Below are 114,848 nucleotides of genomic sequence, written 5' to 3' on the forward strand. Positions count from 1 at the left end.
GATATGCCTACCAAGATGTTGACAGCGGTCGATACCGTTCGCAATACCACGAACGGCATGAGGGGAATAATACAAGGTCGGATTAACGGGGCAAAGCCCCGCGTAATCCGACAACATTGTTGGCATTGGCGCCGGTTACGCCACGCCGTCGCTCAACAACCGCCCCACCTCCGCCAGCAACTCCTCCTCCTGGAACGGCTTGCCGAAATACGCATTCACGCCCAGCTCGAACGCGTGCGCGCGGTGCTTGTCGGCGCTGCGCGAGGTGATCATGATGACGGGGATGGCGCGCGTCTTGTCGTCGCTGCGCACATTGCGCGTCAAATCAAAACCATCCATGCGCGGCATTTCCACGTCGACCAGCAGCAGGGCCGGCATGGCGGCCGGTTCCAGCGCATGCAGCTGTTCCAGCGCATCGAGGCCATCCTTGGCCAGCAGCACCTGGTAGCCTTCGCGCTCGAACAGGCGCTGCATCACGCGGCGCACCGTCAGCGAATCGTCGACCACCATGACGCGCACGGCTGGCGTGGCCAGCGCGCTGGAAGCGGCATGCTGCTCGCTGCTGGCCAGCGCATATTGCGACAGCAGTTCCGGATGGTGTTCCAAGTGCTGCGCCAGCGCCACGGGGTTCAGGATCAGCACGATATCGCCCGTGCCCAGCACCGTGGCGCCGGCGATGCCCGGCATGCGCGCCAGCTGCGGGCCCACGTGCTTGACCACGACTTCGCGGTTGCCCACCACGTCATCGACCTGCAAGGCCAGCCTGTCATTGCCATTCCTCAGCAACAGCACGGGCGCATAACGCTGCGTAGCCTGCGCCGCCGGCGTCTCGCCCAGCATGGACGACAGGTGGTGCAGCGCCAGCGACTGCCCGTGCGACTCGATGCGCCCGGCCGCCCGCACCTGCTCCAGCTGTTCGCCTTTCAGGTGCAGCACCTGCTCCACCAGCACCGATGGCAAGGCATACGTCTTGCCGCTGGCCCCCAGCAGCACCACCTGGGTGACGGCCAGCGTCAGCGGCAGGTGGATGGTGAAGCGCATGCCCAGGCCCGCCTGCGTCAGCGTTTCCACGCGCCCGCCCAAGGCCAGCGCTTCGGAGCGCACGATATCCATGCCAAAACCGCGCCCGGCCAGTTCCGTCAGGCTGTCGGCCGTGGAAAACCCTGGCGTGAAAATCAGTTCGGCCGCCTGCGCGTCGGTCAATGGCGCGTCCGTCGCCACCAGGCCGGCGCCGTGCGCCTTGGCGCGGATGCGTTCCAGGTCCAGCCCCGCGCCATCGTCGGAAAAGGCGATCGCCACTTCATTGCCCTGCTGGCTGACCTGCACCAGCAGCTCGCCCGTCTCGCTCTTGCCCGCGGCCAGGCGCGCGTCGCGCGGCTCGACGCCGTGCACGATGGCGTTGCGCAGCAGGTGCTCGAAGGGCGCGGCCATGCGTTCGAGCACGCTGCGGTCGATTTCCACGCCGCCGCCGCGGATGTCGAGGTTGACGCGCTTGTCGACTTCCTTGGCGCTTTGCCGCGCCACCCGGAACAGCCGTTCGGCGATGCTGGCAAACGGCACCATCCGTATCTGCATCAGGTCGCGCTGCAGCTCGCGCGTCAGGCGCGCCTGCAGCACCAGGTCGTCCGTCACCGCATCGACGCTGTGGCTGAGGTTTTCATGGAAGGAGGCCACGTCGTTGACGCTTTCGGCCATCATGCGCGTGAGTTCCTGCAGGCGCGTAAAGCGGTCGAATTCGAGCGGGTCGAATTCGCGCTCGCTGCCGACGGCCATGCGCGAGGCGATCTGCGATTCGGCCTGCATTTCCACTTCGCGCAGCTGGCGCCGCAAGCGCGCCAGGTTATCGGAAAACTCGGACAGCGAAGCGCCGAGCACGCCCACTTCATTTTCCATTTTGGAGCGCGTGATCGACACTTCGCCAGCCTGGTTCACCAGGCGGTCGAGAATATCGGCGCGCACGCGCACCAGCGCCGCCTTCGGTTCGGCGGGCGGCGTGTCTTCCATGCCCGGCAAGGGCAGCAAGGGCTGCTGCAGCTGCTCGAACAAGTGCAGCGCATGGTCGTAATGGGCCAGCAATTCCTCGAACGCTTGCGGCGTGGCGGTGCCCGCGTGCAGCATGTTTTCGATATGCGTCTCGATTTCATGCGCATGCTGGCCCAGGCGCATGGCGCCGGCCATGCGCGCGCTGCCCTTGACCGTATGCAGGGTGCGCAGCAGCATCTGCGCCTGGCCGCTGTCGTGCGGCTGCTGCTGCCAGCTGCGCAGCGCCTCGCCGATCCGCGGCAGCAAGTCGGCGCCCTCTTCCAGGAAGACGGACAAGAGATCGAGGTCGAGTTCATCGCTGATGCCGGCGCTGGCCGCCAGCAGCGCGGCCGCATCGGCCGGCATGATGGCGGGCGCCGGCGCTTCCGGCGCCGCGTGTTCCAACGGCGGCGCGTGCTCGAAACCGGCGTCGAACAGGTCGTCGCTGGCGCCGGCGTCCTGCGCCGGCGCGTCGATAACCTCCGGCTGCAGCGCATCGGCGACGATGCTCGCATACGTCGCCTCGAACAGCGTCTCGAGCTGCGGCAGCGGGACCTCAGCGACCGGCTCGGCGGGCTGCGCCGGCGCGCCGACGATGCTGGCGTACGCTTCCGCGAACAGGGCGTCGAGCCGGTCTTCCTTGCTCTCGCCGGGCGGCGCCGTCAAGGCACGCCACAGAGTGTTGAGCGCTTCGATCATGTCCGGCTGCGTTGGCGCCAGGTCGCCCAGCGCGAATGCCTGCAGCATTTGCCCGATGCGCTGCGTGGCCTGTTCCAGCACGTCGTGCTGTTCGGCGCGCAAGCCGGCCAGCGGCGGCACCACCGTTTCAATTACCGTTTCCAGCGCGTGCGCCAGGTCGCGCAGGGACTGGAAGCCCACCGTGCCCGACGTCCCCGTCAGGGTGTGCACGGCTTGCAGCGCCTCCGCGCTGACGGCGCGCTGTTCATGACGCCATTCGCCGAAGTCGCGCGTGAGCACGCGCAGCAATTCATCCGTCTCGGCCAGGTAGATGTTGTACAAGGGAAGACTGATGCGCAGTTCACCCACGTGCTTGAGGTGATCGTCCGGCGCTTCGTGCAGCGTAGGCGCCGTGGCCAAGGGAAGTCCGATCACATTGCCATTGCTGGCCACGGGCGCGGCCGGGCGCGGCTTGCGCAGTTCGAACGGTCCGCCTTCGCGCACGCGCTCGGCCGCCATCAGCAGCATGCCGGCCTCGCGCTCGCGCCCCGCGCCGCCTTCCAGTTCGGCCACCCATTCGCTGAGCTGGTACCAGCCGTAATTGAGCAAGGTAAACAAGTCGTCGCTGACGGGGCGTGCCTCGGCCAGCCAGGTATTCATGACGCGTTCGATGGCGCCGGCCGCTTCGGCAAACTGCGCCAGGCCGATCATGCGGCTGCTGCCTTTCAGGGTATGGAACGAGCGGCGCAGCATGGCGAGGTGGTCGCCGCTGGCGGCCTGCTCGCGCGGCAGGGCCAGGGTAGTGTCGATGAAGGCCAGCACTTCGCGCGCTTCGGTGATGAAAATGTCGAGCATCTCCGCGTCGACATCGGTCACCGCCGGCACGGCATCCATGCCGGCGGGCGCGGCGGGCGCCAGTGCCTGGTCGAGCAAGGGCACCGGGCCGGCGGCGGCGACTTTTTCAAATGGCAGCGCGCGGAAAGTGCCGGCGGACGCATCGAAGTGGAAACGCCCGCTGGCCGCCTGCGCGTTGCGGCCCAGCATATCGGCAAAAAAGCCCAGCGCGCTGACATTTTGCGCGATCTCGTCGAGCGCCTCGGCGCGCGCCTCCGCATTGGCATCCGCCTTGGCGTCGCCACTGGCCAGCTGCCGCACGGCCGCATCGACCTGCAGCACGGCGGCGCGCGCGTCTTCCTGTCCCAGCCCGGCCAGCTGCCGCTGCAACTGTTCCAGCACGGGCGCGACGCCATCGAGCGCCCCTGTCCCCGTACCCGCCGCATCCGCGTAATACGCGTTGAGCACCTTTTCCACCTGGCGCAAGCCCGTCTTCATTTCCTCGGCCAGCGCGGCCACCGTCTGGCCCTGTTCGATCTGGCGCGACAGCTCGCCCGCCGTGACGGGCGGCGGCGCTTCGCCAGCCAGCAGCGCCTGCAGGCGCGCGGCGATGGTTTCCGCGTTGCCCGCGAAATCGTCGGGCAGGCGGCGCAGCTGCTCCAGGCCCGTATCGGCAAACAGCAGCGCCATGCCGATTTCATTTTCCAGGGCCGCGCTGCGCCCGCTGGCCACGGCTTGCCGCGCCACGGCCGCGCATTCGCGCAGCAGGCTGGCCAGGGCCGGCTGCTTCAGCGTATCCACATGTGCGGCCACCTGTTGCAGCGAGGCGTCGAAATCCGTGCCCAAGGCAGGATCAAGGTCGGCTTGCGCCAGGCGGCTCCAGCTGGCGCGCGCCTGCGCCAGGGCCGTGCGGGCGCCTTGCAAGGCATTCTGGTCGACCTGGCCGTAGCGCCGCGTTTCCACGTCGGCGGGCAGCATGCCTTCCAGGGCGAAAGCGGCGCGCAGCTGGCGTGCCTCCGGTGTCGGCTCGCGTGCGGCGGCGATGAAGAACAGGGCGTCGCGCAGCATCGCTTCGGGCAGGCTGGCCGTGCCCTGCGCCAGGCGGCGCAACTGCAGGTTGATCAGGCCGAACAGCTGTTTGACGTTGAGCGTGCCCATGCCCTCGCCGCTGGCCGCCAGACCCGCAAACGCCCGCATGGCGAACCAGAAGGTGCGCGCTGGCGCGTCCTGCTGCGCGTCGGCCACCAGGGTCAAGGTGGCGTGCAGGTCGCCAGCATGCTGGCGCCGCGCCGCGTCATCCTGCGCCTTCAGGAAGGGCAGCAAAGACTTTTCAAAGCGCCCGCGCCAGGCCGGGTAATCGGGCACCGGGGGCGATTCCGCCAGCGCGATGGCGTGCCCTTCCAGCGTCGACGCAGGCGGAAAAAACAGGTCGGCCGGGTGGATGCGCTCGGCGCCCAGCATGGTTTGCAGGTCGCGGTAGTAGGGGAACAAACGCGCCGGCTGCGGCGGCGTGCCGGCCACCAGGTCTTCCAGGTATTCGCTCAAGGCTTGATACAGTTCGGCGACCACTTGCGCATGGTCCAGCGTGTATTCGAGGCTGCCGTCGCGAAAGCGCGCCAGTGCCTGTTCCGCGGCGTCCGTCAGCAGGCTGGCGCCGGCCACGTCCACCATCACCAGCGCGCCATGCGCCTGGTGCAGGTGCGAGCGCGCATGCTGCAGGGCCGTGGCGCGTTCCTCGCGCTCGCGGCCACCCGCTTCGAACAGGGCTGTTTTCGAGCGGCCCAGCGCTTCGCGGATTTCCACCATCACCCACGACAAAGGCTCGCTGTCGAACGGCTTGGACTGCTGTGGACTATCTGGTGTGCTCATGCATGCCTCGGTAAAGAATTCGCCCTGGACTGGCGCGGCGTTCAGGCGGCGACGCGGAAGCGCGACACCGAATTTTTCAGTTCCTGTGCCAGCATCGACAACTTGTGGATCGACTGCGCCGTTTGCTGCGTGCCGTCCTGGGTCTGCTCCGTCACGCTCAGGATATGCTGGATATTCAAGGCCACGCCGCTGGCCGAACCGGCCTGCGTACCGGTGGCGAACGAGATGCCCTGGATCAGTTCCGCCAGGTGTTTCGACACCTGGCTGATGTCGTTCAAGGCCGCGCCGGCCGCATCGGACAGGCGCGCGCCCTCGACCACGCCCTGCGTGGACGTTTCCATCGCCCGCGTCGCATCCTGGGTATCGGCCTGGATGGTGCGCACCAGCGCGCCGATCTGCTTGGCGGCGGCGGCCGAGCGTTCTGCCAGGCGCTGCACTTCCTCGGCCACGACCGAGAAGCCGCGCCCCGCCTCGCCGGCCGATGCGGCCTGGATGGCGGCGTTCAGCGCCAGCACGTTGGTCTGCTCGGTGATGTCGGAAATGAGCTCGGTGATCTCGCCGATTTCCTGCGACGATTCGCCCAGGCGCTTGATGCGCTTGGACGTATCCTGGATCTGCTCGCGGATTTCATGCATGCCCTTGATGGCGTTTTCCACGGCCGTCGAACCCTGCTGCGCCGCCGCCACCGACTGGCGCGCCACGTCGGCCGAGACGCTGGCCGACTTCGACACGTCGGTGATCGCATTGGCCATCTTGACGACGGTGGCGCTGACGCCCTGGATTTCGCGCGACTGCTGCTGCGACGCGATCAGCAGCTTGCTCGAGATGCTTTGCGCCTGCGTCGAAGCGCGGTTGACCTGTTCGGCCGTCGCCGTCACCCTCCCCACCAGGCCGCGCAATTCCTCGACCGTGTAGTTGACGGAATCGGCGATGGCGCCCGTGATGTCTTCCGACACGGTGGCCTGCACCGTCAGGTCGCCGTCGGCCACCTTCTGCAATTCGTTCATCAGGCGCAGGATGGCCGCCTGGTTCTGCTCATTCCTGGCCTTCGCCTCTTCCTCTTTTTCCTGCGACTGCAGGCGCCGGATTTCCGCTTCCTGGCGCCGCCGCTCGGCGTCGCGCGTGCGGTTGACGGAGTCCTGCAGCAGCACCCTGCCGATGCCGGCCGCCGCGATCAGGGTCAGCAGCACGCCGCCGACCATCATCCAGAAGGCGATGCCCAGGGTTTCCTGGTTCACGTGATACATCTGCTGCAGCAGGGTCAAACGCTGGCGCAGATCTTCGTTCTCGTTGAAGATCAGCTGTTCGGCGCTTTTCGCCGAACTGAATTTGTCGAGCCGGTCGAGTATCGACGACACCAGCTTCTGGTACGTGTCGAAACTGGCTTTCAGCGCCACCATCCGGTCGCGCAGTTCGGCGTCGCGCGTGGGCGCCAGCTGCAGCGACACGCTGCCATTGAGCAGGCCTTCGACGGCGGTGCGGAAATACGTCGTGTCGCGCCCCAGTGAAAACGCCGTTTCCGAGCTGATGCTGCCCGACGAGAGGAACTCGCTGGCGCTGCGGCTCATGCGCTGGCTCAGCATCATCAGGCGGCCGATGACGGCCAGGTCGCGCGCATTGCCGCCACGCTGCACCTTCAAGGCCGCGATTTCCTCGGTCTGCGCCAGCAGCGCCGGCGACAGCGCGTTCAACTGCTGCAAGGTCTTGTCGAATTCGCCCAGCTCCGGTTTCAGGCGCAGGATGGTGCTGGCCGCGCGGTCGCTGCTGGCCCACTTCTTGCGCGCGTCGCCCACCGCCGCCAGCAGGGCGGCACGCGACTCGCCGATATCGCGCCCGTGATACGTCCCGCCGCGCAGCATCAGGCGGAAATCCTGGTTCAGTTCATTGCGGCTTTCCTCGAGCTGGCGGAACGCTTCCGGATTGCCTTGCACGGCGTTCGGCGCTGCCTTGCCGATGCGCTGCGAATGCATCAGCGCATCGCTGGCCAGCTGCGTCTGCGCCGAGGCGATATTGCCGCTGCGCGTGTTCAGCCCCACGAACAGCAGGCTCGCGGCCAGGCTCAGGGCCATCACCGTCGACAGGATGCTCAATTGTTTTTGCAGCGGCAAATGGCCGATCAGCGGCAGCTTCAAGTCGCTGACCGGCGCGCTGGCCAGCGACTTGCGCCGTCCCAGCGCGTCGCGCAGGCGCAGCGGCAGGTCGGCCGCCGATGCCGGCTCGCCGGGCGCGTGCTCCGCTTCGGGCATGCCAGCCGCCAGGATGGGGGAGTTGGCGCCCATCAGCACATATCCTTGTGTACAGGCAGGCCGCCAAAGCCGGCATCGAGAAAGCGTTCCGATTGCGCCAGCTGCGCCAGGTCCAGGCGCAGCCACTGCTGCCCTTCGCTGTCGCGCAGCGCCTGCGCGGCCCAGGACGGCTGCGTATCCGGCAAGGGCACGGATTGCATCGCGCGCAGCTGGCGCAAGCCCAGCACGCGCTCGACCAGCAATGCGCAATTGAGGCCCAGGCGGGGAGAAAACGTGATGATGCGGCAGTGATTGCCGGGCGCGCAAGCCGGTTCGCCCATGTAGCGGGCCAAGTCGACGACCCCCGTCAGGCGTCCGCGCATGGCCGCCAGGCCCAGGTACCAGTCCTGCGCCAGCGGCACGCCCTGGATCTGCACACCGGCGGCAATGACGATTTCACCGAGCTGCGTCAGGTCGAGCAGGCACTGGCGGCCACCGAGCATCACGCCCAGTTCCTTGCGCGCCGCCAGCGCACCGCTGCGCGCGGCCTGTATCCGCTCGATCAATTGCAGCTGATACTGGCGCAAGCGCCCCTGCCGCGCGCCCGTCTCGAAAGATGGCATGGCGGCAGCGGCGGGCGGAAAGGCCGCTGTAGGCACGCCGTGACCTGGCATCGTGTGCATGCTCAGGAAATCGCGGCGATCTTGGCCAGCAGCTCGGCTTCGACCACCGGCTTGACCAGGTAATCGCGCGCGCCCTGGCGCAAGCCCCAGATGCGGTCCGTTTCCTGGCTCTTGCTCGAACAGATAATCACCGGCACGTCTTGCAGTTCGGGATCGCGGGCGATGGCGCGCGTGATCTGGAAGCCATTCGCACCGGGCATCACCACGTCCATCAGGATCAGGTCGGGCCTGGCCTGCTTCAGCTGCGCCAGCGCATCGGCGCCGTCCTGCGCCGTGAGGACGGCATAGCCGGCACGCACCAGCATCTCGCTCAGGTAGTAGCGTTCTGTCGGCGAGTCATCGACGATCAGAATTGTGTGTATGGCCATCTGCTTCCTTGCTGCGTTGTAATCAATAAACCACTACTCAAAATGCCCGGCCAGGTGCAGCCGCACGGCCTCCAGCAGCGCCTCGCGCGCCAGCGGCTTGACCAGGCAGGCACTGGCGCCTGCCATGGCGCCGCGCGCGCGGTCGAACAAACCTTCCTTCGACGACAGCATCAACACCGGCGTGGCGTGATACGCCGCGCTGGCCTTGATCAGCGCACAGGTGCGGTAGCCGTCCAGGCGCGGCATCACAATATCGCACACGATCAGCGCCGGCTGGCAGTCGGCGATCTTGGCCAGGGCCTCGAAGCCGTTTTCCGCCACCACCACGCGATAACCGGCCTCGCCCAGGATCTTCGCGGCCGCGCTGCGTATCGTCGCGCTGTCGTCGATGACGAGTATCGTGACGCTCGCGCACACGGCATGGGACGGCGCCTCGGGCAAGAAGGATCGCGTCATGTGATTATTCGACAATTTTTCATACCATAGCACAGGCAGCCGCGATACCTGCGTGCGACAGCGGCATCCCATGGACCTGATTGATTACAGCGCCACCATCTCGAAATCGTCCTTGCGCGCACCGCATTCAGGACAGGTCCAGTTCATCGGAACATCGGCCCAACGCGTGCCGGGAGCGATGCCTTCATCGGGCAAGCCGGCCGCTTCATCATAAACCCAGCCGCAAATAAGACACATCCACGTTTGGAATTGCTGCGTTGTTTCGTTGCTACTCACGTTCTGCCACCCTTCAATCAAGTAAAATGCTGAATTAGGTATCTTAATCTACCCGCCGTGCAAAACCAAACTTCTCCCCTCATATTAAGCTTCGGCGTGTCCGATCCGGTCGGCGCGATCGGCATCCAGGCCGACCTGGCCACCTTTTCAGCCTTCGGCTGCCATGGCCTGTCCGTCACCACGGGCCTGTTGATCAGCGATACGGCCCGCGTGGAAGACGTGCAGGCGGTCGACCCGGACTGGGTTTCCGACCAGGCGCGCGTGCTGCTGGAAGACATGTCCGTGGCCGCCATCAAGATCGGCGCGCTGGGCAGCGTGGAAAACGTCACGGCCATCGCCGAAATCGTCTCCGACTATCCGGACGTGCCGCTGATCCTCGATCCCTTCATTTCGGCGCTGCCGGAACAGGGCATGGACGACGAAGACATCCTGACAGCCGTGCGCCAGCTCCTGATTCCGCAAACGACCCTGCTGGTGCTCTCGCCTGTGGAACTCGAGCGCCTGGCCGAGACCTGGCGCGACGCCGATCCGGACGACACCCTGCAAAACGACGTCGACTACCTGGTGGCCCTGGGCTGCGAATACGTGCTCGTCACCGGCATGCCGGCCGACGCCAGCAAGTCCGGCACGGCCGAAGGCAAGCTGCGCGCCAATACCCTGTTCGGCGAAGACGGCGTGGTGCGCCACGACGAATGGCAGCACCTGCCCGGCATCTTCAACGGCGCCGGCAGCACCCTGTCGGCGGCGGCCACCGCCCTGCTGGCCCTGGCGGAAAACGAAGACGATGTGCCGCAGGTGGTCGTGGCGGCGCAGGAATTCACGGCCGGCGCGCTGGCCCACGCGCAGCGCCACGGCATGGGCAAGCTGGTGCCGAACCGGCTGTTCCGGCAGCAGCGCCAGCGCGGCGCACAATAAGACCAGACGACACAGACAACGATCCACTTTCAAGGCACGATTATCATGACGACGACTTCACAGAACGACATCCTGTTTGCCCGCGCACAAAAAACCACGCCAGGCGGCGTCAATTCGCCCGTGCGCGCCTTCCGCTCCGTGGGCGGCACGCCGCGCTTCATCACGCGCGCCGAAGGCCCGTATTTCTGGGACGCGGACGGCAAGCGCTATATCGACTACATCGGCTCCTGGGGCCCGGCCATCGTCGGCCACGCCCATCCGGAAGTGGTGAAAGCGGTGCAGGATGCGGCCGCGCTGGGCCTGTCGTTCGGCGCGCCGACGGAAGGCGAGGTGCTGATGGCCGAGGAAATCACGCGCCTGGTGCCGTCGATCGAGCAGGTGCGCCTGGTGTCATCCGGCACGGAAGCGACCATGAGCGCCCTGCGCCTGGCGCGCGGCGCCACGGGACGCGACAAGATCGTCAAGTTCGAAGGCTGCTACCACGGCCACGCCGATTCGCTGCTGGTGAAGGCGGGCAGCGGCCTGCTCACCTTCGGCAACCCGACGTCGGCCGGCGTGCCGGAAGATTTCGTCAAGCACACCCTGGTGCTCGACTATAACAACGTCGAGCAGCTGAAAGACGCCTTCGACAGCTTCGGCGCGGAAATCGCCTGCGTCATCGTCGAACCGGTGGCCGGCAATATGAACCTGGTGAAAGCCACGCCGGAATTCCTGCAGGCGATGCGCGAACTGTGCACGCAGCACGGCGCCCTGCTCATTTTCGATGAAGTCATGTGCGGCTTGCGCGTGGCCCTGGGCGGCGCGCAGGCGCTGTACGGCATCAAGCCCGACCTCACGGCGCTGGGCAAGGTGATCGGCGGCGGCATGCCGGTGGCGGCCTTCGGCGGCAGCGCGGCGCTGATGCACAACATGGCGCCGCTGGGCGCCGTCTACCAGGCAGGTACCTTGTCGGGCAACCCGGTCGCCGTGGCGGCCGGCATGGCCACCTTGAAACTGATCCAGCAGCCGGGCTTCTACGAGCAGCTGGGCGCCACGGCCAAGCGCCTGGCCGAAGGCCTGACCGCCGCCGCCAAAGAGGCCGGCGTGGTCTTCTGCGCCGACTACATCGGCGGCATGTTCGGCATTTATTTCAGCGCAACGCCGCCGACCAGCTACGCGGAAATGATGGCCGGCGACCGCAGCAAGTTCAACGCCTTCTTCCACGCCATGCTCGACGAAGGCGTGTACTTCGCGCCCGCCGCCTTCGAAGCGGGCTTCGTCTCGGCGCAGCACGACGATGCCGTCATCGACGCCACCATCGCCGCCGCGCGCAAGGTATTTGCCGCTCTCGCCTAAGCGTTTTATACGGTCGCGGTGTCCATCACCGCGGCCACCAGCGCCGGCAGCTTGGCCATGTCGTTGAACACGACATGCGCGCCGGCCGCCTTCAGGCGCGCTTCCTGGCCGGGCGCGATATGCCCGCCGCCGATGAATCCCAATACCGTCATGCCCGCCGCCACGGCGGCCGTCACGCCCGTGACGCTGTCTTCCAGCACCAGGCACTGGCTTGGCGGCACGCCAAAGGCGGCTGCCGCCGCCAGGTAGACGCCCGGATGCGGCTTGGCGTGGCCGACCAGGTCCGGCGTAAACACGCGCTTGTCGAACAGCGGCGCCATGCCGGTCCGCTCCAGCGCCGACAGCACGCGCGCGCTGACGCTGTTCGAGGCCACGGCCTTGGGCAGCGCAATGGCGGCCAGCGCCTGCGCCACGCCGGGCACGGCGCGCAATTGCGCATCGCAGGCCGCATCGACGGCGTTGCCGATAGCCATGATCTCGTCGGCCGGCAATTGCGGCAAACCCAGTTCCTTGTAGATATCCTGCATCAGCGGCACCAGGCGCTGGCCCAGGCGCGGCTCGATCAGGCCTTGCAGGATGACGCCTTCGGGCAGGTTCGGCAGGCGCGGACCCAGCAATTCCAGCAGCGCTTGCAGGGCCACGGCTTCACTGTCGATCAGCACGCCATCGCAGTCGCTGATCAGATGGGTAAAGCGCGGTGGGGTGGTGGCGGTATCAGGCATGGACTCTCCAGAAAGCAATGGTGACGGGAAATGCGGCGGCCAGCCGGCCAAGGCCGGCATCGTAACGATCATAGGTGGAACAGGCGGACGCCGCCACGCAGAAAATATCTGAATGACGGTACTTTTCTGCACAGCAGCCGGCATGCATGAATCAGCAAATACACAATACCAATTCAATACCACGCAATACCAGTGATTATCGCCGATTTTTGAAATTGCTGCGCTCGTGCTGAAACCGGGGCGCTGAAGCGCCCCGGCGATGCAGCGATACGGCTTATTTCAGCCAGCCGCGGTGGCGGAAGTACAGGAAAGGCGCGATGGCGCTGGTAATCATCAAGCCCCAGGCCCAGGGATAGCCGAACGACCATTCCAGTTCCGGCATCAGCTTGAAGTTCATGCCGTACACGCTGGCGATCAAGGTCGGCGGCAGGAAGGCCACGCTGGCCACCGAGAAGATCTTGATGATCTTGTTCTGGTTGATGTTGATGAAACCGACGGTGGCATCCATCAGGAAGTTGATCTTATCGAACAGGAAAGAGGTGTGACCGTCCAGCGATTCGATGTCGCGCAAAATCTGCCGCGCTTCCTCGAACTGCTCGGAATTCAATAAGCGACCACGCATCAGAAAGCTCACGGCGCGGCGCGTATCCATCATGTTGCGGCGGATACGGCCATTCAAATCTTCCTCGTGGGCAATCGCATTCAGCGCTTCGGCCGCGTGCGCATCGGTAAATTCCTTTTGCAGCACGCGCGTGCTGACTTCTTCCAGGTTCTGGTAGATGCCCTCGAGCACGTCGGCCGAATATTCGGCATCGGTGGCGTACAGGTCGAGCAGCACGTCCATGTAGTCGGCAATCGAGCCTGGCCGCGAACGGGCGCGCATGCGCACCAGGCGGAACACGGGCAAGTCGTCCGTATGCATGGAAAACAAAATCTTGCGGGCCAGGATGAAGGCCACGGTGATGACGCGCGACGGACCGTCGTCCTCTTCGCGCAGGAAATCCGTGCGCAGATGCAAGTCGCCGTTTTCCGCTTCGTAATAGCGGGCCGACGCTTCGATATCCTTGACTTCGTCTTCGCCCGGCAGGGTGACGTTGTAGATGGCCTTGACCCAGGCCCGCTCATCATCGGTGGGGTCGGTCAGGTCGACCCACACCGGTTCGGCATTTTCGAGGTCTGCGCGGCTGTCGATCGGCACCTGGTTGAGCCGGCCATTCTGTAATACAAAGACATTGATCATGCGCGCTCTCAGCCGGATGTGGGGTTATCGTGATGTGCTGGCGCTGGCGCCAAAAATGAAAACAGCGCAAGTGTACCCGCAAAGGCCTTTTCACGACCACCCCCGGCACCGCTTTTTCACGGAAAAAGTGCGGCGTTGCACCAAGGGGGGACGATTAAGATGCTGCGCCGCAATAGTGCCAATCAGGCAGCTTTAACTTTATGAAAAGAAAGCCCGCTGCCATCAAGGCAATTCCGCCGCCCCCATGCGGCGCAGGATCACGCCCGTGCGCCGGTTCAGGTAGCCCGTATCGCGGTGACGGTCGTAAAAGCGGGGATTCGGCAGCATCACGGCCAGTTTCGCCGCCTGTCCCGCGCTCAGGCCCGCCGCGCTGACCCGGTAATAGTGGCGCGCGGCCGCTTCGGCGCCAAAGGTGCCCGTGCCAAACTCCACCACGTTCAGATAAATCTCGAAAATGCGCTCCTTTTCCATCAGGTTTTCCAGCATATACGTGATGATCAGTTCCTGGCCCTTGCGCACATAGCTGCGCGAACCGGACAGGAACAGATTCTTCGCCAGCTGCTGCGTGATGGTGGAGCCGCCCGCCACGACCTTCTGCTTCTTGCTGTTCTTTTCATACGCCTTTTGCAAGGCTTCCCAATCCACGCCTTCATGCTCGGAAAAATTCGCGTCTTCCGAGGCGATGATGGCCCGTTTCAGATTGTTCGAGATGCGGTTGTACGGCACCCACGTGTGCTTGATCGTGGCCTTGGGATTTTTATCCTGCAAGACAGACAACTGTTCGCGCATGAAGGCCGTGCTGGACGGGTTATGGTCGACCCACCACCAGATTTGCAGGAAGAAATACAGTTGCACGACGATAAAGGCCAGCACGGGGACGATGAACAGCCACTTGATCCAGCCGTAGCGGTTACCGCTTTTGCGGGCGCCCTTCTTGCCGGCGCTCACAGGGCACTGCGCAGCTGCGCCAGCAAGTCCTGCGTCCGCGGCCGCACGCCGCGCCATACGTAAAACGCTTCGGCCGCCTGCTCCACCAGCATGCCCAGGCCGTCGCGCACGTGCGCGCCATGCTGGGCGGCAAAGTCCATGAAGACGGTGGGCCGGGCGCCGTACATCATGTCCAGCGCCAGGGTATGGCTGCCGAAGATACCGGGCGGCACGGGCGGCAAGTCGCCCGCCAGGCTGGCCGAGGTGGCATTGATGACGATATCGAAAACGCCTTCGGGCTGCGCGAAACCGCCGGCGCGCAGCTGGCCGGGGTGGGCCAGCGCATCGGCAAACTGCGCCACCAGCGCATCGGCCGTGGCCACGGTGCGGTTGGCAATGAAGATTTCCTGCGGTCCCTGTTCCAGCAAGGGCAGCACGACGCCGCGCGCCGCCCCGCCCGCACCCAGCAGCAGGACACGCTTGCCAGCGACCTTTACGCCGGCGTTGCGCACGATGTCGGCCACCAGGCCCGCGCCATCGGTATTGTCGCCAAGAATCGTGTCGCCATCGAAACGCAGGGTGTTGACGGCGCCGGCCGCTTGTGCGCGCGGCGTCAGCTCCGTGGCCAGCGCGCACGCGTCCAGCTTGAAGGGCACCGTCACGTTCGCGCCCTTGCCGCCCTCGGCGGCAAACGTGCGGGCCGCCAGGGCAAAGCCGTCGAGCGGCGCCAGCCGGCGGTCATAGACGATGGGCTCGCCCGTCTGCAGGGCAAACGCGGCGTGGATCAGGGGGGACTTGCTGTGGGCGATGGGATTGCCGAAGACGCAATATTGATCAGGATTCATTGCTTGCTTGTTCAATTGCTGCCGCCAGTCAGGTTAGCTTCCATTTTTTCTTCACGCGTAAATTTGAAGCGGGTAATCACCACCCACAGGTCATCCTTGTCACTCGACAACATGTTCGGTGGGAAACGGCCAAACGGCGCCGCGCGGCGCACGATGGCCAGGGCCGCCGCATCGAGTGCCGGATTGCCCGAGCTTTTTTCCACGCGGGCGCCGCCTTCCTTCTGGTAAATCGTGCCGTCCTGGAAGATGGGGATGTAGACGACCAGTTCGCCATACATCTTGCGGCCATTCTTTTGCGGGAAATTCAGGGTGCCGATTTCCTCGATACGCTTTTGCAAGGTCTTGTAATACATGGCATAGCCGACCTCTTGCGTGCTGGGCGTAATGAACGTCTTGCGCGGACGCTTGTTCTGGTCTTCCACGGTCTGGCTGATCTCGGCCGCCATGCGGGCGATGGCCTTGCTGCTTTCCATCAAGTCCGAGCCGGTGGCCAGGGGATTGGGCTTGTCCTTTTCCGTGACAGGCGCGGCGCTGTAAGGCGTCGGCCTGGCCGCCTGCGTCAGCAGTTCCTGCTGTTTTTGTTCCAGTTCGGCGATCCGCCGGGCGCTGGCCTTGACGCTGTCGCCCTCTTCCACCTTGCGCATGTCGGGCAAGGGCGACTTGGCGCGGCCCTTGTCGGCTTGTCCGCCACCGTCGAGGTTGGCTTGCGCCAGGGCATCGGCCTTCAGCGGCTTGTTCGCATGCTTGGCGTTGACCAGGATCACTTCCAGGCCAGGGTCGGTGGCCACGGCCCGCTGCGGCGCCGGGGCGACAAAATGCATCGCCAGCAAGGCGCCGTGCGCCAGCAGCGATACCGCCACGGCTATCATCAGGAAACGATTCTCTCGGAAAGACTTCACGCGCAACCCAGTTCGCAACAAGCACACCATACAAGATGGCTGAATTCTACGTCAAAGGGCGGTGCCGGCAACAGTTTTCAGCACCGCCTGGATGACGTGAGGAACGCCTTACTTGACCTCGGGCTCGCTGACCACGTCTTCGCTGGCCAGTTCCGCCACTTCCGCATCGGCGTCGCTGACCTGGTTCGCCGCTTCCGGCGATGGCTCGGCCGGCACGTCGCCCTCGTCGGCGCCTGCATCGCCCGCCTCTTCTTCGTAATCGAGCTCGGCGTCGGCCGCCGCATCGGGCACGGCGGCGATTTCCAGCAGGCGCGCTTCGATGCTCAGGTCAACCTCATCCCAGCGCAGCAAGTCCAGTTTCACCTGGGCGCCGCGCGCCACCGACGGCATGCCCGGCAGCTTGATGACCAGCGGAATGTCGACCAGGCGCAGGATTTCGTCTTTCAGCACGACGGCGTCGACCTGGCGCGCGTTTTCCTGGTGCAGCCAGCGCAAGCACCAGTAGCGTTCCATGTTCGACTGGAAATCGCCATACGTGGCATACGCGGCGTCAAACGCCGAGACGATGGCGAACAAGTTCGCGTCGCGCGGCTTGAACGGGGCCACCAGCGGTGCCGTCACGCCATGCTCGGCGCAGGCGATGATTTGCCACTGGTTCACCAGGTCCGTGTAGCGGCGCAGTGGCGAAGTGCTCCACGCGTATTGATCGACGCCCAGGCCCTGGTGCGGCGCCGCATGGGTAACCATGCGCACCTGCATCTTTGCCGCCCAGCTATTGCCGCTGCCGCCGCCCTGGCTGCGGTAAATGCCGGGCACGCCATGGTCGTGCAGCATCTTGCCCCACGTGCTGTTGGCAAAAATCATCAGCTCGGCGACGATCTTGTCGAGCGGCGCGCCACGCTTGCGGCGCGCCACGGTGACGATGTCATTTTCCACATAGAAGTTGAAATCGACGCGGTTATTCTGTTCCGGCTTCAGGCCAAACGCTTCGCGCTTCTTCATGCGGCCCTGTTCCAGCTGCTGCGCCCATTGCCACAGCACGGCAAAATCGGCCTTGTGCGGGTACTCGCCCTCGCCGCTGGCCAGGGTTTCCTCGTTGACCAGGTCGTCGAGCTGGTTATGGCGCAGATTGCTGGCAATCGGCACCAGTTCGGCGCGCGTCTGCGTGCTGACCACGGCCCAGTCCGCTTTCGGATCCAAGGTCGCATACAGCGACAGGGCCGGGCACGTCGTGCCTTCCGCCAGCGTAAACGCGTTGACGATTTCGTCCGGCAGCATGGTGATCTTGTCGCCCGGCATGTAGACGGTCGACATGCGCTGGCGCGCCATCTTGTCGATCACGTCTTCCGGACGGATGCCCAGGCCCGGCGCGGCGATGTGTATACCCACTTTCACGGTGCCATCGGGCAAGGGCTGCACGGAGAAGGCATCGTCGATCTCGGTCGTGGTCACGTCGTCGATCGAGAAGGCGGCCACGTCGGCCAGCGGCAGCTTGGCCGTCACGGACGGCACGGGCACGCTCGGGAAACCTGCGCCTTTCGGGAAATTTTCAAACAGGAACTTCGACAGGTGCAAGTCTTTTGGCGAAGCAATACCACCGACGGCCAGCATCAGCCGCGGCGGCGTCGTGTGCAATTCCGTGCAGGCCGCTTCCAGCGCCTTGTATTCAATCGTATTCTTGTCCGGCTTGAACAGCAGTTGCAGCACCATGGGCTGCATCGAGGCGGGCAAGCGGTTCTGTTTCAGCTCTTCCACATAGCCTGCCTGCACCAGCGCCTGCTGCTTTTTCTTTTCGATGCCGGCCAGGGCCGCCTTCAGCGATGCTTCCGGCGCCGCCTTGTAGCGGCCACGGCCCTTCTTGTAGAAATACACGGGCGCCGAATGCAGGGCCAGGATCAGGCCGGCCGCTTCCGGCGGCAACGGTGCGTGGCCGAAATACTCGGCGCCCAGCTCGGCAAAGCCGAACTCGTCTTCGCCCGCCACTTCCCACAGGAAATCGAGGTCGATCTCGGCGGCAACCGCCTTGGCTTGCTCGAGCAGCTCGGCCGGGGCCGGCTTTTCATACTGCAGCAGCACGTCCTTGACCTTGACCTTGGTGCGCTTGCCGCTGGCCATTTCGACCTGGTACGCTTCACCCGCTTGCGACAGGACCGTGCCGACCTTGAAATCGCCGGATTCTTCAAAAAATAGATTCATTGTTATGCTTTGTTTATTAATGTGTCGGTTGCAACGGTGCGAGTGACGGACGTCAACTCCAGCACCGCTGGCAAAAATACTTCCGTTACCAGCAGCAATCCCTGGTGACGCTGATACAGGCAGCGGCGGGCAAAAAACAGCGCCTGCCCGTCGGCGCGCCGCCCTTCGAATGCCAGCGCCGCCTGCGCCCGCTGCACCAGCGGATGCCCGGCGCGCAGACGGGCAAATTCCAGTGCGCCGCGGCGTACCATGCGGTCGCCAAACAGGGTCGTGCCCAGCGAACGCTCGCCCAGCGCGGAAAACAAGGGCCAGTCCGTGGCCGTCGCCTGCATGGGCACGACGGTATGGCCAAACACGGCCGGTCTGTCATCACAACGCAACAGCACTTCACGTTCCCACACGCGGCCCGCGCGGCGCAAACCGATGATGGCGGCCTCGTCGCTCAAGCAACGTGCCGTTTCCTGATGCAAACATTGCACGCGAAATGCCTGGCTATGCGCTTTCAGCTTGGCCGTCAGCGAACCGCCGCCCGTCAGCCAGTGGCGCAAGGCCGGCGGCGCATTGACGGCATTCACGTGCGCATGCCATTGCGCCTGCCGCAGCGAACCCGGCCTCACTGGGCAGCGTCCGCATCGATGCCGCAAAAGGCCAGCACGGGCGCCACATAATCGGCAAATTCGCTGATGCCATGGTCGCTGCCATCGATGACCAACTGCCGCGCCCCCTGATAATGCGCCACCATGTCGCGGTAGTCGAGCACTTCATCGCCGGTGGCGGCAATCAGAAAATAGCGTTGCGGCTCAGTAATTTTCTCCACGGCAAACGTGCGCAACTCGTCGATGTATTCACGCTTGAACTCGAATGGCTTGTTCGAATGGAACTCCGTCGTCACGCCCACATGCTGTTCCAGGTCGATCAGGGGCACGATGGCGGGATTGAGCAAGACGGCGCGGCAGCCGAGCCGCTCGGCCAGCCAGGTCGCGTAATAGCCGCCCAGGGACGAACCAATAATCGTCAGCTCGGCCGGCGCCACGTCCTTGACCAGCGACAGGGCCAGTGCGATGGCCAGTTTCGGCGAGGCCGGCAATTGCGGGCACAGCCATTCTTCTTCGCGGCCCAGCGCCTGCATCTGCGCGGCCAGCAGGCGCGACTTCATCGACAGGGGCGACGAGCGGAATCCATGCAGGTACAGAATCATCGGCCCAGGGCCTCCAGCAATTTGTGGTGCACGCCGCCAAAGCCGCCGTTGCTCATGACGACGATCTGGTCGCCGGGACGCGCGCTGGCGGCCACGGCCGCCACGAGGGTATCGATGTCTTCATAGGCGCTGGCAATCTTGCCCAGCGGCGCCAGCGCGTCGCCCAGGCTCCAGCCCAGCGCTTGCTGGCTGCCGTAACCGAAAACGAGGTCCACATCCTTGAGGCTGCCCGGCAGCGCATCTTTCATGGCGCCCAGTTTCATGGTGTTCGAGCGCGGCTCCAGCACGGCCAGGATGCGGCCGCTGTCGCCTATCTTCTGGCGCAGCCCGCCCACGGTGGTGGCAATGGCCGTCGGGTGGTGCGCGAAATCGTCGTACACGGTCATGTCGTTGACCACGCCGCGCACTTCCATGCGGCGCTTGACGCTCTCGAACGTGGCCAGCGAAGCGCACGCCTGAGCAATGGGCACACCCACATGGCGCGCGGCGGCGATGGCCGCCAGCGCATTGCTGCGGTTGTGTTTGCCCGTGAGCGCCCACGCCACATGGCCTTCCTGCTTGCCATTGAAGAACACGTCGAAGCTGCCGTCGGCCTGCTCTTGCAGTTGCCAGTTGGCATCTTGACCAAAACTTTCCTTTTCACTCCAGCAACCGCGCGCCAGCACGCGCTGCAGCGACGCTTCGTCGCCGTTGAACACGAGGCGGCCGATGCCCGGCACAGTGCGCACCAGGTGGTGGAATTGCGTCTCGATCGCGTGCAGATCGGGGAAGATGTCGGCGTGATCATATTCCAGGTTATTCATGATGGCCGTCTTCGCGTGGTAATGCACGAACTTGCTGCGCTTGTCGAAGAAGGCCGTGTCGTATTCGTCCGCTTCGATGACGAAGAAGTCCGATTCGGCGCTCTTGCCGTCGATTGTGCCGCTGAGGCGGGCGGAAATGCCAAAGTTCATCGGCACACCGCCGATCAGGAAGCCCGGCGCGTAGCCCGCATCTTCGAGTATCCAGGCCAGCATGGCCGACGTGGTCGTCTTGCCATGCGTGCCAGCCACGGCCAGCACCCATTTGTTACGCAAGATGTGTTCGCCGATCCATTGCGGGCCGGACACATACGGCAGGCTGCGGTTGAGGATTTCTTCCACCAGCGGGTTGCCGCGCGAGACCACATTGCCAATCACATACAAGTCCGGGTTCAGCTTGGTTTGTTCCGGATCGAAACCCTGGATCAGTTCGATTCCCTGCGATTCCAGCTGGGTGCTCATCGGCGGATACACGTTGGCATCGCAACCGGTGACTTTATGGCCGGCTTCCTTGGCCAGGACAGCCAGGCCGCCCATGAAGGTACCGCAAATGCCGAGAATATGAATATGCATGTGATCAGTGCGAAAGGCGCACGCTTAAGTAAGTAAGACGGTGAGATAAAAAACAGCAAGTGCAGGATTTTACCTGACGCCATGACTTTTTCCGCTTCGGAGTATCATCTTGCTCATGACGAACGATGCATTTGACGATAGCGCGCAGTTGCGCCTGGAAATCGCCGCCGCTGCCGCGCGCCTCGTGGCGCAGGACGGCGCCGACTATGGCAGCGCCAAGCGCAAGGCGGCGCGGCAAGTCCTCGGCGACGCGCCGAACCGGCCCAATATCCTGCCTGACAACGACATGATCGAGGAACAGGTGCGGCAATACAATGCCCTGTTCCTGGCCGACAGCCAGCCGGCGCGGCTGTTCCAGCTGCGCACGATCGCGCTGCAGGTGATGGAAGTGTTGCAACAATTTCATCCCCTGCTCAGCGGCCCCGTGCTCAACGGCACGGCCGGCCCGCACGACGAGATCTATTTGCAGCTGTTTGCCGAGAGCGCCAAGGAAATCCACATCTTCCTGCTGAATAAAAATGTCGTGCTCGATATGTCGGAAAGCCCGCATTTCAAGGGAGCGCGTTATGATGCGGTCGAGACAGCCAGTTTCTTGTGGAAAAACGAAGGCGTGCACGCAGCCATGTATGAGCTCGACGATATGCGCGGCGCGCTGAAAGCCAAGGCGGGCGGCAAGGTGCTGCGCACCGATATCGCCGGGCTGCGCAGCCTGCTGGCCGCCAGCCTCGCCGATGGCGCACCGGCTGCCGACTAACATTGATATAGATAAAGTTATGACAAAAAAGAATTGGATCGCCTGCGCCATCGTGGCGCTGATGTTTGGCGGCATGGGCGCTTACGTCGGTTTGAGCAAGGAAAAAGCCAAAGAAGCGGGGCCGCTGACGAGCACCATCGCGCCTGGCGCGACAGGTCCCGTCAACGAGTTGTATGCGCTGTCCCTGCCCGACGCGGCTGGCGCCACGCAAGCGTTGTCGCAATGGAAAGGCAAGAACTTGCTGGTCAATTTCTGGGCGCCGTGGTGCCCGCCATGCGTGGAAGAAATGCCGGAGTTATCCGAAGTGCAAGGCCACTATGCGGCGAAAAATCTGCAGGTGATCGGCATCGGCATCGATTCAGCCAGCAATATTGCCACCTTTGCCAGCAAGGTCAAGATCGCCTATCCCGTGTATGTCTCCGGCATGAGCGGCACCGACCTGTCGCGCCATTTTGGCAATGCCACGGGCGGTTTGCCCTTTACGGTGCTGATCGGCGCCGATGGCGAAGTCAAAAAGACCTATCTGGGCCGCTTGAAATTTGATCAGTTGCGCGCCGATCTGGATAAATTGTAAATTCGGAGCGTGCTTTTTTCTCTTGCCAATGCGTATCTTTGGCGGCAAAATGCGGAACTTTCGCTAAAACGGTCTTCCATACATGGCAAAAAACCTCCTTCTGCTCAACGGTCCCAACCTGAATTTGCTGGGAACGCGCGAGCCTGAGGTCTACGGCGCCAGCACCTTGGCCGATATCGAACAGGCAGCAATGGCGCAAGCCATGGCGGCCGGTGCCGACCTGGTCTGCTTTCAAAGCAACCACGAAGGCGCGCTGATCGACCGCATCCATGCCGCGCGAGCGGAAGGGATCGATGCCATCGTCATCAATCCGGGCGGCCTGACCCATACCAGCGTTGCCTTGCGCGATGCGCTGGCCGGGGTCGCCATCCCGTTCGTGGAAGTCCATATCTCGAATATTTATCAACGCGAGACGTTTCGACATCACTCATTTCTCAGCGCGATCGCGCAGGGGACGATCTGCGGGCTGGGTATCGATGGATATCGGTTTGCCATCGACTTTGCGCTTAAAAAACGTTAATCTACGCGATCTGCACGCATTTAGCGCGGCGATAGGCTCTTGGACATCACCGCATCACTCATAAAACAAACTACATTCCTAGGGGTTTTACATGGATCTACGAAAACTCAAGACCTTGATCGACCTGGTCGCCGAATCGGATATCGCAGAGCTGGAAGTTACCGAAGGCGAAAGCAAGGTTCGCATCGTCAAATCGTCGGCCATGCCGCAAAACCAGATGGTCATGATGCAGCCGCAAGGCATGCAAGCCCAATACCAGCCAGCCGCGCCAGCCGCCGCGCCCGCTGCGGCACCTGCCGTCGTGGTCGCCGCCGAGCCAACGGGCTATGTGGTCAAGTCGCCGATGGTCGGTACCTTCTACCGCTCGTCCGCTCCTGGCAGCGCCGCCTATGTTGAAGTGGGCTCGACCGTCAAGGAAGGTGATACCCTGTGCATCATCGAAGCGATGAAGCTGCTCAATGAAATCGACTCCGACAAAGCCGGTGTCGTGACCCAGATCCTGGTCGAAAACGGCCAGCCGGTCGAATTCGGTCAACCCTTGTTTGTGATCGGCTAAAACCCAGTCCACACGGCCGGCAACGGCCGTTTGCAGTTTTAGCCCCTCACACTTGTTGTTTCGCCGGCTCGCCGGCTCTCACAGACATACGCGAACCTACCATGTTTGAAAAAATCCTGATTGCCAACCGTGGTGAAATTGCCCTCCGTATTCAGCGCGCCTGCCGCGAAATGGGCATTAAAACGGTTGTAGTCCACTCCGAAGCCGACAAGGACGCGAAATACGTCAAGCTGGCCGACGAATCCGTTTGTATCGGCCCGGCACAATCGTCCCTGAGCTACCTGAACATGCCCGCCATCATCAGCGCCGCTGAAGTGACGGATGCGCAAGCGATTCACCCTGGCTATGGCTTCCTGTCGGAAAATGCCGACTTCGCCGAACGCGTCGAGAAATCGGGCTTCGTCTTCATCGGCCCCCGCTCCGAATCGATCCGTTTGATGGGCGATAAAGTATCGGCCAAGCAAACCATGATCAAGGCTGGCGTACCGTGCGTCCCCGGCTCGGAAGGCGCGTTGCCCGACGATCCGAAAGCGATCGTGCAAATTGCCCGCAAGATCGGCTACCCGGTCATCATCAAGGCCGCCGGCGGCGGTGGCGGTCGCGGCATGCGCGTCGTGCACACGGAAGCTGCCCTGATCAACGCCGTGGCGATGACCAAGACGGAAGCCGGCACGGCTTTCGGCAACCCTGAAGTGTATATGGAGAAGTACCTGGAAAATCCGCGCCACGTGGAAATCCAGATCCTCGCCGACGAACACAAGAACGCCGTCTGGCTGGGCGAGCGCGACTGCTCCATGCAGCGCCGCCACCAGAAAGTGATCGAAGAAGCGCCGGCGCCGGGCATCCCGCGCAAGCTGATCGAGAAAATTGGCGACCGTTGCGCCGAAGCTTGCCGCAAGATCGGCTACCGCGGCGCCGGCACGTTTGAATTCCTGTACGAAAACGGCGAGTTCTATTTCATTGAAATGAATACCCGCGTGCAAGTGGAACATCCGGTCACCGAGATGATCACCGGCATCGATATCGTGCAAGAGCAGATCCGCATCGCCGCCGGCGAAAAACTGCGTTTCCGCCAGCGCGACGTCTTGCTGTCTGGCCACGCCATCGAGTGCCGCATCAACGCCGAAGATCCCTTCAAGTTCACGCCATCGCCAGGCAAGATCGTGTCCTGGCATGCACCGGGCGGCCCTGGCATCCGCGTCGATTCGCACGCCTACGCCGGCTACTACGTGCCGCCGCACTACGACTCGATGATCGGCAAAGTGATCGCTTACGGCGCCACGCGCGAGCAAGCGATCCGCCGCATGCAGATCGCCCTGTCCGAAATGGTGGTCGAAGGCATCAACACGAATATCGCCCTGCACCGCGAACTGATGATCGACGCGCGCTTCATCGAAGGCGGCACCAACATTCACTATCTGGAACAGAAACTGGCCGACATGCCGGACCTGGGCAAGAACCTGAATGGCGGCAGCCCCAGCATCGCCAAGAAGTCCGAAATCAAGGCGGGCGCATGAGCTGGACGGAAATCGTCATCGAAATCGCCCGTGACAACGCCGAGGCCATGTCCGACGCGCTGATGGAAGCGGGCGCCCTGTCGGTGTCGGTGGAAGACGCCGATGAAGGCACGGATGCCGAGCAGCCCCTGTTTGGCGAGCCCGGCATGGAACCGAAGGAAGCGGCGTGGGAACGCAGCCGCGTGGTGGCGCTGACCGACGTCGACGCCGACCAGGCCGCCATCGTGGCCGCCGCAGCCCAGGCTGTCGGCATGACGGAAGTGCCCGCCTTTACCATGCGTCCCGTGGAAGAGCAGGACTGGGTACGCCTGACCCAATCGCAATTCGCGCCGATTCACATCGGCAAGAATATCTGGGTCGTACCCAGCTGGCACGAGGCGCCGGACCCAGACGGCCTGATCCTGGAACTGGACCCGGGCCTGGCCTTCGGCACGGGCAGCCATCCGACCACGCGTCTGTGCATGGAGTGGCTGGAAGCGAACCCCGCTCCAGGCAAGACCGTGCTCGACTACGGTTGCGGTTCCGGCATCCTGGCCATGGTGGCCAAGAAGCTGGGCGCGCAAACGGTGGCCGGCGTCGACATCGACCCGCAGGCGATCGAATCGGCGCGCGACAATGCCGAACGCAACCAGTGCGAGATCGAATATTTCTTGCCAGACACGTTTGCCACCTCGGCACATGCCACGGCCAAGTTTGACATCGTCGTCGCCAACATCCTGTCGAGTCCATTGAAGCTGATGGCGCCGATGCTGTCGGGCCGTGTCGCCGAGGGCGGCGCGCTGATCCTGTCCGGCGTGCTGGCACGCCAGGCGGATGAAGTGGCCGCTGCCTACGCACCGTTCATCCAACTGGGTGTGTGGGCCGAGCAAGACGGCTGGGTGGCGCTGCATGGCCGCCTGGGCAGCACGCAAGCGCCTGCGCCCCGCGCGGAAGGTGCATAAGCACAGCAATGGCCCTCGCCACCAAATGCCCCCATTGCAACACGATATTTCGGGTCGCTGCTGACCAATTGAAGTTACGTGGGGGCATCGTGCGCTGTGGCACGTGCAGGGAAGTGTTTGACGGCAATGCCGCGCTGGTCGATCCAGCCGCGGCATCGCCGTTTTTAACATCGGCCCCCGGCACTGCCGCCCCGCTGCCGGCCAGTTATCCGGCCGACAACAGCCTGCCGTCCGCCACGGACGACGAACCCATCTATTCCCTCGACTTCGACACCTCGTTCGACCCGTTCGGCATCTTGCCGGAAACGGCGCAGCTCAAGGACGATGAAGACGATGGCGAGCACATCGAGCTGGACCTCGACGTGGCCCTGCCCGAAGAGGTACCGGCCGCCGCACCGCTCGACATACCGCTCGATAGACCTGAACCTGAAGAAACCCCGGCAAAGCTGCCCGAAGCACCGCTGCCCCAGCCGATGGCGCCCTTCAAGCGCCGCCAGGTCGATGACGTGCCCGCCTTCGCCACGTATCTGCGCGACAGCCGCCGCGAACCGAATCTGGAAACTGGCGCCGCACCGGCGCTGCCCGCGACCGAAAAAGTCAGCCTGGACAAGCCCGCGCCCGCGCGCCGTGAACCGACGCTGGCCGACCACTCGTTCGAAGCGCTGCCCGCCGCACCCGTCGCGCCGGAACCAGCCGAAGAGCAGGAAGAACCTGTCCTGCCGCCAGCCGACGACGAGCCGGCCTTTGTGACCTTGGGACGGCGCCGCGAACAGAGCGGCAAGGCCTTGCGCATGGCCATGGCCGCCGGCTCGGCAGTACTGCTGCTGCTATTATTCCTGCAAGTAATGACCACCTTCCGCAACCCGCTGGCGGCGCAATTCCCGCAGTGGAAGCCGGCCCTGGTGGCGCTGTGCAAGCTCAGCGGCTGCCAGGTCGACTTGCCGGCGCAGATCGAGGCGCTGGCCATCGAGCAAGGCGAATTGCAAACCATCAAGGACCAAACCTTTTCCTATGTCTCGCTGCTGCGCAACCAGAGCCGCAGCGTGCAAGCCTGGCCCAGCATCGAACTGATCCTCAACGACGCCAATGACAAGCCCGTCTTGCGCCGCGTGATCGCGCCGCGCGACTATCTGCCGGCCCATATCGACGTGAGCAAGGGCTTTGCGCCGCGCTCGGAACAAACCATCAAACTGTATTTTGCATTAGACCAGCTCACGGCGTCTGGCTACCATATCGCCATCTTTTACCCTTAACAGACACTATCATGACCAAAACATCGCTGATCTGCGGCTCGCTTGCCACCGACACCATCATGCAATTCCCCGGTCGCTTCGGCGAATCGCTGCTGGCCGACCAGTTGCACAAGGTGAACGTGTCCTTCCTCGTGCCCACCATGCGCACGGAGTTCGGCGGCTGCTCGGGCAACATCGCCTACAGCCTGAAAATGCTGGGCGGCGACCCGCGCATCGTCGGCGTCATGGGGCAAGACAGCGCCGCCTACCTGGAGCGCCTGCAAAAGCTGGGCATTTCCACCGCCAACATCCTGATCAAGGCCGACAGCTACAACGCGCAGTGCTTCGTCACGGCCGACGCGGACAATAACCAGATCAATGCCTTCCACCCGGGCGCCATGTCGTTTGCGCATGAAAACCCGATCGCCAATGCTGGCCCCGCCAAGGTCGCCATCATTTCGCCGGACGGCGACCAGGGCATGCTCAAGCACGCCGCCGACCTGGCCGAGCTGGGCATCCCCTTCATGTTCGACCCGGGCCAGCAGTTGCCACGTTTCAATGGCGAACAGTTGATCGACTTCATCAACAAAGCCACGTATGTGTCGGCCAACGATTATGAAATGGAAATGTTGATGGAACGCACGGGCTTGACCCTGCCGGACATCGCCGGCCGCCTGGAAGCGCTGATCGTCACGCGTGGCGAAAAGGGGTCGGAAATCTATACGGATGGCAAGCGCATCGACATTCCTGTCGTGGCAGCCAAGGAAGTGCTGGACCCGACCGGCTGCGGCGACGCCTACCGTGCCGGCTTGCTGTTCGGCATCACCAACGACCTGGGCTGGGAAACCAGCGGCCGCCTGGCCAGCCTGCTGGGCGCCATCAAGATCGCCACCCAGGGCGCGCAAAACCACGTATTTACGCCAGAGAGCATCGCCGACCAGTTTGAAGCGGCGTTCGGTTACCGCTATTAATATGTAGCTCGGATGTGCGCGGCGAGGCCGCGCGTATCCGACAACATCATTGGCATGGCAAGTGCTGATGTCGGGTTACGCTGCGCTAACCCGACCTACTCCACCATCATCGCACCACAATAATCATCCCCACCAGCACTTGCGCGATCTGCAACAGGATCAGCGCGACCAGCAACGACAGATCCAGGCTGCCGACCAGCGGCACGACCTTGCGAATCGGGCGCAGCAGCGGCTCGTTCAAGGCCCGTACGAACGGCGCCAGCGGCGCATGCGGGTTGACCCAGCTGAAGATGGCTTCGATGATCAGCAAGGCCATGAAACCGTAGAGTATCCATTGCAGGAAGCGTTGCAGCGCCTTGAGCAGCACCACTTCGACGGGATAGCCGGAAATAAACAGCACCGAGCTGGCCAGCAGCACGATCAGGAAGGCGCCGATCAGACTGGCCCAGTCATACCCGCCCACGCCCGGCACCACGCGGCGCAGAGGGCGCACCAGCCAGTCGGACAATTGAAACGTGAATTGCGCCACCGACGAGGGGGGCCGCACGCGCACCGCCTGCATCCAGAAGCGCAGCAGCAACACGCCGCCCAGCAAGGTAGCGATGGTATCAACGATCAATGTAAGGATAACGATCAGCACGACTAATTCTCCAAAAAAAAAACCGCTGTGTGATTGAGTCACACAGCGGCGTGTTGCCTCATCCAGGCACCAGTATCGTTGAAATTACGATGGGCGGGTGCTGGTTGGGAATGGCCAGGCTGCAGCCGGTGCCAACACGGTTTTTGCTACAGGTGCGATAGGTGCCGATGGCTTGGCGACAGGAGCTGCCTTCTTCGGTGCGGCCTTTTTAGGCGCGGCCTTCTTGGCGGCTGGCTTGGCGGCCACGGCGGCTGGTGCCGCTGGAGCTGCTGCCGGCGCTGCTGCTGGTGCGGCTGCCACGACTGGCGCTGCGGCTGGCTTGGCGGCAGGTTTCGCTGCTGCTTTCGCTGCCGGCTTTGCTGCGACCTTGGCGGCTGGCTTTGCTGCAGGCTTGGCGGCTGGCTTCGCTGCAGCTTTTGCTGCTGGCTTGGCTGCCGGTTTTGCTGCGACCTTGGCAGCAGGTTTCGCTGCTGCTTTGGCGGCCGGCTTCGTCGCTACCTTGGCTGCTGGCTTGGCGGCAGCTTTTGCTGCCGGTTTCGCTGCCACCTTGGCTGCCGGCTTGGCGGCAGCCTTGGTTGCTACCTTGGCTGCTGGCTTCGCCGCTACCTTGGCCGCTGGCTTGGCGGCAGCCTTGGTTGCTGGCTTGGCTGCTGCTTTTGCTGCTGGCTTGGCTGCCGCTTTGGCGGCCGGTTTTGCTGCTGCCTTGGCGACGACTTTTTTCGCTGCTGGCTTGGCTGCCGCTTTGGCGGCCGGCTTCGCTGCTGCCTTGGCCGCAGGTTTTGCTGCGGCTTTTTTCACTGCTGGCTTCGCTGCGACCTTGGCGGCTGGCTTGGCTGCTGCCTTGGCAGCTGGCTTCGCTGCTGCTTTGGCGGCCGGCTTGGCTGCTGCCTTGGCGACGATTTTTTTCGCTGCTGGCTTGGCTGCTGCCTTGGCTGCAGGTTTCGCTGCGGCTTTTTTCACTGCTGGCTTGGCTGCTGCCTTGGCCGCTGGTTTTGCTGCGGCTTTTGCTGCTGGCTTGGCGGCCGGTTTGGCTGCGGCTTTTTTCGCGACAGGCTTGGCTGCTGCCTTGGCGGCCGGTTTCGCTGCGGCTTTCGCTGCCGGCTTGGCGGCCGGCTTGGCTGCCGGTTTGGCTGCTGCCTTGGCCGCTGGTTTCGCTGCGGCTTTCGCCACTGGCTTGGCAGCCACTTTTGCTGCAGGCTTGGCTGCGGCTTTGGCGGCTGGTTTCACTGCTGGTTTCGCTGCGGCTGCCGGCTTCTTCGCGGCAGGAGCAGCCTTGGCGGCTGGTTTCTTTACTTCTGATTTCTTAGCGGCTGTTGCCATTTGTCTCTCCTTCATCTGAGATGAGAAATTTAAGCTACAAGATTTAAACCCGTCCGACCCACCACAGGGATAGGCCAGGCGAATTATTCATCGGCGCAAACGGTCGTTTGCGCTAATGAATTCGGCACCAGCTGAACTGCTGCAACTCCTCACGTTTGCAGCACTTCAGCCATCGTCGGTGCCACCCTGCTTTATCTCGCAGCTGGTGGCAAAGTCTGAATTCGGTCATTCGTTTTCGATGCCGTGCGTTTTTTCGCTCCTCGCATCGCGCTCGCCACAACACCGATGCGTCAAATAAAAAACCGCCATGCCTGAAAAAATTCGGGCACGGCGGCAGACGAAAACGGTGTGGTTTTGTGCATATCCGTGTAAATCTGTATCCCTGTTTTGCGAGGTTTTTTCGCTACCGCGCTGGTTAAAAAACCCCGCATTCTAACGCTCGCATTTGCAATCTCATAAAGTACACGAAAACCTTGTCAATGCGCAACCGGCACGACACGTTTTCGCCCCCTTTTTTGCACGATACGCGTGCTATCGCACAATCGCGCGGCAAATGCCGCCGCCGGCGTCTCCGGAAATGCTTTTTCGACTGCGCGATGCGGCCATGCGCGGCATCCGGAAATCCTGGCGCAAGCCCTGTCGCATGGGCCGATGATGCGCGCATTTTTCCGCCGCCATGCACGCAAAAAAAAAGCGCCGTCACGATGACGGCGCTTGTTGGCGTAGCCTGAAAAAGGATTACTCCCAGTTCAGCGCACCACCGGTTTGATACTCGGTCACGCGCGTCTCGAAGAAGTTGCGTTCCTTCTTCATGTCGATCATTTCGCTCATCCACGGGAATGGATTTTCTTCCTGGGCGAACAGCGGCTCGATGCCGATCTGCTGCGCGCGGCGGTTGGCGATGAAGCGCAAATAGCCCTTGAACATCGGCGCATTCAGACCCAGCACGCCGCGTGGCATGGTGTCTTCCGCGTACGCGTATTCCAGTTCCACGGCCTGCATGAACAATACTTTGATCTCTTCGCGGAATTCGGCCGTCCACAGCTGCGGGTTTTCCATCTTGATCGTGTTGATCAAGTCGATGCCGAAGTTGCAGTGCATCGATTCGTCGCGCAGGATGTACTGGTACTGTTCCGCCGCGCCCATCATCTTGTTCTGGCGGCCCAGCGCCAGGATCTGCGTGAAGCCGACGTAGAAGAACAGGCCTTCCATCAGGCAGGCAAACACGATCAGCGATTTGAGCAGCTTCTGATCGTTTTCCACCGTGCCGGTGACGAATGCCGGGTCGGTCAGGGTGTTGATGAACGGGATCAGGAATTCATCCTTGTCGCGGATCGACTTGACTTCGTTGTAGGCGTTGAAGATCTCGCCTTCGTCCAGGCCCAGCGATTCGACGATGTACTGGTAAGCGTGCGTGTGGATCGCTTCCTCGAACGCCTGGCGCAGCAGGTACTGGCGGCACTCGGGCGCCGTGATGTGGCGGTAGGTACCCAGCACGATGTTGTTGGCGGCCAGCGAGTCGGCCGTCACGAAGAAGCCCAGGTTGCGCTTGACCAGGCGGCGCTCGTCGTCCGTCAGGCCGTTCGGATTCTTCCACAGCTCGATATCGCGCTGCATGTTCACTTCCTGCGGCATCCAGTGGTTGGCGCAGCCGGCCAGGTATTTGTCCCACGCCCATTTGTACTTGAACGGCACCAGCTGGTTGACGTCCGTCTTGCCGTTGATGATGCGCTTGTCGTCCGCATTCACGCGGCGCGCCACTTGCTCGGCGTTCGCTTCGGACGGCTCGGCACCTGCCGGCAGGTTCAATTCGGTATTACCCAACGGCGCTTGCTGCGCCGGACGCGGCACAGCTGCCGACGTGGTTTCATCATCCCATGACAACGACATATTCTTCTTCCTTTCCATGCCGGCGAGCCGGCGATCCGCAACAGGCCCGTTGAATCGGACAATGCGGACATTGACAACATTGAATCAGCCCAGACGCTCTGGGCTGACAACTAAAATCTTACTGGCAGGCTTCGCATTCTTCGAAACCGTCATCACCTGGGCGCAGGTAGCAGGCTTCGCCATCGGCGTCGTCCGCTGCCGCTGCCTGGGCGCTGCTCTGTGCACTTTGGGCGCTGGCCGACATGCCGCCGTCGACTGCCACGGCGTTCAGGGCGCCCGTCTTGGAGGTCGATTTCTCCATGTGGGTAGCGGCGATGGTACGCAGGTAGTAGGTGGTTTTCAGGCCACGCAGCCATGCCAGCTTGTAGGTCTCGTCCAGTTTCTTGCCCGATGCGCCAGCCATGTAGATGTTCAGCGACTGGGCCTGGTCGATCCACTTCTGGCGACGCGAAGCCGCTTCCACCAGCCAGCTTGGCGACACTTCAAAGGCGGTGGCGTAGATATCGCGCAGGTCTTGCGGGATGCGGTCGATCTTCACCAGCGAGCCGTCGAAATACTTCAGGTCCGAGATCATGACTTCATCCCACAGGTCGCGCGCCTTCAGGTCGCGCACCAGGTAGCCGTTGATCTCGGTGAATTCGCCCGACAGGTTCGATTTCACGTACAGGTTCTGGAACGTCGGCTCGATACAGGCCGATACGCCGATGATGTTCGAGATCGTCGCCGTCGGGGCGATCGCCACGCAGTTCGAGTTGCGCATGCCGAACTTGGCGATGCGTTCGCGCACCGGGGTCCAGTCCATGGCGGACGAGGAATCGACTTCCAGGTAGCCGCCGCGCTCTTCGGCCAGCAGTTTCACCGAATCCTGCGGCAGGATGCCGCGGTCCCACAGCGAACCGGCGTACGATTCATAGCGGCCGCGCTCTTCGGCCAGTTCCGTCGACGCCAGGTAGGCGTAGTAGCAGACGGCTTCCATCGAGGTGTCGGCAAACGCTACGGCGGCGTCCGAGGCGAACGGGATGCGCATCATGTGCAGGCAGTCCTGGAAGCCCATCACGCCCATGCCGACGGGACGGTGGCGCATGTTCGAATTGCGCGCCTTGTCGACGGCGTAGTAATTGATGTCGATGACGTTGTCGAGCATGCGCATGGCGGTGCGGATGGTCTTGGCCAGCTTGACGTGATCGAGCTTGCCTTCCTTCATGTGCGCCGGCATGTTGACGGAACCGAGGTTGCAGACGGCGATTTCGTCAGGGCCCGTGTTCAGCGTGATTTCCGTGCACAGGTTCGAGCTGTGGACGACGCCGACGTGCGACTGCGGGCTGCGGATGTTGCAAGGATCCTTGAACGTGATCCATGGGTGGCCCGTTTCAAACAGCATCGACAGCATCTTGCGCCACAGGTCCAGCGCCGCGATCTTCTTGAAGACGCGGATTTCGCCGGCGGCGGCCTTGGCTTCGTAGCCCAGGTAAGCCTGTTCAAAAGCCTTGCCGACCTTGTCGTGCAGGTCCGGCGTGTCCGACGGCGAGAACAGGGTCCAATCGCCTTTTTCCATGACGCGCTTCATGAACATGTCGGGAATCCAGTTCGCCGTGTTCATGTCGTGCGTGCGGCGGCGGTCGTCGCCCGTGTTCTTGCGCAGGTCGAGGAATTCCTCGATATCCATGTGCCAGGTTTCCAGGTAGGCGCAGACGGCGCCCTTGCGCTTGCCGCCCTGGTTGACTGCCACGGCCGTGTCGTTGACCACTTTCAGGAACGGCACCACGCCTTGCGACTTGCCGTTGGTACCCTTGATGTGGGCGCCGAGGGCGCGCACCGGCGTCCAGTCGTTGCCCAGGCCGCCCGCGAACTTGGCCAGCAGCGCGTTGTCCTTGATGGCGTCGTAGATGCCTTCCAGGTCATCGGAGACGGTGCTCAGGTAGCACGACGACAGCTGCGAGCGCAGGGTGCCCGAATTGAACAGGGTCGGGGTCGAGCTCATGAAGTCGAACGAGGACAGCAGGCTGTAGAACTCGATGGCGCGCGCTTCGCGGTCCGCCTCGTTCAGCGCCAGGCCCATGGCCACGCGCATGTAGAACGCCTGCGGCATTTCGATGCGCACGTCCTGGATGTGCAGGAAATAGCGGTCGTACAGGGTTTGCAGGCCGATGTAGCCGAACTGCAAGTCGCGGTCGGCGACGATGGCTTTGGCCAGGCGTTCCAGGTCGAAACTGGCGAGTACCGGGTTCAGCAGCTCAGCGGCGATGCCCTTGGCGATATATTGCGGGAAATACGTCAGGTATTCAGCGGCAGCGGCCGCTTGCGGCACTTCCTTGCCGAACACTTCCTTGCGCACCGTGTGCAGCAGGATGCGGGCCGTGACCTGACTGTAGGCCGGGTCTTTTTCCATCAGCGCGCGCGCCGCCAGGATGGCCGACTTGTGCAGTTCTTCGACGGGTACGCCGTCGTACAGGTTCTTCACGGTCTCGGCCAGGATGGCGTCGGCATCGACGTGCTTTTCCAGGCCGGCGCAGGCGGCGTTGATCAGGTCGCGCACTTCCTGCATGTCCAGCAGGCGGCGCACGCCGTTGTCGGTCACGTTCAATTGTGGTGCGGAAACTTGCGCGGAAGCGCCTTGCGCTTCCTTCTGCAGGCGGCGCTCTTCCATGTGCTTGGCGCGGTACAGCACGTAGGCACGCGCCACGTCGTGCTCGCCCGAACGCATCAGCGACAGTTCCACCTGATCTTGCACGTCTTCGATATGGAAGGTGCCGCCGCCCGGATGGCGGCGCACCAGCGCGGCGACGACGCCGTCCGTCAATTGCTCCACCAGTTCGCGGATGCGTGCCGAGGCTGCGCCCTGGCCGCCGTTAACGGCCAAAAACGCCTTGGTCATGGCGATGGCGATCTTCGAAGGCTCAAATGCCACCACCGCGCCGTTGCGTCGGATGATGCGATAGTCGCCCAATGCCGCGCCCGTGCTCGCCACGCTGTTGGCCGCGCCTGGCGCTGGCGATACTGGCGTTGGATGGATGGAAATATCTTGTGGTGATTGCATTGAAGCTCCCGTTGTCAGCTAAAGTCAGCCTGCAGTTTTGCTGCCGCGTGTGTTGTTGAATAGAACGCCCGATGGTCAGGGTTTCTTCAGGTATTTGTTGCTAAATAGTAAATTCATAATGCATACAACCGTGTCAGAATCCATATCGCCACACCGCACTGCCCGGCTGGCGCGAAACACGATCAAGGGTGATAAACCGCCAGTTCCAGTGCTTTATCAGCAATCCGGGTAGCTTTGACAATAATTCTGAAAACGTCTGTGATGGCACTACATATAGTCTTTACATCCAACTTCTGCACTAATTGTAGTGCCCATCGGAGGGGGATGCAATAGTTTTCCGGCATCCGTCGGCGTAATTTTTTGTATTTTCATATACGATTTCGGTTGACTTTTCAGGGTGTGGATGGAAAGCCCAATCCCCGCGAAGTAAGCGCTAACGCAGGCTGCCCGCGCAAGGTTTCCAGCCAGCATTTTTGATAAAAATGCCAGTCAAAAAACGGTCCCGGATCCGTCTTCCTGTCCGGCGCAATATGCTCATGGCCGCGCACCTCGGACAAGCCGTAGCGTGCCACCAGCGCGGCCGTCAGCGCCGCCAGCACGCGGTATTGCTGCTGCTGAAAGGGGACAAAGTCCGAACCTTCCATTTCAATACCGATGGAATAGCCGTTGCACTGCGGGCGCCCTTCGAACATGGATGCGCCCGCATGCCAGGCACGTTGATCAGTAGAAACATATTGCAATAACGTACCATCGCGCCGCACAAAAAAGTGCGCCGACACCTGCAAGCCACGCAGGTCGGAGAAAGAAGGATCGGCATTATAATCCACCCGGCCCGTAAACAAGTCCGACACATGCGGTCCGCCAAAGTGCCCGCCCGGCAAGCTGATGTTATGGATCACCAGCAAGTCGACTTGCGTACCGTCCGGGCGCGCATCGTGGTGCGGCGAGTCATAGCGCAGCGCGCCATCGCACCAGCCGTGTTCATCTATCGTCCATCCGCTCATCAAGTAAGGCTTCCTGTATCGTCAATTTCTGCATGCGGTAACGCAACTGGCGCACGCTCAAACCCAGCTGGCGCGCCGCCCGCGCGCGGTGGTAGCGCGCCTGCGCCAGCGCCAGCATGATCATGTCGCGCTCGGCCTGGCGCAAATACACGTCCAGCGGCAGGACCGGAGCCACGCCACATGCCGCCATGCCGGGCAGGCACAGTTGCCGCGCCGGCAAGTCCGGCAGTGCCGGCGCCGCCCGCAACGGCATGCTGCCCGGCGCGGACGGCAAGGCCAGGCCGTCGGGCGCGATCACGCCGCCGTCGGCAAAGGCCAGCGCCCGCTCCAGCACGTTTTCCAGTTCGCGCACATTGCCCGGGAACGCATACGCGGCCAGTGCCGCCAGCACGGTCGGCGCCAGGCTCACGGCCCGGCGTGGCGACAGGCGCGCGAGAATCACCTCACATAATACCTGCAGATCGCCGCGCCGCTCGCGCAGCGGCGGCAGCGCCAGCTCGATCACATTCAGGCGGTAAAACAGGTCCTGGCGAAACGTGCCGGCGGCCACGCCGCGCGCCAGGCCGTGCTGGCTGGCGCACAGGATGCGCACGTCGATGGCTTCGTCGGTACTGCCGCCCAGCTTGCGCACGCGGCGCTCCTGCAGCACGCGCAGCAGCTTCACCTGCATGGCCAGCGGCAGGTCATCGACTTCGTCGAGCAGCAAACTGCCGCCATGGGCCGCCTGGAACAGGCCCTGGCGCTCGTGCAGCGCGCCCGTGTAGGCGCCCGGGCGGCAGCCAAAGAATTCCGCCTCCATCAGCGCTTCGGGAATGGCGCCGCAGTTGACGGCGATAAACGGGAAGCCGGCGCGCGCGCCCTGCGCATGGATGGCGCGCGCCGCCAGTTCCTTGCCCGTGCCCGATTCGCCGCGGATGGCCACGGGCGCGCCGCAGCGGGCGATGCGGCCGATCTGCGCGCGCACGGCCTGCATGGGCAGCGAGTTGCCGCTCAGTTGCGGCGCCGGCGGCATATCGGCGGCAGAATACTGGCTGGGACTGGGACCGGACATGGAAGCGCGCCTTTCCGCGATGGCGGCGACGAACCGCCTGCTGCAGATGCTACGCCGGACGGAGGCCGGAGGACGTTACGATACGGATGAGCAACGGCGCGCCGGCCTGCCCTTACAAGGTGGCGTGCGCGTGGCTGCAGTAATCGTGGCCCTTGGCCTGCACGTTTTCCGAGGCCGGGTAGTACACGCCGCAATGGGCGCAGCACAGCATCAGCTCGGCATCCGGCAATTCCTGCGGCCGCACCGGCGCCGCATACGGGTTCGGCTGCTGCTGGGCGCGGGCGCGCTGCTGCATGCCCCGGATCTTGCTGCGGATAGCAAACAGCACCAGAAACACCAGCGCCAGCCAGAATAAAACACGTGTCATGCGAATCCTCGGTGTAAAACCACTTCCAGTACAAAACGGCTGCCGACATAGGCCAGCAGCAAGGTGGCGAAACCGGCCAGGGTAAAACTCAGCGCCGTCTTGCCGCGCCAGCCGCGGAAGCGCCGGCCTGCCAGCAGGGCGGCAAACAAGAGCCACGACAGCATGGTAAACACGGATTTGTGATCCCAGTTGAGGGCCTTGCCAAACAGTTGCTCAGAAAACACGATGCCCGACAGCACGGTCAGGCTGAGCAAAATAAAACCCAGGCCGATCATGCGGAACAGCAGCTTTTCCATCGTCAGCAGGGCGGGCAGCTGGTCCAGCGCCGTGCCGATGAAGCCGCGGCTTTCGCTGCGCGTATGCAAACGCGATTCCTGCAACGCCATCAGCACGGCGTGAAAAGCGGCAATCGTCAAGGTGCTGTAGGCGAGCACGGCCACGGCAATATGCCAGCCGAAGACGGCCGACTTGCCTTCCATGCTGACCTGGCTGCCGGGAAAGGCCCAGGCCAGGCCAATGGCGAGGACGGCGCTGGGCATGACCATGCGGCGCAATCCGTCCAGGCTGAAATTGCGGTTCTCTATCCAGTAGGCGCCCACGGAAACCCACAGCGCGGCCGACAGCATGGCGGAAAAACCGAAGCGCAAGGTGCCCGGCGCCATCAGGTCGAACCACAGGGTGGCGGCGTGCGCCAGCCAGGCGACGCCGGTCAGGCCGGCAATGAGCCGGGCACGGGACGAGGGAAGCACCGCGCACGCCGCATACAACAGGGCGGCGATGAAAAAGAAATAGATCTGCATAGTTTAAGTTTACACCATAGCCGGCAAGCGCGATTCAAGCGACAGTATGGGCTGCAGGCAATTCGCCGCCAGCCGACACCGCAAGCCTGCCATGATATCGCGCCTCGGGCGCGGCGGGGTGGCGCACCCTCAAGATTTCGGCAATCTTTCCTGCGGCGCACTGCCACCGCGTCACGGCCACGTTGCCATCTGGATGAGCCAGCCCTATAATTATGTCCATAGAGCAACAATCTTTCACTTTTCGCCACTCGCCCCCCACCGCCATGTTTTCTTTCAAAAAAATTTCCTGGACCTGCCTCCTGCTGGCCGCCTGCACTGTATTAAGCGGTTGCATGAAAGATGCGCCTTCCCAGTCCACGTACGAGGAGTATTTCCGCACGTCCATCCAAAGCTATGACCTGTACAAGGAGTACTTCGACATCGCAAAGCTGGAAAAGCTGAACGGCTGGAAAGAGAACGAACAGTACGAAATCAAGGGATCGGCCGTGCTGCGCGCCAAGGTGGGCTACCTGGAATTGCTGGCCGACGTGGCCGACAAGCTCGAGGCTGAGGCGAAAACGGACGGCACCGTGGGCATGACCATGGGCCTGGGCCTGATGGCGCGCGGCATGGGCGGAGAGAACAAGGTCTTCCGCGAATTCTGGGTGCAGCAGCTGGAAAAGAAGGCGATTCCCGCACCGCTGCTGGCGCGCCAGGCGGCGATGACGGCCGAGCGTTTCGACAACCTGATGCAATGGTCGGACCAGCTCGTGCAAGACAATTACGGCGCCATCATCAGCCGCCAGCTGAAGAAAGGCGATGAGCTGACCCGCATCTACACGCTGAGCTTCCGCCAGACGGAAAAAGGCTGGATGGGTTTTAACGCCCGCTAAGGCCACTCCTCCACAAAAAACCTCCGCGCCATCGCTGGTGCGGAGGTTTTTTTCATGGTTGCCTGATTTACTTCACGTTCAGGCTCTTTTTCGCCTGCTCCAGCAAGTCCGTCTTGACCCAGTCCTTGGCCACGGGCGGTTTCGTCATGCGGCCCACGCCCGTTTTCACCATCACGTCCGTGGTGACCTGGATATGCTCGGGCGAGATGTCGTACGAATACGGCGAATTGCTGATCGCGTCGTCGAAGTCATCCTTCGTGATCTGGCCGCGGAACACGACTTCGCGCACATATTTTTCCGCCGTCGCCTTGTTGTCGATAAAGGTCTTGGTCGCTTCGACGAAGCAGCGCATGAATTTTTCCGCCACGGGACGGCGTTCCTTGTAGAACTTTTCCGTCATCACCATGGTCCGCACGGGCTCGCCGATCGGCGTGTCGTACGGTTTGATGACTTCGGTGCCGAAGCCCTTGTTGATCGCCTGCGACGATTGCGGCTCCGACTGCATCATGGCGTCGATATTCTTGCCCATCAGCGCCTGGTTCAAGTCGGCGTAGGCAAGGAACACCAGCTGCACGTCCTTGCCCTTGGTTTCGGAATACGTCAGGCCCGCCTGCGACAGCTCGGCCAGCAGCAGCACTTCCTGAATGCCGCCGCGCGTCACGCCCACGCGCTTGCCCTTGAGTTCCTTGACGCTGGCGATCTTTTGCCCCGCCCCGCCCACCAGGCGCGCGCCGCCCTTGGCAAAACCGGCCACCACATAGATCGGGGCACCGCCGGCGCGGCCGGAAATGGCCGCTTCGGACGCAGTCGCGCCCACGTCCAGCTCGCCCGCGATAATCGCCTGCATCACGTCGAGGCCCTTGGCGAAGATATGCTCCTCGACCTTGATGCCGCACTTGGGCGCGATTTCCTTGATGTACGACACGGCGCCGTAATGGGCGAATTTCAAATTGCCGAGGCGCACGACTTCCTGCGCCTGCGCGGCACCCATGCCGAAGGCCAGCATGAGGGCGGCGGCGATACCGGTCTTCAGGGTTGATTTTTTCTGCATCGGGTTCTCCTGTGGTGGTTGGTGTGTGCCCGCAAGGGCACGCGAAACACTGCTTTTTTATTATGGGGAGATAGTACCGTGTGTTGAGGCAGGAGCAATCCTTTTTATTTCACGATGCAACATATACCAGTATGACGACATACATAAAGCACTGCACCTCACGCCATGCCCACCGTCAAAGCGGAAACAAGTTCTGCGCGATGAAGTCCACAAACACCCTGAGCTTCGGCGACAGATGTTTGCTGGAGGGCCACAATATGCGCAATGCGGTGCGGTCCTGGTTGTATTCGTCCAGCACAGTGACTAACCGGCCTTCGTCCAGCTGACGACGCACGGCGATGTCAGGCACACAGGCAATGCCGAGACCTTGTTCGGCAAAGCAGATCTGCGGGTCCAGCGCATTCGTTACCATGCTGCCCGGCAGATCCATGGAGAGGAAATGACCGTTCCTGCTCAACGGCCATGCGTCCATTTTGCCCGTCGTGGGATAGCGGTACAGCAGGCAGGCGTGCTTGGCCAAGTCTTCAGCTTGCTGCGGAAGTCCAGCCCGCTGGAAATAGTCGGGAGCACCGACGATGACTCTTCGATAAGCGCCGAGCGCACGTGCCATCAAGCGGGAATCGCCGGGTTCTCCGGTGCGGATCACGGCATCGAAGCCTTCTTCGATCACATCCACCAGACGATCCGAGCAGTCGATGTCCAGCGCGACAGCGGGATAGCACCGCTGGAAGGCCGCCAGCTTGGGCATGAACAAGGTGCCGAGCGATGGAAGACTGATGCGCAGCTTGCCATGAGGGGCGCTTTGCGTTTGCAGGAGTTCGGCTTCGGCCAACTCCACCTCGCAAAGGATACGGCGGCAGCGCTCCAGGAACAACGCACCTTCCGATGTCAGGCTAATGGTGCGCGTAGAGCGGTGGAACAGACGAACCCCCAAGCGTTCTTCGAGCCGCGCGATGGCCTTGCTGACGGCCGATGCAGAGATGCCCAGCTGCTGCCCGGCCGCAGTGAAGCTGCGGGACTCCCCCGCGCGTACGAAGAGATCAAGAGAACCAAGATTTTCCATTTATGCCCATCAATTAATGACGGTTATGTCACATATATTGTTCACTGTAGCCTATTTTTCTTTTGTTGGTAAGCAGGCAGCATACGTACTGGTACTCCATAAAGAACCAGAACGACTTCAACTTGAGGAACTTAGTTTATGAATCAGACAACAGCATCTGCTCAGCACAAGAGCGCCGAGCGATTGCCCTTGGGTGGACTGCTTGCCTTGGCAATGGCAGCCTTTGTCACGCTGCTGACCGAGATCATGCCGGCCGGATTGCTTTCTTCGATTGCGCAAGGCTTGAGCGTCTCTGAAAGCCTGGCAGGCCAGTTCATCACCGCCTATGCAGTCGGTGCGCTGGTCGCCGCTATGCCGGTCACCATGCTTACGCAAGGCATGCGGCGGCGTCCGCTGCTATTGACGGCGATCTTCGGCTTTGCGGTTGTCAATCTCGTCACCGCGCTTTCCGATAACTATGGCACCTCTCTGGCGGCGCGCTTCTTCGCCGGTGTCTTCGGCGGAATCGTCTGGACGCTCCTGGCTGGATATGCGGTGCGCATGTCGCCATCTCATCTCGGCGGACGGGCGATTGCGATATCCGGTGCCGGCGCGACCATCGCTTTGGTGCTCGGTGTACCGCTCGGTGCGCTGCTTGGCCGCGCCATCGGCTGGCAAGGCGCATTTGGCCTGATGAGTGCCCTGGCGCTCTTGCTCATGGCGTGGATCATCGCCATCGTCCCCGACTTCCCTGGCCAGAGCAAGGGACAGCGCCAAGCTCTATCCAGCATATTTTTCAAGACCGGTATTCGCGCCGTGCTGTTCGTTGTCTTCACTTTCGTTGTTGCCCACAACATTCTCTACATCTATATCGAGCCATTGCTCGCGCCTTCGGGCTTGTCAGCGAACGTGGAGACCATCCTGTTCGTTTTCGGACTCGGTTCGATCATCGGCCTATGGTTCGTCGGTGCCATGGTCGATCGTCGGCTGCAATTTCTTGCCGTGGCAAGCGTCATGGTCTTTGCCGTTGCATCACTGCTGCTGGGTCTTCGGGGCGACCTCTCACAGGTGGTCTACCCCTCTGTGGCGGTATGGGGCCTCGCTGTCGGCGGCTTTGCCACAATCACTCAAACGGCCTTGTCCCGCTTTGCCGGCGAGTCGGTTGATGTGGCGCAATCGATGTACACGACGGGCTGGAACAGCGCGGTGGCCAGCGGCGGCGTTGTTGGTGGAATTTTGCTCGACCGGTCAGACGTGGCGTCGTTCGCATGGACCGTTATCGGATTTCTCGTCGTCTCGTTGCTGGGCACAGTCTTCGCCATGAACAAAGCGCTGGCAAGCAGGAATTGAAACGGTGCTTGCTACGCGTGGCCCCGCAGTTCGCCCTTGGCGTCGGCGCAATGCCTGGCCGCGATGGCAGGCACTGCGCCGGCGTTGTTACAACACCTATTGGCCCGCCAGCGCCACCACCGGATCGAGTCCCGACGCCTTGCGCGCCGGCATGAAACCAAACACCAGCCCCGTCACCACGGCACAGGCAAACGCGCCGGCGATGGCGCTCAGGGAAAAGATCACCGGCACGTCCCAGACCAGCAGCAGGCCGGCCACCGTCACGCCGACCACGATGCCGGCCACGCCGCCCACCACCGACACCAGCACGGCTTCGGTGAGGAACTGGCGCAGGATGTCGCGCCGGCGCGCGCCCGTCGCCATGCGGATGCCGATTTCGCGCGTGCGCTCGCGCACCGTCATCAGCATCACGTTCATGACGCCGATGCCGCCCACCACCAGCGAGACGGCGGCGATCAGGCTGAGCATCATGGTCATGTTGTCCTGCGTCTTGGCTTCGGCGGCGATCGACGCGGCCGCGTTGCTGATGCCGTAGTCGCGGATGCGGTGGCGTTCGAACATGGTGGCGTCGACGGCCGCCTCCACCTCCGTCACGCGCTTGACGTCGTCCACCGCCATCACCGTGTAGGTCGGCTCGCGCTGGCCGAAGACGCGGATGCCGGCCGTGGAAAACGGCAGCAGCAGCACGTCGTCTTCATCCTTCTCGCCCGTCAGCGCGCCCTTCGCGCTCATCACGCCGATCACCTGGAACGGCACGTTGCCGATCAGGATGCTCTGCCCCACGGGGTTGGGTACGTCGGGCATCAGCTTTTCGGCCAGGTGCGCGCCCAGCACGGCCACGGTGGCCATCTCGCGCTCGTCTTCCTCGGTAAAGAAGCCGCCCTTGGCCACCGGCCAGGTCTGGATCTGCGGCAGGGCCGGTCCCGTGCCGCGCACATAGGTCTGCACGTCGAGGTTACCGTGGCGTATCACCTTGTTGCCCGTGACATTCGGCAGCACGTGGGAAATGCCCGGCACGTCCTTGAGCGCATCGAGGTCGGCCAGGGTGATGCTGCGCCCGGGGATGCGCGAACTTTCGCCGCGCGACGCCATGTACAGCAGGTTCGAGCCGAACGCGCCCAATTGCGCCATCACCTGCTGGCGCGTGCCCAGGCCGATGGCCAGCATGACGATCACGGAAGCGACGCCGATGACGATGCCGAGCAGGGTCAAGCCCGTGCGGAAGCGGTTGATCCACAGCACGCGCCAGGCGGCGCGCGCCGCGTCGAGCAACTCTGTGCCCAGCGAAGCGCCCGTATCGTGGGCGGCGCGCGACATGTCCAGCGGCGGCAAGGCCGTCGACGTGGCGGGAATGGCGATGGCGCCCGAGTCTGCGACGATTTCGCCGTCGCTGATCTCGATCACGCGGCGCGCCTGGGCCGCCACCTTGCGGTCATGCGTAATCAGGATGATGGTGTGGCCCGCGTCGGCCAGTTCGCCCAGCAGGGCCATGACTTCGGCGCCGCTGCTGCTGTCTAACGCCCCCGTCGGCTCATCGGCGAGGATGATGCGTCCGCCATTCATCAGGGCGCGCGCGATCGACACGCGCTGCTGCTGCCCGCCCGACAATTGGTTCGGCCGGTGATCCAAACGTTCACCGAGACCCAGGCGCTTGAGCAGCGCCGCGGAACGCGCATGGCGGGCCGCCGCCGGCATGCCCGCGTACAGGGCAGGCACTTCCACGTTTTCGCGCGCCGATTCCGTGGCGATCAGGTGATACCCCTGGAAGACGAAACCGAACGCTTCGCGCCGCAGCCACGCCAGTTCATCGGGGTTCAGGCTGGCCACGTCCTGGCCGGCGAAGCGGTACGTGCCGTCGCTGGGGCGGTCCAGGCATCCCAGCAAATGCATCAGGGTCGACTTGCCGGAACCGGACGCACCGACGATGGCGACGAATTCGCCGGCGCCAATCGACAAGGTCAGGCCGCGCAGCACTTCCACGGCCGGTGCGCCATCGTGGCCGCCGTAGCGCTTGCGGATGCCGGCAAGTTCAATCAATGGCGCCGGCTGGCCAGGTTCTCCCGCTTGTCCCAGCGACCTGGCCTCGCTCATCGCGCTCACAGCTGGAACCTGCTGGCGCCGCTGCCGGCCGGCTGCTCGCCCGTGACCAGCAATTCTCCTTCGCGCAAGCCTTGCAGCACTTCCGCGCTGAGGCGGTTGCGCACGCCGACGGTGACGGCGCGCGTATCGACCTTGCCGTCCGCATCCATCACGCGGGCCGTGAACTGCCCCGGCTTGGCGCCTTCTTCCGTCGACGGTTTCAGGGCCGGCAAGGGCACGGCCAGCACATTGTTCGCCGCTGCCGTGACAAACACCACTTGCGCCGTCATCTGCGGCATCAGTTCGCCATCGGCGTTATCCACGTCGAACAGCACGGTATACAAGATCACCTTGCTGGTCGACGGCGCCAGGGCCGTGCCGGCGGCGGAACCGCCGGGCACTGGCGGCGCGGGGAGCACTTGGCGCACCTTGCCGCTCCAGCGCCGCTGGTCGCCGCCCAGGGTGGTGAAGTACACGGGCATGTCCGGGCGCACGCGGCGCACGTCCGCTTCCGACACTTCCGTCCACACCGTCATGGCCGACAGGTCGGCGATGCGCAGGATGTTCGGCGTCTGGTACGTGGCGTTCAGGGTTTGCCCTTCCTTCGCGTCCAGGCCCACCACCTTGCCGGCCATCGGCGCGTAGATGCGCGTGTAGCCAAGGCGCGCCTCGTCCGCCTTCAGGCTGGCCTGGGTCTGGTCGATCTGCGCCTTCAGGTGGTCGATCTTGGCGCCGGCCGATGCCAGGGTGGCTTCGGCCGTTTCCAGGTCGGCCAAGGGGGTCGAATCGAACTTGGCCATCTGCTTCTGGCGCACGTGCTGCTGGCCCGCCAGGCGGTGCTGCGCCTGCTGGTCGGCCAGCTGCGCGCGCAAGCCCGCCAGCGCGGCGCGGCCCGCATCGACCGTGGCTTGCTGCACGCTGGGGTCGATCTCGGCCAGCAGCTGGCCTTTTTCCACGTCGCTGCCCGGCTGCACGTGCAGCCGCGTGATCTGGCCCGACACCTGCGCGCCCACGTCGACATAGGTTTGCGGCTGCAGGGTGCCGATGGCCGTGACGCTGGCTTCAATATTGCCGCGCTTGACGGGCGCCGTATCGAATACGGTTGCCGGGCCGCGCGTGGCCCACAGTGCACCGGCGCCGAACAGCGCCAGCAAGACCACGCCGCCGAGGATGCGGGCGCGGCGCGAAGGCAGGCGGGCCGCCATCAGGAAGCCGCCTTGCGGTTGCAGCTACAGTAAAACGGTGTCGCCAAACGTAAAAAATACATCGGTCTATCCTTGAAAATGGCGGTGGACATCACCGCAGGAACATCACAAGACCTGCCAGCGCGGCGACGGCTGCCAGCAGGGAACTACGCAACAGCAAGCGGGGCGCATACGGCAGCAGCAGGGCCACCAGCAGCGCGCCGGCCGAAATGAAGCCGAGCCAGGCGACGATGCCGACGGTGACGCTCCAGCCGGCCACGCAGGGCCAGATGGCCAGCGCCAGCAGGACCGCGCCGGCCAGCTGCAGCGCGCGCCGCACGCCGGGTGCCGCGTCCCTGCTCCACACCTGGCCATGGTGGCGGTCCATCGCCAGGGAGAGGCTGGCCATGCCCGCATACGACAGGCCCAGCGCGCACAGGATGGTATGGATCATGACTGTCCTTCCGTAGTGACGTGCAGGCTGGCCGAGGGCGCGGCGCTTTCCCTGGCGGCGGCCTTGCTGGCCGGTTTTTCCTTGCGCTTGTGGACTTTCCACGCGCCCCAGGCGGCCAGCAGGCCGAAGGCCATGCTGCACAGTTCCACGCCGGCGCTTTCCCAGTCGCCGCGCGCGATCTGCGCCGCCAGGTTGTCGCCCGTGCTCAGCACGTTCAAGACGGGCAGCAGCAGACACATGGCGGCCAGCAAGCCCAGTTGTTCGATCCAAGCGCGCTTTTCCGCGCGCACGCAGGCGTGCGCCAGCATCACAAACCATACGCCAAAGAAGGCGCGCAATTCCCAACCGGCGCGGTGCTCGACGCCGACGGGGATCAAGCGGTTGGCCCACAGGAAGCCCACGCAGGCGATGGACAGGCCGGCAATCGCCGCCACGTTCAGGCATGCGACGGTGCGGTACACGCGCTGCGTGTAGGCGCCGAACTCGCCGCCGGACTTCTGGCGGCGCTTGACCATGAACAGGATGGCGCCCGTGCCCATCATGGCCGTGCCGGCCAGGCCGCAGAAGAAGTACAGCCAGCGCATCGGCGTGCCGCCGAAGCCCACCATGTGCAGGTTCGACATGACGGCGCGCGTCAGGCCCGCGCCACCCGTGTCCGACTCGCCGGGACGGCGCAAGGCGACCTGTTCGCCCGTGGCCAGCGCATAGCAGGCCCTGCCCGTGTTGGCGCTGATGCGTTCCATCGTGTCCGTCTCTTCATTCCAGCCGTACATGCACACGCGCATGGAGGCGTCATTCGGGTTGTCCAGCACCACGGCGCGGATTTCCTGGCCGATGGCCTGTTCGGCGCGCAGCGCGAACGGTTCCAGCGCGGGAATGGCCAGCGGCTGGCCTGTCTTCGCGGGCTTGCCCACATCGTTCCAGTCGGCCAGGAAGGCCTTCTTGGCGTTGTCCATGCCGTATTGCGCCACCACGGGGGCCGGCACGTAATCATCGCTGAAGAACGCCAGGCCCGTGTAGGCGATCATGAACTGGAACGGCAACGTCAGCACGGCCACCGCGTTGTGCGCGTCGAGCCACGAACGCTGGCCCTTGGCCGGGCGGAAGGTGAAGAAATCCTTGAAGATGCGCTTGTGCGTGATGACGCCGCTCACCAGCGCCACCAGCATGATCATGGTGGTGATGGCGACGATCCAGACGCCGATGCGTCCCGCGTGCAGCTCGTAGTGGAAATCGACGAAATGGTGGCCGCCGATGGTTTCGCGCTCCGTTGCCTCGCGCGCATGTTCGATGACGGCGCCCGTCAGCGGATCGAGGTCCGCCGAGCCATAGCCGCCGGCGGGCTGGAACCAGTAGGCGGACAGGCCGTGGCCGGGACGTTGCACGGGCCAGATTTCCCACATGTCCGCCTTCGGGTGTTCCTTCGCCATGAAGTCGAGCGCCAGTTCCAGGCGGTGCCCACGGTCCGTGACCTTCGGCAGCGGCGGATCGTTCGCATGCGCCGCCTCTTCCAGTGCATGTTCGGGCGTCATCCAGTGGGTGATCGGTTCGTCGAAGACGGCCAGGGTGCCGGTGAGGAAAATGGCGAACAGCAGCCAGGAAATCCACAGGCCACTCCATGTATGCAGCCAGGCCATGGCCTGGCGCAAGCCGCCCTGCTGCGGCGTCTTGGCCACTTTGTCTACCTTGACGGCGTTCATGCGGCACCCCGCGACAGCAGCAGGCCGATGCCGCCGCAGGCGATGGCCGGCAGCAGCATGCCGAGCCAGGCGCGGCGCAGATCCTGCACGGCAAAGACCCAGATGACGGCGCAGGTATAGACGACGAAGGCGCTCAGGGTAGCCGTCAGCACGGCTTCGGCGCGCGACAGCGGCAGCACGGCCGCCAGCAGCACGGCCACGCCGGACGTCAGTGCATAGCCGCCAAAGACGGCGGCGAGCACGCGCGAGAACAACATCATGTGGGCCGATTTCATCATCGCGGCGCTCCCTGTGGCATACGCTGGCTCGCGCCTTCGCGGGCCAGATTCAACTGCACTTCCATAAGCCATGCATCCTTCATCAAGATAGATCATTCAAAAGCGGTTATTTACAGTTTGTAGTTCAAGGTCAGCATCAGGTTGCGCGGCGCGCCCACCATGTTGCCGAAGACATCGGAATAGACGCTCTGGTAATAGCGCTTGTCGAGCGCATTGTTCACGTTCAGGCGCAGCTCGGCGCGGCTGTCGATCTGCCACGCCGCGTTCAAGCCCACGATCGCGTAGCGGCCCTGGCGCAGATGGTAGCTGCCGTCCTTCGATTCGGTCGCGCCCTGCCCGTACACGGAGGCGCCGACGCGCCAGCCCTGCGCCGCGCCGGACAGGCGGTAGCTGGTGGCCAGCTTGAGCTGTTGGCGCGGATAGCGGCTGTTGAAATCCTTGCCGATATTGGCCGGATCGCTGTCGCGCGTAAATTGCGCCTTCACATAGGTAAAACCGGCCGACAGCTGCCAGTCGGGCGTCAGCGCGCCCGCCACGTCCAGCTCCACGCCTTCGCTGCGCACTTCGCCCGAGGCGCGCTGGCAATAGCCCCACGTGCTGCCCGGGCAGGGGTTCGGGCCGGCCAGGTCGTCCACGCCCCGGTTTTGCTGGCGGATCTGGAAGACGGCCGCGCTGGCATTGAGGGCGCCGCCGAAGTATTCGCCCTTCACGCCCGCTTCATAGTTGGTGCCGCTGATCGGCTTCAATGGCTGCGCATTGGCGTCGGTGGCCGCCTGCGGCTGGAAGATTTCGGTCCAGCTGGCGTACACGGAATGCTGCTTGTCGAGGTCATACACGACACCGGCGTACGGCGTGAATTCGCGCGCCACCGAGTAGCCGGCATCGTCCTTGTACCAGCTCACGCGACCGCCCAGCACCAGCGACAGCGGGTCGGCCAGGCGCATGCGCGTGCCCGCATACACGCCGCTTTGCTCGGTGATGCTGGCCGTGCGCCACTGCGCGTAGTTGATGGCGAGGCGCGCCACGCTGCCCGCATCCCAGTGGAACGGGTCGAGCACCGGCGCCGCCGCGCCCCAGCTGTACGGGGCCCAGCCGCCATAGCTGTTTTTCGACGAACGGCGGTGGCTGGCGCCGACGGTCAGCTCGTGCTCGCGGCCGAACAGGCTGTAGCCGCCGCTCGCATACGCGTCATAGCTGGTGTTGGCCAGCTCGGCGCGGTAGCTTTGCGAATTGAAGCGCAGGGTGTCGCCGCGACGGTTGATGCCGGAAAACGTCGTGTCGATCTCGGGCGTCTTGCGCGTGGCTGCCAGCCTGGCCTTCCAGCCATTGGCAAAGCGGTGTTCCAGTTCGGCGAAAATGGTTTTATCCGTCTGGCGCCAGCCATCGAAGTCGCTGCCCAGGTAAGTCGAGCGGGGCAAATCCAGGAAGCGGCCGTCCGCGGCCGTCACCACGCCCGTCGAGACGCCGTCGTTGTCCGTCTTGCGGTAATGCGCGCCCACCGTCAAGGTGGTGTCGGGGCGCAGGTCCGCTTCGATGATGCCGTACAGCTGGTGGTTGCGGCCATGCAGGACGTCGACAAAATCCTTCTTGTCCTGCACCGTCACGACGATGCGCCCGCGCAGGGTCTTCGCTTCATTGAGCGCGTTGGCCGCATCGGCTTCCAGGCGGTAGTTGCTCCAGCTGCCCACGCTGGCCGAGAATGACGCTTGCGGCGTGGCCGTCGGGCGCTTGCGCACCATGTTGATGGCCGCGCTGGGCGTGCCGCTGCCCGTCATCAAGCCCGTGGCGCCGCGCACCACCTCGATGCGGTCATAGATGGCCAGGTCGTCATTGTCGCCATTGAAGGTGCCGTTCGCGCCCAGGCTGGTAGGCAAGCCATCGAACAGGATGTTATCGATTGGAAAGCCGCGTGCGCTGAAACTGCCCGAATCGCCCGTAAAGTTGCCCTTTTGCATGACCAGGCCCGTGATCGACTGCACGGCGTCGTCCAGGGTCGTGATGCCCAGGTCGTCGATCTGCTGGCGCGTCAGCACGCTGACCGACTGCGGCGTTTCGCGCAGCGACAGGTTCAGCTTGGTGGCCGTATTGCTCACGCCCGTCGTATACGAGCCGCTGCCTTCCGTTGTCGCATCGCGCCCCGCCGTGACGGATACGCCGAGCATGGTCTGTTCGGTGGCGGGAGTGGCTGGCGCCTGCTGCGCGATGGCCGGCAGGCTGGCGGCCAGGCACAGGGCCGCAGCCGCTTGCGCCAGCGGACGTAATGCGCAGTGAGGAGATGGCAAACTGACAAAATTCAAAGCGTGAGACATGCAAGTTCCTGATAGTAGTGGCGTCATCAGACGGTGAAAAACAGGCGCCCTACTCTGTAGGTGCCGCGAAAACAAAAAACGGGCAGCCGGATGGTTAAATATTTTTTAATGACATGGCCGGTTCGACCGTCACCCAGTAGCGCGTGCGGCTGCGCACCTGCACGGGCAGGGAGTTGGGCAGCATGTTCAAAATGCGCTGGGTGTCGGCCAGCGGGAACACGCCCGACAGGCGCAGCTGGGCCACTTGCGGCGCGCAGTCGATCACGCCGGGGCGGTAGCGGGCCAGGTCGGCCAGGAAATCGCCCAAGGTCACGTCGTCGACGATCAGCTGCCCGCGCGACCAGGCGTCCGCATACGCACCGATGGCGTGCGGCGCGTCCAGCGCGTGGCGGGAAAATGCCACGCCGCTCCCGGCCGCCAGCAGCAAGGGGGCGCCGCCGCCGTCGCGGGGACGGATTTCAACAGCGCTGTCAAACACGTCCACGGTGCTGTAGTCATCCTGCTGGCGCACGGCAAAACGCGTGCCCAGCGCGCGCACCAGGCCTTCGCGCGTGGCCACTTCCAGCGGCGCGCCGCCGGCGCCATGGCCGCTGGTGACGAGTATTTCGCCGGCCAGCAGCTCGATGCGGCGGCGGCTGGCGTCGAAACGCACGTTCACGGCCGATCCCGTATTCAGGCTGAGCACACTGCCATCGTCCAGCACCACCTCGCGCCGCTCGCCCGTGGCCGTGCGGTAGTCGGCACGCAGGACGCGCACGCCATCCCAGGCATCCGTCTGCGCGGCCAGCATGCCGCCGCCGGCCGCCACGCCCAGCCACGCCAGCAACTGGCGCCGCTTGCCGTTGACGGCTTTCTGCTGCGTGCCGGCCAGCGCCTGCGCGGCCGCACCGCGGTGCAAGCCGTTGAAGCGCTGCGACACGGCTTCGATATGCCGCCAGGCCCGCTCATGTTCCGGGTCGGCTGCGCGCCAGCGCTGCCAGGCGGCCTGTTGCGCCGAATCCATCTCGCCCGACATCAGCATGGTCAGCCACTCGGCCGCCTGCTGCCGCACGTCCTCGCGGATGGCCGCCGGGGCCGCAGCATTCCCCACCTTGCTCATGCCGGCAGCGAGAAAAATACCTGGCGGTTGGCGCGCGTCAGGTATTGCTTGACCGAGCTGGCCGACACGTTCAGGCGCGCGGCGATCTCGGCATAGCTGAGACCTTCCAGTTGCGCCATAAGGAACGCCGTGCGCACGGGCGCGGGCAAGCCAGCCAGGGCCTGGTCGATTTCCTGCAAGGCTTCCAGCGCCAGCAGCCGCTCTTCCGGCGCGGGCGCCACTTCGGGCGGCAGGCAGGCCAGCGCTTCCAGATAGGCGTCTTCCAGCACTTGCCGGCGGTGGCGATGCGCCACCAGGCGGCGCGCGATGGTGGCCAGGAAAGGCCGCGCTTCACGGATCTGCGGCGCGGCATCGGCCGTCAGCACGCTGACGAAGGTATCTTGCGCCAGGTCCGCCGCCTCGCCCGCATTGCCCAGCTTATGCCGCAGCCAGCCCTGCAGCCAGCCGTGATGGCTGCTGTAGAGCGCGTGCAGGTCTTGTTGCTGTGCAAAATCGGCGGCCGACATGGCATCCCTTTCCGCCCGGACGTGCGGCGCCCGAGAATGTAAATAAGAATTATTCTCATTCTAACCGCGTTCCTGCCATTCATGCAATCGCGGCATTGCCAGAAATACCAAGTAATTCAAAAGCCGGCCAACCGCCAGACGGTGCAGCGCGGGACCGCCAGCCACCCGCGATGGGGTAAAATGGCGCCCATCGTCCGGCTTTCGCCGCCCACTCCCAAGCTTTTCATTGCAGGTTCATCATGCTAGATAATCTCACCCAACGGCTTGCCAAAGTCGTCAAGACCATGCGCGGCGAGGCGCGCCTGACCGAAGCGAACACCGCCGACATGCTGCGCGAAGTGCGCCTGGCGCTGCTCGAAGCCGACGTCGCCCTGCCCGCCGTGCGCGAATTCATCGCCAAAGTCAAAGAAAAAGCCATGGGCGAGGATATCATTTCCTCGCTCACCCCGGGCCAGGCCCTGGTGGGCGTGGTGCAGCGCGAGCTGGCCGCCCTGATGGGCGCCGACCTGGGACCGGAAGCGTCGCAGATCAGCTTTGCGCAGCAGCCGCCCGCCATCATCCTGATGGCCGGTCTGCAGGGTGTGGGTAAAACCACCACCGTCGGCAAGCTGGCGAAATACCTGAAGGAAGAGAAGAAGAAGAAAGTGCTGACCGTCTCGGCCGACGTGTACCGTCCCGCCGCGATCGCCCAGCTGCAATCGGTCACCGCCCAGGTGGGCGCCGACTTCTTCCCGTCCACCAGCACGGACAAGCCGGTCGATATCGCGCTGGCCGCGCTGGACTGGGCGAAAAAGCATTACCACGATGTGCTGATCATCGATACGGCGGGCCGTCTCGGTATCGACGAAGAGATGATGCGCGAAATCGCCGCCGTCCACGGCGCCGTGAAACCGATCGAAACCCTGTTTGTCGTCGACGCCATGCTGGGCCAGGACGCCATCAACACGGCCAAAGCCTTTAACGATGCGCTGCCGCTGACCGGTATCGTGCTGACCAAGCTCGATGGCGATGCGCGCGGCGGTGCGGCCCTGTCCGTGCGCCACATCACGGGCAAACCGATCAAGTTTGCCGGTGTCTCGGAAAAACTCGACGGCCTGGAAGCGTTCGACCCGACCCGCATGGCCAACCGCATCCTGGGCATGGGCGACATCCTCGCCCTGGTGGAAGAGGCGCGCAAGGGCGTCGACAGCAAGGCGGCGGCCGACCTGGCGCAAAAGATCAAGGTCGGCGGCAAGTTCGACATGAACGACTTCAAGGCGCAACTGGGCCAGATGAAAAAAATGGGCGGCATGGCCAACCTGATGGACAAGCTGCCGGCCCAGTTCCAGCAGGCGGCAGGCGGCAAGAACATGGATCAAGCCGATAAACAGGTGCGCCGCATGTGCGGCATCATCGATTCGATGACGCCGCAGGAACGCGCCAAACCTGAACTGATCAAGGCCACGCGCAAGCGCCGCATCGCCGCCGGCGCCGGCGTGCAAGTGCAGGAAGTGAACCGCATGCTGACGCAATTCGAGCAAATGCAGACGATGATGAAGAAATTGTCGGGCGGCGGCATGATGAAGATGATGCGCAGTATGAAAGGCATGATGCCTGGCATGAGGTAGTGGAAGGCTTCAAAATCCGCTGCGCGGGGCGCCTTGCGGCCGGCGATGCTCACCGTACTTCAGTACGGTTGCGCTTCTCGGCCACAAATCATCCCCGCTCGCTGTGATTTTGAAGGCCTTCGAGATGCCGCAGATCATCGCTTTAAAACCCGAAAAAACACCGTTCCAAATAATGCCGGAATGCATTTTCATGTGTCCGGCATCACGCTTCCCTCCCTCCGCAGCGCCCCTCCCCGCATAGCCAGCAACCATGCCATTTACGGGCAAAAACGCCGTTCTGCGCTCCCAAGCGGTGCGCCCGGGCGACAGCATTGCCATTTCCCTGCTTTTTCCTCGTGAAAACGTGAAAAACACTTGCATACTAGGTAAATCCACACCAATATTAGCCGTGCGATTAATTGCGCAATTTCCCATGTGTTTGTTAAGGAGGCTCGAAGATGGCAACAGCCAAAAAAACCCCAGTAGCAGCGCCAGCCAAAGCAGCAGCAGCCAAGCCTGCAGCCGCCAAGAAAGCAGCACCCGCAGCCAAAGCGGCAGCTAAACCTGCAGCGGCGAAGAAAGCGGCAGCACCGGCAACACCACGCAAGCCAAACGCAGCATTCATGAAAGCAATGACGCCATCGAAAGATCTGGCCGCCGTTGTTGGCGCAGCACCACTGCCACGCACGGAAGTGACCAAAAAGGTATGGGATTACATCAAAAAACTCGATCTGCAAGATCCGGCCAACCGCCGCATGATCAATGCGGACGACAAGCTGAAAGCAGTTTTCGGCGGCAAAGCCCAAGTCTCCATGTTTGAAATGACCAAACTGATCTCCGATCATTTGAAATAATCAGATACGCACAGGGCGTTTTTCGCCGTGTGAGTGCCCCGCCGCATCCGCGAGCGGGGCATTTTTTTGCTGCGGGCGTCAACGATGTTGTCGGATTACGGCCTTTCAGACCTAATCCGACCTACGTCCTGACCCCAGCCTTCATTTGAATTCCCACTGCCGCCAAGCCGCCCGCACCGCATTCGGATACTCGGCCCGCCCCCGGCTGCCGTTATACCGCCCCAGCGCCAGGTACAAATCGCCCTTTTCCATATCCAGGTACATGCGCAGGATCGCGCAGCCGTAGCGCAGATTCGTCTGCATGTGGAACAGCTTGCTGCGGTCATGGTCGCCGATGACGCCCGTCCAGAATGGCATCACCTGCATGTAGCCGCGCGCGCCGGCCAGCGAGACGGCGTATTTGCGGTAGGCCGACTCGACCTGGATCAGGCCCAGCACGAGGGACGGTTCCAGGCCCGCGCGGCGCGATTCATACCATACGGTTTCCAGGAATTCCGTGCGCAGCTGGGCGTCCGGCAGCTTGCGCTGCAGGCGTTGCGACATCTGCGCCAGCCATTGCTGGTAGCGCTGCAAGTCGGCGGGCGTGGCAAATTTGGGTTGCGGCGGGCGTTCGTCGCGGATCGCGTGCGACAGGGCCAGGCGGACGGAGTCGGCCAGCGCCTCCTCCTTCTGGTTGCCGGCCTGCGCCGGAGAGACGCAGGCCAGGCCGGCGGCCAGCGCGAGCGCGCCAGCCGATTTACTTGGCGATAAGCGCTTCACTGCGCCATTTTGCCCTGGATGAAGGCGACGATCTCGTCCGGCGCAACGCCGGTCGCTTCCGCGTCGCGGCGGCCCTGGTATTCCAGCTTGCCTTCCTTCAGGCCGCGCTCGCCGATGACGATGCGGTGCGGCACGCCGATCAGTTCCCAGTCAGCGAACATGGCGCCAGGGCGCAAGCCGCGGTCGTCGACGATGACGTCCACGCCAGCGCCTTGCAGGGCCGCGTACAGCTTCTCCGTCTCTTCCTTGACCAGTTCGCTGCGGTCCATGCCCATCGGGCACAGCACGACCTCGAACGGCGCGATCGACGCGGGCCAGATGATGCCCTTGTCGTCGAAGTTCTGTTCGATGGCGGCGCCCAGGATGCGCGTCACGCCGATGCCGTAGCAGCCCATCTGCAGCGGCGCAGGTTTGCCGTTTTCGTCGAGGAAGGTGGCTTTCATGCTTTCCGAGTACGCCGTACCGAGCTGGAACACGTGGCCCACTTCGATGCCGCGCTCGATGGCCAGTGCGCCCTGGCCGTCCGGCGACGCGTCGCCGGCGACGACATTGCGCAAGTCGGCCACGATGGCAGGCTCGGCCACGTCACGGCCCCAGTTGGCGCCCGTGTAGTGGAAACCGGCCTCATTCGCGCCGCAGACGAAGTCGCTCATGTGGGCGACCGTGCGGTCCGCCACCACGGTGACGGGTGCCTTCGTGCCGATCGGGCCCAGGTAGCCGGGAATCGTGCCGTAGACTTCCAGGATTTCCGCTTCCGTCGAGAAACGGTGACCGGCCAGGCCGGCAACCTTGCCCACCTTGATCTCGTTCAATTCATGGTCGCCGCGCAGCAGCAGCATGAAATGCTGTTGCGTGACTTTCTCGTCCTTGCCCGTCGTTTCCACCGTCAGGGCGATGGTTTTCACGGTGCGCGACAGCTCGATGCCCAGCAGGGTAGCCACGGTTTCGCACTTGACGGTGTCCGGCGTGGCCGTTTTCGTCAGCGCCTGGGCGGCGGCCGGGCGCTCGCCCGCTGGCGGCAGCGCTTCGGCCGCTTCCATGTTGGCCGCGTAGTCGGACGTCGGGCAGTACACGAGCGCGTCTTCACCCGTGTGGGCAATAACGTGGAATTCATGCGAACCGGAACCGCCGATGGCGCCGTTGTCGGCGGCCACGGCGCGGAATTTCAAGCCGAAACGCGTGAAGATGCGCGTGTAGGCGTCAAACATGACCTTGTACGACGCTTGCATGCCGGCCAGGTCGCGGTCGAACGAGTAGGCGTCCTTCATCGTGAATTCGCGGCCGCGCATCAGGCCGAAGCGTGGGCGGCGCTCGTCGCGGAACTTGGTCTGGATATGATAAAAGTTCAACGGCAACTGGCGGTAGGACTTGATTTCCGTGCGCACGACGTCCGTGATGACTTCTTCCGACGTCGGCTGGATCGCGTATTCGCGGCCGTGGCGGTCTTTCACGCGCATCAGTTCGTCGCCCATCTTGGTCCAGCGGCCCGTCTCTTGCCACAGTTCGGCTGGCTGCACGAGCGGCATCAGCAGTTCGATACCGGCGGCTTTGTTCATCTCGTCACGGATGATGGCTTCCACCTTGCGGATCACGCGCAGGCCCATCGGCATGTAGGTATAGATGCCGGAACCGAGGCGTTTGATCATGCCTGCACGCATCATCAATTGGTGGCTGACGATTTCCGCGTCAGAAGGTGCATCTTTAAGTGTGGAAATAAAAAAACGGGAGGCGCGCATAACGGTGAATTCTTTTTAAAAAGAGAGGGTTATAATCAACCTAATTTTAAAGGATTAGCTGGCTGATGCGTCCATACTTTACACAAATGCGCTCAATTGGTGCGATTCCGGCGCTTTTCGCACCCCGAAAAGGTCACCGGCTTGCGAAGTTGTGGGTAATTATGTAAAAAAGGACGCACTGTCGCAGAAAGTTTGAGGTGCATTATGCTCGACCGTGAAGGGTTTCGGCCCAACGTCGGCATCATCCTGCTAAACGCCCAGAACGAGGTGTGGTGGGGCAAGCGGGTGCGCGAGCACTCATGGCAGTTTCCGCAAGGCGGTATCAAATATGGCGAAACACCGGAACAAGCCATGTTTCGCGAACTTGAAGAGGAAATCGGACTCAGACAGGAACACGTCAAAATTGTCGGCCGCACCCGCGACTGGCTGCGCTATGAAGTGCCAGACCACTTCATCAAGCGCGAGATTCGCGGCCATTACCGTGGCCAGAAGCAGATTTGGTTTCTGCTGAGAATGTGCGCGCGCGATAACGACGTCAATTTGCGCCTGACCGACCATCCCGAGTTCGACGCCTGGCGCTGGCATGAATACTGGGTCCCGCTCGATGTCGTTATTGAATTTAAACGCGATGTGTACCAGCGCGCCTTGCAGGAGCTGTCCCGCTTCCTGACCTGGCCCGTGCATGGCAACGCACAGCAAGCGCACCGCCACACGTCGCGCTACCTGCGCCAGCCCCATGCGCCACGGGCACAGGACGGCGCGGCACTGGCCAAGCCTTGCGACGGCATAGCCGCCGAAGGGTGTACGCCGGAGCTGATTCTGCCAGGCAAGGAGTAGTCCGCCGCAATGAACGCACTCTCCCACGCAAAAGGGGCAGCCTGAACAGGCTGCCCCTTTTTTCATGCCGGCAGGAAACTCCCCTGCCGGTCAGGCTGGCTTAGTTTGCCGCAGGCGCTGGTGCTGGAGCAGCTGCGGGAACATCCAGGGTGATGGCTTTGAGGCCCAGGATATTGCTGCTGTAGTGGCGGATCTTGTTGGCCAGGGCCGGGTCGTTGTTCAGCTTTTGACCGTACGACGGCACCATTTCCACCATCTTCGCTTGCCACTCCGGCGTGGCCAGGCGGCTCTTGAAGGCCGTTTGCAGCACCTTGATCATGATCGGCGGCGCGGTCGAGGCGCCTGGCGATGCGCCCAGCAGGGCAACGATGCTGCCATCGGCGGCGCCGACGACTTCCGTGCCGAACTGCAGCAAGCCGCCTTTGACAGGGTCATCCTTGACGATCTGCACGCGCTGGCCCGCGTTTTGCAGGGTCCAGTCTTCCATCTTGGCGTTCGGCAGGTATTCGCGCAGGGTCTTCAAACGGTCTTCCGGCGAGTTCATGACCTGTTCCACCAGGTATTTCGTCAGCGGGATATTGTCGTAGCCGGCTTGCAGCATCGGTTTTACATTGCCCGTGCCGATCGAGGCAGGCAAGTCGATCCACGAACCGTTTTTCAGGAACTTCGTCGAGAAAGTGGCGAACGGGCCAAACAGCAGGGCTTTCTTGCCATCGATGATGCGCGTGTCCAGATGCGGCACGGACATCGGCGGCGAACCGACGGATGCCTTGCCGTAGACCTTGGCCGCATGCGCCGCCACCAGTTCCGGATTGGTCGTCACCAGCCATTGGCCGCCGACCGGCACGCCGCCGTAGCCCTTGGCTTCAGGAATGCCCGATTTTTCCAGCAGCGGCAGCGAACCGCCGCCGGCGCCGATGAAGACGAACTTGGCGCGCATGGTTTTTTCCTTGCCGGCGGCCAGGTCTTTCACCGTCACGTTCCACACGCCATCGGCGCCGCGCCGGATGTCTTCCACCTGGTGGCGCAGGTGCAGGACCATGCCGTGGCTGTCCGTCAGGTATTTCACGAGACCGCGCGTGAGGTTGCCGAAATTGACGTCGGTACCGATGTCCATGCGCGTCGCGGCCACTTTCTGGCCCTTGTCGCGGCCTTGCATGACGAGCGGTGCCCATTGTTCGATCTGCGCCTGGTCTTCCGAGAACAGCATGCCCTTGAACAGGTTTTCCTTTTGCAGCGCGGCATAGCGCTTCTTCAAAAAGGAAATATTGTCATCGCCCCAGACAAAGGCCATGTGCGGCACATTGTTGATGAAGGTTTGCGGCGCGCCCAGGTGCTTGTTGGCAACCTGATAGGCCCAGAACTGCTTGGAGATTTCGAATTGCTCGTTGATGGCAACGGCTTTCTTGGTCTCGATGCTGCCATCGGCCGCTTCCGGCGTGTAGTTCAGTTCGGCGAATGCCGAGTGGCCCGTGCCCGCGTTGTTCATCGCGTCCGAGCTTTCGGCGGCCACCGAATCGAGGCGCTCGACCATTTCCATCGTCAGCGACGGGTCGAGTTCCTTGAGCATGCTGCCCAGGGTGGCGCTCATGGTGCCGGCGCCGATCAGCAGCACGTCGACCGGTTTTTCGGACGAGGCCGGAGGGGTCTTGTTACATGCCGCCAGGATCAGGCACGACATCAAAAGTAATAGCGATTTACGCATACGTAACTCCGTTTATGAATACTGAAGGATGATTCTTGCGCGCCACCGTGGCGGCACCATCGCTGCATGAAATGAAAACAGTTGGCCAGCCGGAACGCCAGGGCGGCCGGACAGGTCAAGGTTGATGGTGATAGGCATGCTGCCGCGCTCCGGAATAAGCCAGGAGCAAGATCTGGTGGCAAAGGTGCGGGCAATGGAAGCACGCAATGGCAACAAAATCGCCGTCGTGTCCAGAGCAAATATCAAGAGCGGCGATTTTATCACCGTTATTTGGCGCCGCCGGGCCGTGGCGGTAGTGGATAATACTTACTGCAGGGTATTAAATTGCGGTGACTATCGGGTCACGAAAGCGGACGCCGGACGGCAAAAAGGGCATCCCCGATGCCCTTCGCCGATGTACGCGGTACAATGCCGGCTGCCCTTTAGCCAGAGTCCTACAGCCATGTTCAACCCCTCTTCCGACGACGTGCGCCGCTTCTTTTGCGACACCTTGCGCAAGCACCGCGCCCACGAAATCCTCACGCCGATGGAAGCCATCGCGCTCGACTGGATCCTCGAACATCCCGAGTATGAAAACGAGCTCTCCGATGTCGAAGCGGCGCTGGCGCGCGATTACTCCGTCGAAGGGGGCCAGGCCAACCCCTTCCTGCACCTGTCCATGCATCTGTCGATCACGGAGCAGGTACAGGTGGACCAGCCGCGCGGCATCCGCCCGGCCGTCCAGCAACTGACCCAGCGCCTCGATTCGGCCCATGCGGCCCAGCACGAAGTGATGGAATGCCTGGGCCAGATGATCTGGGCTTCGCAGCGCTCGGGCTTGCCGCCCGATACGGACGCCTATATCGACTGCGTGCGGCGCCGCTGATCAGGTAGTATCATGTTGCCAAGAAACTCAGTCACTGAAGGATATCTTGGCCCATCACACCATTCTCGTACTCGGCGGTTACGGTTTTTTCGGCACGCGCATTTGCCAGGCGCTAGCCGGCAACCAGGATATCCATCTGCTGGTGGCCGGGCGCGACGCCGCCAGGGCCAGGGCACTGGCGGCGCAATTGGGCTTGCCGCCGCGGCAAGCACTGGCGCTCGATGCCGATGCACCTGATCTGGCGCGGCGCCTGGCCGAACTGGGCGTCGATACGCTGATACATACCGCCGGCCCGTTCCAGGGCCAGGATTACCGCGTCGCCGATGCGGCGATCGATGCCGGCGCCAACTATATCGACCTGGCCGACGGCCGCGATTTTGTCGCCGGCATCGCCAGCCTCGACGACCTGGCGCGCCAGCGCGGCGTGTTCGTCACCAGCGGCGCCAGCTCGCTGCCAGCGCTGTCCTCGGCCGTGGTAGACCGCTACCTGCCGCGCTTTCGCCAGCTCACATCGATCCGCCACGGCATCGCCTCCGGCGCCCGCGCGCCGGGCATCGCCACCATGGCCGGCATCTTCTCGTACTGTGGCAAACCGTTCCAGCGCCTGGTTGCCGGCAGCCAGCGGACCACGCACGGCTGGCTCGACCTGAAGCGCCACCGCTTTGCCGCGCCCGTGGGACGGCGCTTGCTGGGCAGCTGCGACGTGCCCGACCTGGCGCTGTTCCCGCAACGCTATCCGGGCCTCGACACCGTCACTTTTCACGCCGGTTTTGCCGGTGCGCCCGGCCATCTGTTCGTCTGGGCCGCCGCGCAACTGGTGCGCCTGGGCCTGTTGCGCAGCCTGCTGCCGCTGGTCAGGCCATTGCACGCCATCAGCCAATGGGTGGAACCGCTGGTCAGCGACAAAGGCGCGATGTTCGTGACGCTGCAAGGCACGGGACTCGATGGCCTGCCGCTGACGCTGACCTGGCAATTGCTGGCGGCGCAAAACCACGGCCCGCATATCCCGTGCGGCGCGTCGATCGCGCTGGCGAACCGGTTGGCCGGCGCCAGCAGCGGTGGCGCGCCGCTACCGCGCGGCGCGATGCCCTGCGTCGGCCTGCTCACGGTGGAAAATTACCTGGCCGCGCTGCAAGGCCATGACGTGACCGAGGTACCGGCATGAGCGGGTACCTGTTCGTCAAATGGCTGCACATCCTCAGCGCCACCATCCTGTTTGGCACTGGCATCGGCATCGCTTTCTTCAAGTGGATCAACGACCGGGGTGGCGAGGTGCGTGCGATCCGCCTGTCGGCCGAAAAGACCGTGCTGGCCGACTGGCTGTTCACCACGCCGGCCGTCATTGTCCAGCCGCTGTCCGGACTGGCCCTGGCGCACCTGGCCGGCTATCCGATCCTGTCCGGCTGGGTCCTCGCCTCGATGCTGCTGTATGCGGTGGCCGGCGCCTGCTGGTTACCCGTGGTATGGCTGCAGATCCGCATGCGCAGCCTGGCCCGCCTGGCTGATGACACGGGCACACCGCTGCCGCGCCTGTACTGGTTCTATGCGCGCTGCTGGTTCTGGCTTGGCGTGCCCGCATTTGCCGCGCTCATGCTGGTCTACTGGCTGATGGTTGCCAAGCCCGCGCCATGACGCCAGCCAAGCTGCAAGGGCTGTACTGGGCCATGCGCCTCGGCATGGCCTTTATCTGGCTATGGACGGCGTTTGTGTCCTGGTATCTGTATCCGCATGCCGAATCGCTCGCATGGCTGCGCCGCAGCGGCATCACGCTGCATACGGAACACGTGTTTGCCGCCTCCTGCCTGGCCGACCTAGCCATGGGTATCGCCTCGCTGTTCCATGCCAGGCCGTTGCTATGGTGGACGCAGTGCGCGCTGGTGGCAGGCTATACACTGGTGATCGCCGTCTTCCTGCCGGAATTCCTGATACACCCTTTCGGGCCGCTGACGAAAAATATCCCGCTGGTCGCCGGCCTCGTCTTCCTGGCCCTATATGAAAAAAGCCGTGGCTAGCACGGCTTCGGGAGATCGATCAACAACACTCGGCGGCGCAGCAACCGATCAGGCTGGCCGTACCGCCTGAGGCAGCGCGGGTGCCTTCGCCTTGTCCAGCAAGCCCAGCACCACCTGCAGCGCCATGGCGACGGCGCCGACGATGAAGACCACGTCGCCAAAGGTACGTATCCAGCGCAGGTTCTGCAACAGCGGCTGCTGCATGAATGCTTCGCTGCGCGCATACCACAGGCCTTCCGTCACGCTGGCGTGGAACTGGATAATGCCAATCGGCAACAAGCTGGTAAAGATCATCAGCGCCAGCCCCCCGTTCAAGCCCCAGAACGCCGTCTTCATCAAGGCAGGGCTGAAGCGGTAGTCGGGCCGCAGGTAGCGCAGCACCAGCAAGGTAAAGCCCAGCGCGAGGAAGCCGTACACGCCGAACAGCGCCGCATGCGCATGCACGGGAGTCGTGTTGAGACCCTGGATGTAGTACAGCGCCACGGGCGGGTTGATCATGAAGCCCAGCACGCCGGCGCCCAGCATGTTCCAGAAGGCGACGGCGACAAAGCACATCATCGGCCAGCGCAGGTTTTCCATCCATGGCGCGCGTTCCTTCAAGCGCCAGTTTTCCCACGCTTCATGGCCCAGCACGATCAGCGGCACCACTTCCAGCGCACTGAAGCTCGCGCCGATGGCCATCACGGGCGTGGTGGTGCCGGCAAAGTACAGATGGTGGAAGGTGCCGGGTATGCCGCCCAGCATGAACAGCGAGGCCGACGCCAGGCTGGCCGTCGTAGCCATGCGTACCGACACCAGGCCCAGGGTCGAGAAAATGAAGGCCAGCGCCGTCGTGGCGAACACTTCAAAGAAACCTTCCACCCACAGGTGCACCACCCACCAGCGCCAGTACTCCATCACCGACAGGTGCGTGCGCTCGCCGTAGAACAGACCGGCACCGTAGAACAGGCCGATGGCGCCCACGGACGCGGTCAAGAGCGCCAGCAAATTCTTGTCGCCGCCCGGCTGGCGCAGGGCCGGCACGACGCCGCGCAGCATCAGCACGAGCCACAGCAGGATGCCGATATATTTACCGATCTGCCACAGGCGTCCCAGGTCCACATATTCATAACCCTGGTGGCCGAGCCAGAAATTCCACTCGGGCGGCATCACTTGCGCGATGGCCAGGTAATTGCCGATGAACGAGCCGACGACGACCGCGACGAGGGCCCAGAACAGCACGTCGACACCGAGGCGCTGCCACTTGGGGTCCTTGCCGCCATTGATCAGGGGCGCGAGGAACAGGCCGGCGGCCAGGAAGCCCGTGGCGATCCAGAACAGCGCGGCCTGGATATGCCAGGTGCGCGTGAGCGCATACGGGAACCAGCGCGACACGTCGATGCCATAGAACTGCTGCCCTTCCACCGTGTAGTGCGCCGTAAAGCCGCCGATGAAGACCTGGAAGATGAACAGCGCCACCACCAGGAACAGGTACTTGCCCAGTCCGCGCTGCGAAGGCGTCAGCGCGAACGTGGTGAGCGGATCGCGCGGACCGGCCGCCGGCAGCGCTTCGTCGTGGTCGCGCAAGAAGGCCCAGCCCCAGACGAGGAAGCCCACGCCGGCCAGCAGCACCACCACGCTGGCAACCGACCAGACGAGGTTTTCGCCGCTGGGCTGGTTGCCGATCAGCGGTTCGTGCGGCCAGTTGTTCGTATAGGTCACTTTCTGGCCCGGACGCTCGGTGGCGGCGGCCCATGCCGTCCAGAAGAAGAACTGCGTCATCTGCGCGCGCCGCGCGGCGCTGGGCAGGGTGTTTTCCTTCATGGCGAAGTGTTCGCGGCTTTTTTGCAGCGCCGGCGCGTCGGAGAACAGCTGGTCGTAATAGTGCGCCGTGCTGGCGATCGCTTGCACGCGGCGCGGCGACAGGCGCAGCACTTGCGCATCATCGGTCCGGTTGCCGCGGTATTCGAGTCTGAGCGCTTCGCGCAGCGCCGCCTGCGCGGGGCCGTCGAGCGCCGCGTACGCCTTGCCATGCTGCTCTTGCGCGGCCAGTTCCAGCCAGGCCGTCAGTTCGCGGTGCAGCCAGTCGGCCGTCCAGTCGGGCGCCTGGTAGGCGCCGTGGCCCCAGATGGAGCCCAGCTGCATGCCGCCGACCGATTGCCAGGCCGTCTGGCCGTCGAGGATGCCCTCGCGGTCGAACAGCTGCCGGCCATCCTGCGCCAGCACTTGCGCGGGAATGGGCGGCGCCTGCCGGTAGACTTCCGTACCGTAGTAGCCGAGCAGCGAAAACGTCACGATCAGCACACCGATCAGGGTGAACCAGAGTTTTTTGTAGGGACCCATGGGTCTTTCCTTTGTCAGTGCACCACGGCCGGCGCAAAGCGCTCGAACAGGATATTGTTTTCAGTATGGATGTGCGCCATCAGGTCTTCGCGGAAGGTGCGCAAGCCCGTGTACAGCGCGCGCCAGGTGGTGCAGGCGCCGGCCGGTGCGGTGATGTCGTTCGTCATTTCCTCCATCGCGCGCAAGGCCACGCCATGGTCGTCGTGCTCCATGCGCATCACGTTGATGGGCGCGCCGGCCCGGGGGCCCTGGCCGCGCACGATCATGGGGAACAGCACGTCTTCTTCCTTGCGCATATGGCTTTCCAGCTCCTGCGCCATGGCCGACAGGTGTTCCGCCAGCCCGTGCGGACAGTCGGCGCGGTCGCCATGCACCTGCTCGACCTTGCGTGCCAGGCGTATCAGCTCGGGCAGCTGCTCGCGGTGCACGGCGTGGTAGCGCGCCAGGATGTGTTCCACCAGCTCGGCGGCCGGGGCGTCCTGCCAGTCACGCTCGCCGCTGGCGTCAGTCCGTCCGGCCAGCACTTGCAGTTCCTTGACGATAGGCGCCGTGTCCACGCCGGCCGCTTCGGCGGCGGCGCGCAGGGTCTTGTTGCCGCCGCAGCAAAAGTCCAGGCGGTGCGCATCGAACAGGCGCGTGGCGCCGGGGATGCGGCGGGCCAGCTGGCCCAGGGATTGGTCGATCATTTCCATAATGCTTCCTTGATGATGAATGGGGTTTATTGACGGGCGCCGGCGTGGTAGACGCCGGGCACGGGTTCGCCAGTCACTTCCAGCACGCCCACGGCGCCCTTGCCTGCGCGCGACAGCGCATGGTCGACCAGCAGATAGCTGCCAGGATGCTGTACCTTCAGTTCGACGATGGTCGCGCCGCCCGGTGCCACCAGGGTGGTTTGCACGTCGTGTTTCGGGCTGCTGATCGAGCCTTCGCTGTACACCTTGTCGAAGATCTCGCCGATGATGTGGAATGATGAAATCTTGTTCGGGCCGCCGACACCGAAATAGATGCGCACGGTCTCGCCGACTTTCGCCTGCAGTTTGTGCGTCTTGCTCAGGGCGCCCACTTCGCCGTTGAAGACGTAGTAGTCGGGCAGCTCATTGGCCATTTTTTCCAGGTTCGGTTCCTGGTGCACGGGGGCGCCGTGCGGACGGCCCGTGTACATCTCGCCCTGCATCACGTAATACTCGCGGTCGACTTTTGACAGGCCGCCTTCCGGTTCGACGAGGATCATGCCGTACATGCCGGCCGCGATATGCTGCGGCACCAGCGGCGTGGCGCAGTGGTACACATACAGGCCCGGATTGAGCGCCTTGAAAGTGACGGTTTTTTCCTGCCCCGGCGCCACCTGCGTGTGCTGTCCGCCGCCATGGCCGCCCGTCACGGCGTGCAGGTCGATCGAGTGGATCATCTTGCTGTCCTTGGCGTTGAACAGGGTCAGCTCCACCGTGTCGCCCACCTTCGCGCGCAGCATGGGGCCGGGCACCTGGCGGTTGAAGGTCCAGTAGGTAAAGCTGGTGCCGTCATCGAGCTTGCCCGGCAGTTCCACCGTCTCCATCCGGTATTTCAGGGTTTGCGGCGCGCGCGCGCCGATGGCGGATGGCACCTGCGCCGGATTGGCCGCCACGCTGACGGCCGAGGGATCGGGACCGCGCATCGGCGACGGCGCGGGCGTGTACAGGGCCAGCGCGGCGGCCTGGCTCGATTCGCTGGCAGTGCTGCCGGCGCCGGCGGCCTTCGGTGCTCCGGCTTCGGCCAGCGAGGTGCCGGTCACTTCGAGCTTGCCTTCCATGCCGATCTGGCGGTGGCCGGGGATCGAGCAGTAATAGGTGAACGTGCCGGCGCGCGTGACCTTGAAGCGCACGGTGGTGCTGCCGCTATTGGCGCTGAACTTGTTTGATGCCACATTGAGTTCCGGGATCAGCAGATCGTGCTCGGCGCCTTCGCCGCTTTTCAGCACCAGTTCCACCGTGTCGCCCACCTTGGCCGCCAGCACGGGGTTGACCTGGCCCTTGGCGTCGATGAACACCATCTTGCCGTCGACGATATTGGTTTGCAGTTCATAGCGCTTGACCGCGGCGGCCGCCGGTTTGGCGGCGGTGGCGGCGGTGCTGGCAGGGAGGCTCACCTGGGCTTGCACGGACAGGGGCATGGCCAGTACGCAGACGGCGGCGGCAATGGCGCGGAGGGAGGGAGTCGTTTTCATCAAGCTTTCCTTGGTCTTGTATGCCGGTTCGGCACCCTTACCTAGGCAATCCGTGTGCCAGGAAAAACTTGTTTTAAATCAACGATTTGAAAAATGCAGGGTCGATATGACCCTGCTCAAGCATGGTCCGTTGTACCCTGCATGGTACTTATGACCACCACCGCCATCCACCTGCTGTTACTCACCGACCTGGTCGCCGACCTGCCCGTGGCCGTGCGCCTGCAGCGCCTCGTCGGCAGCCTGCGCGCCCACTTCGGCTGCGAGGCCGTGGCCTTGCTCAAGCTCGACGGCGAGCACTTGCGCCCCGTGGCGATGGCCGGCCTGGCCAACGACGCGCTGGGACGCCGCTTCGCCGTCGCCGACCATCCGCGCCTGGCCGCCATCCTGCAGCGGCGCGGCGTGCTGTGCTTCCATCACGACAGCTCGCTGCCCGATCCCTACGATGGCCTGATCGCCGAGCGGGCCGGCGAACCGCTGCCCGTGCACGACTGCATGGGCATGGCGCTGGACCTGGAAGGCGAACGCTGGGGCGTGATCACGCTCGACGCGCTGCAGGTGGGCACCTTCGATACGCAGGCGCAGCGCGACCTGGGCGAGCTGGCCTGCGCCATCGAGGCGGCCGTGCGCGTCACGCGCCTGGAGACGGAAATCCGCGCCCTGCGCCTGTCGGGCGGCGCCATGCTGGCCGATGCGCAGGCGCCGCGCGAGGAACACGATTTCGTCGGCCAGAGCAGCGCCATCACGCACTTGCTGCACGAATTGCAGGTGGTGGCCGATTCCGAGCTGCCCGTGCTGCTGCTGGGAGAGACGGGCGTGGGCAAGGAATTATGCGCACACCGCCTGCACCGGCTGTCGCGCCGCGCGGGCAAGCCTTTGATCCATGTCAATTGCGCGGCCTTGCCCGAGTCCCTGGCCGAAAGCGAATTGTTTGGCCATGTGCGCGGTGCGTTTTCCGGCGCCGTCAGCGACCGGCCCGGGCGTTTCGAGGCGGCCGAAGGGGGCACCCTGTTTCTCGATGAAGTGGGCGAATTGCCATTGTCGATACAGGCCAAGCTGCTGCGCACCTTGCAAAATGGGGAAATCCAGCGCCTGGGCGCGGACCGGCCGCGCCGGGTCAACGTGCGCGTGATCGCCGCCACCAACCGCAGCTTGCGCGAACATGTGCGCGACGGCTCGTTCCGCGCCGATCTGTATCACCGTTTATCCGTGTATCCCGTGCCGATTCCGCCGCTGCGCGAGCGGGGCAATGACGTGCTCCTGCTGGCCGGTGGTTTCCTGGAACTGAACCGCGCGCGCCTGGGCTTGCGCAGCCTGCGCCTGTCCGCCGCGGCGGAAAACGCCTTGTGCCACTACCGCTGGCCGGGCAATGTGCGCGAACTGGAACATGTGATCAGCCGGGCCGCGCTGAAAGCCGTGATACGCGGCGCGGACCGCAAGGACATCGTGACCCTGGAAACGGATATGCTCGACCTCGATGCGCTGGAAGCGCCGGCCGGCACGGACGCGCTGCCGCTGGCGCCAGCCGCGTGCGGCACGCCGGCGGCGCCGCTGCTATCGATGCATCAGATCGTGGAAGCGAGCCAGCGCCAGGCCATCCGGCAAGCGCTGGTGCTGCATCAAGATAACTGGGCCGCTGCCGCGCGGCAGCTGGGACTCGACGCCAGCAATCTGCATAAACTTGCTCGCCGGGTGGGGCTGAAAGCCTGAGCCGGCGTTACCGCTCAGCGATGAGTGACCAGGCTGCTCGGCAAGCTGTGCAGGTAGGCGGCCAGGTCCTTGATGTCCTGGTTGCTCAGCGGTTTTACCTGGCCCGTCATGATGGCGTTGTTGCGGCCGTTGGCCTTGTCGCCCCGTTTATACGCGGTCAACGCATGTTCCAGGTAATCCTTGTGCTGGCCCGCCAGTTTCGGGTACGACGGGTCGATGGGCGAACTGTAATCCTTGCCGTGGCAGGTGGCGCAGCTGTATTTTTCGGCCAGGGCCTTGCCCGTGTTGATATTGCCGGCGGCGCTGGCGGAAAACGAGACGGTGGCGCAAACGAGGGCGGCGAGTAGTTTTTTCATCGGGCTGGTCCTCAGTTCGTCTTGGCTTGTTGCGCATAATACGCGGCGACATCGGCGATATCCTGGTCCGACAGGCTGCTGGCGATGCCCTTCATGCTGGGGTGCTTGCGGTCGCCCTTCTTGTAGGCTTGCAGCGCATTCTCGATATATTTTGCCGGCTGGCCGCCGATCATCGGCACCTGGAATACTTCAGGGAAGGTTGCCTTGTAACCGGGAATGCCGTGGCAGCCGATACACATTTCCACCTTGGCAGGGGCTGCCTTGGCGTTTCCTACAATGTCAGCCGCTGTGACGGCATTTGCTATGCCGGCAAGCACGAGAAGTGCAAATATTTTTTTCATAGTGGCAATGTGAACAAAGGTAATCGGAGAAACGCCAGAGCTGGTTTTTTTTGATTTTATGTGTTGACAATTAAGGTTGCCAATTAATCTGCTGCTTGCCGATTCTAGCCAAGATATTCTTGCAAGTCCACCTATAAAACCCGCATTGTAGGCACGCAGGCACAGGCCGTCCGCGTGACGCTGGGCCACAGTTCTGTTTATACTCACCATTTCCCTACTTTGGCAGACAGCTCATGCAAGCACAGCACCCCCAGCAAGGCCAACGCTTCGAAGGTTCCGACAGCTATGTCGCCACCGCCGACCTGAAACTGGCCGTGAATGCGGCGCTGACCCTGCAACGCCCGCTGCTGATCAAGGGCGAACCGGGCACGGGCAAGACCATGCTGGCCGAGGAAGTGGCCGCCGCGCTGAACATGCCGCTGATGCAATGGCATATCAAATCGACCACCAAGGCGCAGCAGGGCCTGTACGAATACGACGCCGTCTCGCGCCTGCGCGATTCGCAGCTGGGCGACGAGCGCGTGCGCGACATCCAGAACTACATCGTCAAGGGCGTGCTGTGGCAGGCGTTCACGGCGCCCGAACCGGTGGTACTGCTGATCGATGAAATCGACAAGGCCGACATCGAATTCCCGAACGACCTGCTGCGCGAACTGGACCGCATGGAATTCTATGTGTATGAAACGCGCGAAATGGTCACGGCGCGCCACCGTCCGCTCGTCATCATCACCTCGAACAACGAGAAGGAATTGCCGGACGCCTTTTTGCGCCGCTGCTTCTTCCACTACATCAAATTCCCGGACAAGGACACGATGGAGCAGATCGTCGCCGTCCACTACCCGCACCTGAAACAGGAATTGCTGGCGCAGGCGCTGCAAACCTTCTATGAAGTGCGCGACGTGCCGGGCCTGAAGAAAAAACCGTCGACGTCGGAATTCCTCGACTGGCTGAAACTCCTGCTGGCCGAGGACATCCCGGCCGAAGCCTTGCGCAGCAAGGACAACAAGGCCGTCGTGCCGCCGCTGCACGGGGCGCTGCTGAAAAACGAGCAGGACGTGCACCTGTTCGAGCGCCTGATGTTCATGTCGCGCACCAACCGCTAAGGAGCGCCGGTGAACGACATCAGCCCCGACAAGGTCTTCGTCCCCCTGGAACTGCACGGCATCCGCCTCGAAGCGCTGGCGCCGCACCATGCGGCCGGCCTGCGCGCGGCGGCCATGGATGGCGAACTGTGGAATCTGCGCGTCACCTCCGTGCCCGAGCCGGACCAGGTGGACCAGTACATTTTCAAGGGCATCGAGATGCGCCCCACGCGCTTCGCCTTTGCCGTCGTCGACGCGGCCAGCGGCGAGGTGCTCGGCACCACCAGCTACCACGACGTGGTGCCGGCCATAGGGCGCCTGGAAATCGGCTACACCTGGTATGCGAAGCGCTGCCAGCGCAGCCACGTCAACACCACCTGCAAATTGCTGCTGCTGGCGCACGCCTTCGACACGCTCGGCTGCGCGCTGGTGGGCCTGCGCACCGATAATTTCAACCACGCCTCGCAGGCGGCCATCGAACGCCTGGGCGCGAAAAAGGATGGCGTGCTGCGCCACCATGCGCTGCGCCGCGACGGCACCGTGCGCGACACGGTCATGTACAGCATCACGCGCGGCGAGTGGCCCGAGATTGCCGCCCATTTGCGCTACAAGCTGGCGCAGCGCCCCATCGCCGTGCTGCCCCGCGCGGGAGAGCGGTCGCCATGCTGATCGATTTCTTCTTCACGCTCAAGGATGCGAAGATTCCCGTCTCGATCAAGGAATTTTTGACCTTGCTTGAGGCGCTGCAAAAGAACGTCATCGACGCCTCGATGGATGATTTTTACTATCTGTCGCGCCTGACCCTGGTCAAGGATGAAGCCCATTTCGACAAGTTCGACCGCGCGTTTGCCCAGTACTTCAAGGGCGTCAACGCGGCCTTCGACACGAACGCGGCGATTCCGCTCGACTGGCTGCTCAAGCGCATGCAGCGCGAGCTGTCCGAGGAGCAGAAGGCGCAGCTGGAGAAATTCGGCTACGACAAGCTGATGGACCGCCTGAACGAGCTGCTGAAAGAGCAGAAGGAGCGCCACGAGGGCGGCAGCAAGTGGATCGGCACGGGCGGCACCTCGCCGTTCGGCAATGGCGGCACGAATCCGGAAGGCATCCGCATCGGCGGCAAGGGCGGCAACCGCACGGCCGTGAAAGTGTGGGAAGCGCGCAGCTACAAGGATTACGACGGCGAGCGCGAACTGGGCACGCGCAACATCAAGGTGGCCTTGCGCCGCCTGCGCAAATTCGCGCGCGAAGGCGCGGAAGACGAACTGGCGCTCGACGCCACCATCGCCGCCACGGCGAACAACGCGGGCTACCTCGACATCAGGATGCGGCCCGAGCGCAAGAACCGCATCAAGGTGCTGATGCTGTTGGATGTGGGCGGCAGCATGGATGACCATATCGAGCGCACCGAGGAACTGTTTTCGGCGGCGAAGACGGAATTCAAGAACATGGAGTTCTTTTACTTCCATAACTGCGTCTACGACTATTTGTGGAAGAACAACCGGCGCCGCAACGCCGAGCGTTTCCCCACCTGGGACGTGCTGCGCAAATACCCGCCCGACACCAAGCTGATCTTCGTCGGCGACGCCACCATGAGCCCCTATGAAATCCTGCAGCCGGGCGGCAGCGTCGAATACAACAACGAGGAAGCGGGATCGACGTGGCTGGCGCGCTTTACCCAGGCGTTCCCGAAATTCATCTGGCTCAATCCAGAATCGGAGGGATTGTGGCAGTACCGCCAGTCGATCGGCGTGATGCGGCAGTTGATGAACAACCGCATGTTCCCCCTGTCGATCGACGGGCTGGAGCGGGGCATGCGTCTGCTCAGTAAATAAAAGCGCCTAACAAAAAGTCCATGGCGGCAGGGGGCCGCCATGCCGTACACTGCGACACGGCACTACCGTGCGGAGCATCTCCGCTGCGGGCGGGTACCATACGCTGATACCAGCCCTGCCCAACCTGCTGCATCCTGTGCGCGGCCGCCATGGCCGCGACACTGTTCGATTGCGCACATCGTGCGCGCCTTCTGCTCCGGTAGAATCGGCGCATCGCTCTGCGCAAACAATGCACCATCGCTGCACCACGACATTGCCGCGCCAGCCCCCGTGCTGCCGGCCGGTGCCAGCGCCATTTTCAAAGGAATGAGCATGCAAAGTCTGATCTCGATCGCCGCCGACCTGTCCTGGCCGTTCGCCATTACCCTGGCCTGGGTGGTGGGCGAATTCGGCCACCGCTGGACCGGCCTGCCGCGCATCAGTTTTTACGGCGTGATCGGATTCGTCCTCGCGCAGACGCAGGTGGGCATCCTGCCGCAGACGGACGCCGGTCCCATGCTGGTGCTGGCCGACGTGGCCTTCGGCCTGATCCTGTTCGAGGTCGGCTACCGCATCAACCTGCGCTGGCTGAAGAACAACCCGTGGATCGCCGTCACGGGCCTGGTCGAATCCCTGCTGACCTTTGCCGTCGTCTACTTCATCGGCATCGAATTCGGCAGCACTTCGATGACGGCGCTGCTGCTCGCATCGCTGGCCATGTCCACCTCGCCGGCCACCATCATGCGCGTCATCAACGAGGAGCGCAGCTCGGGCCAGGTCACGGAGCGCATCGTCCACCTCACGGCCTTGAATTGCGTGCTGGCCGTCTTCACGTTCAACATCATCGTCGGCTTCTGGATGTTCCAGAGCTCCACCGACCTGATCGAGGCGAGCAGCAGCAGCGCCGCCGTGCTGGCCGCCTCGGTGGCCGCCGGCACCGTCTTCGGCATCGTCGTGCCGGCCATGCTGCGCCGCCTGGGCAATATGGCGCAGGATGCCACCGTGGCGTTCGCGCTGTCGGTGATGCTGCTCGTCGCCCTGACCTACACCACCAGCCTGTCGCCGCTGCTGGCCACGCTCACTTTCGGCCTGGTGGCGCGCCACCGCCGTGTCGCCTTCAGCCAGGCGCAGCGCAATTTCGGCGCCATGGGCGAGCTGCTGACGGTGCTGCTGTTCGTGTATGCCGCCTCGACCCTGGAATGGGCCAGCGTGACGGCCGGCGCGGGCCTGGCCCTGGCCGTCGTCGGCGGACGCTTGCTGACGAAGGTCGCCGGCGTGGCCGCGTTTTCGCACGTGAGCGGCATTTCCTGGCGCAAGGGCGTGCTGACGGGCGTGGCGCTGACGCCCGTTTCCGTCTTCATCATCCTGCTGCTCGAACACGCTCGCCAGCACGGCGTGAACTTCGGCGACGAATTGAACGCCCTGGCCGCCATCACCCTGGGCCTGGAACTGGTCGGCCCCGTGCTGGTGCAGCGCGTGCTGATGCTGGCCAAAGAAACCCACGAAATCAAGGAGCGCTAAATGCCGCTGGAACCCTTTGGCCAATCGGCCGCGCTGACCTTCGGCGTCGAACTCGAACTGCAACTGGTGAACCTGTCGGACTATGACTTGACGGCCGCCAGCCCCGACCTGCTGCATCTGCTGAATAAAAAGCCGTTCCCCGGCAACGTCACGCCGGAAATCACCGAGAGCATGATCGAGATTAACTCGAGCGTGCATACGTACCACGGGCCCCTGCTGGCGCAGTTGCAGGAAATCCGCGACACCTTGATCACGGCCGGCGACAAGCTCAATATCGGCATCGCGGGCGGCGGCACGCACCCGTTCCAGCAATGGTCGTCGCAAAAGATCTTTTCCAAGCCCCGCTTCCAGGAGATTTCGGAGCTGTACGGCTACCTGGCCAAGCAGTTCACCATCTTCGGCCAGCACGTGCACATCGGCTGCGCCTCGGGCGACGACGCCATGTTCCTGCTGCATTCGCTGAACCGCTACATCCCCCACTTCATCGCCCTGTCGGCTTCCTCGCCCTACGTGCAGGGCCGCGACACCCTGTTCGACTCGGCCCGCCTGAACTCCGTGTTCGCGTTTCCCATGAGCGGGCGCGCGCCGTTCACGCTGAGCTGGGACCAGTTCTCCAACGAGTATTTCGCCAAGATGGAGAACACGGGCATCATCAAGAGCATGAAGGATTTTTACTGGGATATCCGTCCCAAGCCGGAATTCGGCACCATCGAACTGCGCGTGTGCGACACGCCGCTGACGGTGGAACGGGCCGCCGCGCTGGCCGCCTACCTGCAGGCCCTGTGCCGCTACCTGCTCGAACGCAAGGAGGTGCCGCCGGTCGAAGACGATTACCTCGTATATAACTACAACCGCTTCCAGGCTTGCCGCTTCGGCCTCGACGGCGCCATCACGCATCCGAAAACCTACGAAACGATGTCGCTGCGTGAAGACATCATGACCACCCTGCGCAAGATGGAACCGCACGCCGAGGCGCTGGGCAGCACGCCGGCCCTGAAACACCTGTCGGACGTGGCCAAACAATGGAGCGACGCGCAATACCTGCGCAAGCAGCACAGCCTGCAGGGCAGCGCCGAGGGCATGGTCGATTCGGCGATCCGGTGTTTTCGCGGTGAGCCGATGAACTACTAAGGCTGCTCAGCCTGGAAACGTAGGTCGGATTAGCCCGTAGGGCGTAATCCGACAACATTGTGAGCGCCAGTGGTGGCGTCGGATTACGGTCCTTCGGACCTCGGCGGCCCCACCTAGTCCGACCTACCCTCTCTTCAACCCAAAAAACCACACCGCGCCTCCCCGTCATTTACAGCGCCATCCCCCGCTTGTTACAATAAGTGAGAATGATTCTTATTATTATTTAAAAACGCCAGCCCACCGGGCCGGCCATGCAAGGGGAACGCGATGCCGCTGGCAAAGCCGCTACAACGCCAGGACATCGCGACACTGTATGCCGACCACCACGGCTGGCTGCAGGGCTGGCTGCGCAAGAAGCTGGGCAGCACGGCATGCGCGGCCGATGTGGCGCAGGACACCTTCATGCGCCTGCTCGACCGCGAAGACGCCGTCGCCGCGCGCGAACCGCGCGCCTTTCTCGCCACTGTCGCCCAGCGCGTGCTGTTCAACCATTACCGCCGCCAGAAACTGGAGCAGGCTTACCTCGACGTGCTGGCGCAGCTGCCGCCCCTGCATGCGCCGTCGCCCGAGGATCGGGCGCTGCTGCTGGCCACCGTGTTTGAACTCGACCGCATGCTCGACGGCTTGCCGCCTCCCGTGAAACGGGCTTTTTTGCTACGCCAGCTTGACGAACTGTCGCAGGAAGACATCGCGCGCCAGCTCGGCATCTCGCTGGCCACCGTGAAACGCCATCTGCAGCGCGCCGGCAGCGCCACGCAGGCGTGGCAGCAACTGCAAATGCAGCACGAACACCTGCCGCCCGCCGTGCACGCGACCCTGCTGCGCGCCTGCGTGCAAGCGAACGCGTCGCGCCGCCACGCCGTCAAGACCCTGGCACTGCTGCTGGCCTGCGGCGCCCCGCTGTATGCGTTCGAACGCCGCAGCCCATGGCGCGGCTGGATGGCCGACTACCGCACGGCCGTCAACCAGCGCCGCGTCGTGACCCTCGATGACGGCACGCAGCTCACACTCAATACCAATAGCGCAGTGAATATCGCTTACGACGGCGCACAGCGCCGCATCGAACTGCTGGCCGGCGAAATCTTCATCGCCACGGGCAAGGATGCGGTGCAGCGCCCCTTCTTCGTCGGCACGCCGCACGGCAGCCTGCAGGCGCTGGGCACGCGTTTCACCGTGCGCCTGCACGAGCAATACGCCAGCGCCGGCGTGCTCGAAGGGGCCGTCGCCGTGCTGGCCGATGATGGCGCGCAGCGCCTGGTGCTGCGTCCCGGCGAAGGCGCCCATTTCGACGGCACGGGCGTGCACCGCCAGGCCCTGGCGCCGTATGGCGGCGCGTGGCTCAATGGCATGCTGGTGGCGCGCGACATGCGCCTGGCCGATTTCCTCGCCGAGCTGTCGCGCTACAGCGGCCATCCATTGAGCTGCGCGCCCGCCATCGCCGGCCTGCGCGTCTCCGGCTCCTACCCGCTGGCCGATGTCGATGCCATCCTCGACGCCGTCGGCGCCAGCCTGCATCTGCGGCGCCATACCGTCACGCGCTTCTGGGGCCATCAAGTCGTCAGGATCGAACTGGCGGCCCGCTGAAAAATATTTTCTGCAAAGTGAGCTGTTTCGGCGTGCTTGCGTGACCTGGAAGATAGGCAGTCTCCATCTTGCGCATCCACGAAAGGTTTTATTCCATGCACCACGCTTCGCGTTCCCTCCTTACCCGCACCGTCCTCGCCTGCGCCCTGTCGCAGATCGGCATGGCCCTGGCCCTGCCGGCATCGGCCCAGGCGCAAACCCGGCAAGTGCGCGCCTACAGCATTCCCGCCGGTGCGCTGGGCGACGTGCTGACGCGCTTCGGCAGCGACAGCGCCATTTTATTGTCGTTCTCCAGCGAGGCCACGCAGGGCTTGCGCAGTGCCGGCCTGCAAGGCAGCTATGGCGTGCACGATGGTTTCCGCGTGCTGCTGGCCGGCAGCGGCCTGCAAGCCGTACCGCAGGCGAATGGCGGCTACCTGCTGCAGAAAATCCCCGCCAGCGCCGGCGCCCCTTCGGCGGACAGCCGCCGCGTGGCCGTCATGGGCGGCGTCACGGTGGTGGCGGCGGCCGAACGCAGCGCCGTCACCAGCGGCACGGGCAGCTATACGGGCGGCCCCGCCAGCGGCGCCACGGGCCTGGCCCTGACGCAGCGCGAAACGCCGCAATCGCTGACCATCGTCACGCGCCAGCAGATGGATGACCAGAACAGCAATGCCGTCTCCGATGTCATGAAGAACGTCAATGGCGTCAACGTGCAAAACTATGACAGCGACCGCTGGAGCTTCTGGGCGCGCGGCTTTGCCGTCACCAATTTCCAGTATGACGGCGTGTCGGCCATCTATGACGGCGTCTACGACTGGGGCACGACGAACAGCGACATGGCCATCTACGACCGCATCGAAGTGCTGAAGGGTGCGACGGGCTTGATGAGCGGCTCGGGCGACCCGTCGGCCACCGTCAACATGGTGCGCAAACGCCCCACCGCAGCCTTCGAGGGCTCGGCCACCCTGGGCGCGGGATCGTGGGACAACTACCGCGGCGAAGCCGATGTCTCCGGCCCGCTCAATGCCAGCCGCACGGTGCGCGGCCGACTGGTGGGCGCCTACCAGAACAAGCATTCCCACCTGGACCGCTACACGCAGCAGAAGTCCGTCGCTTACGGCATCATCGAGGCGGACCTGACACCCGTCACCCTGCTGACGGCCGGCTTCACGCACCAGGACTACAAGCCGCGCGGCTCGACCTGGACCGGCTTCCCCGTGCTGCTGGCCGACGGCTCGCGCACGGATTTCCCCACCTCGTGGAACCCGGCCACAAACTGGAGCCGCCGCGACATGCAGAACACCACGCTGTTCTCGTCGCTCGAACATACGTTCGCCAACGAGTGGAAACTGAAATTGAGCGCCAACCAGCTGCGCAGCAAGCATGACAGCGTGCTCGGTTCGGCCAGCGGCGGCAATCCCGATCCCGTCACGGGCGAAGGCGCCTACTTCTTCATGGGTAAATACAAGGGCGACCGCCGCCAGACCACCGTCAACGTCGACGCCAGCGGACCATTTACGGCCTTCGGCCGCCGCCACGAAGCGATGATCGGCTATTCCCATTCCAGCGCGAAGCAGGACGGTCCCGTCTACGAATCCGTCTACCCGCCCGTGGAAGGCAGCTACTTCGACTGGCGCGGCCAGTACGCGGAACCGGCGTTCACGCGCCTGGGCAAGGACAACGACAAGACACGCCAGAGCGGCCTGTATGGCGCGCTGCGCCTGCGTCCCCTGGATGCGCTGTCCGTCATCGTCGGTGCCCGCATCAGCAACTACAAGCAGGACCAGGACCGTACCTTCTTCGACAGCGGCACGGCGCGCATCACCTCGCGTATCGACGAAAGCAATGTCATCACGCCGTATGCGGGCATCGTGTATGACCTGGACAAAACCTATTCCCTCTTCGGCAGCTACACGAGCATCTTCGCGCCGCAAAGCAACCGCGACATGAACCGCAACTTCCTCGCCCCCGTGCGCGGCAAGGGGTTTGAAGCGGGCGTGAAAGCCGAATTCCTGGAAGGTAAAGTCAACGCCAGCGCCTCGCTGTACCAGATCCGCCAGAGCAACGTGGCCAACTATGTGGGCGAGGTCAATGGCGAGGAAGCGTATGAAGGCATCGACGGCGTCACCAGCCGCGGCCTGGAAATGGAAGTGACCGGCGAAGTGCTGAACGATGTAAAACTGAGCGCCGGCTATACCTATACGCGTATCCGCGACAAGGATGGGCAGGAAGTGTTTTCCACCATGCTGCAAACGACGCAGCCGCCGCACCTGCTGCGCGTGCAGGGGACATGGCGCCTGCCGGCCAGCCTGAATAAAATCACCGTGGGTGGTGGCGTCAACTGGCAAAGCGGCTTTTACGGCCATATCTGGAACCCGGCCGCCAATGACTATGCGCGCATTGAACAAGGCGGCTTTGCCTTGGTCAACCTGTTGGCCCGCTATGAAATCAGCAAGAACACAACGGCCAGCCTGAACGTGAACAACCTGACGGGTAAAAAGTACTTCACGGGCCTGGGCCTGTTCCAGACGGGCTTTTACGGCGAACCACGCAATGTCATGCTGACCTTGCGCACGAAGTTTTAATCAGTTGCCGTACAGCGCCAGCGCCCAGGCTGGCGGACGCAATTCCAGCGCCAGGGAGAGGTAAGCGGGATCGAAGCGCGCCGCCAGCAAATACACATTGGCGGCGCCCTTCGGTTCCCAATTCCCCGTAAAGCCCTTTTCGCCGGCCGCCACGCGCTTGCGGTCGAAGGGTACGGCGCTTTTTGCGAACTCCTCGTGCGTTTTTTTGCCCTGCGCATACGGTGACAGCCAGGCCAGTGCCTCGGCAAGGCGCTTCGCTTCCGGCGCGCCATACCAGTCGTCGCCATGCGCCTGCGCCATCAGGGCCGTCGTCAGCAGCGGCTCCAGGCTGTAGGTGGTGTAATGGAGGGCGTCGCGCTGCTCGAAGTCGAAGGGCACGCCGCCGGCGCCGATATTGCGCGGCACGTGCGCCAGGAAGCGCTCCTTCGCGCGCGCGATCAGCAAGGCGTCGCCCGTGACATACGCGGCGGCCGCACCGATCTTGATGCGGTGGCTATGCCAGTTATTGCGCGCCGTGGACGGGCCGCCCACCTTGACGGGATCGCTCAGATACCCGTTCGCCAGGGTGCGGCAAAACGCCTGCACCTGCTCGCGTTCGACACCATTCAAGCGTTCCTGCACCAGGTCAAAGCCCATCAACAGGCTGGCCAGCTCCGTCTCGTCGATGGGACTGAACGAGGGCGCATAGCCGCCACTCCAGGCCAGCAGCAACTGGCGCGCCGCCTCGAAATGCGCCATCTCGCCCGACAGCCGCCAGGCCAAGGCCTGCAAACGCGCCTGGCGCCAGTCTTCCTGCGCCTGCTGGCTGGTCTCGCGCCCGCCCTCGCCCTTCAGCAAGCCGCCCGTGCGCACTTCGGCCATCAGATGCACGGGCCGCGCCGCATCCTTGCGCGCCGCCTTGAGCACCTGTTCCGCGATGGCCGGCGCCACCTTCGCCTTGAGCGTGCGGGCCCGCGCGGCGGACGTCAGCGCAAACGGCAGCGGGCCGTCGTGCGGACGCGGCGCCGCGCGCAAGCCCGCCAGGGGCAGCGCCAGCAGGCCGGCCAGTACCATGCGCCGGCGCATCAGGTGCGTACTCAAAACCGCGTCTCCCGCGCCGCGCGCAAGAAATTATCGAGGATGGGCGTGCAATCGAGCAGCTCGACGCCGCCCGCCGAATGGAATTCCGGGTGCCACTGTAAGCCCATGACAAAACGCGCCCGCTGGTAGCGGATGGCTTCGACGATATTGTCCCCTTGCGAATACGCTTCCACGGTGACGTCGCGCCCCAGGTCCTTGACCGACTGGTGGTGGATGGAATTGACGAGCGCCTCGCCCGCCTTCGGGAACATGCCGGCCAGCGACGAGCCTTTCGGGAAGACGATGGTGTGGCGGTGACGGTCATACAGGTCGTTGACGTGCGAGGCGGCGCCTTCCACGTCCGAAGCGATGTCCTGGTACAGGGTGCCGCCAAAGCCCACGTTGATCAGTTGGCAGCCGCGGCATATGCCCAGCACGGGTTTGCCCGCATCGACGAATTCGTGCAGCAGTTCCAGTTCGTACAGGTCGCGCGCCCGGTCGCCGTTCCATTCGGGCCGCGTGGCCGCCTCGGAATACGTCTGCGGCGAGACGTCGGCGCCCCCCTGCAGCACCAGGCCGTCCAGGTGGCGCGCATAGTGGCGCAGGGTGATATTGCTCGGGTGTAGCTGACCGCTGGTATTGACCGTCGGGATCATGAACACCAGCACGTCGCGCGACATGACCCACTGCGCGATCGACTCTTCCAGGTATTGCAGGTTCTTGCTGCGCAGCCCAGTGGCGCCCGGCTCGGGGTGGAAAATGCGCGCCGAGATGCCGATGCGCAGGGTGCGCCGCATGAAATCGCGGCTGGCCTTGTCGCGCATGGAGCGGTAGCGCGACGAGATGACACGCCAGGCCAGCGCCAGCGGCGTATCGTTATCCTTCAGGTAGCGGGGGGCGGCGTCGCGCGCGCGGTGCTCCTCATCGGGTGCCCGGCGGCCGACCCTGTCGGGCCGCGCCGGTGCTGGCGGCGCTGGGTCGGTGGACGGGGGCTGCTGGGGATCTTTTTCGTCTGACATGGCGGGGCTGACTGAAAGCGGAGAACGGTTTCAATATAAACCCCTGCCTTCAAAAGCACGATTCAATTTTGTAACAAAAGCATACCTGCGGGGCATCCACGCAACACGCCGGCGGCAAACGCATACGCCCCGTTTACGCTGGCGGCCCCGCTTTTTAGAGAATCTTTACGCCCCCGCTGCTAATCTTGAACGTACCTCAACCACCGCTGCAAAGCCACCATGGAACCCCATTCACGCCTGTCCGCACATCAAGCCCTGCCCCACCGCCACCCGCGCCTGCCCACTTTCCTCATGCATATCACGGTCGACAAAGCCTGCCTGGCCGAGCTGCGCCAGCTGGTCGTCAGGACGTGCGGCGGCATGCTGTCGTTCATGCGCGTCGAGGCGGTCGACCACGCCGAGCGCATGAAAGTCTGGCTGTGCGTGACGGAACCTGCCCTGCGCCTGACGATGGATGCCGTCATGCGCCTGCTGCCGGCGGCCGAATTTGGCCGCATCAGCCAGGGGAAATCGCTATGAACCAGTATTCCTGCGAGCAGGCGATGTCCTCAATGCGCATCACCGCGCACTTCCAGGGCATCTGGGTGCCGATGGTCACGCCCTTCCGCGATAGCGATGGCGACATCGACTTCGACGCGGCCCAGCAGCTCGCGTGCGAACTGGCCGCCAGCGGCATCGACGGCCTCGTGGTGTGCGGCACCACGGGCGAAGCGGCCATGCTGAGCGCCGCCGAACAGACCATGCTGCTCGATAGCGTGCTCGAAGCCGTCGGCCCCCGCTTCCCCGTCGTGATGGGGATAGGCGGCAGCGATACGCGCAGCGTCGTCGCCACGGTGCAGCGCTACAACGACCATCCGCTGGCGGGCCTGCTGGTCTCCGCACCCGCCTATGTGCGCCCTGCGCAGGACGGCATCGTGCGCCACTTCCAGGCCATCGCCGCCGCCACCGACCAGTCCATCGTGCTGTACAACGTGCCGGCCCGCACGGGCGTCAATATCGAACCGCAAACGGCCGCGCTGCTGGCATGCGACTCGCACTTCGTCGCCATCAAGGAAGCGGGCGGCAAGCTGCAGCAACTGGGCGAACTGCTGCTCGACACGCGCCTGGACGTGTTGTGCGGCGACGATGCGCTGCTGCTGGCCAGCCTGTCCATGGGCGGCCATGGCGCCATGTCGGCCGCCGCCCAGGTGCGCCCCGACCTGTACGCGCAGCTGTACCACCTCGTCAGGCAGGGCCGCCACGGCGCCGCCGGCGCCCTGTTCAAGGCTATGCTGCCCGTCATCCGCCTGCTGTTTGCCGAACCGAATCCCGCTCCCGTCAAAGCGGCGCTGGCCATGCAGGGCAAGGTGCGCAACGCCTTGCGCCTGCCGATGACGCCGATGTCGGCCGCCGGCCAGGCCGCCCTGGCCGCGGCACTCGAGCCCCTGCTGGAACTGCCCGTATGGACGGCCAGCGACAGGGACGAGCCGCGCGAAGGCTGTCTGCTGCAGCTGGTTTCCCCTGCCAACATCATGCCAGCCGTGCGCCAAGATGATCATCGCCATCACGGATGAACGCGGAGGGATGGAGAAATCCATCCTGGCCGGGCGGCTGGCCGCCTCGCGGGCGCTGGCCGGACGCAAGGTCTTGCTGCTCGATGCCGACCCGCGCCAGGGCGCCATGGCGCAGGCGAGGAACATGCACGACGGCGCCATGCACGGCAGCCTGACGCGGCCGCGCCTGATGGCGCGCGCCATCAGCGCCAAGGGTTTGCAGCCGGAGCTGGAACACCTGGTGCACTGCTACCACGACATCGTCATCGACAGCGAAGGCCGCGACTCCATGGGCAGCCGTTCGGCCCTGGTCGCCGCGCGCGTACTGGTGGTGCCGCTCGACGGTGTCGTCGACGCCGCCGCGCGATCAGGCCTGGCGCGCCGCATCGCACATGCGCGCAGCGCCAATCCGGGCCTGCGCGTGCTGCTGGCAACGGACACGCAAGCGGCGCCCGCCCATGCCTTGGCCGCGCAGATCCCGGCCGCCCGCGTGGTCGGCCTGGGACAGCTGTATTGCGCCGTCTTCGACAACCATCACCGCGCAGCATAGCTCTCGACAGCTGGGGTCAGACCCGACGGGTCTGACCCCGTGGCGCAAAAAAAGGCGGCGCATGCGCCGCCTCCCTTCCCTGTCAATTAAAACGTCTTGCTGACCGTCAGCTGCAGCGCCGTCTTGCCCATGAATTTGCCATTCACGGGCGAGGCATAGGCCGATTTGCCCGCGTTCGTGCCGATCACGGCCAGCGCGCCCGAAACAATGCCGAAGTCGCGCGTGACGCCCACTTTCAAGTCCGTGTAGCTCGACGCATCATTGTTCTTGACCTTCTGGTGGCCTGCGTGCAGGTTGCCGGTCCAGCCGTTCGTCAGGTCGATAGTCGCGCCGATGTCCAGGTAGCCGCTGTTCTTGCTGTTGACGATGCCGAACAGGTTCGAGACGGCGTGCGAATACTTGATATAGGCGGGGCCATACGACAACTGGCCGTAGACTTCCTGCGTGTCCGCGTCGGCCAGGCCGGCGACGTGCTTCAAGCCGTTGTCCGCATACACATAGGCGAGCACGCCCACGTCATAGCCGACATCGCCGCCCAACTGGCCGCGCTTGCCCGCATACAGGTCCACTTCCACGTCGCCGCTGCCGCCGGCGTCCTTGGTCCACTTGATGGTGGAGGCCCAGGCTCCCGCGTACAAGCCCGTCGGATTGTTGACATAGTCGACGCCGCCCTGCAGCGCGGGTTTCAAGCGCGTCTGCGAAATGCCGCGGTAGCGGTAGTCGGATACGCCGGCCACGTTGAAGCTCACTTCATTATCGGGCTTGGCCTCGTCCGCGTGGGCCAGGCTGCCCGTCAAGGCGGTGGCGACGGCAAGTGCAAGTAGCATTTTGTTCATGGTTGTTCTTCTTCATTGGTGGTATGGGCCTTTGCCAACATGGCGCAGCTGGCCCGCCGCTGCAAAAAATCGCTGCAAAAATTTTAAGTAAAGCGTCCCCCTGGCGCGCGCGGCGCCTGTTTTCAAACAGGGGACACAAAGGTGTTAGAGCGGCAGCAGCAGCCGGTAGCCGACGGCCGTTTCCGTCAGCAGGTACTGCGGCTGGGCCGGATCGGCTTCCAGCTTCTGGCGCAGATGCCCCATGTAGATGCGCAGGTAATGGCCGTTTTCGCTGTTCGACGGCCCCCATACTTCCCGCAGCAGCTGGGGATTGGTGACCACCCTGCCCGCGTTCTTCACGAGCACGGACAGCAAACGGAATTCCGTCGGTGTCATGTGCACCAGCTGCTTGTTGCGCGTGACCAGGCGGTCCTTCAGATCGACCCGCACGTCGCCAAACTGCACCACGCCATCGTCGCTGGCGGCGGGCTGGCGCTGGCGGCGCAAGGTGGCGCGCACGCGGGCCAGCAATTCGCCCACGCCGAACGGCTTGGTCAAGTAGTCATCGGCGCCCGCGTCGAGCGCGCGGATCTTGTCCTGTTCGTCGACCCGCGCCGACAGCACGATGATGGGCACGGCCGACCATTTGCGGATGTCGGCGATGAAATCGATGCCGTCGCCGTCGGGCAGCCCCAGGTCCAGCACGATCAGGTCGGGCCGGCGCGTGCCCGCATCGATCAAGCCCCGCTGCATGGTGGCGGACTCGAAAATCTGCCAGCCCTCGTCTTCCAGCGCGGCGCGCACGAAGCGGCGGATTTGCGGTTCATCCTCGACCAGCAAGGCGGTGGCGGAAGGTTCGTTCATATTGGTTTTCCTGTTTCATGATCATTGGCGTCATCGAACTCGAGCTCGGGCGGCGCCGGCGGCGTGCCCAGCGGCAGGCTGAAGACGATGGCGGCACCCTGTCCCGGCGCGTGCGGCTGCGCGTGGATGGTGCCTCCGTGGGCTTCGACGATGGCGCGGCAAATGGCCAGCCCCAAGCCGACACCCGGCTTGTTCGATTCGCGTTCGCCGCGCGTGAATTTTTCAAAGATGGCTTCTTCTCGGCCCGGCGGCAAGCCCGGACCATCGTCAAACACCGTCACCTGCAGGAACTGGCCGTGTACCCCGGCCGCGACCGTGATGGTGCTGCCGGGCGGCGTGTACTTGGCCGCGTTTTCCAGCAGGTTGCACAGCACGCGTTCGACCAGCACGGCGTCGTAGCGCACCAGCGGCAAGTCCGGCGCCAGCTGCGTCTGCACGGCATGCTGCTGCAATTGCGGGCCGCTGGCGCGCAGCGCGCTGCCCACCACTTCTTCCAGCGCCTGCCATTGCAGGTTCAGTCGCACCTGGCCGCTCTCGATGCGCGCCATGTCCAGCAAGTTCGCCACCAGGGCGCTCATGCGCACGGTTTCGGATTGCAGCGAGCGCGCCATGTCCAGCTGCGCGGGCGACAGCGCGGGCCGGGACAAAGCCAGCGATTCGGCCAGCCCCACCAGCGACGTCAAAGGGGTGCGCAAATCGTGCGACAGGGCCGCCAGCAGCGAATTGCGCAGCCGCTCGGACTCCATCTGCAGCAATGCGCCCTGGGCCACGTCGATGTAGTGCACGCGCTCGAGGGCGATGGCCGCCAGCGCGGCAAAGGTATCGAGGTGCTGGCGCTGTTCCGGCACCAGCAGCCAGCGCCCGCGCTGCGCGCCCTCGAGCGGCAGCAGCGCCAGCACGCCGCGCGTGCGCATGGGCGCGATCAGCGGCAGGTAGAAAATGGGGGAAGCCGGCAAGGTGTCGGTGCCCGTCCCCGCCGCCTGCGCATGGTCGAAGGCCCACTGGGCGATGCCGATATCGAGCGCCTCGCCGCCGTTCGGGGCCTGCAAGCTGCCTTCGTCATCGGGCAACAGCAAGGTGGCGCGCGCGCGGAAAGCCCGTTCGATGGCGCTTTTCGTGATGTCGAAAATCTGCTCCGTCTGCAGCACGCCGGACAGCTCGCGCGAAAATTCGTACAGGGCGCGGGCGCGCGCCTCGCGGTGCGAAGCCACGCGCGCCTGAAAGCGCAGGCCGGCCGTCAGGTGGCCCGTGATCAGGCCCACGGCCAGCATCACGCCAAACGTGATCACGTACTGGAAGTCGCCCACGGCAAACGAGAAACGGGGCGGCACGAAGATGAAATCGAAACTGGCCACGCCCACCAGGCTGGCCAGCGCCGCCGGCCCGCGCCCCAGGCGCACGGCCACCAGCACCACCGTCAGCAGGGACAGCATGGCGATATTGGCCAGGTCAAGATAAGGCTGTAATGGAACCGAGGCGAGGGCCGTGGCCAGGCTGACGCCGGCGGCCACGATGTAGCGCCAATGGCGCGAGGACCGGCGCGGCGTTTCCGCATCGTCGCCGCTTGCGCGCCGGGGCGCCGCATCGGCTGGCGGCAAGCCCACTTCGATCAGATCGATATCGGGTGCCAGGCTGGCCATGCGCGCGGCCGGCGGCGCCTGCCACAGGCGCGCCAGCGCATTGGTGCGGCCGCGGCCCACGATGACTTTCGAAATATTCGCGCTGCGCGCATACTCGACCACGGCGCCGGCGATGTCGGCGGACGGCACAATGGCCGTGCGCGCGCCCAGGTCCTGCGCCAGTTTCAGGGTTTTCAAGATGCGTTCGCGCTGGCCCGCCGGCAGGCGCTGCAAACGCGGCGTTTCCACGTACAGCGCATGCCATTCCGCATTCAGCTGGCTGGCCAGTCGCGCCGTGCTGCGGATTACGTGTTCGCCCCCCGCGTGCGGTCCCACGCAGGCCAGCAGCGCGGCGCCCGTCTTCCACACGGGATTGATCGATTTCTCGACGCGGTAAGCCTGCACGTCGTCCTGCACCCGGTCCGCCGTGCGGCGCAAGGCCAGTTCGCGCAAGGCGATCAGATTGCCCTTGCGGAAAAAATGCTGCGACGCCCGCTCGGCCTGCAACGGCTGGTACACCTTGCCCTGCTTCAGGCGGCGCAGCAGTTCATCGGCGGGTATATCGACCAGCACCACTTCATCGGCGCGGTCGAATACCGTGTCGGGCAAGGTTTCGGCCACGCGCACGCCGGTGATCCCCCCCACCACGTCATTGAGGCTTTCCAGGTGCTGCACGTTCACGGTCGACAGCACGTCGATGCCGGCGGCCAGCAATTCCTCGACATCCTGCCAGCGCTTCGGATGGCGCGAGCCGGCCACGTTCGAGTGGGCCAGTTCATCCATCAGTATCAAAGGCGGCGCGCGGAGCAGCGCTTCATCGAGGTCGAACTCGTACAGGGTCTTGCCCCGGTACTCGATGGCCTTCAGGGGCAGCACGGGCAGCCCGTCAAGCTGGGCCGCCGTATCCTGGCGCCCATGCGTCTCCACCACGCCCACCAGCAAGTCCTGGCCATCGGCCAGCAATTTGCGCGCGGCCGCCAGCATCGCATACGTCTTGCCGACGCCGGCCGAGGCGCCAAAATAGATGCGCAGCCGGCCGCGTGCGGCTTTCTTTTCCTGCGCCTGCACTTGCGCCAGCAGGGCATCAGGGTCGGGGCGTTGGCTGTCGTTGGGGAGCATGTTGTATTTTAATCTTCCTGGGCTTTGTAGGTCGGATTAGCGCGTCCGAAGGGCGCGCGTAATCCGACAACATCGTTGGCCTGGCTGGTGGCGATGTCGGCTTACGCTGCGCTAAGCCGACCTACGCCGACCTGCGCCTTATTTCGCCATGGCGTCAAGTAGGTCGGATTAGCGCGCTAGCGCGTCATCCGACGACATCATTGGCCAGGCCGCGCACGATGCCGACCTGCGCGCCTTCGCCAGCTTACTTTGCCATGGCGTCCAACGCCAGATTCAATTCCAGCACATTCACGCGCGGTTCACCGAAAAAGCCGATATATGCGGTTTTCTGCGCCTTGGCGATGGCGTTTTCCACCTGCGCCAGCGGCACGGCGCGCACGCGGGCCACGCGCGGCGCCTGGTACAGGGCGCCGGCCAGGCTGATTTCCGGATCCAGGCCGCTGCCCGACGCCGTTACCAGGTCGACGGGAATGGCGCGCGTGTTGCCGGGATCCGCTTCCTTCAGGGCGGCGATGCGCGCCTTGACGGCGTCCACCAGGGCCGGATTGGTCGGTCCCTGGTTCGAGCCGCCTGAACCGGCGCCGTTGTTCGCCATCGGCGCGGTGGCCGATGGACGGCCCCAGAAGTACTTGGGCGAGGTGAAGGACTGGCCGATCAGGGTCGAGCCGACGGGTTTTCCGCCACGCTCGACGATGCTGCCGTTGACTTCATCGCTGAAAGCCAGCTGGCCGATGCCGGCCGTGGCGAATGGATAGACGACGCCGCAGATCACGGTCAGCGCGGCAAACAGGACCAGGGCGGGACGTACGATGGTGCTCATGATGGTTCCTTTAGACTAAATTGAGTGCGGACAGCAGCATATCGATCAGCTTGATCCCGATGAAGGGCAGGACGATGCCGCCCAGGCCGTAGATCAGCAGATTGCGGCGCAACAGGCTGGCCGCGCCGATGGCCCGGTATTGCACGCCTTTCAGCGCCAGCGGAATCAGCACGACGATGATCAGGGCATTGAAGATCACGGCCGACATGATGGCCGAGGCGGGGCTGGCCAGGTGCATGATGTCCAGCGCTTTTAGCTGTGGATAGGTGCCCACGAAGGCGGCCGGGATGATGGCGAAGTACTTGGCGATGTCGTTCGAAATCGAAAACGTCGTCAGCGAACCGCGCGTCATCAGCATCTGCTTGCCGATTTCAACGATTTCCAGCAGCTTGGTCGGGTTCGAATCCAGGTCGACCATATTGCCCGCCTCCTTTGCCGCCTGCGTGCCCGAATTCATGGCCACGGCCACGTCGGCCTGCGCCAGCGCGGGCGCATCGTTGGTGCCGTCGCCCGTCATCGCCACCAGGCGGCCTTCGGACTGGTAGCTGCGGATCAGTTTGAGCTTGTCTTCCGGCGTCGCTTCGGCGAGGAAATCGTCCACGCCCGCTTCGGCCGCAATCGCGGCAGCCGTCAGCTTGTTGTCGCCCGTGATCATGACGGTCTTGATGCCCATGCGGCGCAATTCCGCGAAGCGCTCCTTGATGCCGCCCTTGACGATATCCTTGAGCTCCACAGCGCCCATGACACGGCCGTCGTCGACCACCACCAGCGGCGTGCTGCCGCGGCGCGCGATATCGTCGACGGCGCGCGCCACTTCATCAGGATACGGCTGGCCCAGCGCTTCCACATACTTTTTCATGGAATCGGCCGCGCCCTTGCGCAACTGGCGCACCTGCTGTTCGCCCGCGATATCGACGCCGCTCATGCGCGTTTGCGCCGTGAAGGGCACGAAGGTGGCGTGCAGGCTGGCCATCTCGCGTTCGCGGATGTTGAACTTCTGCTTGGCCAGCACGACGATGCTGCGCCCTTCCGGCGTTTCATCGGCCAGCGAGGCCAGTTGCGCCGCGTCGGCCAGCTGCTGCTCCGTCACGCCGGGCGCAGGCACGAAGCTCGACGCCTGGCGGTTGCCCAAGGTGATGGTGCCCGTTTTATCGAGCAGCAGCACGTCCACGTCACCGGCCGCTTCCACGGCACGGCCCGAGGTGACGATCACATTGGCCTGCATCATGCGGCTCATGCCGGCCACGCCGATGGCGGACAGCAAACCGCCGATGGTGGTCGGAATCAGGCACACGAGCAGCGCGATCAGCACCGTGATCGTCACGGGCGTGCCACTGCCGGCCGCCGCCACGGAAAACAGCGAATACGGCAGCAGGGTCACGGTGACGATCAGGAAGACGATCGACAGGGCCACGAGCAGAATCGTCAGGGCGATCTCGTTCGGCGTCTTCTGGCGCTTGGCGCCTTCGACCATGGCGATCATGCGGTCGATGAAGGCTTCGCCGGGGTTGACGGAAACGCGCACCAGCAGCCAGTCGGACAGCACGCGGGTGCCGCCCGTCACGGCGGAAAAGTCGCCGCCCGACTCGCGGATGACGGGCGCCGATTCGCCCGTGATGGCGCTTTCATCGACGGAAGCCACGCCGGCCGTCACTTCGCCGTCGGCGGGAATCACGTCGCCCGCCTCGACCAGCACCGTCATGCCCTTGCGCAGGTCGGTGGCCGGCGTGGGCAGCCAGGAGGTGCCGTATTTCGGCGTTTGCATTTTCTTTGCCATCACCGTCTGCTTGAGGGCGCGCAACGAGGCCGCCTGCGCCTTGCTGCGGCCTTCGGCCAGCGCTTCGGCAAAGTTCGCGAACAGCACGGTAAACCACAGCCACACGGCGACGGCGACGATGAAGCCGAATGGCGCTTCACCCTGGCCGCCGCTGATCCCGGCCTGGGTCGCCAGCAGGGTCGTGATGATGCTGCCAACGTAGACGACGAACATCACGGGGCTGCGCCACTGCGTGCGGGGGTCGAGTTTTTTGAACGCATCGACGACGGCGGGGCCGATCAGTGCGGAATCGAACAAAGTCAGGCTTGTGCGTGACATGGTAGCCTCTTATTTGATGAAAAGTTGCAGGTGTTCGACGATCGGGCCCAGGGCCAGCGCGGGAACGTAATTCAATACACCGACGAGCACGACGACACCGATCAGCAAGCCGATGAACATGGGGCCGTGCGTGGGCATGGTGCCGGCATTGGCCGACAGGCGCTGCTTGCCCGCCAGCGAACCGGCCACCGCCAGCACGGGCACGATCACGCCGAAGCGGCCGAACCACATGGCGATCGCCAGCATCACGTTATAGAACGGCGTGTTGGCGGACAGGCCGGCAAACGCGCTGCCGTTGTTGTTGGCGGCCGATGTGAACGCGTACAGGATCTCGGAGAAGCCGTGCGCGCCCGGGTTGGCCACGCCGATCTTGCCCGGTTCGACCATCACGGCGATCGCCGTGCCCGTCAAGACCAGGGCTGGCGTGATCAGGATGGCCAGCGACACCATCTTCATTTCATAAGCCTGGATTTTCTTGCCCAGGTATTCAGGCGTGCGGCCTATCATCAGGCCGGCAATGAAGACGGCCAGGATGGCGAACATCAGCATGCCGTACAGGCCCGTGCCCACGCCGCCGAAAATCACTTCGCCGAACTGCATCAGCAGCAGCGGCACCATGCCGCCCAGGGGCATGTAGGAGTCGTGCATGGAATTGACGGCGCCGCACGATGCGGCCGTCGTCACCGCCGCGAACAGGGTCGAGGAGCTGATGCCGAAGCGCGTTTCCTTGCCTTCCATATTGCCGCCCGATTGCAGGCTGCTGGCCTGCTGGTCCACGCCCAGCGCTTGCAAGGATGGATTGGCTTGCTGCTCGGCGCTCATCACGCCGGCCGTCATGACGACGAAGATCAGGGACATCGCGGCCAGCACGGCCCAGCCCTGGCGCAGGTCGCCCACCATGCGGCCGAAGGTGAAGCACAGGCCGGCGGGAATGAGGAAGATGGCCAGCATCTGCAGGAAGTTCGACAGGACGGTCGGGTTTTCATACGGGTGCGAGGAATTGGCGTTGAAGAAGCCGCCGCCATTCGTGCCCAGCAGCTTGATCGATTCCTGCGACGCGACGGGGCCCATGGCGATCGTCTGCGTGGCCGCCACTTGCGCTTCCATCACGGGTTTGCCGGCGGCGTCCAGCACGGGCTGGCCGTCGGCCGTCGTTTTCGGCGTTTCATACGCCACGTGGTCGAGCAGGGTCACTTCCTTGTAGGCGGAAAAATTCTGGATCATGCCTTCGCCCATGAAGACGACGGACAGGGCCAGCGACAGCGGCAGCAGGATATACAGGGTGGAACGCACCAGGTCGACCCAGAAATTGCCGATCGATTTGCCCGAGCGCGAGGCGAAGCCGCGCACCAGCGCGAAGATGACGGCGATGCCGGTGGCGGCCGAAAAGAAGTTCTGGCATGCCATGCCCAGCATCTGGGTCAGGTAGCTCATGGTCTGTTCGCCGCCGTAGCCCTGCCAGTTGGTATTGGCGACGAAGCTGACGGTGGTATTGAACGAGGAATCGGGGCTGACGGCGCCCAGGCCCTGGGGATTCAAGGGCAGGAAGCCCTGCAGGCGCTGCAGGCCGTAGACGAAGACGGCGCCCACGGTATTGAAGACGATCAGGGCGATGGCATAGCTTTTCCAGCCCATGGCCTTGTCGGCGGGCAGGCCGGACCAGCGGTACAGCAGGTTTTCCAGCTTTTGCAGCCAGCCCAGGCCGCGCACGGGCGCATCGCCGGCCACCTTGGCCATGTACAGGCCCAGCGGATAGCCGGCGGCCAGCAGCACGGCCAGGAAAGCCACCAATAACAGTATCGATTGCGTCGTCATCACAGTTCCTCCGCCTTCAGCAGCGCCACCAGCAGGTACACGAGCAAACCAGCCGAGACGACGGCGCCCAGCACATAAAACGCGTTCATTTGACGCTCCCTAATTTGTCGCAGGCGACGGCAAAGCCGGCCGCCAGGACGAAAAACACGGCAATCAAGCCGAGATACACGAGATCCATTCCCACCCTCATTCAGGTTTGTTTTGATAATGAGCAGATTAGCCAAAAGGGTCTAAAAAATTCGTAAAGACTGGGGAGGCAGCTGTAAACAAGATGTAAAAACGGCGGCTTTGCCGCATAAAATCCATCAGAATTGGCGCAAAACCACGCCTGAGGCGCACTGTTGTTGCCCTGGAGTAGCGCTATTGCTCGCGGGACAAGATAGAATGCGCGAGCGTCCGCACAAGGACGCCTTGCCTGCCGCACTGCCCTCCCCCAGTGACGCTGGACGGGATATACTGTATATTCATACAGTTATCGCCGCCGCTGTCATTGCGCCCGCAGTGCCCTGGCCTGGCGTTCCAACCACTGTCTTTACTTAGCTTGAACACGTATGGCCACTAAAAAACCAGCATCCGACTACAGCGAATCATCCATCCGTGTCCTGAAAGGACTGGAACCCGTCAAGCAGCGCCCGGGGATGTACACCCGCACTGAAAATCCGCTGCACATCATTCAGGAAGTGATCGACAATGCCTCCGACGAGGCGCTGGGCGGTCATTGCACGCATATCGCCGTCACGCAAAACACGGATGGCAGCATCACCGTCGAAGACAATGGCCGCGGCATTCCCGTCGGCCTGCACCCGGAAGAAGGCGTGCCGACGGTGGAAATCGTGTTTACCCGGCTGCACGCGGGCGGCAAGTTCGACAAGGGTTCGGGCGGCGCCTACGCGTTCTCGGGCGGTCTGCACGGCGTCGGCGTATCCGTCACCAATGCGCTGTCGACGCGCCTGGAAATCACTGTCTGGCGCAAGGAAAGCGACGGCAACGGCCTGCATCACATGGTGTTTGCGAATGGCGACGTGATCGAGCCATTGAATTCCCGCCCCGCCCCGCGCGATGGCAAGAAGTCCGGCACGCGCGTCACGGCCTGGCCCGATGCAAAATATTTTGATTCGCCGAACATCTCGCAAACGGAGCTGCAGCGCCTGCTGCGCTCGAAAGCCGTGCTGCTGCCGGGCGTCACCGTCACCCTGACCAACGCGAAAACGGGCGACACGCAAACGTGGCAGTACGCGGAAGGCTTGCGCGGCTACCTGACCGAAACGCTGGCGCAGGTATCGAATGGCGAAACCCTGATTCCCCTGTTCGAAGGCGCGCAGTATGCGGGCCCGGACTCGGAAGGCTTTGCCGAAGGCGAAGGCGCGGCGTGGGTGGTGGCCTGGACGGAAGAAGGCGCCATTGTGCGCGAATCGTATGTCAACCTGATCCCCACCTCGAATGGCGGCACGCACGAATCGGGCTTGCGCGACGGCCTGTTCGGCGCCGTGAAAAACTTCGTCGAAATGCACTCGCTGCTGCCGAAAGGCGTGAAGCTGCTGCCGGAAGACGTATTTGCGCGCGCCTCGTTCGTGCTGTCGGCCAAGGTGCTGGACCCGCAATTCCAGGGCCAGATCAAGGAACGCCTGAACTCGCGCGACGCCGTGCGCCTCGTGTCGACCTTCACCAAGCCGCCGCTGGAACTGTGGCTGAACCAGCACGTCGACTATGGCAAGAAGCTGGCCGAACTCGTGATCAAGCAGGCGCAGTCGCGCCAGCGCTCGCTGCAAAAAGTGGAAAAGAAAAAATCCTCGGGCGTCGCCGTCCTGCCCGGCAAGCTGACCGACTGCGAATCGTCGGACATCGCGCGCAATGAACTGTTCCTCGTCGAGGGCGACTCGGCGGGCGGTTCGGCCAAGATGGGCCGCGACAAGGAGTTCCAGGCGATCCTGCCCCTGCGCGGCAAGGTGCTGAACTCGTGGGAGACGGACCGCGACCGCCTGTTCGCCAATAACGAGATCCACGATATCGCGGTGGCCATCGGCGTCGATCCGCACAACGTGGGCGATACACCCGACCTGTCGGGCCTGCGCTACGGCAAGATCTGCATCCTGTCCGATGCGGACGTGGACGGCTCGCACATCCAGGTACTGCTGCTGACCTTGTTCTTCAAGCACTTCCCCGCCCTGATCAACAAGGGCCACATCTGCATCGCCCGCCCGCCTTTGTACCGGGTCGACGCGCCCGCGCGCGGCAAGAAGCCGATCCAGAAAATCTATGCGCTCGACGACGGCGAACTGGTGGCCATCGAAGACAAGCTGCGCAAGGAAGGCGTGAAACAGGGCGCCTGGTCGATCTCGCGCTTCAAGGGCCTGGGCGAGATGAACGCCGAGCAGCTGTGGGAAACGACGATGAATCCGGACACGCGCCGTTTGCTGCCCGTCACGCTCGGTGAAGTCGATCACATGGCTTCGGCCTTGCGCTTCAATATGTTGATGGGCAAGGGCGAAGCGGCAGGACGCCGCGCCTGGATCGAGGAACACGGCAATGAGGCGGAGGCGGATATCTGATGATCATCGGCATCGACCTGGGCACCACCAACAGCCTGGTCGCCATCTGGCGCGACGGCAAGGCTTCCATCATCCCGAATGCGCTCGGTGAACACCTGACGCCATCGTGCGTGAGCATCGATGACGACGGCACCGTGCTCGTGGGGCGCGCCGCGCGCGAGCGCCTGCAGACGCACCCGCAGTTGACGGCGGCCGTCTTCAAGCGCTACATGGGCAGCGAAAAGAAGATCACTCTCGGCACGCAGCAATTCCGTCCGGAAGAACTGTCGTCGATGGTGCTGCGCGCGCTGAAGGAAGATGCCGAAGCCTTCCTCGGCCACAAGGTCGAGGAAGCCATCATCACCGTGCCCGCGTATTTCAGCGACGCGCAGCGCAAGGCCACGCGCATCGCCGGCCAGCTGGCGGGCCTGCGCGTGGAACGTCTGCTCAACGAGCCGACGGCCGCCGCGCTGGCCTACGGCATCCGCGACAAGGAACAGGAAAGCAAATTTCTCGTCTTCGACCTGGGCGGCGGCACGTTCGACGTGTCGATCCTGGAACTGTTCGAAGGCGTGATGGAAGTGCGCGCCTCGGCGGGCGACAATTTTTTGGGCGGCGAAGACTTCGTCACCGTGCTGGTCGACGCTTTCCTGGAAGGCAGCGGCCTGCGCGCCGCCGTCGGCAGCCGCCTGCTCGACCCGCGCCAGCAGCAGTTGCTGCGCGACGAAGCCGAGCGCGTCAAGCGATTGCTGTCGGACCAGCCGTCCGTGCGCATGGCTACGCGCTACCAGGACAAGGAATACAGCTGGGAGATCAGCGAAGACAAGCTGGCGCAGCTGTGCGAACCGCTGCTGGCCCGTTTGCGCCTGCCAGTGGAACGGGCGCTGCGCGACGCCACCATCCGCGCCGCGGAATTGAATGAAGTGGTGCTGGCCGGCGGCGCCACGCGCATGCCGCTGGTGCGCAAGCTCGTCTCGCGCATGTTCGGCCGCTTCCCCGCCATCCACCTGGACCCGGACGAAGCCGTGGCGCTGGGCGCCGCCGTGCAGGCGGGCCTCAAGATGCGCGACGCGGCACTCGACGAAGTGGTCATGACGGACGTGGCGCCATACTCGCTGGGCATTTCCATTTCGCGCCAGGTCGGCGCGAACCAGTATGAAGGCGGCCATTACCTGCCCATCATCGAGCGCAACTCCGTGGTGCCCGTCTCGCGCACGGAAAACATCACCACCATCCACGACAACCAGAAGGAAATCAACGTGGCGATCTTCCAGGGCGAGTCGCGCCTGGTGGCCGACAACGTCTTCCTCGGCAAGATCAGCTTCCCGATACCCGCGAAAAAAGCGGGCGAGATCGGCATCGACGTGCGCTTCACCTACGACGTCAGCGGCGTGCTGGAAGCGGAAGTGACGGTGCTGGCCACGCAGGAACGCCACAAGATGATCATCAGCGACAACGCGGGCGTGATGACGCCGGAACAGATCGAGCAGCGCTTTGCGGAACTGGCCGACCTGAAGATCCACCCGCGCGAGCAGCTGGAAAACCGCACTCTGGTCACGCGCGCCGACCGGCTGTACGAACAGTCGCTGGGCGACGTGCGCCAGTACCTGGCCGCGCACACGGCCAATTTCCAGGCCGCGCTGGAAACGCAGGACCCGGCCACCATCCGCAAGGCGCGCCAGGCGCTCGACGAGGTGCTGCGCCAGGTCGAGAGCGAGAGCTTCCTGTAAATGGACGGCGGCATGCACAAGGGCCAGCGCGGCCTGTGGGCCATCCTGGGCACGGAACCGACCGGTGACGAGCGCGCCCTCAAGCGCGCGTACGCGAAGCGCCTGAAGGTGACGCGGCCCGAAGACGATCCTGCCGCCTTCCAGGAGCTGCGCGACGCGTATGAATACGCGCTGCGCCATGCGCACCTGTTTGCCGAGGAATTGCCGGAAACGCAAGCGGCCGAAGCCGAGGTCGAAGCCAAAGCGCCAGAAGCGCCGCCCATGGAAACGGCCGAGCTGTGGGGCGTCATCGACGAACCCGCGCAGGAAGCGCAGGAGCCGCCTGCGGAACTGTGGGGCGTCATAGCCCGGGAGCCCGCACCGCCGCCGGAACAATGGGGCGTGGTCGCCACCGATCCGGCGCAGGAAGCGGCCAATCTGTGGCAAGGCTGCCTGGCATGGATGCGGCATGCGGATGCGGGCGACGCGCTGGCCCGCATGCTGCAGGACGACGCCATGCTGAACCTTGACGTACGCGAGGAATTCGAGCTGTGCGCGCTGCGCTATTGCGCCAGCGCCGGCTATGACCTGGCGCTACGCCAGGCCCTGTTCGAGCAGCTGGGCTGGGACCGCGATTTTTCCTACCTGGCGCGCAGCCATGAGGATCTGGTGCGCGCTGCCGTGCAGCGCTACCGGGCCGACCGCTCGTTCGCCCATTTCAGCGACAACCGCGACAGCTACCCGGGCCTGGACTGCATCATGTCGCAGCAGCCGCCATCGGCCTACGCGCGCCAGCTGTTCGACCAAAAATTCACGCTGCAGCTGCGCGCACTGCTGCACGCGATACGCTGGCAGCACGGCGAGATGCTCGCTTACAAACTCGATACTGACCTGTTCGAACGGTGGGAACACGCCGTCCATGCCAAACGCTACTTCAAGCAGACGGCGCTCGCGTCGGGCGGCCTGGGCTTCGTGCTGCACTTCATGCTCGCGGGCGTGCTCGATGCGGCCGGCTTCAAGCTCGGCGACACGGCGGCCTATGCCAGCCTGCTGGGCTTCCAGGCGCTGGCCTTTGCCCTGTTTGCCATGCATGCCTTGCGCTGGCCGGCGCCCCTGTTCGCGCGCCTGGATTCGCTGCAGGAAGCGCTGCAGGACCGCCTGCCCGTGCTGTGGCAGCGGCCCGGCTTGCGGCAGCTGGGCTGGATCGCGCCCTATCTGCTGCTGACGCTGATGCTGTTCCTGCCCGAACGCAGCGAGACCGTGCGCCTCGTCACCGCGGCCGGCTTGTGCGCGTCGGCCCTGCTCGCGTATGCGATGAGCCGCCAGCTGCTGCATGGCATGCTGCTGCTCCTGGTTCTGGGCATGTCGCTGTTCGCGGCCATGTTCATGAGCGGCAAGGGCCAGTCGGCGCTGGCCATCGGCGACGCCATGCCGCTGATGTTTTGCCTGGCTGCGCTGGCCCTGCGCAGCGCCACCGGCCTGTATGGCGATTGCGGCTGGCCGGAGGCGCTTTTGCCCCGCCTGCGCGCCGCATGGCTGATCGGCTGCGCGGGCTTGCTGTCCTTGCTGTATGTGCAGCAGCTGCCGGCCGCCCTCGTCGGCGCCGCGCTGTATGCCTGGTCATGCGCCGGCTTGCTGTTTTCCCCCACCGATTTCAAATGGAGGACGATCTGGCCGGTGGTGCTGGTGCCGTCCCTCGCCAGCGTCGTGCTGGCCGGCCAGGCCCCGGCCATCCGCGCCATGCCGATGATGCACAATAGCGTCGAGCTGGCCCTGGCCGTGCTGTATCTGACCTTGCGCTATATGTATCTGACGTACGGCAAGTCCTTTTCCAAATCCCGGCTGTCATAATCAGCCCCACGAATTCAACCGCAACCACTTAACACCGAAACAAGCGCCATGTCCACACAAACCAATTTATTTGACGATGCCCAGCCTGAGCCGATCGAGCCGGATGAACCGGTATTCGACGGCGAAGCGCTGACCCTGTCCACCTTTGCCGAGCGCGCCTATCTCGATTACGCCATCTCCGTCGTCAAGGGCCGCGCCCTGCCCGACGTGTGCGACGGCCAGAAGCCCGTGCAGCGCCGCATCCTGTATGCGATGAATGAGCTGGGCTTGAATTCCACGGCCAAGCCCCGAAAATCGGCGGCCGTTGTCGGCGACGTGCTCGGCAAATTGCATCCGCACGGCGACCAGTCCGTGTACGACGCGCTGGTGCGCATGGCGCAGGATTTCTCGCTGCGCTACCCGCTGATCGATGGCCAGGGCAACTTCGGCTCGCGCGATGGCGACGGCGCCGCGGCCATGCGTTACACGGAAGCGCGTCTGACGCCGATCGCCAAGCTGCTGATGGATGAAATCGGCATGGGCACGGTGGACTTCCAACCCAACTACGACGGTTCGACGGAAGAACCGAAGCTGCTGCCGGCGCGCCTGCCGATGGTGCTGCTGAACGGCGCCTCCGGGATCGCCGTGGGCCTGGCGACGGAAATCCCGTCGCACAATCTGGCGGAAGTGGCGAAAGCGGCCGTCGCCATGATCCGCGATCCGAAGATGACGCACGCCGAGCTGATGGCCATCATTCCCGGCCCCGACTTCCCCGGCGGCGGCCAGATCATCACTCCGCCATCGCAAATCCAGGACATGTACGCGAGCGGCCGCGGCAGCATGAAGGTGCGCGCGCGCTGGAAGATCGAAGAGCTGGCGCGCGGCCAGTGGCAAGCCGTCGTGACGGAACTGCCACCCGGTACTTCCTCGCAAAAGGTGCTGGAAGAAATCGAGGAACTGACAAATCCGAAGATCAAACTGGGCAAGAAGGCGCTGTCGCCGGACCAGGTGGCCCTGAAAGCGCTGATCCTCAATTCGCTCGACACCATCCGCGACGAATCGGGCCGCGCCGCCCCCGTGCGCCTCGTGTTCGAGCCGAAGTCGAAGAACCAGGACCAGACGGAATTCATGCTGATGCTGCTGGCGCATACCTCGCTGGAATCGTCGACCTCGATCAACCTGGTGATGATCGGCGGCGACGGCCGCCCGCGCCAGAAAGGCCTGGGCGACATCCTGCGCGAATGGATCGATTTCCGCTTCGAGACCGTCACGCGCCGCACCGGCTACAAACTGGGCAAGGTCAAGGACCGCATCCATATCCTGGAAGGGCGCGAAGCGATCCTGCTCAATATCGACAAGGTGATCCAGATCATCCGCAATTCGGATGAACCGAAGGCGGCCCTGATCGACGCGTTCAAGCTGTCCGAGCGCCAGGCCGACGATATCCTGGAAATCCGTTTGCGCCAGCTGGCGCGCCTGGAAACGATCAAGATCCAGCAGGAACTGGCCGAACTGCGCAAGGAAGAAAAATCGCTGCAGGACCTGCTCGACAACCCGGGCTCGATGAAGCGCGCCATCATCCGCGAAATCGAAGCGGACGCCAAGCAGTTCGGCGACGCGCGCCGCACCCTGATCGAGGAAGCGCAAAAAGCCGTGGCCGAACAGAAGGTCGTCGATGAACCGGTCACCGTCATCATCTCGGAAAAAGGCTGGGTGCGCGCGCGTACCGGCATCGGCCACGATGCGGCGCAGTTCACGTTCAAGGCGGGCGACAGCCTGCATGGCGCCTTCGAGTGCCGCACGGTCGACACCCTGCTGGGCTTTGGCAACAACGGCAAGATTTACTCGGTTCCCGTCTCGGCGCTGCCCAACGCGCGCGGCGACGGTGTGCCGATCACGACCTTGTGCGACCTGAGCGGCGGCACCCCGGGCAACGCCGTGCGCATCTTGCACTACTTTGCGGGCAATGGCGCCACCAACCTGCTGCTGGCGTCGAGCGCCGGCTACGGCTTCATCGCCAAGGCGGGCGACATGACGAGCCGCCTGAAAGGCGGCAAGGCCTTCATCACCCTCGATGACGGCGACGTGCCGCTCGAACCGAAGGTCATCGCCGAGGCGGCCAGCGCCCTGGCCTGTTTGACGGAAGGCGCGCGCCTGCTGGTGTTCGGCCTCGATGAAATGAAAACCCTGTCCAAGGGCGGCACCGGTGTCAAGCTGATCGACCTCGATGCCAAGGACAAGCTGCTGGCCGTGCAGCCGATCACCCAGCGCGGCGTGGTCGTCTCGGGCATCGGCCGGGCGTCGAAACCGCAGGATGCGTCGCTGGGCGCCACGGCCCTGGCCGAGCACTTCGGCAAGCGCGCGAAGAAGGGCAAGGCGCTGGCCGCCAAGCTGAAGCCTGTCTCGATGGCAGCCATCGGCTGACCGGCATCGCGCCATACGAAAAGACAGGTTCGCCTGTCTTTTTTTTCGCCTATCGCAGCGGGAAAGATAGTTTTGCAGATAGTTTTGCAGATATACCGCGCTTCCCCGTTATCCCTGCAGACATGCCACCCACGGACAGGAGAACAGCGATGACAAACAACGTTTCAGGCAGGTCGCCATGCAGCGTTTGACCCCGGCCGAGCGGCTGGTGGCGGCCATGGCGGCCGAAGGCTTGCCCTACAAAAGCATCGCCAGGGAACTGGGCAAGTCGCCGGCCACCGTACGCAACCAGCTGCACGCGATATATCAGAAGCTGGACGTGGGCAACCGCACGGCGCTTGCGCACAAGCTGCGCGGCCAGCCTTAGCGCCGCGCCAGGCGCAGCACGTCGGGCGCCGCTTCGACGATATCGATCACGTCTTGCGCGCCGGCGCCATCATCGAGCGCATAGCGGCCCATGCCCAGGGGCACGAGCCGGGTCACGGGGCCGGCGCGGGGCCGGTCGTCCGGGCCGGGCGCCATCGGCGTCAAGGTCGCCGCCCCTTGCGCCATGGCGCCGGCGGGCGCGCCAAACTCGAGCACCTTTCGCCCCTTGCGGCTGGGAGGAAAGGCGAACGTGGCCGTGGGCCGGTACACCTCGATACCGTCCGCATCCTCCTCGAACGAGTGCGTCCAGCTGCCGCTGGGCAGTGCCGTTGTCATGCCGTGCATGGCGATCCCTCCCTCAGAAGCACGATACCACGCCGCCCAGGTTTTCATAGCCGCTCACGGAGGGCGACCAGGCCGTGCCGTTCCACGCCTTGTGGAACAGCGCGCCATTCGTGCCCGTGACAAACACGTCGAGGCGGTCCGGCGCCCAGGCGGTGGCGCGCGGACGCGAAGTACACACGCCGCCCAGGTTGTCAAAACCCGTCAGGGAAGGCGACCAGGCCGTGCCATTCCAGGCCTTGTGATACAGGGCGCTGTCCGTGCCGATGACGAACAGGTCGAGCCGGTCCGGCGCCCACGACACGGCTTCCACCTCGCCCACGCAGATACCGCCCAGGCGCTCGAAGCCGTCGATGGACGGTCCCCATTTCGCGCCATCCCACCATTTATGGTACAGCGCGCCATCGGTGCCCGTGACGAAGACGTCGAGACGGTCCGCCCCCCACGCCACGGCCTTCGGCGACGAGGTACAGATGCCGCCCAGGCGTTCATAGCCCGTCAGCGACGGTCCCCAGGCCGAGCCGTTCCACCACTTGTGGTACAGGGCACGGTCCGTGCCGACGACGAAGACATCGAGGCGGTTCGGCCCCCAGGCCACGACTTCCGGCTGGCCCAGGCAAATGCCGCCCATGGCTTCGTAACCGGTCAGCGACGGCCCCCAGGCGGCCCCGTTCCACCACTTGTGATACAGGCCGCGGTCCGTGCCGACGACAAACACGTCGAGGCGGTTCGGGCCCCAGGCGACGGCGCGCGGGTCGCCCACGCACAGGCCGCCCATCGCTTCATAGCCGGTCAGCGACGGTCCCCAGGCCGTGCCGTTCCACCATTTGTGGAACAAGCCGCTGTCGGTGCCCGTAACGAACACGTCGAGCCGGTTCGGCCCCCACGACACCACTTGCGGCGCACTGGTACAGATGCCGCCCTGCCCTTCATAGCCGGTGACGGACGGCGCCCAGGCCGTGCCATTCCAGGCCTTGTGGTACAGGGCGCGGTCCGTGCCAACGACGAAGACATCGAGCCGGTTCGCGCCCCAGGCCACGACGGGCGAGGAACTCTGGCGCGGCGTGGCGCCTGCGCCTGCGCCCCCCGTACCGATGCTGGCGCGCGGGCCATCGAGGCAAGCCTGCATGCGCGCCACCTGGCCCGCCGTGAACATGAACATGGCGGGATCGTCGACGTAATCCATGTAGTTCATGAACATGTCGCCATTCGGCCCGTTACTGCACGACACCTGGGGAAACGAAGGCTGGCCCGTGTTCGGCCCGCCCTGGTTCGGCGTATCGGCCACGTTGTCCGTGCCCGCGCACCCGGTGCCGTCGTCGCCCCAGATATGGTTCAGGTTCAGCCAGTGGCCGATTTCATGCGTGGCCGTGCGCCCCAGGTGGAACGGCGGCGCCGCCGTGCCCGTCGTACCGAAGGCCGATTGCAGGATCACCACGCCATCGGTGGCGGCCGGGCCGCCGGGAAACTGCGCGTAACCGAGCAAGCCGCCACCGAGCTGGCAGACCCAGATATTCAGGTAGCTGTCGGCCGGCCAGGCATCCATGCCGCCCGTCGCCTGCGATTTGACGGCATCGTCCGCGCCAAACGAGGCCACCGTCGTCTGGCGCCGCTCGATGCCGCTGGTGGCCGCGCCATGCGGATCGGTCGTGGCCAGCGCGAACTCCACGCGCGCATCGGCCGTCAGCGGCAGGAACGGCGCCGGCGTGCTGTTGACATCGGGATTGACGCGGCGGAAATCGCGGTTCAGCACATCGATCTGGCTGGCGATCTGCGCATCCGAGATATTCTGCTCGGCCGTATTCCACACCACGTGCACGACCACCGGTATCTGCGTCACGCCGGAACGCCCGGCAATGCTGGCGTCGCCCTCGTAGAGCCCCGCCAGGTTTTCAATATCGGCGCGCACGTTCGCGTACGACGGATCTTCGGTCAGCAGGCGGCGATGCACGTCCATCGTGGCGCAGGTGCGCTTCTGCGGGGTGCCGCCCCCCTGCCCGCCGCCCTGCCCTCCATCACCGCCCATGCCGCCACCATCGCCTCCCATGCCACCGCCAACGCCCACCTGCATGCAACTGGCGCCCGCCATGCCCTGCGATGGCTGCTGCATGCCGCCGCCCGGCATGTCACCGGCACTCGCGGCCGCCGCGCCCTGGGTAAGCGCCGCCTGGTCCGCGTACGACACGCCCAGGCGCGGCCCCGGCATGGCATCCGCCGCCCGGGCATCGGCCTGCACATCGCCCTCGACCGGCATGGCAGGCATGTCTTCGGCCGAACTGGTGGCCGGCGATTTTTTCGTTTTAGCGGTGCTCATGATGTCTCCTTCGTCTATGTGCCAATTCACTATGGCACGGCGAAAAGAGGAGCATTTGTGCGAGATCAAGACTGGCAAGCGACGCCAGGGAAAAGTGGCGGACAAAAAAAAGACAGCCGAAGCTGTCTTTTGGGCTTGCAGGCCGAAGCCCGCAAACGATGCATTACTTGGCGGCGGCGGCCTTGACTTCAGCGTCGGCCTTGGCCTTGACTTCTTCCGTCTTGGTGGCGGCGATGGCTTTATCCTGGTTCGCTTCCACTTTTTCCTTGGCCACTTTGGCGTCCGCATTCACGCTGGCCTTGTGCGCTTTCGCATCGGCCTTGGCGGCAGCTTTGTCAGCCTTGGCTTGCGCCTTCATCTTGTCTTCCGGATCGGCGTCGACCACTTTGTCGTGGGCCTTGGCCTTGGTTTTATTGGCCTTGTGCTGGGCGTCGGCTTTCTTTTCGTCGGCCTTCATTTCGGCCTTGGCGACGTTGGCGTCAGCCTTGGCATCGACTTTGGCTTCCTTGTTGGCGGCCTTGTTGATGTCATGCTGCGCAGACGCCTGGGCGCTGGCAACGGCTGGGGTAGTTGGCGCCGTTTGCGCGATGGCAGCGGTGGCAAACAGGGTAGCGATCAGGGTGGCGAGTAATTTGTTCATGATGAGACCTTTCAATATGGTTTAATTTTATTCTTACTAAAGGCGGGCAAAATGCTCAAAATTTGCCAGGCATCGCGCTGTTTCTTGATGTAGCGCAATGGCATGACTTCATAGTAAAGATATTTGGCAAACCACACAGTGCGTTAGCGCACTCAACGGAAAATATGTGTAAATCAGCAAATTTCCCATTGGGTGCGATGCAGATCTCATATCCTCATGCGTCCACTGCCAGCGCCGCGTGGCGGGCAGCCACCCATTCCTCGTTGGCCGGCTCCACGCCCACGACGATGCGGCTGGCATCGGTGGAGATACGGCTGGCGTTGCGCGCATTGGCCTCCCCGTCGAGCACGGGGCCGATAAACCCCAGCTCGTCGCAGATGCGCTGGCGCAGCTCGGCGCTGTGTTCGCCGATACCGGCCGTAAACACCAGCATGTCCAACCCACCGAGCACGGCCGTCAGGGCGCCGATCTCGCGCACGATGCGGCGGATATATAAAGCCAGCGCGGCGCGGATGCGCTCGCCCGTGGCATCCTGCCGGTCCTGCTGCGCCAGCAAGACCGGCGGGTCGGCCGACACGCCCGATACGCCCAGCAAGCCCGACTCGTGGTACAGCACATGCGCCACTTTTTCCAGCGACAGTTTTTCGATCTCCATCAGATAGATCACGGCGCCCGGATCGAGCGAACCGCAGCGCGTGCCCATCATCAGGCCATCGAGCGCCGAAAAGCCCATGGTGGTGGCCACGCTGTGCAAATTCTCCATGGCGCACAGGCTGGCGCCGCTGCCCAGGTGGGCCACGATGACCTTGCCGCACGCGGCAGCGCCGAAGCGCTGCTCCAGCACCAGCGACTGGTATTCGTACGACAGGCCGTGGAAGCCATAGCGGCGCAAGCCCCGCTCCCACGCGTCGTAAGGCAGAGCCAGCATCTGCTCGACCTGCGGCACCGTGTGGTGGAAGGCCGTGTCGAAGCACGCCACCTGGGCGATGTCGGGCCGCGATTCGAGCAGCACCTCGATGGCTTCCAGCGCGAAAGGCTGGTGCAGGGGCGCGAGCGGCACATAACTTTTCAGGTCGGCCAGCACGGAAAAATCGATGCGCACGGGGGCGAAATACTTGCTACCGCCATGCACCACGCGGTGCGCCACGGCGCGCAGCGGACGCCCGTCCAGCTGCGCCACCACTTGTGCGCGGATGTATTCGAGCGCCGCGTGATGCGGCTGCTGCGGATCGAGCCGCAGGGCGACGGCCGGCAGGCCGCCGGCGCGGTAGGTGGCGTTTTCGCGGCCGATGCCTTCGACCTTGCCGCTCCATTGCGCCTGCTGCGGCAGCACGCCGCCCGTCTGCTCGAACAGGGCGAACTTGATGCTCGACGAACCGCAATTGAGCACGAGGATCAGGGTGCCATCGGCATGTTGGACTGCTGCGTTCATGGCGGCGTGCTCCGGTAATGGTTGGCCAGCATCACGGCGATGGCGCACGAGGCGATGCGGCTGGCGCGCGAGTCGGCGCGGCTGGTGAGGATGACGGGGATTTTCGCGCCCAGCACGATGCCGGCGCTGTCCGCGTCGCCCATGTATTCGAGCTGCTTGGCCAGCATATTGCCGCTTTCCAGGTCGGGCACCAGCAGGATATCGGCGCGGCCCGCCACCTCGGAGACGATGCCCTTGACGGTGGCGGCGGCGATCGACACGGCGTTGTCAAAAGCCAGAGGGCCGTCGAGGATCGCGCCCGTGATCTGGCCACGGTCGGCCATCTTGCACAGGGCGGCGGCGTCCAAAGTCGCCGGCATGTCCGCGTTCACCGTTTCCACGGCGGCCAGGATGGCCACGCGCGGGCAGGCCACGCCGATCACGTGCGCCAGGTCGATGGCGTTGCGCACGATGTCGGCCTTCATGGCCAGGTTGGGCGCGATATTGATGGCCGCGTCGGTGATGATGAAGGGGCGCGGATACGCGGGCGTCTGCATCAGGAAGCAGTGGCTGATGCGGCGCTTGGTGCGCAGGCCGGCGCTGGCCGACAGCACGGCCGACATCAGTTCATCCGTGTGCAGGCTGCCCTTCATCAGCGCCTCCACTTCGCCCTTGCCCGCCAGTTCGGCGCCGCGCGCGGCGGCCGCATGGCTATGCTCGACGTCTTCGATGGCGATGCCGGCCAGGCTCAGGCCCGCTTCGGCCGCCACCGCTTCCAGGCGCGCGCGCGGCGCCACCAGCACGGGCGTGATCAGGCCGGCCGCATGCGCGTCCAGCGCGCCCGACAGGCTCAATTCATCGCAGGGATGGATCACGGCGACCCGGATCGGCCCCAGCGTGCGCGCATGCTCCAGCAGGCGCCGCGTGCCGTCGCCGTTATGCAGGCGCACTTCGGGCAAGGTGGCGCGCGCCCGTTCGATCTGCTCGGCCGGCGCGATCACCTGCGCCTCGCCGTCAAGCACCACGGCGCCATGCTGGTTGACGCAGCGGCAAGCCAGGGTCACGTGGCGGCTGCGCGGCTCGCGCGCCGTGACGGTGACGCTGATGGCCAAGGTATCGCCCACGCGCACGGGTTGCAAAAAGCGCAGGGTCTGGCCCGTGTAGACGGTGCCGGCGCCGGGCAGGCGCGTGCCCAGCACGGCGGATATGAGCGACGCGCCCCACATGCCGTGCGCGATCACGCCCTGGTAGCGGGTGGCGGCGGCAAATTCCGTATCGAGGTGCTGCGGGTTGTCATCGCCCGACATCACCGCGAACAGGGCGATATCGTCCGTGCTCAGGGTGCGCGTGATGCTGGCCGTGTCGCCGATGGCGATCTGGTCGAAGGTGCGGTTGCGTACGATATTCAAATCATCGTCTTGGGTAGTAATCATCGTGGTCTTCTATGCAGGGGTAATGTGTTTGGCCGGTTTGGCTTTCGGTTCAGTCTTGGATGCGCGCACAACCGATGCCTGTGCCTTGACCGCGCGGTCGAAGACACCCAGCATCTGCTGCAGGCTCGCCTCCTCGTCCGGTGTCGGCGCCTCGGGCACTTGCAGCACTTGCTGCAGCCACTCGGCCAGCGCGCCGATGTCGTCCGGATCGGCGCGCGACAGCAAGGCCGGCAAGGCGGCGATGGCGGCATCGAAATCATGTAGCATCAGGCGCGCCTGCTGGCGCACGATGCCGCGGAATTCCTCCATGCCGACCTCCTGCCGGTATTGCGGCTTGATCAGTTTGAGGGCCAGGTTGACCCTGCGCTCGTCGGCGATCATGCGGAAGCGGTAGATGTAGAACAGCGCGCGCACGGCCGCTTCCACCAGGCCGCCCCGCTGCATGTCCTCGTCCATCTTGCGCGTTTCGCAGCGCACGTATTCGCAATGCTCGGGCGAGATGCCGGGATGGGGGCGCGGCGGCGCAGCATCGCCGATGGCCTGCCCCGTCAGCGCCTGCACCAGGGGCGAGCCGTACACCAGGTCGAAGGTGGTTTCCTGCACAGTATCGCGCCAGTCGCGCCAGCCGTTCAAGCCGGCCGTGATGGCGCCGGAGACAGCTTCCTGCATGGCCAGCAGCGGGTTGTCGGGCGCTACCGGCTGGCGCTGGGCGCGCACTTTTTCCGCCTCCCTGGCCACCAGCCTGGCCAGCGGATTGTGATCGGTCCAGCGCTCGTACGACACGCGCAGCGGGTGTGCCAGCTGCAGGAAGCGCGCCGTCTGCGGCGTGACCATGGCGCGCACCCACGGCTGCGCGAACGTGCGGTACAGGGCCAGGTTGACCTCGGACACGCGCGCGGCGGCGGCGAACTTGCGGTCGTTTTCCACGCTCGGCTGCACGATGGCGCGCACGTCCTCGATGCCGCGGTGCTCGACCTGCAGCACATAATCGCCGCTGGCCAGGTCCGCATTCGGCGTATCGGGCGTCTTGTCGACGATCCGCGCTTCGTAGATACCGGCCGGCAGCAGGTTGATCAGGTCGATATTGCTGGCGAATTTCTGGTGTTCCTTGTGCCCCACCTTGGCCGACACGAAAATGCCCAGATGGCCGATGCTGTCATGCACGGCGTAGACGATGGTCTGGTCGTGCATCAGCACGTCCTTGTCGTCGCGGTACAGGTCCGTGATCCAGCCCAGCGCCTGCGGCGGCGGCGTGATGTTGTCGCCGTTCGAGCAGAACACGACGATGGGCGAACGGATATTGCGCAAGTCCAGGCGCACGCCGTCGGAGGTGATCAATTCGGCCGTGGCCAGGCGGTTGCCGATGAACAGATTGTCGACGATGTACTGCATCTCGACGTCGTTGAGGAAGACGTGGCCGCCCCAGTATTTTTCAAATTCCAGGTAACGGGGCGCTTCCGTATCGATGTTCGCGTACAGCTTGTACTGCTTGCTCCACAGGGTGTTGGCCGGGTTGAGCTTCTCGAAATTCTGCACCAGGCTGGCGCCGTCGAAACGGCCGTTGCCCAGGTCGCCCGCCAGCGCCGTGGCCCAGCTGCCGCCCATCAGGCCGCCCGCGTAGCGCATCGGATTGCGGCCATGCCAACCGGCCCAGTACGAGACGGGGGCGCCGGCCACGATAATGGGGCCGAACAGTTCCGGGCGCATGGCCGCCGTCATGAGGATTTGCCAGCCCGCCTGGCAATTGCCGATGACGACGGGTTTCCCCTCGCTGAACGGATGCAGGGCGATGACTTTTTCCAGGAAGGCCGCTTCGGCGTGCATCACGTCTTCCACCGTCTGCCCCGGCACGGGATCGGGCAGGAAGCCGATGAAGTAGCACGGATGGCCGGCGCGCAGGGCCACGCCGATCTCGCTCTCGGCCTTGAAGCCGCCGATGCCGGGACCGTGGCCGGCGCGCGGGTCGACGACGACGAAGGGCCGCTTCGATGAATCAGGCTCGGGCGCATCGGGCGTCAGGATGCGCGCCAGGCCATAGTTGACGGGGCGCGCCAGCTCCAGGCCCGACATCACCAGTTCGGCGGGGAAATCGAGCACGTTCGGCACTTCCTCGGCCATGTGTTCCTGGTACTGGTTGCCGCGCCGGCGCATCACGTCCGCGTACAGCACGATGCGCTGCCACGAATCGCGCGCATAGTCGCCCAGCACGCCCAGCGACGGCAAGCCGCCGGTGGAGAAAAATGGTGCAGCTTCGGTTTTCATGGCTATCCTTTTCATGCAAAAAACGCCGGACCATTCCGGCGCGGGAGCTACGCCATCTGGCTGATGGTCTTGCGAAAACGGGCAAGGGCAAACGTGAACAGGGCCGTGCCGATGGCCAGCAGGGCCAGGAACGGTTTCCACACCACGTCGATGCCGGCGCCCCGGTACAGGATCGCCTGGCTCAATTCGACGAAATGCGTGGTCGGGGCGATCAGCATGATGTTCTGCACCAGTTGCGGCATGCTTTCGCGCGGCGTGCTGCCGCCCGAGAGCATCTGCAGCGGCAGCAGCACGAGGATCAAGAGCATGCCGAACTGCGGCATGCTGCGCGCCACGGTGGCCAGAAAAATGCCCATCGAGGTGGTGGCAAACAGGTGCAGGGCCGCGCCGCACAGGAACAGCGCGATCGAGCCTTCGATCGGCACGTGCAGCATGCCGCGCACCACCAGGTTCAGCGACAGGGCGGCGGCCAGCAGCACCACGAGACCCATGGACCAGACCTTGCCCAGCATGATTTCGGCAGGCGTCACGGGCATCACCAGCAAATGCTCGATAGTGCCGTGTTCGCGCTCGCGTATCAGCGCCGCGCCCGTCAAAATGATCGACAGCATCGTCACCTGGTTGATGAGCTCCATCAGCGAGCCAAACCATGCCTGGCTCAGCGACGGGTTGAAGCGCGCGCGCATCACCAGCTCCACGGGCGAGACGGTTGCGCCCCGGTAGCGCTTGGCGAATTCCGATATCTCGCCAGCGACGATCTGCTGGATGTAGCCGCTGCCGCTGAAGGCCTGGCTCATGCGCGTGGCATCCACGTTCAGCTGCAGTTCCGCCTGGCGTCCGCCCAGCACGTCGGCCTGCAGCTTGGGCGGGATCGTCAGCACGAAGGTGTACTGGCCCGCGTCGAGGCCCGCGTCGACCTGGCTCTGGTTGATCATGGCCGGCGGCGTGAACTGGGGCGGGAAGAAGGCCGAGGCGATGCGCCCGGACAGCGGCGAGCCATCCTCGTCGACGATGGCGATCGACGCCATGTGCAGGGTTTCCGGCTTGGCCGTGGCGGCCACGTAGATGGCTAACGTGAACGTGTAGAGGATCAGGATCAGCATCATCGGATCGCGGATCAGGCTCCAGATTTCCTTCACGCCCAGGCGGTAGATGTTTTCAAGGTGGCGCATATCAGCTCTCCTGCTTCTTCAGCAGCGCCACGGTCACGCCGAGGATCACGGGGATCGCCACGATCAGGGGCCAGAACGAGGCGTGCAGGTCGCCCAATCCCAGCGCCTTGTTGAACACGCCCCGGCTGATGTTGAGCATGTGCGTGGCCGGGTACATCAGGCCGATGGCCTTGCCCACGCCTTCCATCGACGAGACGGGATTGAGCAGACCGGAAAACTGGATGGCCGGGATCATGGTGCCGATCATGGTCACGAACAGGGCCGCGATCTGGCTGCGCGTAAAGGTCGAGGCGAACAGGCCGATGCCGGTGGCGCAGATATTGAAGATGAAGGTGGCGCCGATCAGGGTCGGCAAGCTGCCCTTGACCGGCACGCCAAAGGCGGTGACGGCCAGCAGCGCCATGAGAAGGAAGTTGAACATGGCCAGCACGACGTAGGGCACCTGCTTGCCGAGCAAGAATTCCAGGCGCGTGACGGGCGTCACGTACAGGTTGATGATGGAACCGAGTTCCTTTTCGCGCACGACGGACAGCGCCGCCAGCATGGCCGGCAGCATCAGCAGCAGCAAGGGAATCACGGCCGGCACCATGGCCGGCAGGCTTTTTACGTCCGGGTTGTAGCGGTAGCGCGTCTGGATGGCGACGGGGTTGCTCATCGTAATGCCATAGCGGTGCAAGGCCTGGTCGGCCAGCCACAGCTGGTGCATGCCCTGTACGTAGCCTTGCACGGTTTCCGCGCGCATCGGCATGGCGCCGTCGATCCATGCGCCCACCTGCGCCGGCGCGCCGCGCTGCACGTCGCGCGCGAAGCCGGGCGGGATCTCGATGGCCAGCGACAGTTCTCCGCTGCGCATGCGCTTGTCGATATCGGCATAGTCGCGCAACGGCGCTCGCTCGATGAAATAGCGCGAGCCGGCCAGGTTGTTCGTGTAGTTCTGGCTCAGGGTCGTCTGGTCGTGGTCGAGCACCGCGTAACTCAAGTCTTCGACGTCGAGGCTGATGCCGAAGCCGATGACGAACAGCAGCAGCACGGAGCCGCCCAGCGCCAGGGTCAGGCGCACGGGATCGCGGCGCAATTCCAGCGTTTCGCGCCACATGTAGCTGAGCATGCGGCCCAGGCTGAAGCGGCTGCGCCGGTGCTGTTCCTGAGGCTGCGGCGCGGCCGCTTCCTGCCGCGCGGGCGCCTCGCTTTCCTGCGCCGCCGGCGCCGTGCCGCCGCCCGCCTCTTCCAGGTAGGCGATGAAAGCCGCTTCCAGCGAAGGCGCGCCCTTCTTGCGCACCAGTTCGGCCGGCGCATCGCTGACCAGCACTTTCCCCGCATGCATCAGCGAGATGCGGTCGCAGCGCTCGGCCTCGTTCATGAAGTGGGTGGAAATGAAAATGGTGACGTGGTCGCGCCGCGCCAGCTCGATCATCAGGCGCCAGAAATTGTCGCGCGCAATCGGGTCGACGCCGGACGTCGGTTCGTCGAGGATCAGCATTTCCGGCTTGTGCACCATGGCCACGGCCAAGGACAGGCGCTGGCGTATGCCCAGCGGCAGGCTGTCGGGCAAGTCGTCCATCACCGCGCGCAGGTCGAAGCGCTGCGCCATCTCGTCGATGCGCGCAGGTATCTCGCCCTCCGGCACGTGGAACAGGCGCGCGTGCAGCACCAGGTTCTGGCGCACCGTCAGTTCGCTGTACAGCGAGAACGCCTGCGACATGTAGCCGACCCGGCGGCGCGTGTCGATATCGCTGGAATCGACCTGCTTGCCGAACAGCCAGGCCTTGCCCTCGGTCGCCGGCAGCAAGCCCGTGAGCATCTTCATGGTGGTCGACTTGCCGCAGCCGTTCGAGCCCAGGAAGCCGAAGATTTCGCCGCGGCCGATGCGGAAATTCACATGGTCGACGGCCGTAAAATCGCCGAAGCGCATGGTCAGGTCTTGCGCCTCGATGGCGACGTCCTGCGCGCTGGCGGCGTCCAGCGGGGTGATGACGACGGGCTGGTGGCCCGCGCGCTTCGCTTCCGGCAGCAGCTTGATGAAGGCCGCTTCCAGATTGCCGCTGTCCGTGCGCGCCAGCAGTTCGGCCGGCGTACCCGTATCGAGCACCTTGCCGTCATCCATGGCCACGAGCCAATCGAAGCGCTGCGCCTCGTCCATGTAGGCCGTGGCCACCATCACGCTCATTTGCGGGCGCTGCACGCGGATGCCGGCGATCAGGTCCCAGAACTGGGCGCGCGCCAGCGGATCGACGCCGGTGGTCGGCTCGTCGAGAATCAGCAGGTCGGGATCGTGGATCAGCGCGCAGCACAGGCCCAGCTTCTGCTTCATGCCGCCCGACAGTTTGCCGGCGGGGCGCGCGAGGAAAGGCTGCAAGCCCGTGCTGCGGGTCAGCTGGTCGATGCGGCGGCGGCGCTCGGCCGCGTCGTGGCCGAACAGGCGCGCGAAAAACTGCAGGTTTTCCTCGACCGACAGGGTCGGATACAGATTCTTGCCCAGGCCTTGCGGCATGTAAGCGATGCGCGGGCAGACGTCGTCGCGGTGGCGCGCGTCGCGCATGTCGCCGCCCAGCGCCATCACGCTGCCCTGCTGCACGGCGCGCGCGCCCGCCACCAGCGACAGCAAACTCGATTTGCCCACGCCATCGGGCCCGATCAAGCCCACCATGCGGCCGGCCGGCACATCGAGGTCGATGCCGTCCAGCGCCACCGTCTTGCCGTAATGCTGGCTGACGCCGCGGATGCTGACGACAGGGGAAGTGGAAGCCACAGTCACTGCGGAACCTTCGCCGTCAGTTCAGCGGGCCAGGCCTGCTTCGCATCGAGACGCACCCAGGCCACGCCGGGCAAGCCCACTTTGACGAGGGCCAGGTGCTTTTGCAGCAGCTCGCGGCTGATCTGCGCTTTCACGCGGAACATCAGCTTCTGGCGTTCGCTGGCCGTTTCCACGGTCTTCGGCGTGAACTGCGCGCTGGCGGCGACGAACGAGATCGTCGCGGGAATCACGTACTGGGGCGCCGCGTCGAGGATGATGCGCACTTCGCCGCCCAGCGCCACCTTGCCGGCCGCCGTCTCGGGCAGGAAGAAGGTCATGTAGACGTCGGACAGGTCGACCAGGTTGAGCACCTTGCCGCCGCCGGCCAGCACTTCGCCCTGCTGCGCCACCAGGTATTGCACGCGGCCGTCGCGCGGCGCCGCCAGCTGGCCATCGGCCAGGTCGGCATCGATGCGCGCCGTCGTCGCCTCGGCCGCCACGACGGCGGAACGAGAACCGACCACCTGCGCCTTGGCCGCGTCGATAGCCGCCTGCGCCGCCGTCACTTGCGCCCTGGCCGCATTCAGGGCGGCGGCCACGCTGCGCACGCGGGCGCGGTCGTCGTCGAGTTCCTGCACCGAGGAAGCGCCTTCTTTCGACAGGGTTTCGGAGCGGGCCAGGCGGCGGCGCGCCGCATCGAGTTCGCTTTCGCGCTGCGCCACCATGGCCAGCGCGGCCGCCTTGTCGCTCTCGCGCACCGCCACCTGCGCCTGCGCGCCGACCACCGCATCGGATGCCTGCTGCTGGCGCGCGCGCGCCTCGTCGCGCTGGGCCGACAGCGAGTCCACCTGCATGGTGGCCAGCGGCTGGCCCGCCTTGACGAAGTCGCCCTCGCGCACGAGGATCTCCTTGACCCGGCCGGCCAGCTTGGTGGCGACGTCGATTTCCGTCGCCTCGATGCGGCCATTGCCGCTGACAAACCCTTCGCCAGGACCGGTGGGACGCATTTTTTGCCAGGCCACATAGCCCAGCACGAGAACGGCCACGACCAGCGCCGCGGGGATGAGTTTTTTCTTCAGTTGAGCATTCATGGTATCGGGGCGATCAAATTAGTGGGTGGAAGCGGCGGCGGAGGCGACGGGCGCGCCGCCGCCCAGGGCCGCATACAGGCTGACCTGGCTCGAGAGCAGCGCGCGGCGCGTCTGCACCAGTTGCTGCTCGACCGTCAGCAAGTCGCG

Annotated in this window: 97 protein-coding genes and 1 pseudogene (1 of these 98 running past the window's edge); 37 read left to right on the forward strand and 61 right to left on the reverse strand. The window is 64.1% G+C overall.

Annotated elements, in window-relative coordinates:
• Window positions 1–135: 135 nt before the first annotated feature.
• The 6 genes from IGS55_RS25330 to IGS55_RS25355 all read right to left on the reverse strand — a co-directional run bounded on the left by IGS55_RS25330 (window position 136) and on the right by IGS55_RS25355 (window position 9,372).
• On the reverse strand, window positions 136–5,403 hold the full coding sequence (locus tag IGS55_RS25330; protein ID WP_230518891.1) for an Hpt domain-containing protein: 5,268 nt from the start codon (window positions 5,401–5,403) through the stop codon (window positions 136–138).
• A gap of 41 nt (window positions 5,404–5,444) precedes the next feature.
• Entirely contained in the window at window positions 5,445–7,682 is a 2,238-nt protein-coding gene (locus tag IGS55_RS25335; protein ID WP_230518890.1) for a methyl-accepting chemotaxis protein, read from the reverse strand.
• A complete protein-coding gene (locus IGS55_RS25340; RefSeq protein ID WP_329958164.1) occupies window positions 7,682–8,287 on the reverse strand; it encodes a chemotaxis protein CheW in 606 nt (201 codons plus the stop codon). Before IGS55_RS25340 ends, IGS55_RS25335 begins: the two co-directional genes overlap by 1 nt.
• Window positions 8,288–8,313: 26 nt before the next feature.
• Window positions 8,314–8,679 carry a response regulator gene (locus IGS55_RS25345; protein WP_034780235.1) on the reverse strand — a complete coding sequence of 122 codons (366 nt, stop codon included), beginning with the start codon at window positions 8,677–8,679 and terminating at the stop codon, window positions 8,314–8,316.
• Window positions 8,680–8,712: 33 nt separating this feature from the next.
• A complete protein-coding gene (locus tag IGS55_RS25350) occupies window positions 8,713–9,135 on the reverse strand; it encodes a response regulator (protein WP_230518889.1) in 423 nt (140 codons plus the stop codon).
• A gap of 84 nt (window positions 9,136–9,219) precedes the next feature.
• Complete coding sequence (locus IGS55_RS25355) at window positions 9,220–9,372, reverse strand: rubredoxin (RefSeq protein ID WP_128143240.1); 153 nt, start codon at window positions 9,370–9,372, stop codon at window positions 9,220–9,222.
• A 96-nt stretch (window positions 9,373–9,468) separates the two neighbouring features.
• Here IGS55_RS25355 and thiD point away from each other — a divergent pair, with 96 nt between their 5' ends.
• Together thiD and hemL are read left to right on the forward strand one after the other, a co-directional pair.
• Window positions 9,469–10,326 carry a bifunctional hydroxymethylpyrimidine kinase/phosphomethylpyrimidine kinase gene (thiD, locus tag IGS55_RS25360; protein ID WP_034746671.1) on the forward strand — a complete coding sequence of 286 codons (858 nt, stop codon included), beginning with the start codon at window positions 9,469–9,471 and terminating at the stop codon, window positions 10,324–10,326.
• Window positions 10,327–10,371: 45 nt separating this feature from the next.
• Window positions 10,372–11,661: a glutamate-1-semialdehyde 2,1-aminomutase gene (gene hemL, locus IGS55_RS25365; protein WP_230518887.1), complete on the forward strand. Its 1,290-nt coding sequence runs from the start codon at window positions 10,372–10,374 to the stop codon at window positions 11,659–11,661.
• A gap of 5 nt (window positions 11,662–11,666) precedes the next feature.
• Here the strand turns inward: hemL and IGS55_RS25370 are convergent, their stop codons facing one another.
• The 9 genes from IGS55_RS25370 to mpl form a co-directional block, all read right to left on the reverse strand.
• Window positions 11,667–12,383 (reverse strand): HAD family hydrolase, encoded by a 717-nt coding sequence (locus IGS55_RS25370; RefSeq protein WP_230518886.1) that lies wholly within the window; start codon window positions 12,381–12,383, stop codon window positions 11,667–11,669.
• A 274-nt stretch (window positions 12,384–12,657) separates the two neighbouring features.
• Window positions 12,658–13,623 (reverse strand): magnesium/cobalt transporter CorA, encoded by a 966-nt coding sequence (gene corA / locus IGS55_RS25375; RefSeq protein WP_034746658.1) that lies wholly within the window; start codon window positions 13,621–13,623, stop codon window positions 12,658–12,660.
• Window positions 13,624–13,845: 222 nt separating this feature from the next.
• Window positions 13,846–14,628 (reverse strand): monofunctional biosynthetic peptidoglycan transglycosylase, encoded by a 783-nt coding sequence (mtgA, locus tag IGS55_RS25380; protein ID WP_268992041.1) that lies wholly within the window; start codon window positions 14,626–14,628, stop codon window positions 13,846–13,848.
• A complete protein-coding gene (gene aroE, locus IGS55_RS25385; RefSeq protein WP_230518884.1) occupies window positions 14,568–15,395 on the reverse strand; it encodes a shikimate dehydrogenase in 828 nt (275 codons plus the stop codon). The genes mtgA and aroE overlap by 61 nt, the downstream gene beginning before the upstream one ends.
• 11 nt (window positions 15,396–15,406) lie before the next feature.
• Entirely contained in the window at window positions 15,407–16,264 is an 858-nt protein-coding gene (locus IGS55_RS25390) for an energy transducer TonB family protein (RefSeq protein ID WP_034746649.1), read from the reverse strand.
• Window positions 16,265–16,402: 138 nt separating this feature from the next.
• Window positions 16,403–18,490: a ribonuclease catalytic domain-containing protein gene (locus IGS55_RS25395; protein ID WP_230518883.1), complete on the reverse strand. Its 2,088-nt coding sequence runs from the start codon at window positions 18,488–18,490 to the stop codon at window positions 16,403–16,405.
• Between the two features lie 2 nt (window positions 18,491–18,492).
• Window positions 18,493–19,107, reverse strand: coding sequence for a chorismate--pyruvate lyase family protein (locus IGS55_RS25400; RefSeq protein WP_329958163.1), 615 nt, complete (start codon window positions 19,105–19,107; stop codon window positions 18,493–18,495).
• A complete protein-coding gene (locus IGS55_RS25405; protein WP_230518881.1) occupies window positions 19,104–19,688 on the reverse strand; it encodes a YqiA/YcfP family alpha/beta fold hydrolase in 585 nt (194 codons plus the stop codon). The genes IGS55_RS25400 and IGS55_RS25405 overlap by 4 nt, the downstream gene beginning before the upstream one ends.
• Window positions 19,685–21,061 carry a UDP-N-acetylmuramate:L-alanyl-gamma-D-glutamyl-meso-diaminopimelate ligase gene (gene mpl / locus IGS55_RS25410; protein WP_268992040.1) on the reverse strand — a complete coding sequence of 459 codons (1,377 nt, stop codon included), beginning with the start codon at window positions 21,059–21,061 and terminating at the stop codon, window positions 19,685–19,687. Before mpl ends, IGS55_RS25405 begins: the two co-directional genes overlap by 4 nt.
• A 115-nt stretch (window positions 21,062–21,176) precedes the next feature.
• On the opposite strand from mpl, the gene IGS55_RS25415 reads away from it, so the two are divergent.
• From IGS55_RS25415 to IGS55_RS25450, 8 genes are all read left to right on the forward strand, one after another.
• Window positions 21,177–21,815: a hypothetical protein gene (locus tag IGS55_RS25415; protein ID WP_230518880.1), complete on the forward strand. Its 639-nt coding sequence runs from the start codon at window positions 21,177–21,179 to the stop codon at window positions 21,813–21,815.
• Window positions 21,816–21,834: 19 nt separating this feature from the next.
• A complete protein-coding gene (locus tag IGS55_RS25420) occupies window positions 21,835–22,389 on the forward strand; it encodes a TlpA family protein disulfide reductase (RefSeq protein WP_230518879.1) in 555 nt (184 codons plus the stop codon).
• 82 nt (window positions 22,390–22,471) lie between these two features.
• Window positions 22,472–22,909 carry a type II 3-dehydroquinate dehydratase gene (gene aroQ, locus IGS55_RS25425; protein WP_034746628.1) on the forward strand — a complete coding sequence of 146 codons (438 nt, stop codon included), beginning with the start codon at window positions 22,472–22,474 and terminating at the stop codon, window positions 22,907–22,909.
• Between the two features lie 91 nt (window positions 22,910–23,000).
• Complete coding sequence (gene accB, locus IGS55_RS25430) at window positions 23,001–23,465, forward strand: acetyl-CoA carboxylase biotin carboxyl carrier protein (RefSeq protein WP_070222155.1); 465 nt, start codon at window positions 23,001–23,003, stop codon at window positions 23,463–23,465.
• A 101-nt stretch (window positions 23,466–23,566) separates the two neighbouring features.
• Entirely contained in the window at window positions 23,567–24,982 is a 1,416-nt protein-coding gene (gene accC, locus IGS55_RS25435) for an acetyl-CoA carboxylase biotin carboxylase subunit (protein ID WP_034746622.1), read from the forward strand.
• The gene (prmA, locus tag IGS55_RS25440) at window positions 24,979–25,923 is read left to right on the forward strand and encodes a 50S ribosomal protein L11 methyltransferase (RefSeq protein WP_230518878.1); all 945 of its coding nucleotides are present in this window, start codon (window positions 24,979–24,981) and stop codon (window positions 25,921–25,923) included. Before accC ends, prmA begins: the two co-directional genes overlap by 4 nt.
• A gap of 8 nt (window positions 25,924–25,931) precedes the next feature.
• Complete coding sequence (locus IGS55_RS25445; protein WP_230518877.1) at window positions 25,932–27,176, forward strand: DUF3426 domain-containing protein; 1,245 nt, start codon at window positions 25,932–25,934, stop codon at window positions 27,174–27,176.
• A gap of 11 nt (window positions 27,177–27,187) precedes the next feature.
• On the forward strand, window positions 27,188–28,126 hold the full coding sequence (locus IGS55_RS25450; protein WP_230518876.1) for a carbohydrate kinase family protein: 939 nt from the start codon (window positions 27,188–27,190) through the stop codon (window positions 28,124–28,126).
• A gap of 106 nt (window positions 28,127–28,232) precedes the next feature.
• On the opposite strand, the gene IGS55_RS25455 is transcribed toward IGS55_RS25450, so the two are convergent.
• Window positions 28,233–28,766 (reverse strand): YggT family protein, encoded by a 534-nt coding sequence (locus tag IGS55_RS25455; RefSeq protein ID WP_230518875.1) that lies wholly within the window; start codon window positions 28,764–28,766, stop codon window positions 28,233–28,235.
• Window positions 28,767–29,020: 254 nt separating this feature from the next.
• On the opposite strand from IGS55_RS25455, the gene IGS55_RS25460 reads away from it, so the two are divergent.
• Window positions 29,021–30,073 carry a hypothetical protein gene (locus IGS55_RS25460; protein WP_230518874.1) on the forward strand — a complete coding sequence of 351 codons (1,053 nt, stop codon included), beginning with the start codon at window positions 29,021–29,023 and terminating at the stop codon, window positions 30,071–30,073.
• Window positions 30,074–30,824: 751 nt separating this feature from the next.
• Here IGS55_RS25460 and IGS55_RS25465 read toward each other — a convergent pair.
• The 7 genes from IGS55_RS25465 to IGS55_RS25495 form a co-directional block, all read right to left on the reverse strand.
• Window positions 30,825–31,976, reverse strand: coding sequence for a ribonucleotide-diphosphate reductase subunit beta (locus tag IGS55_RS25465; protein WP_034746600.1), 1,152 nt, complete (start codon window positions 31,974–31,976; stop codon window positions 30,825–30,827).
• 118 nt (window positions 31,977–32,094) lie between these two features.
• Window positions 32,095–35,013 carry a ribonucleoside-diphosphate reductase subunit alpha gene (locus IGS55_RS25470; protein ID WP_230518873.1) on the reverse strand — a complete coding sequence of 973 codons (2,919 nt, stop codon included), beginning with the start codon at window positions 35,011–35,013 and terminating at the stop codon, window positions 32,095–32,097.
• A 392-nt stretch (window positions 35,014–35,405) separates the two neighbouring features.
• Window positions 35,406–36,017 (reverse strand): 1,6-anhydro-N-acetylmuramyl-L-alanine amidase AmpD, encoded by a 612-nt coding sequence (gene ampD, locus IGS55_RS25475; RefSeq protein ID WP_230518872.1) that lies wholly within the window; start codon window positions 36,015–36,017, stop codon window positions 35,406–35,408.
• A complete protein-coding gene (locus IGS55_RS25480) occupies window positions 35,995–37,068 on the reverse strand; it encodes a sigma-54 dependent transcriptional regulator (RefSeq protein WP_329958162.1) in 1,074 nt (357 codons plus the stop codon). The genes ampD and IGS55_RS25480 overlap by 23 nt, the downstream gene beginning before the upstream one ends.
• A gap of 112 nt (window positions 37,069–37,180) precedes the next feature.
• Window positions 37,181–37,435, reverse strand: coding sequence for a PP0621 family protein (locus IGS55_RS25485; protein ID WP_230518871.1), 255 nt, complete (start codon window positions 37,433–37,435; stop codon window positions 37,181–37,183).
• Window positions 37,432–38,235 carry a cytochrome C assembly family protein gene (locus tag IGS55_RS25490; protein WP_230518870.1) on the reverse strand — a complete coding sequence of 268 codons (804 nt, stop codon included), beginning with the start codon at window positions 38,233–38,235 and terminating at the stop codon, window positions 37,432–37,434. Before IGS55_RS25490 ends, IGS55_RS25485 begins: the two co-directional genes overlap by 4 nt.
• A 34-nt stretch (window positions 38,236–38,269) precedes the next feature.
• Window positions 38,270–38,569, reverse strand: a complete 300-nt coding sequence (locus tag IGS55_RS25495; protein WP_230518869.1) for a hypothetical protein — start codon at window positions 38,567–38,569, stop codon at window positions 38,270–38,272.
• Here IGS55_RS25495 and IGS55_RS25500 point away from each other — a divergent pair.
• On the forward strand, window positions 38,568–39,107 hold the full coding sequence (locus IGS55_RS25500; protein ID WP_128141910.1) for a hypothetical protein: 540 nt from the start codon (window positions 38,568–38,570) through the stop codon (window positions 39,105–39,107). The genes IGS55_RS25495 and IGS55_RS25500 overlap by 2 nt on opposite strands.
• Window positions 39,108–39,174: 67 nt before the next feature.
• Here IGS55_RS25500 and IGS55_RS25505 read toward each other — a convergent pair whose 3' ends face one another.
• Both IGS55_RS25505 and IGS55_RS25510 read right to left on the reverse strand, forming a co-directional pair.
• Window positions 39,175–40,158 carry an ABC transporter substrate-binding protein gene (locus IGS55_RS25505; RefSeq protein ID WP_442908214.1) on the reverse strand — a complete coding sequence of 328 codons (984 nt, stop codon included), beginning with the start codon at window positions 40,156–40,158 and terminating at the stop codon, window positions 39,175–39,177.
• 175 nt (window positions 40,159–40,333) lie between these two features.
• Window positions 40,334–41,221: a LysR family transcriptional regulator gene (locus IGS55_RS25510; protein ID WP_230518868.1), complete on the reverse strand. Its 888-nt coding sequence runs from the start codon at window positions 41,219–41,221 to the stop codon at window positions 40,334–40,336.
• 138 nt (window positions 41,222–41,359) lie between these two features.
• On the opposite strand from IGS55_RS25510, the gene IGS55_RS25515 reads away from it, so the two are divergent.
• Entirely contained in the window at window positions 41,360–42,550 is a 1,191-nt protein-coding gene (locus IGS55_RS25515; protein WP_230518867.1) for an MFS transporter, read from the forward strand.
• A gap of 96 nt (window positions 42,551–42,646) precedes the next feature.
• Here IGS55_RS25515 and IGS55_RS25520 read toward each other — a convergent pair whose 3' ends face one another.
• From IGS55_RS25520 to IGS55_RS25555, 8 genes are all read right to left on the reverse strand, one after another.
• Window positions 42,647–44,641: a MacB family efflux pump subunit gene (locus tag IGS55_RS25520; protein ID WP_230518866.1), complete on the reverse strand. Its 1,995-nt coding sequence runs from the start codon at window positions 44,639–44,641 to the stop codon at window positions 42,647–42,649.
• 5 nt (window positions 44,642–44,646) lie between these two features.
• Window positions 44,647–45,834, reverse strand: coding sequence for an efflux RND transporter periplasmic adaptor subunit (locus tag IGS55_RS25525; RefSeq protein ID WP_230518865.1), 1,188 nt, complete (start codon window positions 45,832–45,834; stop codon window positions 44,647–44,649).
• 91 nt (window positions 45,835–45,925) lie between these two features.
• Entirely contained in the window at window positions 45,926–46,267 is a 342-nt protein-coding gene (locus IGS55_RS25530) for a DUF3325 domain-containing protein (RefSeq protein ID WP_230518864.1), read from the reverse strand.
• A complete protein-coding gene (locus tag IGS55_RS25535) occupies window positions 46,264–47,967 on the reverse strand; it encodes a PepSY-associated TM helix domain-containing protein (protein ID WP_230518863.1) in 1,704 nt (567 codons plus the stop codon). The genes IGS55_RS25530 and IGS55_RS25535 overlap by 4 nt, the downstream gene beginning before the upstream one ends.
• The gene (locus tag IGS55_RS25540) at window positions 47,964–48,245 is read right to left on the reverse strand and encodes a hypothetical protein (protein WP_230518862.1); all 282 of its coding nucleotides are present in this window, start codon (window positions 48,243–48,245) and stop codon (window positions 47,964–47,966) included. The genes IGS55_RS25535 and IGS55_RS25540 overlap by 4 nt, the downstream gene beginning before the upstream one ends.
• Window positions 48,246–48,355: 110 nt before the next feature.
• Window positions 48,356–50,554: a TonB-dependent siderophore receptor gene (locus IGS55_RS25545; protein ID WP_230518861.1), complete on the reverse strand. Its 2,199-nt coding sequence runs from the start codon at window positions 50,552–50,554 to the stop codon at window positions 48,356–48,358.
• 94 nt (window positions 50,555–50,648) lie between these two features.
• Entirely contained in the window at window positions 50,649–51,653 is a 1,005-nt protein-coding gene (locus IGS55_RS25550) for a FecR domain-containing protein (RefSeq protein WP_230518860.1), read from the reverse strand.
• Window positions 51,650–52,159 (reverse strand): sigma-70 family RNA polymerase sigma factor, encoded by a 510-nt coding sequence (locus IGS55_RS25555; RefSeq protein ID WP_070301186.1) that lies wholly within the window; start codon window positions 52,157–52,159, stop codon window positions 51,650–51,652. Before IGS55_RS25555 ends, IGS55_RS25550 begins: the two co-directional genes overlap by 4 nt.
• A gap of 239 nt (window positions 52,160–52,398) precedes the next feature.
• On the opposite strand from IGS55_RS25555, the gene ffh reads away from it, so the two are divergent.
• The gene (gene ffh, locus IGS55_RS25560; RefSeq protein ID WP_230518859.1) at window positions 52,399–53,766 is read left to right on the forward strand and encodes a signal recognition particle protein; all 1,368 of its coding nucleotides are present in this window, start codon (window positions 52,399–52,401) and stop codon (window positions 53,764–53,766) included.
• 9 nt (window positions 53,767–53,775) lie between these two features.
• Here ffh and IGS55_RS25565 read toward each other — a convergent pair whose 3' ends face one another.
• Window positions 53,776–54,126 (reverse strand): hypothetical protein, encoded by a 351-nt coding sequence (locus tag IGS55_RS25565; RefSeq protein ID WP_230518858.1) that lies wholly within the window; start codon window positions 54,124–54,126, stop codon window positions 53,776–53,778.
• 77 nt (window positions 54,127–54,203) lie between these two features.
• On the opposite strand from IGS55_RS25565, the gene IGS55_RS25570 reads away from it, so the two are divergent.
• Window positions 54,204–54,599 (forward strand): SWIB/MDM2 domain-containing protein, encoded by a 396-nt coding sequence (locus IGS55_RS25570; RefSeq protein ID WP_071650146.1) that lies wholly within the window; start codon window positions 54,204–54,206, stop codon window positions 54,597–54,599.
• Window positions 54,600–54,740: 141 nt separating this feature from the next.
• Here the strand turns inward: IGS55_RS25570 and IGS55_RS25575 are convergent, their stop codons facing one another.
• Window positions 54,741–55,358 (reverse strand): lytic transglycosylase domain-containing protein, encoded by a 618-nt coding sequence (locus IGS55_RS25575; protein ID WP_230518857.1) that lies wholly within the window; start codon window positions 55,356–55,358, stop codon window positions 54,741–54,743.
• Complete coding sequence (locus IGS55_RS25580; protein WP_230518856.1) at window positions 55,355–57,094, reverse strand: proline--tRNA ligase; 1,740 nt, start codon at window positions 57,092–57,094, stop codon at window positions 55,355–55,357. Before IGS55_RS25580 ends, IGS55_RS25575 begins: the two co-directional genes overlap by 4 nt.
• 204 nt (window positions 57,095–57,298) lie before the next feature.
• Here IGS55_RS25580 and IGS55_RS25585 point away from each other — a divergent pair, with 204 nt between their 5' ends.
• Window positions 57,299–57,931 carry an RNA pyrophosphohydrolase gene (locus tag IGS55_RS25585; protein WP_070218597.1) on the forward strand — a complete coding sequence of 211 codons (633 nt, stop codon included), beginning with the start codon at window positions 57,299–57,301 and terminating at the stop codon, window positions 57,929–57,931.
• A gap of 100 nt (window positions 57,932–58,031) precedes the next feature.
• On the opposite strand, the gene mqo is transcribed toward IGS55_RS25585, so the two are convergent.
• Entirely contained in the window at window positions 58,032–59,636 is a 1,605-nt protein-coding gene (gene mqo, locus IGS55_RS25590; protein WP_230518855.1) for a malate dehydrogenase (quinone), read from the reverse strand.
• A 442-nt stretch (window positions 59,637–60,078) separates the two neighbouring features.
• Between mqo and IGS55_RS25595 the strand changes: the two genes are divergently transcribed.
• The 4 genes from IGS55_RS25595 to IGS55_RS25610 are packed head-to-tail and all read left to right on the forward strand — an operon-like array spanning window position 60,079 to window position 62,513.
• Window positions 60,079–60,501: a DUF1841 family protein gene (locus IGS55_RS25595; protein ID WP_070218599.1), complete on the forward strand. Its 423-nt coding sequence runs from the start codon at window positions 60,079–60,081 to the stop codon at window positions 60,499–60,501.
• A 46-nt stretch (window positions 60,502–60,547) separates the two neighbouring features.
• Entirely contained in the window at window positions 60,548–61,666 is a 1,119-nt protein-coding gene (locus IGS55_RS25600) for a saccharopine dehydrogenase family protein (protein ID WP_230518854.1), read from the forward strand.
• Entirely contained in the window at window positions 61,663–62,133 is a 471-nt protein-coding gene (locus IGS55_RS25605) for a DUF2269 family protein (RefSeq protein ID WP_230518853.1), read from the forward strand. Before IGS55_RS25600 ends, IGS55_RS25605 begins: the two co-directional genes overlap by 4 nt.
• The gene (locus tag IGS55_RS25610) at window positions 62,130–62,513 is read left to right on the forward strand and encodes a DoxX-like family protein (RefSeq protein ID WP_052140001.1); all 384 of its coding nucleotides are present in this window, start codon (window positions 62,130–62,132) and stop codon (window positions 62,511–62,513) included. The genes IGS55_RS25605 and IGS55_RS25610 overlap by 4 nt, the downstream gene beginning before the upstream one ends.
• Before the next feature lie 48 nt (window positions 62,514–62,561).
• On the opposite strand, the gene IGS55_RS25615 is transcribed toward IGS55_RS25610, so the two are convergent.
• From IGS55_RS25615 to nirK, 3 genes are read right to left on the reverse strand one after another with little or no spacing between them, the layout of a single operon-like run.
• Window positions 62,562–64,835, reverse strand: coding sequence for a nitric-oxide reductase large subunit (locus IGS55_RS25615; protein WP_230518852.1), 2,274 nt, complete (start codon window positions 64,833–64,835; stop codon window positions 62,562–62,564).
• A gap of 14 nt (window positions 64,836–64,849) precedes the next feature.
• Window positions 64,850–65,527 carry an iron-sulfur cluster repair protein YtfE gene (gene ytfE, locus IGS55_RS25620; RefSeq protein WP_230518851.1) on the reverse strand — a complete coding sequence of 226 codons (678 nt, stop codon included), beginning with the start codon at window positions 65,525–65,527 and terminating at the stop codon, window positions 64,850–64,852.
• 26 nt (window positions 65,528–65,553) lie between these two features.
• Window positions 65,554–67,038, reverse strand: coding sequence for a copper-containing nitrite reductase (gene nirK, locus IGS55_RS25625; RefSeq protein ID WP_230518850.1), 1,485 nt, complete (start codon window positions 67,036–67,038; stop codon window positions 65,554–65,556).
• Window positions 67,039–67,188: 150 nt separating this feature from the next.
• Here nirK and norR point away from each other — a divergent pair, with 150 nt between their 5' ends.
• The gene (gene norR, locus IGS55_RS25630; protein WP_139090737.1) at window positions 67,189–68,745 is read left to right on the forward strand and encodes a nitric oxide reductase transcriptional regulator NorR; all 1,557 of its coding nucleotides are present in this window, start codon (window positions 67,189–67,191) and stop codon (window positions 68,743–68,745) included.
• A 14-nt stretch (window positions 68,746–68,759) separates the two neighbouring features.
• On the opposite strand, the gene IGS55_RS25635 is transcribed toward norR, so the two are convergent.
• Both IGS55_RS25635 and IGS55_RS25640 read right to left on the reverse strand, forming a co-directional pair.
• Window positions 68,760–69,101: a c-type cytochrome gene (locus IGS55_RS25635; RefSeq protein WP_034746527.1), complete on the reverse strand. Its 342-nt coding sequence runs from the start codon at window positions 69,099–69,101 to the stop codon at window positions 68,760–68,762.
• An 11-nt stretch (window positions 69,102–69,112) separates the two neighbouring features.
• Window positions 69,113–69,442 (reverse strand): c-type cytochrome, encoded by a 330-nt coding sequence (locus tag IGS55_RS25640; RefSeq protein ID WP_034746524.1) that lies wholly within the window; start codon window positions 69,440–69,442, stop codon window positions 69,113–69,115.
• A gap of 233 nt (window positions 69,443–69,675) precedes the next feature.
• On the opposite strand from IGS55_RS25640, the gene IGS55_RS25645 reads away from it, so the two are divergent.
• The 8 genes and pseudogenes from IGS55_RS25645 (at window position 69,676) to IGS55_RS25680 (ending at window position 79,138) form a co-directional block, all read left to right on the forward strand.
• Window positions 69,676–70,545: an AAA family ATPase gene (locus IGS55_RS25645; protein ID WP_219888207.1), complete on the forward strand. Its 870-nt coding sequence runs from the start codon at window positions 69,676–69,678 to the stop codon at window positions 70,543–70,545.
• Between the two features lie 9 nt (window positions 70,546–70,554).
• Window positions 70,555–71,193 carry a GNAT family N-acetyltransferase gene (locus IGS55_RS25650; RefSeq protein WP_230518849.1) on the forward strand — a complete coding sequence of 213 codons (639 nt, stop codon included), beginning with the start codon at window positions 70,555–70,557 and terminating at the stop codon, window positions 71,191–71,193.
• Window positions 71,187–72,356, forward strand: a complete 1,170-nt coding sequence (locus tag IGS55_RS25655) for a vWA domain-containing protein (protein ID WP_034746518.1) — start codon at window positions 71,187–71,189, stop codon at window positions 72,354–72,356. The genes IGS55_RS25650 and IGS55_RS25655 overlap by 7 nt, the downstream gene beginning before the upstream one ends.
• A 312-nt stretch (window positions 72,357–72,668) precedes the next feature.
• Entirely contained in the window at window positions 72,669–73,856 is a 1,188-nt protein-coding gene (locus IGS55_RS25660) for a cation:proton antiporter (RefSeq protein ID WP_046684256.1), read from the forward strand.
• Window positions 73,857–74,987: a YbdK family carboxylate-amine ligase gene (locus IGS55_RS25665; RefSeq protein ID WP_230518848.1), complete on the forward strand. Its 1,131-nt coding sequence runs from the start codon at window positions 73,857–73,859 to the stop codon at window positions 74,985–74,987.
• A 267-nt stretch (window positions 74,988–75,254) separates the two neighbouring features.
• Window positions 75,255–75,737: pseudogene (locus IGS55_RS25670) on the forward strand (sigma-70 family RNA polymerase sigma factor); the annotation flags it as partial.
• A 189-nt stretch (window positions 75,738–75,926) separates the two neighbouring features.
• Window positions 75,927–76,571, forward strand: coding sequence for a FecR domain-containing protein (locus IGS55_RS25675; protein WP_230518895.1), 645 nt, complete (start codon window positions 75,927–75,929; stop codon window positions 76,569–76,571).
• Between the two features lie 95 nt (window positions 76,572–76,666).
• Window positions 76,667–79,138: a TonB-dependent siderophore receptor gene (locus tag IGS55_RS25680; RefSeq protein ID WP_230518847.1), complete on the forward strand. Its 2,472-nt coding sequence runs from the start codon at window positions 76,667–76,669 to the stop codon at window positions 79,136–79,138.
• On the opposite strand, the gene IGS55_RS25685 is transcribed toward IGS55_RS25680, so the two are convergent.
• Window positions 79,139–80,218 (reverse strand): alginate lyase family protein, encoded by a 1,080-nt coding sequence (locus IGS55_RS25685; RefSeq protein WP_230518846.1) that lies wholly within the window; start codon window positions 80,216–80,218, stop codon window positions 79,139–79,141.
• Window positions 80,215–81,216: a gamma-glutamyl-gamma-aminobutyrate hydrolase family protein gene (locus tag IGS55_RS25690; RefSeq protein WP_230518845.1), complete on the reverse strand. Its 1,002-nt coding sequence runs from the start codon at window positions 81,214–81,216 to the stop codon at window positions 80,215–80,217. Before IGS55_RS25690 ends, IGS55_RS25685 begins: the two co-directional genes overlap by 4 nt.
• Window positions 81,217–81,435: 219 nt before the next feature.
• On the opposite strand from IGS55_RS25690, the gene IGS55_RS25695 reads away from it, so the two are divergent.
• The 3 genes from IGS55_RS25695 to IGS55_RS25705 are packed head-to-tail and all read left to right on the forward strand — an operon-like array spanning window position 81,436 to window position 83,298.
• Window positions 81,436–81,735 (forward strand): hypothetical protein, encoded by a 300-nt coding sequence (locus tag IGS55_RS25695; RefSeq protein WP_230518844.1) that lies wholly within the window; start codon window positions 81,436–81,438, stop codon window positions 81,733–81,735.
• Window positions 81,732–82,769, forward strand: coding sequence for a 4-hydroxy-tetrahydrodipicolinate synthase (gene dapA, locus IGS55_RS25700; RefSeq protein ID WP_230518843.1), 1,038 nt, complete (start codon window positions 81,732–81,734; stop codon window positions 82,767–82,769). The genes IGS55_RS25695 and dapA overlap by 4 nt, the downstream gene beginning before the upstream one ends.
• Before the next feature lie 10 nt (window positions 82,770–82,779).
• On the forward strand, window positions 82,780–83,298 hold the full coding sequence (locus IGS55_RS25705; RefSeq protein WP_230537302.1) for a cobyrinic acid ac-diamide synthase: 519 nt from the start codon (window positions 82,780–82,782) through the stop codon (window positions 83,296–83,298).
• Window positions 83,299–83,384: 86 nt separating this feature from the next.
• Here the strand turns inward: IGS55_RS25705 and IGS55_RS25710 are convergent, their stop codons facing one another.
• The 7 genes from IGS55_RS25710 to kdpF form a co-directional block, all read right to left on the reverse strand.
• Window positions 83,385–84,134: a TorF family putative porin gene (locus IGS55_RS25710; RefSeq protein ID WP_230518841.1), complete on the reverse strand. Its 750-nt coding sequence runs from the start codon at window positions 84,132–84,134 to the stop codon at window positions 83,385–83,387.
• A 144-nt stretch (window positions 84,135–84,278) separates the two neighbouring features.
• Window positions 84,279–84,977 carry a two-component system response regulator KdpE gene (gene kdpE, locus IGS55_RS25715; RefSeq protein WP_034746496.1) on the reverse strand — a complete coding sequence of 233 codons (699 nt, stop codon included), beginning with the start codon at window positions 84,975–84,977 and terminating at the stop codon, window positions 84,279–84,281.
• On the reverse strand, window positions 84,974–87,715 hold the full coding sequence (locus tag IGS55_RS25720; RefSeq protein WP_230518840.1) for a DUF4118 domain-containing protein: 2,742 nt from the start codon (window positions 87,713–87,715) through the stop codon (window positions 84,974–84,976). The genes kdpE and IGS55_RS25720 overlap by 4 nt, the downstream gene beginning before the upstream one ends.
• A 244-nt stretch (window positions 87,716–87,959) precedes the next feature.
• Entirely contained in the window at window positions 87,960–88,535 is a 576-nt protein-coding gene (gene kdpC / locus IGS55_RS25725; RefSeq protein WP_230518839.1) for a potassium-transporting ATPase subunit KdpC, read from the reverse strand.
• A 10-nt stretch (window positions 88,536–88,545) separates the two neighbouring features.
• On the reverse strand, window positions 88,546–90,630 hold the full coding sequence (gene kdpB, locus IGS55_RS25730; RefSeq protein ID WP_230518838.1) for a potassium-transporting ATPase subunit KdpB: 2,085 nt from the start codon (window positions 90,628–90,630) through the stop codon (window positions 88,546–88,548).
• 9 nt (window positions 90,631–90,639) lie between these two features.
• Entirely contained in the window at window positions 90,640–92,445 is a 1,806-nt protein-coding gene (gene kdpA / locus IGS55_RS25735; protein ID WP_230518837.1) for a potassium-transporting ATPase subunit KdpA, read from the reverse strand.
• Entirely contained in the window at window positions 92,445–92,534 is a 90-nt protein-coding gene (gene kdpF / locus IGS55_RS25740; RefSeq protein WP_034746483.1) for a K(+)-transporting ATPase subunit F, read from the reverse strand. Before kdpF ends, kdpA begins: the two co-directional genes overlap by 1 nt.
• A gap of 462 nt (window positions 92,535–92,996) precedes the next feature.
• Between kdpF and IGS55_RS25745 the strand changes: the two genes are divergently transcribed.
• From IGS55_RS25745 to IGS55_RS25765, 5 genes are all read left to right on the forward strand, one after another.
• Complete coding sequence (locus IGS55_RS25745) at window positions 92,997–94,994, forward strand: DNA topoisomerase IV subunit B (RefSeq protein ID WP_230518836.1); 1,998 nt, start codon at window positions 92,997–92,999, stop codon at window positions 94,992–94,994.
• A complete protein-coding gene (locus IGS55_RS25750) occupies window positions 94,994–96,703 on the forward strand; it encodes a molecular chaperone HscC (RefSeq protein ID WP_329958161.1) in 1,710 nt (569 codons plus the stop codon). The genes IGS55_RS25745 and IGS55_RS25750 overlap by 1 nt, the downstream gene beginning before the upstream one ends.
• A gap of 12 nt (window positions 96,704–96,715) precedes the next feature.
• Window positions 96,716–98,533 (forward strand): J domain-containing protein, encoded by a 1,818-nt coding sequence (locus tag IGS55_RS25755; RefSeq protein ID WP_230518835.1) that lies wholly within the window; start codon window positions 96,716–96,718, stop codon window positions 98,531–98,533.
• Window positions 98,534–98,581: 48 nt separating this feature from the next.
• Entirely contained in the window at window positions 98,582–100,936 is a 2,355-nt protein-coding gene (gene parC / locus IGS55_RS25760; RefSeq protein WP_230518834.1) for a DNA topoisomerase IV subunit A, read from the forward strand.
• A gap of 178 nt (window positions 100,937–101,114) precedes the next feature.
• A complete protein-coding gene (locus IGS55_RS25765) occupies window positions 101,115–101,303 on the forward strand; it encodes a helix-turn-helix domain-containing protein (RefSeq protein WP_034746472.1) in 189 nt (62 codons plus the stop codon).
• On the opposite strand, the gene IGS55_RS25770 is transcribed toward IGS55_RS25765, so the two are convergent.
• The 10 genes from IGS55_RS25770 to IGS55_RS25815 all read right to left on the reverse strand — a co-directional run.
• On the reverse strand, window positions 101,300–101,647 hold the full coding sequence (locus IGS55_RS25770) for a hypothetical protein (RefSeq protein ID WP_230518833.1): 348 nt from the start codon (window positions 101,645–101,647) through the stop codon (window positions 101,300–101,302). The two genes, IGS55_RS25765 and IGS55_RS25770, sit on opposite strands and share 4 nt — an antisense overlap.
• A 13-nt stretch (window positions 101,648–101,660) precedes the next feature.
• On the reverse strand, window positions 101,661–103,958 hold the full coding sequence (locus IGS55_RS25775) for a M43 family zinc metalloprotease (RefSeq protein ID WP_230518832.1): 2,298 nt from the start codon (window positions 103,956–103,958) through the stop codon (window positions 101,661–101,663).
• A gap of 163 nt (window positions 103,959–104,121) precedes the next feature.
• On the reverse strand, window positions 104,122–104,598 hold the full coding sequence (locus IGS55_RS25780) for a hypothetical protein (RefSeq protein ID WP_230518831.1): 477 nt from the start codon (window positions 104,596–104,598) through the stop codon (window positions 104,122–104,124).
• A 214-nt stretch (window positions 104,599–104,812) separates the two neighbouring features.
• The gene (locus IGS55_RS25785; protein WP_230518830.1) at window positions 104,813–106,030 is read right to left on the reverse strand and encodes an acetate/propionate family kinase; all 1,218 of its coding nucleotides are present in this window, start codon (window positions 106,028–106,030) and stop codon (window positions 104,813–104,815) included.
• Window positions 106,027–107,442, reverse strand: coding sequence for a bifunctional enoyl-CoA hydratase/phosphate acetyltransferase (locus IGS55_RS25790; protein WP_230518829.1), 1,416 nt, complete (start codon window positions 107,440–107,442; stop codon window positions 106,027–106,029). The genes IGS55_RS25785 and IGS55_RS25790 overlap by 4 nt, the downstream gene beginning before the upstream one ends.
• A 9-nt stretch (window positions 107,443–107,451) precedes the next feature.
• Window positions 107,452–109,704, reverse strand: coding sequence for a DUF3141 domain-containing protein (locus IGS55_RS25795; protein WP_230518828.1), 2,253 nt, complete (start codon window positions 109,702–109,704; stop codon window positions 107,452–107,454).
• A gap of 47 nt (window positions 109,705–109,751) precedes the next feature.
• On the reverse strand, window positions 109,752–110,876 hold the full coding sequence (locus IGS55_RS25800; RefSeq protein WP_058048258.1) for an ABC transporter permease: 1,125 nt from the start codon (window positions 110,874–110,876) through the stop codon (window positions 109,752–109,754).
• 1 nt (window position 110,877) lies between these two features.
• Complete coding sequence (gene rbbA / locus IGS55_RS25805) at window positions 110,878–113,625, reverse strand: ribosome-associated ATPase/putative transporter RbbA (RefSeq protein WP_329958160.1); 2,748 nt, start codon at window positions 113,623–113,625, stop codon at window positions 110,878–110,880.
• A 2-nt stretch (window positions 113,626–113,627) separates the two neighbouring features.
• A complete protein-coding gene (locus IGS55_RS25810) occupies window positions 113,628–114,701 on the reverse strand; it encodes an HlyD family secretion protein (RefSeq protein ID WP_230518826.1) in 1,074 nt (357 codons plus the stop codon).
• 18 nt (window positions 114,702–114,719) lie between these two features.
• A protein-coding gene (locus tag IGS55_RS25815; protein ID WP_230518893.1) for an efflux transporter outer membrane subunit crosses the window boundary here: on the reverse strand, window positions 114,720–114,848 show its end. The gene runs 1,320 nt beyond the window's last position; only the last 129 of its 1,449 coding nucleotides appear in the window; its start codon lies off the right edge, out of view — the gene reads right to left on this strand; the stop codon is at window positions 114,720–114,722.

Origin of the sequence: Janthinobacterium sp. EB271-G4-3-2 (assembly GCF_020858035.1) — a bacterium.
In the GTDB taxonomy this organism is placed as follows: domain Bacteria; phylum Pseudomonadota; class Gammaproteobacteria; order Burkholderiales; family Burkholderiaceae_D; genus Janthinobacterium; species Janthinobacterium aestuarii.

What these genes read in the sequence shown, in the direction of transcription:
- IGS55_RS25330 (WP_230518891.1), bottom strand. Translation starts at nt 5,403, where the DNA reads ATGAGCACACCAGATAGTCCACAGCAGTCCAAGCCGTTCGACAGCGAG.
- IGS55_RS25335 (WP_230518890.1), bottom strand. Translation starts at nt 7,682, where the DNA reads ATGGGCGCCAACTCCCCCATCCTGGCGGCTGGCATGCCCGAAGCGGAG.
- IGS55_RS25345 (WP_034780235.1), bottom strand. Translation starts at nt 8,679, where the DNA reads ATGGCCATACACACAATTCTGATCGTCGATGACTCGCCGACAGAACGC.
- IGS55_RS25350 (WP_230518889.1), bottom strand. Translation starts at nt 9,135, where the DNA reads ATGACGCGATCCTTCTTGCCCGAGGCGCCGTCCCATGCCGTGTGCGCG.
- IGS55_RS25355 (WP_128143240.1), bottom strand. Translation starts at nt 9,372, where the DNA reads ATGTGTCTTATTTGCGGCTGGGTTTATGATGAAGCGGCCGGCTTGCCC.
- hemL (WP_230518887.1), top strand. Translation starts at nt 10,372, where the DNA reads ATGACGACGACTTCACAGAACGACATCCTGTTTGCCCGCGCACAAAAA.
- IGS55_RS25370 (WP_230518886.1), bottom strand. Translation starts at nt 12,383, where the DNA reads ATGCCTGATACCGCCACCACCCCACCGCGCTTTACCCATCTGATCAGC.
- corA (WP_034746658.1), bottom strand. Translation starts at nt 13,623, where the DNA reads ATGATCAATGTCTTTGTATTACAGAATGGCCGGCTCAACCAGGTGCCG.
- mtgA (WP_268992041.1), bottom strand. Translation starts at nt 14,628, where the DNA reads ATGGCGCGGCGTGCGGCCGCGGACGCAGGACTTGCTGGCGCAGCTGCG.
- aroE (WP_230518884.1), bottom strand. Translation starts at nt 15,395, where the DNA reads ATGAATCCTGATCAATATTGCGTCTTCGGCAATCCCATCGCCCACAGC.
- IGS55_RS25390 (WP_034746649.1), bottom strand. Translation starts at nt 16,264, where the DNA reads ATGATAGCCGTGGCGGTATCGCTGCTGGCGCACGGCGCCTTGCTGGCG.
- IGS55_RS25395 (WP_230518883.1), bottom strand. Translation starts at nt 18,490, where the DNA reads ATGAATCTATTTTTTGAAGAATCCGGCGATTTCAAGGTCGGCACGGTC.
- IGS55_RS25405 (WP_230518881.1), bottom strand. Translation starts at nt 19,688, where the DNA reads ATGATTCTGTACCTGCATGGATTCCGCTCGTCGCCCCTGTCGATGAAG.
- mpl (WP_268992040.1), bottom strand. Translation starts at nt 21,061, where the DNA reads ATGCATATTCATATTCTCGGCATTTGCGGTACCTTCATGGGCGGCCTG.
- IGS55_RS25415 (WP_230518880.1), top strand. Translation starts at nt 21,177, where the DNA reads ATGACGAACGATGCATTTGACGATAGCGCGCAGTTGCGCCTGGAAATC.
- IGS55_RS25420 (WP_230518879.1), top strand. Translation starts at nt 21,835, where the DNA reads ATGACAAAAAAGAATTGGATCGCCTGCGCCATCGTGGCGCTGATGTTT.
- aroQ (WP_034746628.1), top strand. Translation starts at nt 22,472, where the DNA reads ATGGCAAAAAACCTCCTTCTGCTCAACGGTCCCAACCTGAATTTGCTG.
- accB (WP_070222155.1), top strand. Translation starts at nt 23,001, where the DNA reads ATGGATCTACGAAAACTCAAGACCTTGATCGACCTGGTCGCCGAATCG.
- accC (WP_034746622.1), top strand. Translation starts at nt 23,567, where the DNA reads ATGTTTGAAAAAATCCTGATTGCCAACCGTGGTGAAATTGCCCTCCGT.
- prmA (WP_230518878.1), top strand. Translation starts at nt 24,979, where the DNA reads ATGAGCTGGACGGAAATCGTCATCGAAATCGCCCGTGACAACGCCGAG.
- IGS55_RS25445 (WP_230518877.1), top strand. Translation starts at nt 25,932, where the DNA reads ATGGCCCTCGCCACCAAATGCCCCCATTGCAACACGATATTTCGGGTC.
- IGS55_RS25450 (WP_230518876.1), top strand. Translation starts at nt 27,188, where the DNA reads ATGACCAAAACATCGCTGATCTGCGGCTCGCTTGCCACCGACACCATC.
- IGS55_RS25465 (WP_034746600.1), bottom strand. Translation starts at nt 31,976, where the DNA reads ATGTCGTTGTCATGGGATGATGAAACCACGTCGGCAGCTGTGCCGCGT.
- IGS55_RS25470 (WP_230518873.1), bottom strand. Translation starts at nt 35,013, where the DNA reads ATGCAATCACCACAAGATATTTCCATCCATCCAACGCCAGTATCGCCA.
- ampD (WP_230518872.1), bottom strand. Translation starts at nt 36,017, where the DNA reads ATGAGCGGATGGACGATAGATGAACACGGCTGGTGCGATGGCGCGCTG.
- IGS55_RS25480 (WP_329958162.1), bottom strand. Translation starts at nt 37,068, where the DNA reads ATGTCCGGTCCCAGTCCCAGCCAGTATTCTGCCGCCGATATGCCGCCG.
- IGS55_RS25485 (WP_230518871.1), bottom strand. Translation starts at nt 37,435, where the DNA reads ATGACACGTGTTTTATTCTGGCTGGCGCTGGTGTTTCTGGTGCTGTTT.
- IGS55_RS25490 (WP_230518870.1), bottom strand. Translation starts at nt 38,235, where the DNA reads ATGCAGATCTATTTCTTTTTCATCGCCGCCCTGTTGTATGCGGCGTGC.
- IGS55_RS25500 (WP_128141910.1), top strand. Translation starts at nt 38,568, where the DNA reads ATGAAAGATGCGCCTTCCCAGTCCACGTACGAGGAGTATTTCCGCACG.
- IGS55_RS25495 (WP_230518869.1), bottom strand. Translation starts at nt 38,569, where the DNA reads ATGCAACCGCTTAATACAGTGCAGGCGGCCAGCAGGAGGCAGGTCCAG.
- IGS55_RS25505 (WP_442908214.1), bottom strand. Translation starts at nt 40,158, where the DNA reads ATGCAGAAAAAATCAACCCTGAAGACCGGTATCGCCGCCGCCCTCATG.
- IGS55_RS25510 (WP_230518868.1), bottom strand. Translation starts at nt 41,221, where the DNA reads ATGGAAAATCTTGGTTCTCTTGATCTCTTCGTACGCGCGGGGGAGTCC.
- IGS55_RS25515 (WP_230518867.1), top strand. Translation starts at nt 41,360, where the DNA reads ATGAATCAGACAACAGCATCTGCTCAGCACAAGAGCGCCGAGCGATTG.
- IGS55_RS25520 (WP_230518866.1), bottom strand. Translation starts at nt 44,641, where the DNA reads ATGAGCGAGGCCAGGTCGCTGGGACAAGCGGGAGAACCTGGCCAGCCG.
- IGS55_RS25525 (WP_230518865.1), bottom strand. Translation starts at nt 45,834, where the DNA reads ATGGCGGCCCGCCTGCCTTCGCGCCGCGCCCGCATCCTCGGCGGCGTG.
- IGS55_RS25530 (WP_230518864.1), bottom strand. Translation starts at nt 46,267, where the DNA reads ATGATCCATACCATCCTGTGCGCGCTGGGCCTGTCGTATGCGGGCATG.
- IGS55_RS25535 (WP_230518863.1), bottom strand. Translation starts at nt 47,967, where the DNA reads ATGAACGCCGTCAAGGTAGACAAAGTGGCCAAGACGCCGCAGCAGGGC.
- IGS55_RS25540 (WP_230518862.1), bottom strand. Translation starts at nt 48,245, where the DNA reads ATGATGAAATCGGCCCACATGATGTTGTTCTCGCGCGTGCTCGCCGCC.
- IGS55_RS25545 (WP_230518861.1), bottom strand. Translation starts at nt 50,554, where the DNA reads ATGTCTCACGCTTTGAATTTTGTCAGTTTGCCATCTCCTCACTGCGCA.
- IGS55_RS25550 (WP_230518860.1), bottom strand. Translation starts at nt 51,653, where the DNA reads ATGAGCAAGGTGGGGAATGCTGCGGCCCCGGCGGCCATCCGCGAGGAC.
- IGS55_RS25555 (WP_070301186.1), bottom strand. Translation starts at nt 52,159, where the DNA reads ATGTCGGCCGCCGATTTTGCACAGCAACAAGACCTGCACGCGCTCTAC.
- ffh (WP_230518859.1), top strand. Translation starts at nt 52,399, where the DNA reads ATGCTAGATAATCTCACCCAACGGCTTGCCAAAGTCGTCAAGACCATG.
- IGS55_RS25565 (WP_230518858.1), bottom strand. Translation starts at nt 54,126, where the DNA reads ATGCAAGTGTTTTTCACGTTTTCACGAGGAAAAAGCAGGGAAATGGCA.
- IGS55_RS25570 (WP_071650146.1), top strand. Translation starts at nt 54,204, where the DNA reads ATGGCAACAGCCAAAAAAACCCCAGTAGCAGCGCCAGCCAAAGCAGCA.
- IGS55_RS25580 (WP_230518856.1), bottom strand. Translation starts at nt 57,094, where the DNA reads ATGCGCGCCTCCCGTTTTTTTATTTCCACACTTAAAGATGCACCTTCT.
- IGS55_RS25585 (WP_070218597.1), top strand. Translation starts at nt 57,299, where the DNA reads ATGCTCGACCGTGAAGGGTTTCGGCCCAACGTCGGCATCATCCTGCTA.
- mqo (WP_230518855.1), bottom strand. Translation starts at nt 59,636, where the DNA reads ATGCGTAAATCGCTATTACTTTTGATGTCGTGCCTGATCCTGGCGGCA.
- IGS55_RS25595 (WP_070218599.1), top strand. Translation starts at nt 60,079, where the DNA reads ATGTTCAACCCCTCTTCCGACGACGTGCGCCGCTTCTTTTGCGACACC.
- IGS55_RS25605 (WP_230518853.1), top strand. Translation starts at nt 61,663, where the DNA reads ATGAGCGGGTACCTGTTCGTCAAATGGCTGCACATCCTCAGCGCCACC.
- IGS55_RS25610 (WP_052140001.1), top strand. Translation starts at nt 62,130, where the DNA reads ATGACGCCAGCCAAGCTGCAAGGGCTGTACTGGGCCATGCGCCTCGGC.
- IGS55_RS25615 (WP_230518852.1), bottom strand. Translation starts at nt 64,835, where the DNA reads ATGGGTCCCTACAAAAAACTCTGGTTCACCCTGATCGGTGTGCTGATC.
- ytfE (WP_230518851.1), bottom strand. Translation starts at nt 65,527, where the DNA reads ATGGAAATGATCGACCAATCCCTGGGCCAGCTGGCCCGCCGCATCCCC.
- nirK (WP_230518850.1), bottom strand. Translation starts at nt 67,038, where the DNA reads ATGAAAACGACTCCCTCCCTCCGCGCCATTGCCGCCGCCGTCTGCGTA.
- norR (WP_139090737.1), top strand. Translation starts at nt 67,189, where the DNA reads ATGACCACCACCGCCATCCACCTGCTGTTACTCACCGACCTGGTCGCC.
- IGS55_RS25635 (WP_034746527.1), bottom strand. Translation starts at nt 69,101, where the DNA reads ATGAAAAAACTACTCGCCGCCCTCGTTTGCGCCACCGTCTCGTTTTCC.
- IGS55_RS25640 (WP_034746524.1), bottom strand. Translation starts at nt 69,442, where the DNA reads ATGAAAAAAATATTTGCACTTCTCGTGCTTGCCGGCATAGCAAATGCC.
- IGS55_RS25645 (WP_219888207.1), top strand. Translation starts at nt 69,676, where the DNA reads ATGCAAGCACAGCACCCCCAGCAAGGCCAACGCTTCGAAGGTTCCGAC.
- IGS55_RS25655 (WP_034746518.1), top strand. Translation starts at nt 71,187, where the DNA reads ATGCTGATCGATTTCTTCTTCACGCTCAAGGATGCGAAGATTCCCGTC.
- IGS55_RS25660 (WP_046684256.1), top strand. Translation starts at nt 72,669, where the DNA reads ATGCAAAGTCTGATCTCGATCGCCGCCGACCTGTCCTGGCCGTTCGCC.
- IGS55_RS25665 (WP_230518848.1), top strand. Translation starts at nt 73,857, where the DNA reads ATGCCGCTGGAACCCTTTGGCCAATCGGCCGCGCTGACCTTCGGCGTC.
- IGS55_RS25675 (WP_230518895.1), top strand. Translation starts at nt 75,927, where the DNA reads ATGGCCGACTACCGCACGGCCGTCAACCAGCGCCGCGTCGTGACCCTC.
- IGS55_RS25680 (WP_230518847.1), top strand. Translation starts at nt 76,667, where the DNA reads ATGCACCACGCTTCGCGTTCCCTCCTTACCCGCACCGTCCTCGCCTGC.
- IGS55_RS25690 (WP_230518845.1), bottom strand. Translation starts at nt 81,216, where the DNA reads ATGTCAGACGAAAAAGATCCCCAGCAGCCCCCGTCCACCGACCCAGCG.
- IGS55_RS25695 (WP_230518844.1), top strand. Translation starts at nt 81,436, where the DNA reads ATGGAACCCCATTCACGCCTGTCCGCACATCAAGCCCTGCCCCACCGC.
- dapA (WP_230518843.1), top strand. Translation starts at nt 81,732, where the DNA reads ATGAACCAGTATTCCTGCGAGCAGGCGATGTCCTCAATGCGCATCACC.
- IGS55_RS25705 (WP_230537302.1), top strand. Translation starts at nt 82,780, where the DNA reads ATGGAGAAATCCATCCTGGCCGGGCGGCTGGCCGCCTCGCGGGCGCTG.
- IGS55_RS25710 (WP_230518841.1), bottom strand. Translation starts at nt 84,134, where the DNA reads ATGAACAAAATGCTACTTGCACTTGCCGTCGCCACCGCCTTGACGGGC.
- kdpE (WP_034746496.1), bottom strand. Translation starts at nt 84,977, where the DNA reads ATGAACGAACCTTCCGCCACCGCCTTGCTGGTCGAGGATGAACCGCAA.
- IGS55_RS25720 (WP_230518840.1), bottom strand. Translation starts at nt 87,715, where the DNA reads ATGCTCCCCAACGACAGCCAACGCCCCGACCCTGATGCCCTGCTGGCG.
- kdpC (WP_230518839.1), bottom strand. Translation starts at nt 88,535, where the DNA reads ATGAGCACCATCGTACGTCCCGCCCTGGTCCTGTTTGCCGCGCTGACC.
- kdpB (WP_230518838.1), bottom strand. Translation starts at nt 90,630, where the DNA reads ATGTCACGCACAAGCCTGACTTTGTTCGATTCCGCACTGATCGGCCCC.
- kdpA (WP_230518837.1), bottom strand. Translation starts at nt 92,445, where the DNA reads ATGACGACGCAATCGATACTGTTATTGGTGGCTTTCCTGGCCGTGCTG.
- kdpF (WP_034746483.1), bottom strand. Translation starts at nt 92,534, where the DNA reads ATGAACGCGTTTTATGTGCTGGGCGCCGTCGTCTCGGCTGGTTTGCTC.
- IGS55_RS25745 (WP_230518836.1), top strand. Translation starts at nt 92,997, where the DNA reads ATGGCCACTAAAAAACCAGCATCCGACTACAGCGAATCATCCATCCGT.
- IGS55_RS25750 (WP_329958161.1), top strand. Translation starts at nt 94,994, where the DNA reads ATGATCATCGGCATCGACCTGGGCACCACCAACAGCCTGGTCGCCATC.
- IGS55_RS25755 (WP_230518835.1), top strand. Translation starts at nt 96,716, where the DNA reads ATGCACAAGGGCCAGCGCGGCCTGTGGGCCATCCTGGGCACGGAACCG.
- parC (WP_230518834.1), top strand. Translation starts at nt 98,582, where the DNA reads ATGTCCACACAAACCAATTTATTTGACGATGCCCAGCCTGAGCCGATC.
- IGS55_RS25765 (WP_034746472.1), top strand. Translation starts at nt 101,115, where the DNA reads ATGCAGCGTTTGACCCCGGCCGAGCGGCTGGTGGCGGCCATGGCGGCC.
- IGS55_RS25770 (WP_230518833.1), bottom strand. Translation starts at nt 101,647, where the DNA reads ATGCACGGCATGACAACGGCACTGCCCAGCGGCAGCTGGACGCACTCG.
- IGS55_RS25775 (WP_230518832.1), bottom strand. Translation starts at nt 103,958, where the DNA reads ATGAGCACCGCTAAAACGAAAAAATCGCCGGCCACCAGTTCGGCCGAA.
- IGS55_RS25780 (WP_230518831.1), bottom strand. Translation starts at nt 104,598, where the DNA reads ATGAACAAATTACTCGCCACCCTGATCGCTACCCTGTTTGCCACCGCT.
- IGS55_RS25785 (WP_230518830.1), bottom strand. Translation starts at nt 106,030, where the DNA reads ATGAACGCAGCAGTCCAACATGCCGATGGCACCCTGATCCTCGTGCTC.
- IGS55_RS25790 (WP_230518829.1), bottom strand. Translation starts at nt 107,442, where the DNA reads ATGATTACTACCCAAGACGATGATTTGAATATCGTACGCAACCGCACC.
- IGS55_RS25795 (WP_230518828.1), bottom strand. Translation starts at nt 109,704, where the DNA reads ATGAAAACCGAAGCTGCACCATTTTTCTCCACCGGCGGCTTGCCGTCG.
- IGS55_RS25800 (WP_058048258.1), bottom strand. Translation starts at nt 110,876, where the DNA reads ATGCGCCACCTTGAAAACATCTACCGCCTGGGCGTGAAGGAAATCTGG.
- IGS55_RS25810 (WP_230518826.1), bottom strand. Translation starts at nt 114,701, where the DNA reads ATGAATGCTCAACTGAAGAAAAAACTCATCCCCGCGGCGCTGGTCGTG.